General features: G+C 54.3%; 92 protein-coding genes and 6 tRNA genes (1 of these 98 running past the window's edge). 27 read left to right on the forward strand and 71 right to left on the reverse strand.

Translation table 11 applies throughout. From position 1 onward, the window contains the following. Window positions 1–69: 69 nt before the first annotated feature. The 17 genes from A9753_RS06850 to miaB all read right to left on the reverse strand — a co-directional run bounded on the left by A9753_RS06850 (window position 70) and on the right by miaB (window position 18815). Window positions 70–143 (reverse strand) — tRNA-Pro (locus A9753_RS06850). A gap of 135 nt (window positions 144–278) precedes the next feature. Beyond that, window positions 279–2432, reverse strand: coding sequence for a bifunctional cytidylate kinase/GTPase Der (gene der, locus A9753_RS06855; RefSeq protein WP_067782403.1), 2154 nt, complete (start codon window positions 2430–2432; stop codon window positions 279–281). 71 nt (window positions 2433–2503) lie between these two features. Continuing rightward, complete coding sequence (locus A9753_RS06860; protein WP_083090394.1) at window positions 2504–3676, reverse strand: prephenate dehydrogenase; 1173 nt, start codon at window positions 3674–3676, stop codon at window positions 2504–2506. Next, window positions 3673–4599 carry a pseudouridine synthase gene (locus tag A9753_RS06865; RefSeq protein ID WP_067782406.1) on the reverse strand — a complete coding sequence of 309 codons (927 nt, stop codon included), beginning with the start codon at window positions 4597–4599 and terminating at the stop codon, window positions 3673–3675. Before A9753_RS06865 ends, A9753_RS06860 begins: the two co-directional genes overlap by 4 nt. A 24-nt stretch (window positions 4600–4623) precedes the next feature. Further along, on the reverse strand, window positions 4624–5283 hold the full coding sequence (scpB, locus tag A9753_RS06870; protein ID WP_281180968.1) for an SMC-Scp complex subunit ScpB: 660 nt from the start codon (window positions 5281–5283) through the stop codon (window positions 4624–4626). Then, window positions 5276–6199 carry a segregation and condensation protein A gene (locus A9753_RS06875; protein WP_067782409.1) on the reverse strand — a complete coding sequence of 308 codons (924 nt, stop codon included), beginning with the start codon at window positions 6197–6199 and terminating at the stop codon, window positions 5276–5278. The genes scpB and A9753_RS06875 overlap by 8 nt, the downstream gene beginning before the upstream one ends. A 6-nt stretch (window positions 6200–6205) precedes the next feature. Then, complete coding sequence (locus A9753_RS06880; protein WP_067782412.1) at window positions 6206–7078, reverse strand: ParA family protein; 873 nt, start codon at window positions 7076–7078, stop codon at window positions 6206–6208. An 86-nt stretch (window positions 7079–7164) separates the two neighbouring features. Then, window positions 7165–8106 (reverse strand): site-specific tyrosine recombinase XerD, encoded by a 942-nt coding sequence (gene xerD, locus A9753_RS06885; protein ID WP_067782415.1) that lies wholly within the window; start codon window positions 8104–8106, stop codon window positions 7165–7167. A 35-nt stretch (window positions 8107–8141) separates the two neighbouring features. Then, the gene (secG, locus tag A9753_RS06890; protein ID WP_083090395.1) at window positions 8142–8384 is read right to left on the reverse strand and encodes a preprotein translocase subunit SecG; all 243 of its coding nucleotides are present in this window, start codon (window positions 8382–8384) and stop codon (window positions 8142–8144) included. Between the two features lie 160 nt (window positions 8385–8544). Next, window positions 8545–9321 (reverse strand): triose-phosphate isomerase, encoded by a 777-nt coding sequence (gene tpiA / locus A9753_RS06895; RefSeq protein ID WP_067782418.1) that lies wholly within the window; start codon window positions 9319–9321, stop codon window positions 8545–8547. 6 nt (window positions 9322–9327) lie between these two features. Then, entirely contained in the window at window positions 9328–10524 is a 1197-nt protein-coding gene (locus A9753_RS06900; protein ID WP_067782421.1) for a phosphoglycerate kinase, read from the reverse strand. A 144-nt stretch (window positions 10525–10668) separates the two neighbouring features. Then, complete coding sequence (gene gap / locus A9753_RS06905) at window positions 10669–11673, reverse strand: type I glyceraldehyde-3-phosphate dehydrogenase (RefSeq protein ID WP_067782424.1); 1005 nt, start codon at window positions 11671–11673, stop codon at window positions 10669–10671. A 232-nt stretch (window positions 11674–11905) separates the two neighbouring features. Next, the gene (whiA, locus tag A9753_RS06910; protein ID WP_067782427.1) at window positions 11906–12886 is read right to left on the reverse strand and encodes a DNA-binding protein WhiA; all 981 of its coding nucleotides are present in this window, start codon (window positions 12884–12886) and stop codon (window positions 11906–11908) included. A gap of 108 nt (window positions 12887–12994) precedes the next feature. Continuing rightward, a complete protein-coding gene (locus tag A9753_RS06915) occupies window positions 12995–14002 on the reverse strand; it encodes a gluconeogenesis factor YvcK family protein (protein ID WP_067782430.1) in 1008 nt (335 codons plus the stop codon). Beyond that, window positions 14003–14980 (reverse strand): RNase adapter RapZ, encoded by a 978-nt coding sequence (gene rapZ, locus A9753_RS06920; RefSeq protein ID WP_245637400.1) that lies wholly within the window; start codon window positions 14978–14980, stop codon window positions 14003–14005. A gap of 55 nt (window positions 14981–15035) precedes the next feature. Then, complete coding sequence (gene uvrC, locus A9753_RS06925; protein WP_067782433.1) at window positions 15036–17204, reverse strand: excinuclease ABC subunit UvrC; 2169 nt, start codon at window positions 17202–17204, stop codon at window positions 15036–15038. A gap of 24 nt (window positions 17205–17228) precedes the next feature. Further along, a complete protein-coding gene (gene miaB, locus A9753_RS06930) occupies window positions 17229–18815 on the reverse strand; it encodes a tRNA (N6-isopentenyl adenosine(37)-C2)-methylthiotransferase MiaB (protein WP_245637423.1) in 1587 nt (528 codons plus the stop codon). 239 nt (window positions 18816–19054) lie between these two features. Between miaB and gcvP the strand changes: the two genes are divergently transcribed. The 3 genes from gcvP to gcvH all read left to right on the forward strand — a co-directional run bounded on the left by gcvP (window position 19055) and on the right by gcvH (window position 24034). Further along, the gene (gene gcvP, locus A9753_RS06935; RefSeq protein WP_245637401.1) at window positions 19055–22051 is read left to right on the forward strand and encodes an aminomethyl-transferring glycine dehydrogenase; all 2997 of its coding nucleotides are present in this window, start codon (window positions 19055–19057) and stop codon (window positions 22049–22051) included. A gap of 123 nt (window positions 22052–22174) precedes the next feature. Beyond that, complete coding sequence (locus tag A9753_RS06940; protein ID WP_067782445.1) at window positions 22175–23443, forward strand: glycine cleavage system aminomethyltransferase GcvT; 1269 nt, start codon at window positions 22175–22177, stop codon at window positions 23441–23443. Between the two features lie 195 nt (window positions 23444–23638). Beyond that, window positions 23639–24034, forward strand: coding sequence for a glycine cleavage system protein GcvH (gene gcvH, locus A9753_RS06945; protein ID WP_067782448.1), 396 nt, complete (start codon window positions 23639–23641; stop codon window positions 24032–24034). Window positions 24035–24213: 179 nt separating this feature from the next. On the opposite strand, the gene A9753_RS06950 is transcribed toward gcvH, so the two are convergent. From A9753_RS06950 to gltX, 15 genes are all read right to left on the reverse strand, one after another. Next, window positions 24214–25920, reverse strand: a complete 1707-nt coding sequence (locus tag A9753_RS06950; protein WP_067782451.1) for a formate--tetrahydrofolate ligase — start codon at window positions 25918–25920, stop codon at window positions 24214–24216. Between the two features lie 78 nt (window positions 25921–25998). Then, complete coding sequence (locus tag A9753_RS06955; protein ID WP_067782454.1) at window positions 25999–26496, reverse strand: regulatory protein RecX; 498 nt, start codon at window positions 26494–26496, stop codon at window positions 25999–26001. After that, window positions 26496–27647 carry a recombinase RecA gene (gene recA / locus A9753_RS06960; protein WP_067782457.1) on the reverse strand — a complete coding sequence of 384 codons (1152 nt, stop codon included), beginning with the start codon at window positions 27645–27647 and terminating at the stop codon, window positions 26496–26498. Before recA ends, A9753_RS06955 begins: the two co-directional genes overlap by 1 nt. Before the next feature lie 380 nt (window positions 27648–28027). After that, window positions 28028–28258 carry a DUF3046 domain-containing protein gene (locus tag A9753_RS06965; protein ID WP_067782460.1) on the reverse strand — a complete coding sequence of 77 codons (231 nt, stop codon included), beginning with the start codon at window positions 28256–28258 and terminating at the stop codon, window positions 28028–28030. Between the two features lies 1 nt (window position 28259). Then, entirely contained in the window at window positions 28260–28619 is a 360-nt protein-coding gene (locus tag A9753_RS06970) for a helix-turn-helix domain-containing protein (RefSeq protein WP_067783264.1), read from the reverse strand. A 191-nt stretch (window positions 28620–28810) separates the two neighbouring features. Further along, entirely contained in the window at window positions 28811–29365 is a 555-nt protein-coding gene (locus A9753_RS06975) for a CinA family protein (RefSeq protein ID WP_083090397.1), read from the reverse strand. Next, window positions 29362–29958, reverse strand: coding sequence for a CDP-diacylglycerol--glycerol-3-phosphate 3-phosphatidyltransferase (gene pgsA / locus A9753_RS06980; RefSeq protein ID WP_089024755.1), 597 nt, complete (start codon window positions 29956–29958; stop codon window positions 29362–29364). Before pgsA ends, A9753_RS06975 begins: the two co-directional genes overlap by 4 nt. Window positions 29959–29987: 29 nt before the next feature. Continuing rightward, the gene (locus A9753_RS06985; protein WP_245637402.1) at window positions 29988–32759 is read right to left on the reverse strand and encodes a DNA translocase FtsK; all 2772 of its coding nucleotides are present in this window, start codon (window positions 32757–32759) and stop codon (window positions 29988–29990) included. Between the two features lie 251 nt (window positions 32760–33010). After that, window positions 33011–33985: a PfkB family carbohydrate kinase gene (locus A9753_RS06990; protein WP_067782466.1), complete on the reverse strand. Its 975-nt coding sequence runs from the start codon at window positions 33983–33985 to the stop codon at window positions 33011–33013. Between the two features lie 10 nt (window positions 33986–33995). After that, window positions 33996–37388, reverse strand: coding sequence for a bifunctional lysylphosphatidylglycerol synthetase/lysine--tRNA ligase LysX (lysX, locus tag A9753_RS06995; protein ID WP_083090398.1), 3393 nt, complete (start codon window positions 37386–37388; stop codon window positions 33996–33998). A gap of 49 nt (window positions 37389–37437) precedes the next feature. Beyond that, window positions 37438–39072, reverse strand: a complete 1635-nt coding sequence (locus A9753_RS07000) for a ribonuclease J (protein ID WP_067783277.1) — start codon at window positions 39070–39072, stop codon at window positions 37438–37440. A 219-nt stretch (window positions 39073–39291) separates the two neighbouring features. Beyond that, a tRNA-Glu gene (locus tag A9753_RS07005) sits at window positions 39292–39367 on the reverse strand. 37 nt (window positions 39368–39404) lie between these two features. Beyond that, a tRNA-Glu gene (locus A9753_RS07010) sits at window positions 39405–39477 on the reverse strand. 29 nt (window positions 39478–39506) lie between these two features. Continuing rightward, window positions 39507–39578: transfer RNA gene (locus tag A9753_RS07015), tRNA-Gln, on the reverse strand. Window positions 39579–39737: 159 nt separating this feature from the next. Continuing rightward, window positions 39738–41321: a glutamate--tRNA ligase gene (gene gltX, locus A9753_RS07020; protein WP_067782469.1), complete on the reverse strand. Its 1584-nt coding sequence runs from the start codon at window positions 41319–41321 to the stop codon at window positions 39738–39740. A gap of 77 nt (window positions 41322–41398) precedes the next feature. Here gltX and A9753_RS07025 point away from each other — a divergent pair, with 77 nt between their 5' ends. Next, window positions 41399–42595, forward strand: coding sequence for a MalY/PatB family protein (locus tag A9753_RS07025; protein ID WP_067782472.1), 1197 nt, complete (start codon window positions 41399–41401; stop codon window positions 42593–42595). A 245-nt stretch (window positions 42596–42840) separates the two neighbouring features. After that, entirely contained in the window at window positions 42841–43191 is a 351-nt protein-coding gene (locus tag A9753_RS07030) for a YerC/YecD family TrpR-related protein (RefSeq protein ID WP_067782475.1), read from the forward strand. A gap of 126 nt (window positions 43192–43317) precedes the next feature. On the opposite strand, the gene A9753_RS07035 is transcribed toward A9753_RS07030, so the two are convergent. The 4 genes from A9753_RS07035 to A9753_RS07050 form a co-directional block, all read right to left on the reverse strand. After that, window positions 43318–43965 carry an amino acid ABC transporter ATP-binding protein gene (locus A9753_RS07035; RefSeq protein ID WP_067782478.1) on the reverse strand — a complete coding sequence of 216 codons (648 nt, stop codon included), beginning with the start codon at window positions 43963–43965 and terminating at the stop codon, window positions 43318–43320. Window positions 43966–43975: 10 nt separating this feature from the next. Continuing rightward, on the reverse strand, window positions 43976–44605 hold the full coding sequence (locus A9753_RS07040; protein WP_067782481.1) for an amino acid ABC transporter permease: 630 nt from the start codon (window positions 44603–44605) through the stop codon (window positions 43976–43978). Window positions 44606–44619: 14 nt separating this feature from the next. Further along, a complete protein-coding gene (locus A9753_RS07045) occupies window positions 44620–45420 on the reverse strand; it encodes an amino acid ABC transporter substrate-binding protein (protein ID WP_067782484.1) in 801 nt (266 codons plus the stop codon). Window positions 45421–45626: 206 nt separating this feature from the next. Continuing rightward, on the reverse strand, window positions 45627–46445 hold the full coding sequence (locus A9753_RS07050; protein ID WP_067782488.1) for a fumarylacetoacetate hydrolase family protein: 819 nt from the start codon (window positions 46443–46445) through the stop codon (window positions 45627–45629). Window positions 46446–46562: 117 nt separating this feature from the next. Here A9753_RS07050 and A9753_RS07055 point away from each other — a divergent pair, with 117 nt between their 5' ends. The 4 genes from A9753_RS07055 to A9753_RS07070 all read left to right on the forward strand — a co-directional run bounded on the left by A9753_RS07055 (window position 46563) and on the right by A9753_RS07070 (window position 51435). Then, the gene (locus A9753_RS07055; protein ID WP_067782491.1) at window positions 46563–47603 is read left to right on the forward strand and encodes a YIP1 family protein; all 1041 of its coding nucleotides are present in this window, start codon (window positions 46563–46565) and stop codon (window positions 47601–47603) included. Between the two features lie 12 nt (window positions 47604–47615). Continuing rightward, on the forward strand, window positions 47616–49844 hold the full coding sequence (locus A9753_RS07060; RefSeq protein ID WP_067782494.1) for a hypothetical protein: 2229 nt from the start codon (window positions 47616–47618) through the stop codon (window positions 49842–49844). Window positions 49845–50116: 272 nt separating this feature from the next. After that, window positions 50117–50755, forward strand: coding sequence for a DUF6318 family protein (locus A9753_RS07065; protein WP_176702761.1), 639 nt, complete (start codon window positions 50117–50119; stop codon window positions 50753–50755). Between the two features lie 470 nt (window positions 50756–51225). Next, the gene (locus tag A9753_RS07070) at window positions 51226–51435 is read left to right on the forward strand and encodes a hypothetical protein (protein ID WP_067782500.1); all 210 of its coding nucleotides are present in this window, start codon (window positions 51226–51228) and stop codon (window positions 51433–51435) included. A 200-nt stretch (window positions 51436–51635) separates the two neighbouring features. On the opposite strand, the gene A9753_RS07075 is transcribed toward A9753_RS07070, so the two are convergent. The 5 genes from A9753_RS07075 to A9753_RS07095 form a co-directional block, all read right to left on the reverse strand. Beyond that, window positions 51636–53291, reverse strand: a complete 1656-nt coding sequence (locus tag A9753_RS07075) for an alanine/glycine:cation symporter family protein (protein WP_245637424.1) — start codon at window positions 53289–53291, stop codon at window positions 51636–51638. Between the two features lie 297 nt (window positions 53292–53588). Next, on the reverse strand, window positions 53589–54386 hold the full coding sequence (locus A9753_RS07080) for a mechanosensitive ion channel family protein (protein ID WP_067782512.1): 798 nt from the start codon (window positions 54384–54386) through the stop codon (window positions 53589–53591). Between the two features lie 12 nt (window positions 54387–54398). Then, window positions 54399–55892, reverse strand: coding sequence for an alanine/glycine:cation symporter family protein (locus tag A9753_RS07085; protein WP_089024761.1), 1494 nt, complete (start codon window positions 55890–55892; stop codon window positions 54399–54401). A gap of 104 nt (window positions 55893–55996) precedes the next feature. Continuing rightward, complete coding sequence (locus A9753_RS07090; protein ID WP_067782519.1) at window positions 55997–57493, reverse strand: alanine/glycine:cation symporter family protein; 1497 nt, start codon at window positions 57491–57493, stop codon at window positions 55997–55999. 32 nt (window positions 57494–57525) lie between these two features. Next, on the reverse strand, window positions 57526–58974 hold the full coding sequence (locus A9753_RS07095) for an alanine/glycine:cation symporter family protein (RefSeq protein WP_067782522.1): 1449 nt from the start codon (window positions 58972–58974) through the stop codon (window positions 57526–57528). A gap of 127 nt (window positions 58975–59101) precedes the next feature. On the opposite strand from A9753_RS07095, the gene A9753_RS07100 reads away from it, so the two are divergent. Together A9753_RS07100 and A9753_RS07105 are read left to right on the forward strand one after the other, a co-directional pair. Then, the gene (locus tag A9753_RS07100) at window positions 59102–61804 is read left to right on the forward strand and encodes a DEAD/DEAH box helicase (RefSeq protein WP_067782525.1); all 2703 of its coding nucleotides are present in this window, start codon (window positions 59102–59104) and stop codon (window positions 61802–61804) included. Beyond that, entirely contained in the window at window positions 61801–62913 is a 1113-nt protein-coding gene (locus A9753_RS07105) for a YdcF family protein (RefSeq protein WP_067782528.1), read from the forward strand. Before A9753_RS07100 ends, A9753_RS07105 begins: the two co-directional genes overlap by 4 nt. Before the next feature lie 62 nt (window positions 62914–62975). On the opposite strand, the gene A9753_RS07110 is transcribed toward A9753_RS07105, so the two are convergent. After that, on the reverse strand, window positions 62976–63524 hold the full coding sequence (locus tag A9753_RS07110) for an HdeD family acid-resistance protein (protein WP_067782531.1): 549 nt from the start codon (window positions 63522–63524) through the stop codon (window positions 62976–62978). Window positions 63525–63716: 192 nt separating this feature from the next. On the opposite strand from A9753_RS07110, the gene A9753_RS07115 reads away from it, so the two are divergent. Then, entirely contained in the window at window positions 63717–64103 is a 387-nt protein-coding gene (locus tag A9753_RS07115) for an iron chaperone (protein ID WP_218056752.1), read from the forward strand. 11 nt (window positions 64104–64114) lie between these two features. Here A9753_RS07115 and A9753_RS07120 read toward each other — a convergent pair whose 3' ends face one another. Next, window positions 64115–64759 carry a methylated-DNA--[protein]-cysteine S-methyltransferase gene (locus A9753_RS07120; RefSeq protein WP_141673350.1) on the reverse strand — a complete coding sequence of 215 codons (645 nt, stop codon included), beginning with the start codon at window positions 64757–64759 and terminating at the stop codon, window positions 64115–64117. A 230-nt stretch (window positions 64760–64989) separates the two neighbouring features. On the opposite strand from A9753_RS07120, the gene A9753_RS07125 reads away from it, so the two are divergent. Beyond that, on the forward strand, window positions 64990–66228 hold the full coding sequence (locus tag A9753_RS07125; RefSeq protein WP_067782540.1) for a family 20 glycosylhydrolase: 1239 nt from the start codon (window positions 64990–64992) through the stop codon (window positions 66226–66228). Between the two features lie 74 nt (window positions 66229–66302). Here the strand turns inward: A9753_RS07125 and A9753_RS07130 are convergent, their stop codons facing one another. The 10 genes from A9753_RS07130 to A9753_RS07175 all read right to left on the reverse strand — a co-directional run bounded on the left by A9753_RS07130 (window position 66303) and on the right by A9753_RS07175 (window position 76832). Continuing rightward, on the reverse strand, window positions 66303–67349 hold the full coding sequence (locus tag A9753_RS07130; protein WP_067782542.1) for a siderophore-interacting protein: 1047 nt from the start codon (window positions 67347–67349) through the stop codon (window positions 66303–66305). Then, the gene (locus tag A9753_RS07135; protein ID WP_083090399.1) at window positions 67339–68226 is read right to left on the reverse strand and encodes an ABC transporter ATP-binding protein; all 888 of its coding nucleotides are present in this window, start codon (window positions 68224–68226) and stop codon (window positions 67339–67341) included. Before A9753_RS07135 ends, A9753_RS07130 begins: the two co-directional genes overlap by 11 nt. After that, window positions 68223–69260, reverse strand: a complete 1038-nt coding sequence (locus A9753_RS07140; protein ID WP_067782545.1) for a FecCD family ABC transporter permease — start codon at window positions 69258–69260, stop codon at window positions 68223–68225. Before A9753_RS07140 ends, A9753_RS07135 begins: the two co-directional genes overlap by 4 nt. 1 nt (window position 69261) lies before the next feature. Next, a complete protein-coding gene (locus A9753_RS07145; protein ID WP_067782548.1) occupies window positions 69262–70302 on the reverse strand; it encodes a FecCD family ABC transporter permease in 1041 nt (346 codons plus the stop codon). A gap of 14 nt (window positions 70303–70316) precedes the next feature. Next, window positions 70317–71378, reverse strand: a complete 1062-nt coding sequence (locus A9753_RS07150; protein ID WP_067782551.1) for an iron-siderophore ABC transporter substrate-binding protein — start codon at window positions 71376–71378, stop codon at window positions 70317–70319. Between the two features lie 396 nt (window positions 71379–71774). Then, on the reverse strand, window positions 71775–73256 hold the full coding sequence (locus A9753_RS07155) for a dihydrolipoyl dehydrogenase family protein (RefSeq protein ID WP_067782554.1): 1482 nt from the start codon (window positions 73254–73256) through the stop codon (window positions 71775–71777). Window positions 73257–73416: 160 nt separating this feature from the next. Beyond that, window positions 73417–74769 carry a class I SAM-dependent RNA methyltransferase gene (locus A9753_RS07160; protein WP_067782557.1) on the reverse strand — a complete coding sequence of 451 codons (1353 nt, stop codon included), beginning with the start codon at window positions 74767–74769 and terminating at the stop codon, window positions 73417–73419. A 2-nt stretch (window positions 74770–74771) separates the two neighbouring features. Next, window positions 74772–75422: a DUF3159 domain-containing protein gene (locus A9753_RS07165; RefSeq protein WP_067782561.1), complete on the reverse strand. Its 651-nt coding sequence runs from the start codon at window positions 75420–75422 to the stop codon at window positions 74772–74774. After that, the gene (locus A9753_RS07170; protein ID WP_067782564.1) at window positions 75419–76399 is read right to left on the reverse strand and encodes a DUF3710 domain-containing protein; all 981 of its coding nucleotides are present in this window, start codon (window positions 76397–76399) and stop codon (window positions 75419–75421) included. Before A9753_RS07170 ends, A9753_RS07165 begins: the two co-directional genes overlap by 4 nt. A gap of 127 nt (window positions 76400–76526) precedes the next feature. Next, a complete protein-coding gene (locus A9753_RS07175; RefSeq protein WP_067783284.1) occupies window positions 76527–76832 on the reverse strand; it encodes a DUF4193 domain-containing protein in 306 nt (101 codons plus the stop codon). 418 nt (window positions 76833–77250) lie between these two features. Here A9753_RS07175 and sepH point away from each other — a divergent pair, with 418 nt between their 5' ends. Continuing rightward, window positions 77251–78594: a septation protein SepH gene (sepH, locus tag A9753_RS07180; RefSeq protein ID WP_067782567.1), complete on the forward strand. Its 1344-nt coding sequence runs from the start codon at window positions 77251–77253 to the stop codon at window positions 78592–78594. 86 nt (window positions 78595–78680) lie between these two features. On the opposite strand, the gene A9753_RS07185 is transcribed toward sepH, so the two are convergent. Both A9753_RS07185 and A9753_RS07190 read right to left on the reverse strand, forming a co-directional pair. Further along, window positions 78681–79883, reverse strand: coding sequence for an alkaline phosphatase family protein (locus A9753_RS07185; protein ID WP_067782570.1), 1203 nt, complete (start codon window positions 79881–79883; stop codon window positions 78681–78683). 8 nt (window positions 79884–79891) lie between these two features. After that, a complete protein-coding gene (locus tag A9753_RS07190) occupies window positions 79892–80458 on the reverse strand; it encodes a DUF5998 family protein (RefSeq protein ID WP_067782573.1) in 567 nt (188 codons plus the stop codon). A 37-nt stretch (window positions 80459–80495) separates the two neighbouring features. Here A9753_RS07190 and A9753_RS07195 point away from each other — a divergent pair, with 37 nt between their 5' ends. Next, window positions 80496–83027: a DNA gyrase/topoisomerase IV subunit A gene (locus tag A9753_RS07195; protein WP_067783288.1), complete on the forward strand. Its 2532-nt coding sequence runs from the start codon at window positions 80496–80498 to the stop codon at window positions 83025–83027. Between the two features lie 236 nt (window positions 83028–83263). On the opposite strand, the gene A9753_RS07200 is transcribed toward A9753_RS07195, so the two are convergent. The 5 genes from A9753_RS07200 to A9753_RS07220 form a co-directional block, all read right to left on the reverse strand. After that, window positions 83264–85423, reverse strand: a complete 2160-nt coding sequence (locus A9753_RS07200; protein WP_245637403.1) for a DNA gyrase/topoisomerase IV subunit B — start codon at window positions 85421–85423, stop codon at window positions 83264–83266. A 144-nt stretch (window positions 85424–85567) separates the two neighbouring features. Then, window positions 85568–86758 carry a GTPase Era gene (gene era, locus A9753_RS07205; protein WP_089024756.1) on the reverse strand — a complete coding sequence of 397 codons (1191 nt, stop codon included), beginning with the start codon at window positions 86756–86758 and terminating at the stop codon, window positions 85568–85570. A 13-nt stretch (window positions 86759–86771) separates the two neighbouring features. Continuing rightward, window positions 86772–88082, reverse strand: coding sequence for a hemolysin family protein (locus A9753_RS07210; protein WP_067782578.1), 1311 nt, complete (start codon window positions 88080–88082; stop codon window positions 86772–86774). Further along, window positions 88079–88537, reverse strand: coding sequence for an rRNA maturation RNase YbeY (gene ybeY, locus A9753_RS07215; protein ID WP_067782581.1), 459 nt, complete (start codon window positions 88535–88537; stop codon window positions 88079–88081). Before ybeY ends, A9753_RS07210 begins: the two co-directional genes overlap by 4 nt. Next, window positions 88534–89712, reverse strand: a complete 1179-nt coding sequence (locus A9753_RS07220) for a PhoH family protein (RefSeq protein ID WP_067782585.1) — start codon at window positions 89710–89712, stop codon at window positions 88534–88536. The genes ybeY and A9753_RS07220 overlap by 4 nt, the downstream gene beginning before the upstream one ends. A 188-nt stretch (window positions 89713–89900) precedes the next feature. Here A9753_RS07220 and A9753_RS10130 point away from each other — a divergent pair, with 188 nt between their 5' ends. The 9 genes from A9753_RS10130 to A9753_RS07265 all read left to right on the forward strand — a co-directional run bounded on the left by A9753_RS10130 (window position 89901) and on the right by A9753_RS07265 (window position 101006). Further along, window positions 89901–92213, forward strand: coding sequence for an ROK family protein (locus A9753_RS10130; protein ID WP_083090401.1), 2313 nt, complete (start codon window positions 89901–89903; stop codon window positions 92211–92213). Window positions 92214–92247: 34 nt separating this feature from the next. Further along, complete coding sequence (locus tag A9753_RS07230) at window positions 92248–93555, forward strand: ABC transporter substrate-binding protein (protein ID WP_089024757.1); 1308 nt, start codon at window positions 92248–92250, stop codon at window positions 93553–93555. Then, window positions 93555–94517 (forward strand): carbohydrate ABC transporter permease, encoded by a 963-nt coding sequence (locus A9753_RS07235; protein ID WP_067782588.1) that lies wholly within the window; start codon window positions 93555–93557, stop codon window positions 94515–94517. Before A9753_RS07230 ends, A9753_RS07235 begins: the two co-directional genes overlap by 1 nt. Next, window positions 94510–95352, forward strand: coding sequence for a carbohydrate ABC transporter permease (locus A9753_RS07240; protein WP_067782591.1), 843 nt, complete (start codon window positions 94510–94512; stop codon window positions 95350–95352). Before A9753_RS07235 ends, A9753_RS07240 begins: the two co-directional genes overlap by 8 nt. Before the next feature lie 7 nt (window positions 95353–95359). Then, window positions 95360–96514 (forward strand): Gfo/Idh/MocA family protein, encoded by a 1155-nt coding sequence (locus A9753_RS07245; protein ID WP_141673354.1) that lies wholly within the window; start codon window positions 95360–95362, stop codon window positions 96512–96514. After that, window positions 96511–97581: a glycosyltransferase family 4 protein gene (locus A9753_RS07250; protein WP_067782599.1), complete on the forward strand. Its 1071-nt coding sequence runs from the start codon at window positions 96511–96513 to the stop codon at window positions 97579–97581. Before A9753_RS07245 ends, A9753_RS07250 begins: the two co-directional genes overlap by 4 nt. Continuing rightward, window positions 97578–98570: a DMT family transporter gene (locus tag A9753_RS07255; RefSeq protein WP_067782602.1), complete on the forward strand. Its 993-nt coding sequence runs from the start codon at window positions 97578–97580 to the stop codon at window positions 98568–98570. The genes A9753_RS07250 and A9753_RS07255 overlap by 4 nt, the downstream gene beginning before the upstream one ends. A 151-nt stretch (window positions 98571–98721) precedes the next feature. Further along, window positions 98722–99753: an L-threonine 3-dehydrogenase gene (gene tdh / locus A9753_RS07260; protein WP_067782605.1), complete on the forward strand. Its 1032-nt coding sequence runs from the start codon at window positions 98722–98724 to the stop codon at window positions 99751–99753. 50 nt (window positions 99754–99803) lie between these two features. Further along, window positions 99804–101006, forward strand: a complete 1203-nt coding sequence (locus A9753_RS07265; protein WP_067782608.1) for a glycine C-acetyltransferase — start codon at window positions 99804–99806, stop codon at window positions 101004–101006. 57 nt (window positions 101007–101063) lie between these two features. Here the strand turns inward: A9753_RS07265 and A9753_RS07270 are convergent. From A9753_RS07270 to hrcA, 5 genes are all read right to left on the reverse strand, one after another. Then, window positions 101064–101147, reverse strand: a tRNA-Leu gene (locus A9753_RS07270). 8 nt (window positions 101148–101155) lie between these two features. Continuing rightward, window positions 101156–101247: transfer RNA gene (locus A9753_RS07275), tRNA-Ile, on the reverse strand. 144 nt (window positions 101248–101391) lie between these two features. Continuing rightward, the gene (locus tag A9753_RS07280) at window positions 101392–102330 is read right to left on the reverse strand and encodes a 16S rRNA (uracil(1498)-N(3))-methyltransferase (protein ID WP_067782611.1); all 939 of its coding nucleotides are present in this window, start codon (window positions 102328–102330) and stop codon (window positions 101392–101394) included. Between the two features lie 144 nt (window positions 102331–102474). After that, entirely contained in the window at window positions 102475–103587 is a 1113-nt protein-coding gene (gene dnaJ / locus A9753_RS07285) for a molecular chaperone DnaJ (protein WP_067782614.1), read from the reverse strand. 61 nt (window positions 103588–103648) lie between these two features. Then, on the reverse strand, window positions 103649–104695 hold the full coding sequence (gene hrcA / locus A9753_RS07290) for a heat-inducible transcriptional repressor HrcA (RefSeq protein ID WP_067782617.1): 1047 nt from the start codon (window positions 104693–104695) through the stop codon (window positions 103649–103651). Between the two features lie 419 nt (window positions 104696–105114). Between hrcA and A9753_RS07295 the strand changes: the two genes are divergently transcribed. Then, window positions 105115–106026, forward strand: coding sequence for a DUF3097 domain-containing protein (locus tag A9753_RS07295; RefSeq protein ID WP_083090434.1), 912 nt, complete (start codon window positions 105115–105117; stop codon window positions 106024–106026). Between the two features lie 54 nt (window positions 106027–106080). Here the strand turns inward: A9753_RS07295 and A9753_RS07300 are convergent, their stop codons facing one another. From A9753_RS07300 to lepA, 6 genes are all read right to left on the reverse strand, one after another. Continuing rightward, window positions 106081–106539: a septum formation family protein gene (locus A9753_RS07300; protein ID WP_067782620.1), complete on the reverse strand. Its 459-nt coding sequence runs from the start codon at window positions 106537–106539 to the stop codon at window positions 106081–106083. A gap of 70 nt (window positions 106540–106609) precedes the next feature. Then, window positions 106610–108034, reverse strand: a complete 1425-nt coding sequence (locus A9753_RS07305) for a sodium:proton antiporter (protein WP_067782623.1) — start codon at window positions 108032–108034, stop codon at window positions 106610–106612. 147 nt (window positions 108035–108181) lie between these two features. Beyond that, window positions 108182–109426 carry a radical SAM family heme chaperone HemW gene (hemW, locus tag A9753_RS07310; RefSeq protein WP_067782626.1) on the reverse strand — a complete coding sequence of 415 codons (1245 nt, stop codon included), beginning with the start codon at window positions 109424–109426 and terminating at the stop codon, window positions 108182–108184. Beyond that, a complete protein-coding gene (locus A9753_RS07315; RefSeq protein WP_067783305.1) occupies window positions 109423–110946 on the reverse strand; it encodes a sulfatase family protein in 1524 nt (507 codons plus the stop codon). Before A9753_RS07315 ends, hemW begins: the two co-directional genes overlap by 4 nt. Before the next feature lie 92 nt (window positions 110947–111038). Next, window positions 111039–111875: a tRNA (guanosine(46)-N7)-methyltransferase TrmB gene (gene trmB / locus A9753_RS07320; protein WP_083090435.1), complete on the reverse strand. Its 837-nt coding sequence runs from the start codon at window positions 111873–111875 to the stop codon at window positions 111039–111041. A gap of 137 nt (window positions 111876–112012) precedes the next feature. Then, a complete protein-coding gene (gene lepA / locus A9753_RS07325; RefSeq protein ID WP_067782629.1) occupies window positions 112013–113875 on the reverse strand; it encodes a translation elongation factor 4 in 1863 nt (620 codons plus the stop codon). A 299-nt stretch (window positions 113876–114174) separates the two neighbouring features. Here lepA and A9753_RS07330 point away from each other — a divergent pair, with 299 nt between their 5' ends. Both A9753_RS07330 and A9753_RS07335 read left to right on the forward strand, forming a co-directional pair. Then, window positions 114175–114684, forward strand: coding sequence for a DedA family protein (locus A9753_RS07330; protein WP_067782631.1), 510 nt, complete (start codon window positions 114175–114177; stop codon window positions 114682–114684). A gap of 59 nt (window positions 114685–114743) precedes the next feature. Then, window positions 114744–115343, forward strand: the 5' portion of a protein-coding gene (locus A9753_RS07335) for a hypothetical protein (protein WP_067782634.1). Its footprint extends 6 nt past the window's final position; the window shows 600 of its 606 coding nt (coding positions 1–600); it begins with the start codon at window positions 114744–114746; its stop codon lies beyond the right edge, outside the window.

Genomic DNA, 115343 nt, shown 5'->3' on the forward strand with positions numbered 1-115343 from the left:
ACGTCTAGCACGGTTATTGAAATTGCAACGAAAAATGGCTTACATCGTGTGATGTAAGCCATTAAATCGTCGGGCTGGCGGGATTTGAACCCACGACCCCTTGACCCCCAGTCAAGTGCGCTACCAAACTGCGCCACAGCCCGTTGTTCTCAAGTAACTTTCGCTCTTGCGAACGGGTGAAAGCCTAACGCATATCGGTGCCCGAATGAAAATCAAAAACGCGTGACGGTGCACACATGTAGTTTTCAGCCGATAATAAGCGCGTTAGGCCCTCTCCCCTACTTTTTACGAGAACGTTTTTCGCGCACGCGCACACCAATCTGAATAGGCGTACCCACGAAACCAAACTCTTCACGTAGACGGCGCTCAATAAATCGGCGATAACCAGGATCGAGGAACCCGGTAGTAAACACGACGATACGTGGAGGAGCCACCTGGGCCTGTGTAGCGAACAAAATACGAGGCTGCTTGCCACCGCGTACCGGGTGCGGTGTAGCAGACTGCAACTCGCCAAGGAAGGCGTTGAGGCGCCCCGTAGGAATACGGGTGCTCCAGCCTTCAAGGGCTGCGTCAATGGCACGAGCCAGGCGGTTAGTGTGCCAACCGGTCTTGGCAGCCAGGTTGATGTGAGGAGCCCACGAGACGTGGCCAAGGTCGTGCTCGATTTCCCAGAGCAACTGCTTTTGGCGGTCCTCATCTACTAAATCCCACTTGTTGTTGACCAGGACAAGTGCACGGCCTGCATCAACAACCTGCTGGATGACGCGAACGTCCTGTTCACTGATGGTCTCAGATGCATCAAGGAGCACCACAGCGACTTCCGCTTTTTCGATGGCTCCCTGAGTCCGTAAAACAGCATAGAAGTCAGCACCACGGGCCTGGCGAACACGGCGACGGATACCCGCGGTATCGACGAACATCCACTGGCGGCCATCCATTTCAACGACTTCGTCAACAGGATCACGAGTCGTACCGGCCAGTTCGTTGACCACAACGCGTTGTGACCCAGCGATGGAATTGAGCAGAGATGACTTACCCACGTTTGGGCGGCCAACCAGAGCTACACGGTGAAGTACACCATCCGGCGGAGGGGGAGCTACAGCGGATACCTCAGGGAGTACTTCCATGCAAGCGTCAAGTACATCTCCACTACCACGGCCATGGAGAGCAGAGACAGGCCACGGTTGCCCAAGACCGAGGTTCCATAATGCTGCTGCATCACCTTCAAGAGCAGGACTATCAACCTTGTTGGCGGCCAAGACAATCGGCTTGCCACTCTTACGAAGCATACGGACAACGCGCGCATCAGTATCGGTAATACCGACGGTGGCATCGACAACCAGGAGCACGGCGTCTGCCATTTCTACGGCGACTTCCGCCTGGGTGGCTACCGCAGCGTCGATACCTTCAACATCAACTTCCCATCCCCCGGTATCGACAATGGTGAAACGGCGTCCTGCCCATTCTGCGGGGTAGGACACACGGTCACGCGTCACGCCTGGAACGTCCTGGACCACCGCTTCGCGTCGACCAAGAACACGGTTAACGAGAGTGGATTTACCGACATTGGGGCGGCCCACCACGGCGAGGACCGGAAGACCCGCTTCAAGTGTCGGTGCTTCAAGCACGTCATCGCCCATGGCGAGAATCGCACGGTCATCGTCACTGAGATCGTAATCATCAAGTCCAGCCAACAGCGCTTGAGCACGGAGGTCATCTTCACTGATCTGCTGGGCCTGCTCGTCAATGGCTTCTTCCACCAAATCGAGTACGTGTTCAACGCTCTCATCAAGTGTCATGTCCGAGGTATCCACAAGGGTGACACCTTCAGGAGCAGTAAGGAACTGGGAGACCGTAGCATCATCGCGATCACGGCGGAGTACCTGATCGCGCAGTGCTTCAGCGTCCACAAGTTTTCCTGAAGCCTCAAGGTCACCGGCACGGCGGAGCAATCGTGCCTCTTCACTAGCAGTCACTAAGAGACGAACGTCAGCGTCAGGGGCAACAACAGTCGTAATGTCGCGGCCCTCAGCGACAATGCCGGAGCCCTCAGAGAAGCCGCCCTCGGATTCATCGCTGATGATGGCGCGCTGGCGTGCCTTCATGTTGGCGCGTACATCAAGGTTGGTAGCGACCTTAGAAACAATGGTGGAAATGTGAGGATCGCGAATCTCTTCATCAATTGCGCGTCCATTAACAACGACGGAGGGATCTTCTGGATCAAGCCCCATCTCTAGTGGCATGTTTTCAACACACTCAATTACTGCGTCAGCATCGTCAAAGTCGATGCCTTGGTGTTCGCACCACCATGTGGCAGCGCGGTACATGGCGCCGGTGTCGAGGTATGCCAAGGCGAGTTCACTGGCAACTCGCTTAGCGACGGTGGATTTGCCTGAGCCACTGGGCCCGTCGATGGCAATGACGAGGGACATGAAGCCGTCCTTTGTGATGGTGGAAATAAAACGTCTGTTCTTAGCCTGCCATGACTTTCAGGCAGGGGCCACTATGCCATGCGTGCCACGCGCCACCCTTGCTCACTCAAGGAGGCTTCAAGCGGGCTCGCCTGAGCAGGTGAAACGGACACGATGGCCACGCCAACTTTCTGGCCGGCTGAGTGCTCCATAGCGAAGTCTTCAATGTTGACTCCGACCTTAGCAATGTCAGCAAAGAGTCTGCCCAGTTGACCTACGGTATCAGGAACCAAGACATGGACTTTAGCGTATCGCCGTGGGGCACCGCCGTGTTTACCTGGAATTCGGGAATGTCCTTCATTACCGGCGTTAATGAGTCGAGCTACTCCCCCGATGGCCTGCGTATGTGCGTGTTTGGAATCCGTGGAATGTTCCAATGCCTCGATGAGTTCATCCATATCGCTGCGCACCTGGTTAAGCATGGCAACGATGGGTTCGTGGTTGGCGGTAAGAATGGAACTCCACATGCGTTCGTCAGAGGCGGCAATACGTGTGGTATCCCTCAATCCTTGTCCAGCCAATGAGAGTGCAGTGGCTGGTGTGTCGATTAACCTGGAGGCAAGTAGCGAACTCATGATTTGTGGCAAGTGAGAGATTGCAGCCACGGCCTGGTCGTGTTTGTCAGCTTCCATAGTAATGGGGGCCGCTGCTACATCGACGGCCAGTGTACGAATCTGCAAAACACGTTGGCTATCTGCTTGGCCGGGAACAATCACCCAAGGGCGTCCCGCGAAGAGGTCTGCGTGAGCTGCCAGGGGGCCTGATGTTTCACGTCCAGCCATGGGATGTGAACCGACGTAGCGGTTAAGACTTTCCCCTGCCAGGGTTTGTACTCTGCGTGCGATGGATTCTTTCACACTGGCCACGTCGGTAACGGTGGCGTTGGGGTACTGGTTTAACGCCTGGGCGATAACTGATGCGCACACGTCAGGTGGGGTAGCTACCACGACGATGCTTACGGCGTCGTTACTGGGGAGACTATCTACGCTGTGTCCTGCCCCCATATCGATAGCAAGTGCCTGGCAGGTGGGCGAGGCGTCAGCCAAGTACACGTCAACTCCCCCGGCGCACAAGGCCAGTGCCACGCTGGTACCGAGCAGACCGGTGCCAATAATGACAACAGGCCCAGTAGTAGCCAACAGCGGAGTCTCGACCTCACGTAACTGGGGCAGTTGTTCATCGACAGTTTCTGCGCGAATGCTCATAGTCCTACTGCTTGGCTGAGGTCGGTAATTTCTTGGCTGGTTAATTGACGCATGTGACCCTGGTGAAGGGGGCCAAGGGTCAACGGTCCTAGAGCTGTTCGTGACAGGCGAGTGACTGGGTGCCCGACGGCTTCACACATACGGCGCACAATACGGTTACGGCCAGAATGCAAGGTGATGTGAATAATGGATCCTTGTGGCGTGGCCTGGCGAATGCTGACTTTGTCAGCGGCAATGGGACCATCGTCCAGATCGATACCGCGCATGAGTTGTCGTGCAGTGCCGCGTTCCATCTGTCCTTTGACGATAGCCACGTAGGTTTTGCTGATTTCGTAGCGCGGATGCATGAGACGATGGGAGAGTTCACCGTCATTGCTCAAAAGGAGGAGGCCCTCGGTGGCTGTGTCGAGGCGTCCAACGTGGACTAATCGGACCTCTGACCCTAATCCGTTTTCTTCACAATAGTCGCGTGCCATATCCGCCACGGTGGGGCGACCTTGGGGATCATCCATGGTGCATACCACGCCTGCGGGTTTGTTGAGCATCAGAGTAATGATGGAAGGGTCCGCAATGATGCGCTGGCCGTCAACAGTAATGCGTTGGTTGGTAGGGTCCACACGCACACCTAGATCGCGTACCACTATCCCATCGACGCTTACGCGGCCGTCGGTAATGTAGCGTTCGCACATGCGCCGTGAGGCCACGCCAGCATGAGCAAGTATCTTGTTTAGACGCTGGCCATTGGGGACATACACCTGGTCTGCATGTTCACGCTGCCGGTCACGTTCTTCGGCTTGGCGGGCTTCACGGTCGAAGGCAGCGAGGTCTGCGTCGGGCGCATTATCGGGGAAGAATTCGAGGTCATCGTCGTCGTAAAACTCTTCGTCACCAAAGTCGAGCGATGACTGAGGTTTGTGGTCCATGAATGGGTGCCCTTCGTGGTGGCGTTACAGCATGCGGTTTGAGGCCTGTGCATCAATATCGTCGAGAACATGAGTATCTGGCAAATACGGAGCCAGTGGTGGTAGTTCATCAAGGCTACTGAGGCCCAGACGTTCAAGAAATTCTGTGGTAGTCCGATAAAGTACCGCGCCCGATGGTTCATGGCCATCTTCTTCAATGAGACCACGGGCATGGAGCGTACGTACCACACCATCGACACTTACGCCGCGGATTGCACTAATACGACCACGGGTGATCGGCTGGCGGTAGGCAATGACGGCCAGGGTCTCGAGGGCAGCTTGAGTTAAGCGTGCGGTGGCTCCCCCGGTGATAAAGCGTTCCACCACACTGCGCAGAGCAGGATTGGAATAGATACGCCAGCCGCCACCGACGTGTTTCAGAACAAAGCCGCGTGGTGGTGTTCCTGCATCACCGCGGTATTGGGCGGCGAGAGTCTTGAGCATGGTGGCGACGTCGCCCGGTTCCCTATTCACAGCGTCGGCGAGTTCTTCTGTGGTCACGGGCTGGTCGGTGACCATAAGGACTGCCTCGAGTTGGGCCGCGAGAAGTGCGTCATCGGTATGCCACGAGCCAATCTGACCGTCAGTGTTGTGCCAGAGGTCCAGGGGCATCTGTGCGGATTCAGTGGGTGTTGCCTCACTCATGGTGTCCCTCCTCGGCAGGTGCGGTGATGGCAATGTCACGTTCCGATTCATCATCCCACCCGCCAAGGTCATCGCTGGGAAGATCGCTGTGAGGACGCTCCGTGTTCCACTCGACGCGGAACGAATCACCACTCTGGGTGGGGGCAATATTGACTAGGCCCTCACGGAAGAGGATGAGCACAGCGAGGAAACGGGAGATGACAACGGGGAGTCGATCAGTATCTCCGATGAGATAGGCGAAAGTCACGGTGCCACCCATTTTGATGCGCTCACGCATCAACCCAATCTGCGTTTCCACAGGAACCGTAGGCTCATGCATGTGCATCGTGGTCACAAGTTCGCCATCTGGGCGGGTGAAAGCTGCGGCTGCACGCTTAACTAAATCCTCTGGCCCGAGGGTGAAAACCAACGTGGGAAGAAGTTGAGCCAGATCAGGGTCTTCGGGAGGGATTCGTGGCCAGGACGCACTGCCTGCTTCCATGGCTTTGGCTACATATCGTGAGGCTTCTTTGAAGGCACGGTATTGCAGGAGACGGGCGAAAAGCAGGTCTCGTGCTTCGAGCAGTTCAAAGTCCAAGTCCTCATCGTCTTCACCGTCATGAGGCAAAAGGCGGTGGGCTTTCAATGCGAGAAGAGTCGAGGCGACCACCACAAACTCACTGGCAGCACTCAGATTCCAATCTGAACGCATATAGGCCACGAATTCATCAGTCACACTTGCTAAGGCAAGTTCAGTGACATCTAAGCGTTTGCGGGCAATGAGATGAAGGAGAAGGTCGAAAGGACCTTCGAATTGTTCGAGACTGACCGAAAAACCGGGAATGCGACTAGGGGCTGCTGATGGGTCCTCAACAGGGAGTGTTAATTGCCCCGATGACACCGGCAAAAAGGGTGTATCAGAATGTGCCCGTGCCACTGCTCATCACGCGACATTGCCGCGGGCAATCAATTCACGCGCCAACTGACGGTAGGCCTGTGCACCAGAGTGCGTGGGGGCATAGGAAGTGATGGGTTCGGCGGCAACGGATGCATCAGGGAACTTAATCGTGCGGCGAATCTGGGTACGGTACAGCGTGTCACCGAAAGCCTGCTCGAGACGTTCAAGAACTTCACGTGAGTGAAGAGTCTGAGTGTTGACCATAGTGGCCAGAACTCCGTCGATCTGCAGGCGTGGGTTGAGACGATCACGGACACGCTCAACGGTTTCTACGAGCAGGGCCACACCGCGAAGTGCGAAGAATTCAGTTTCCAGAGGAATAATCACGCCATGTGAGGCGGTCAATGCATTGACAGTCAGCAAACCAAGTGAAGGCTGGCAGTCGACAAGGATGATGTCATAATCGTCGAGAACGGGACGCAATACGCGAGTGAGTGCCTGTTCACGAGCAACTTCATTGACCAGTTGGACCTCAGCCGCGGAAAGGTCAATGTTGGCAGGAACAATATCTAGACCGGGTGTTGAGGTGTGCTCGATAACCGGAAGAATGTCCGGACGTGCAGCAACGAGCAGGTCATAAATGGTGGTGTCACGTTCGTTGGCATTGATGCCAAGGCCAGCGCTGGCAGCACCCTGGGGATCGAAGTCAATAATAAGGACCTTGCGACCGTATTCAGCCAGTGCAGCACCAAGGTTAATAGTAGTGGTGGTTTTGCCTACGCCACCCTTCTGATTACACATGGAAATGACCTTCGCCGGACCATGAGAGGTCAGCGGTTCAGGAATAGGAAAGTTCTCCCCTCCATCAAGAGCGGGAGTGTCCAAGTCGATCAATCCGGGCTGTGCTGTGTCCTTCACAGGCCAAGCCTATCGGAACACAAGCCCCAGTGAGTACGCATCATTGTGTTATGAGCCGAATACTCGTGCGAAAGTCTGGATTTTTGTTAGCCACGGGCTCGGGGGTGGCTCATAGCGTAGACCTCGCGGAGTTGGTCCACGGTGACGAGGGTGTAAATCTGGGTGGTGGTCACTGAGGCGTGACCAAGCATTTCCTGGACCACACGCACATCTGCACCACCATGAAGGACGTGGGTAGCGAAGGAGTGGCGCAGGACGTGGGGAGAAATGTGCGTGGTGAGTTCTGCTGCCTCAGCGGCGTGCTGAATAATGCCCCAAGCACTTTGGCGACTCAATGGATTGCCGCGCAAATTAACGAACACTGAGGCATTGCCTTGACCTTTTTCCGCAAGGTGGGGACGTGATTGGACAAGATATCGATCCATGGCGTCCCAGGCGTACTGGCCCATGGGCACAATACGTTCTTTGCGTCCCTTACCGAACAAACGGACGCATCCTGATTCTCGGTCAAGGTCATCGATGGTCAGGCCCACGGCCTCAGAAATACGAGCGCCCGTGGCATAAAGCATTTCGAGCAGAGCACGGTCACGCAGTGCCGCAGCATCATTTCCGTTGACTGCCTGCAGTAGACGAGAGACCTCATCAACACTCAGCGCTTTGGGAAGACGCTTACCCACCGCTGGTGGCGCGATATCACCGGCCACGTTATCGATGACTGTTCCCTCCGCGGCCATGAACTTGTGCCAGCCGCGGATGGTCACTGTGGCACGTGCAGCACTTGATGGTGCAAGTGCTGGAGTATCCTTAGTGCCTTGACGCAGGCGTTGAACCATTGTGGAAACGTGATTGGCAGTAATCGCTTCTGGGTCCGTGATTCCTTGAGAGGTGAGGAACTCAAGGTAGCGATCTAAGTCGTGTCTGTAGGCGGCTAGCGTATTGGGGCTGAGGCCGCGTTCTACCCGCAGATGTGCCAGGTATTCGTCGTGTGCTCGGGTCAGGGCCGTACGTGCAGGGCGTGGGGTGCTCATTGGGTACGGGTACTCCCCCACAGTCGGTGAAAAACTCAGGCGAACTTAATCATTAGGCCAAGACCCACAATGGCCACGGCCCACACCAGTGCCACACCAATAGTGATGCGGTTGAGGTTGCGTTCAGCGACACCGGAGGAACCCACGGCGTTGGATAGGCCACCGCCGAACATGTCAGACAGCCCGCCACCGTTGCCCTTGTGAAGGAGCACGGTCATGATGAGGAAGAAACTAGAAAGAACGAGGAGTACTTTCAATGCAATGGTCAGGGCTGCCACGGTGTCATTCCTTAGACGGCTGGGGTCTCAAACTGTTCACATCCTAGCGTATGACGCATTCTATTCGTCATTATCGTGGGTTTACCAGGTTCGAATGACGACGGTGCCCCGCCTTCATACAGAAGGCGGGGCACCAAATTGCTATCAGGCTGATTGAAAATCAGGCGTAGAAGCGGCACATTTCGGCGAAGGAATCAGCCTTCAGACTGGCGCCACCGATGAGTGCACCATCGATGTCTTCCTGAGCCATGAGTTCCTTGATGTTGCCAGGCTTGGCGGAGCCACCGTAGAGCACACGAGTTGCCTCTGCGGTTTCTGCACCAAAGTCTTCAGCGAGAGCCTTGCGGATTGCACCGCAGACTTCCTGAGCGTCATCAGCGGTGGCGGTTTCGCCGGTGCCGATGGCCCAGATGGGTTCGTAGGCGATGACAATCTTGGCGACATCAGCGGCGTCCCAGCCCTTGAGGGCTGCGCGAATCTGGCCGAGGACGAACTCGACGTGAGTGCCGGCCTTACGGATCTCAAGGGCTTCGCCGCAGCAAAGGATGGGGGTCATCCCTGCGTCGAGAACCTTACGGGCCTTCTCACCAACAAGTTCATCTGACTCGTTATGGTACTCGCGGCGCTCGGAATGACCCATGACAACATAGGTGCAGCCAAGCTTAGTGAGCATAGAGGTGGAAATCTCACCAGTGTATGCGCCATTGTCATGTACGGAGACGTCCTGTGCGCCGTACTTGATGCCGAGGTTGTCAGCATCAACAATGGTTTGTACGGTGCGGATATCGGTGAACGGAGGAATCACCAGAACCTCGCACTGGGAGTAATCATGGTTGTGATCAGCCAGTTCCATTGCAAGGCCCTGGACGAGATGGTTGGCCTCGAGGTGATCGAGGTTCATCTTCCAGTTACCGGCCATCAGGGGGGTGCGTGTCATGGTGTATCAGCCTTCCAATACTGCGATGCCGGGGAGAACCTTGCCTTCGAGAAGTTCGAGGGAGGCGCCGCCACCGGTAGAAATGTGGGAGAAGGTGGACTCGTCGAAGCCCAGAGTGCGGACGGCTGCGGCACTATCGCCACCGCCGATAACGCTGAAAGCATCGCCCTCACTCATGGCACGAGCAACTGCCTTGGTGCCTTCAGCGAATGCGGGAAATTCAAATACGCCCATAGGGCCGTTCCAAACGACGGTCTTGGCCGAATCAATAGCGTGGGCGAAGAGTTCGCGGCTCTTGGGGCCGATGTCCAGGCCCATCTGATCGGCGGGGATTGCGTCAGCATCCACAACGGTTGCCGGGGCATCCTTGTTGAATTCGGGTGCGACTACAACATCAACGGGGAGAATGAGTTCTACGCCATTCTTTTCAGCGGTGGCGATGTATTCCTTCACCGTGGGGATCTGGTCCTCTTCGAGGAGGGAGTTGCCTACGCCGTAACCCTTGGCTGCCAGGAAGGTGTAAGCCATACCGCCACCGATGAGCAGACGGTCTGCTTTACCCAGCAGGTTGGCGATCACGCCGAGTTTGTCAGAAACTTTGGATCCGCCAAGGACCACGGCGTAGGGACGTTCAGGATCATTAACTGCCTTGCTCAGCGAGAGGATTTCCTTCTCAACGAGCAGACCTGCTGCACTGGGCAGAAGTTTGGCAATGTCGTAAACGGAAGCCTGCTTACGGTGAACCACACCGAAGCCATCGGAAACGAAAACGTCTGCGAGTTCTGCCATGGACTTGGCGAGTTCTTCGCGCTCTTCGTCAACCTTGGAAGTTTCGCGGGGATCGAAGCGCACGTTGTTCAGAAGAAGGATTTCGCCTTCTTTCAGGGCTTGTGCTTCAGCCTTGGTAGTCTCATCGATCAGATGGGACTTGGTGAAAGTGACGGGGACACCGGCTAATTCACCGAGACGGGTAGCGACAGGCCCGAGGCAGTATTCGGGGTTAACCTGGCCCTTAGGACGGCCAAGGTGTGCCATGACGATGACCTTTGCTCCTGCATCAGTCAGACGCTTGAGGGTAGGCAGTGCAGCCTTGATACGGCCGTCGTCAGTGATGTTCTTTTCGGAATCGAGCGGAACGTTGAAGTCGGAACGAACCAGGACGCGCTTTCCGCGCAGGTCGCCGAGGGAGTCAATGGTCTTCATGGAACCTCTTTGTGTGTGAAGAGAATTTGTTTGTCAGGTGATCTTGTGGCTGCGCCCGCGCACGCCGTGGCGTGCGCGGGCGCAAACGTCATTGTGAGCTCATCGCTCATGATGGAAGAGGCTTAGTGCCTCATCACATCACGATCAGAGGCGCTCGCCAACGTAAGAGGTGAGCTCAACGAGGCGGTTGGAGTAGCCCCACTCGTTGTCGTACCAGGAGACAACCTTGACCTGGTCGCCGATGGCCTTGGTCAGGCCGGAGTCGACGATGGAGGAGTGAGGATCGCCGACGATATCGGTGGAGACCAGGGGTGCCTCAGAGTATTCGAGAACGCCCTTGAGTTCACCTTCAGCAGCAGCCTTGAGAGCAGCGTTAACTTCTTCAACGGTGCAGGGCTTGGAAGGCTTGAAGGTCAGGTCGGTCACGGAACCGGTGGGGGTGGGAACGCGCATGGCGTAACCATCGAGCTTGCCCTTGAGCTGGGGAAGAACGAGGGCCACTGCACGAGCAGCACCGGTGGAGGTGGGAACAATGTTCAGAGCTGCAGCACGGGCGCGACGCAGATCCTTGTGGGGAGCGTCGTGGAGGCGCTGGTCGCCGGTGTATGCGTGCACAGTCACCATGAGGCCGGACTCGATACCGAAGTTCTCGTCGAGAACCTTGGCGAAAGGAGCAAGGCAGTTGGTGGTGCAGGAAGCGTTAGAGATGATGTTGTGCTTCTCGGGATCGTACTGGTCCAGGTTCACACCAATAACGAAGGTGGCATCTTCGTTCTTTGCGGGAGCGGAGATGATGACCTTCTTGGCGCCAGCCTCAATGTGGGCCTTTGCCTTCTCAGCATCGGTGAAGAAGCCGGTGGACTCAACAACCACGTCAACGCCCAGGTCGCCCCAAGGCAGGTTGGCAGGTTCGCGCTCAGCGAGAGCAACAATGCGGTGGCCGTCTACGGTGATGGACTCGTCATCGTAGGTAACCTCAGCGTCAAGACGACCCATGATGGAGTCGAACTTCAGCAGGTGAGCCAGAGTCTGGTTGTCGGTCAGGTCGTTGACTGCAACGATCTCGATGTCAGCGCCCTGCTCGAGAGCAGCGCGGAAGAAGTTACGGCCGATGCGGCCGAAGCCGTTAATACCAACGCGGGTGGTCACTTTGTGTCCTCCTAGTGCGCCGGTCAGGGCGCACGAGATTCGTATTCTTGTGCACTGGTTTAGTGCCCCGGATGATTCGAAGGGCGAAACGCACATCGCTCATCCAGCGCTCTGAGCATATCGTGACCTAAGCCAAAGAGCGTAGTTTCTACCCACGCCAAGGGCGAACAACTTGATGTGGCGCATGCCATGTTGGCGGAATTTCAGCGCAAGAAAAGGACTTTGGTCCCGATCACATATCGAGCATTTCGGGTGTCAACACGGACTCAGTGTCCGCAATACCCAATTCATGAGCACGCTTATCAGCCATGGCAAGGAGGCGACGGATACGTCCTGCCACAGCATCCTTAGTCAACTGGGGTGTGGATAACTGTCCCAATTCTTCGAGGCTGGCCTGCTTGTGCTCAACACGCAGACGTCCTGCTTGAACAAGGTGCTCAGGAATGTCATCACCCAGAATCTCGAATGCGCGCTCAACACGTGCACCAGAAGCAACAGCCGCGCGAGCACTGCGGCGCAAATTCGCGTCATCAAAGTTAGCCAGGCGGTTCGCAGTTCCGCGAGACTCACGACGAGAACGACGCTCACCCCACACCTGCAAAGCATGAGTAGCACCCATACGAGACAACAGCACACCAATTGCTTCACCATCACGAATCACTACGCGATCAGCACCGCGCACTTCACGTGCTTTGGCAACAACATCAAAACGACGCGCTGCACCCACGAGCGCTAAGGCAGCCTCGGATCCGGGACAAGTCACTTCCATCGCCGATGATCGACCCGGCTCCGTCAGAGAACCACGAGCAAGGAAGGCACCACGCCAGGCAGCAGCAGCCACACGGCGTCCTCCCTGGACAACGGAGACGGGCATACCACGAACTGGGCGGCCACGTCCGTCAACCAAACCACTAAGGCGAGCCAGATCCTTGCCACGATCGATGACGCGCAGTACGTAGCGGTTACCACGATGGAGGGAACCTCCCTGGACCACAACGATTTCAGGATCCACGTTGTATAACTCGCGTAAGTCGCGACGCAGGCGGCGCACAGAAGCACCATGATCCAACTCTGCCTCGACCACGATACGACCGGAAACAATATGAAGTCCCCCGGCAAAGCGCAGCATTGACGCCACCTCCGCACGACGCTCGGTGATGTTTTCAACCACGACGCGTGCCAGTTCGTCTTTCACAGAGACGGTCAATGACATTCGGGAGCCTCCACAATGAACAGTGGTCTACGAGGGAGAAACTGGGAGTTGGGTGTGCACAACATGCACGAGACACAGTTGTACCCCACTGGACATAACCAAGGCTACCTATGACGAGGTCTCATTGGAGTCAGAAACATCTCCTAAAACATGATCGAAGGCATCACGGAAGGCTGCAGCTAAGCGCAGTGCATCGTGTTCAGCAGAGCCATTACCAGTACGAACTTGGCGTAAAAATACCTGCGCACCCATGAGAGCAGCGACGCGTTCCAACTGGTCAACGTCATCGACAGTTGACGGGTCAGCGATGACAATGTCCACATTCAGATTTGGCGCATACCGAGCCATAGCCAAGAGATGGTCAGCAGGATTCATACCGTCTGTCTCTCCGCGTTGAGCAGAGAGATTAAGAACCACGGCAATTTTCGCTTTGGTGGAGACCAAACTCTCACGCAACGATGGAAGCAATAGATGCGGCAGCACAGACGTGAACCAACTACCTGGCCCTAGAACCACCCAGTCTGCTTCATCGATAGCAGCCAGGGCTGCGGGATGTGCCTGAGCATCCTCAGGAACAACACGGACATCTTCAAGGCGACCGAGTGCGGTTGCCACACTGACCTGTCCCACTGCATGGCGACGGAAAGGACCATCAACCACATCGGCTTCAATAACAAGAGGTTGCACGCTCATGGGGATAACGCGGCCTCGGATTCCCAGAAGGCGGCCTACCCAATCCAGGCCGGAGAGCTCGTCACCAAGTAATTGCCATAAGGAAAGAATGAGAAGGTTACCTAAAGCGTGGTTGTCGAGTTCTCCTTTACCGGTGAATCGATGTTGGAGAACGTCACGCCATGTCAGTCCCCATTCACTTTCATCGCACAAGGAAGCTAAGGCCATGCGGAGGTCGCCTGGTGGCAAGCAATCGAACTCATCACGAAGGCGACCTGAAGAACCGCCGTCATCAGCGACGGTAACAACAGCAGTGAGACGGTGAGTAACGTGACGAAGGGCCCTGAGCGTAGCGCTCAGCCCGTGTCCCCCACCGAGTGCGACTACAGCAGGGCCTTCTTCACCGCGTCGGGCAAATCCCATGGCATCGACGGTAGTAGGCATTTACTCACGTCCCAGGTCTCGGTGATAGGTGCGTACAGCGAAGCCTGCTTCACGAAGGCGGGCACTAATACGCTCAGCGCTGGCAACCGAACGATGCTTACCACCAGTACACCCCACAGCAATGGTCACATTGGGTTTGAGCTCGTCTACATAGCGGGGCAACACAGGGATGAGGAGATCCGTATAACCGTCAACGAATTGCACTGCTCCATCCTGAGCGAAAACATACGAACTCACAGGTTCATCACGGCCCGTAAGGTGACGTAGTTCCGTGACCCAGTAAGGATTGGGAATAAAACGCACGTCAAGCACGTCATCTGCATCGAGAGGAATGCCATATTTGAATCCGAAACTCATTACGTTGATCTTCAAAGCGAGTTCGGACTCTTTCGCAACTAGGTCACGTACCTTACGAGCCAGGTCGTGGACCGAGTACGCGGAAGTATCGATGACCATATCTGCTCGTTGACGCAAAGCATCAAGCAGTTCGCGTTCCTTAGCGATGCCTTCGGTGATGGAACCATCGCTCTGGAGCGGATGGGGACGGCGTGAACTTTCAAAACGCCGAATAAGGGCAGCGTCGCTGGCATCAAGGAAAAGGATGCGGTAGTCGACCCCTGTATCTCGCAGGCAGTTGATGTAGTCAATGAATTGGCCAAAGAAATCACGGCTACGCACGTCGACCACTACAGCCAGACGATGCACACCAGTACCATCGGTGGTCATCATGCCCGCTAACGCAGGCAACATCTGCGGAGGCAAGTTGTCCACCACGTACCAATCAAGATCCTCGAGCACCATGGCAGCACGGGAACGTCCAGCACCGCTCATACCCGTAATAATCATCATTTCTGGGCGTTCCGCAGGTGCGGGGGGCGGGGTTACTTCATCAAGGATCGGAATGCCGTGGGGCACCGTCTCATCACTCGACGCCGCGACGTCAGTTCCGTTCAAAGGGTTCTGATTGTGGTCAGTCACCGTGTGCTCCCCTGGTTGCCCTGCATGATGTTTCCATCATATCGGTACGCCAGTGTTACTGGGCTTGAGGCACCAGATGATCGAGAATTTTCTGGGCGAGAGCCGGACCGATTCCCGGAACCTCACAAAGTTCATCGACGGTGCATTTGCGGATATTCGCCACAGATCCCTTGGCCTTGAGCAGTGCGGTCTGTTTGGCTGGTCCTAACCCAGGAACATCATCAAGGATCGAGCGCGTCATGGCTTTGGAACGCTTTGAACGGTGATGAGTAATCGCAAAGCGGTGGGACTCATCGCGCAGGTGCTGAAGTAAATAAAGGGCGGGGCTAGTGCGCGGCAGAATGAGCGGGTACTCGTCCCCAGGAATCCATACTTCTTCTAATCGCTTGGCTAGGCCAATCAATGGGGTATCAATGCCCAAGTCATCGAGTGCCTTGCGGGCTGCATTGACCTGCGGCAGGCCACCATCGACCACGACGAGGCTGGGTGCGTAGGAGAAGCGCTTCGGGCGGCCCGTAGTGGGGTCAATCGGTCCCGATACAATCGGAACACCGTCATCATCCACGTCTGGTCCTTGACCAGTTTCTTCAGCGATAAGGCGGTTGAAACGACGTGTAAGCACTTCATTCATAGCCGCCGTATCATCCGACGCGCCATCGCCGTGTTCTCCACGAATAGTGAAGCGCCGATAATCAGACTTGCGGGGCGCTCCGTCATCAAAGACCACCATCGAGGCCACCTGATGGGTTCCCTGAGTATGGGAAACGTCGTAACACTCAATACGCAAAGGAGCTTGAGGGAGGTCAAGTGCTTCAGCAAGTTCTTCAAGTGCTAAAGAGCGTTGGGTGAGATCACCAGCACGACGAGTCTTATGGAGACGCAGTGCTTCCTCAGCATTGTCCTTGACAGTTTGAGCCAACGCCGCTTTATCTCCACGCTGAGGAACGCGGATACTCACTTTTGCTCCACGTGCTTGGCTTAACCATTCAGTAAGAACTTCCACGCCGGTGGGCAGCACGGGAACAAGGATTTCTCGGGGAATAGCAGTGGTGGGCGTGTGTGCCACATCGTCCACGCTGGTTGGTGCTGATTGGCCGTCGGGAACAGTCTGAGTACGCGGAGCCGGAGCAGAGGGGGCGCGTTCCCCCACACCCACACTCGACGTGGGGCCGGAACGCAGCGGCGTAGAGGACTGTGTGGGCATATCGTCAGGTGACTGTGTGGGCATATCGTCAGGTGACTGTGTGGGCATATCGTCAGGTGAGGAAATGGCCAAACTTGAAGCCACGGCGTCGCCATAAATCTGTTCAAGAAGGCGAGCCACCAAATCAGCGTCACTGGCCTGATCGATCACGTCAGTGACCCAGCCACGTTGACCGCGCACGCGTCCACCACGGACGTGGAAGACCTGAACGCCTGCTTCGATTTCATCGCGTACTAGGGCAAATACATCAGCGTCCGTCGCGTCAGGCAGCACAATGGCATTACGTTCGATGATTTTTTCCAAAGCAGCCACGTCGTCACGCAAGCGTGCTGCATGCTCGTAGTCCATTTCAGCGGCAGCCTCTTTCATCTGTGCTTTGAGGCTACGCACATAAGGGCCGGTCTTCCCTGCCATGAAGTCGCAGAAGTCCTCAGCTAAGGCGCGGTGGTCTTCGACCGAGATGCGACCTACGCAAGGCGCTGAGCATTTGTCGATATATCCAAGAAGGCACGGGCGATCTTGCGCATGAGCACGGCGGAATACACCGGTTGAGCACGTACGCACGGGAAAAACGCGGATAAGCTGGTCCACAGTGTCACGGATAGACCAGGCTTGAACGTACGGCCCAAAATAGCGGGACTTTTTGTTGCGAGCACCACGGACAATGCTCACGCGGGGGTAAGTGTCCCCCATAGAAACAGACACGTACGGATAAGACTTGTCATCCTTGTACATGACATTGAATCGCGGGTTAAATTCCTTAATCCAGGAATACTCCAGCGCGAGGGACTCCACCTCATTGGCCACCACAGTCCACTCCACCGCACAAGCAGTGGTGACCATTTTCTGGGTGCGCGGGTGAAGGGCAGCCACGTCCTGGAAGTAGTTCGACAGACGCGCACGCAGGTTCTTGGCTTTGCCTACGTAAATGACGCGTCCAGATTCATCGAGAAAACGATAGACGCCAGGTTTAGTAGGAATTTCTCCCGGTGCTGGGCGGTAGGTTGATGGATCAGCCATGGGCTACTCCCCTCCCCTTCCGCATCAGTTCTGTGGGCGCATACGCAGTGTGGGCAGACCCAAACTTACCGGAGCAGTATCAGGTTCGGGCGTGGAACAAGCCTGCTGCTGTTCACGTTCCCACGCGTCACCGGCGCGAGTACGGCGAACCTCGAACAGTGTGGGGCCATCATCAAGCCAAAGGCGCTCACCGGGACGCTGGCCTTCAGCATGCGGATCCATACCGGCAGCACGCAAAACTTCCTCATCGATTCCACACAGTGCCGAATCAGCAATGAGGTTATGGGGGGCGCCGTGGGTAACACGGACAGTCACCATGTCACCGGGACGCGGGGCACCACCGGCGTAATCCTCTGCATCCAGGCCTGCAGGAAGAGCGACGTGAACCAAACGGTTGTCGCGGGCACGGCCGGAGATTCGGCGAGTAGCGCCATCCTTACGGCCTTCGCCGTTAGCAACGAGAACCTCAACAGTTTTGCCTTCCTGGGCCTCATTCTCTTCGCGAGTAATGCGGCGAACAAGTTCATCAAGGCGCTTGTATCGTTCCTTGACCACCTCAACGGGAACCTGGTCCGTGCGGTCTGCTGCGGGAGTGCCGGGGCGAGGCGAGTATTCGAAGGTAAAAGCAGAGGAGAAGCGGCAGCGTTCCACCATGTCCAAAGTAGCCTGGAAATCTTCTTCGGTTTCTCCAGGGAAGCCCACGATAATATCCGTGGTAATCGCGGCATCAGGGATGAGTTCACGCACCTTATCCAAAATGCCCACAAACTTAGCGCTGCGATATGAACGGCGCATAGCTCGAAGCACGCGGTCAGAACCGGACTGTAACGGCATATGCAAACTTGGCATCACCGTAGGAGTCTCAGCCATTGCCTCAATCACGTCATCGGTGAATGCGGCAGGGTGCGGGCTGGTAAAGCGTACGCGCTCAATGCCCTCAATCGAGCCGACTTGGCGGAGTAACTGGGCGAACGCACCGCGTTCGCCAAAGCCCACACCGTAGGAGTTCACGTTTTGGCCCAGCAAAGTTACTTCGATAGCACCCTGACTGGCCACTGCTTCTACCTCAGCGAGAATCTCACCGGGGCGACGATCACGTTCCTTACCGCGTAAAGACGGCACGATACAGAAGGTGCAGGTGTTGTTGCATCCTACAGCGATGGACACCCATGCGGCGTAGGTCGAATCACGGCGAGTAGGAAGCGTAGAGGGGAAGACCTTCAAGGATTCTTCCAACTCGACTGCTGCTTCATTATTGTGCCGAGCGCGCTCAAGAAGTGCAGGAAGAACGTCCACGTTATGGGTTCCAAATACCACGTCTACCCACGGCGCTTTATCGACAATCTTGGAACCCATTTGCTGTGCCAGACAACCAGCCACAGCGATCTGCATCCCAGGACGTTCACGTTTGACCGCAGCAAGTTGGCCAAGGTTGCCAAAGAGACGATTAGCGGCGTTTTCACGCACGGAACACGTATTCACGATAACGACGTCTGCTCCCCCGTCACCGGCTTCGGTCGCGCGTGCTGCTGCTTCAGGAACATCGGACACATTGCGGTAACCGGCTGCTTCCAGCAGGCCAGCCATGTGCTCAGAATCGTGTACGTTCATCTGACAGCCCAGGGTACGTACATGATAGGTACGCGGCAGATGAATACTGGACTGGGCGTCGTCGTGACGAGTGGGGTCAGTGAGTGGCAACTCAATGTTTGCGGCCATGGTGGTGTTCTGGGAAGCAAAGAAATCAGTCATCGTGTCATAAGCCTAGGGCTAACTCGTACAACAACCCCACATACAACGGCCAAAAGGCCATAGACTGTGACCGGCTTAACCCACCAATGGAGGTGCACATGGTAACTAACGCCCACTCACAGATGACCGGCGCAGGCCACTGGCTGCCGAACCCCACCGCATCATTCGCATCACGGCATTACGGACTCGACGATGAGGCCCTCAACGCCATGGTGAACGCACTGGGTGTCAAGGACATTGATGACCTACTCAGCAAGGTTCTCCCCTCTGAACTCATTACCGCGCCTGACGACGTTAACTATCCTGAGCCATTAAGTGAAGCTGCTGCGCTTGCTCGATATACCGAGTTAGCGGCAAAGAATGATCCACATGTCGAAATGATTGGCCAGGGCTATTACCCCAGCCACACGCCGTCTGTGATTGCGCGTGATGTACTGACTAATCCTGCATGGCTCACTGCCTACACCCCATATCAGTCGGAAATAAGTCAGGGTCGTCTTGAAGCACAGATGGTTTTTCAAACCGCCATGTCTTCACTGACAGGTCTTGAGGTTGCGACTGCTTCCTTGCTTGATGAGGCAACCGCGGTTGCTGAAGCCATGTTGCTTATTCGCCGTGCAACCCGTGGTGAGGGCGTAGTGCTTCTTCACCCAGGCCTGCATCCACAGTGCCTCGATGTGGCACTCGCACGCGCCAAGGCGGTAGATCTGGACATAATCATCTCCGAAAAGATTCCTGCTCCCCAGGCCGGTCCTGCGCTTCTTGGTGCCGTGGTTCCTCACATTCTTTCAACTGGACAGATCAACACTCAATTGCCCGCCATGATTGAGGCTATTCACGCTCATAAGGGCGCGCTGGCTGCTGTGGGTGTGGATCCACTGGCTCTGACGCTGCTGGAGTCTCCCGGCGCTCTGGGGGCAGACATTGCTGTAGGCACCTCCCAGCGTCTCGGTGTACCGCTGTTCTTCGGCGGCCCGCACGCCGCATTCATCACCACCACCAAAGCATTGGCTCGTAAGATTCCCGGCCGCTTGGTGGGCGTAGCACCTGACCGCAATGGCAATGCTGCACTACGCCTGAGTTTGCAGACACGTGAACAGCACATCCGCCGCGAGAAAGCCACATCAAATATCTGTACCGCTCAGGCTCTTTTAGCTGTGGTTGCTGCAATGTATTGCGTGTACCACGGTCCTGATGGCCTGAAATCTATCGCCCGTCATGCCCATACCTGCGCGGTCACGTTGCGCGACCACATCAACGCTCACCGCGATATGACTGAGGGCATTACCGGAGCAGGCAAAGAACCGATTTTCGATACCCTTACCGTGCAGTGCGCTGATGCTCACGCATTGGCCCAAGCCTGTGCTGATGAAGGAATCAATATTCGTGTTGTAGATGAGGATCTGGCCTCTATCTCTTGCAATGAGACCACCACTGCCGCTCATCTCGATGCACTGTGCCGTGCTATGGGGCTTCCTGAAGTGAGCGAAAAGCCTGCGCCCCCGTGCCCCGTTACCGAAGATGTTCATGATTGTTTGACACGCGAGTATCTCTCATCTACTGATTTAGGTGTAGACGACGTACTGGTGCGCCATAGCGATTATCTTACCCATCACGTTTTCTGTGATCATCACAGTGAAACCGGCTTGATGCGCTACCTGCGTACACTTGCTGACCGTGACCTAGCCCTTGATCGCACGATGATTCCTCTGGGTTCATGCACGCTCAAGTTGAATGCTGCCTCACAAGGCGCCACCCTGCTCAATCCCGCGATGGCAGGTATTCATCCCTACGCTCCTTCCTCACAGACTGCAGGTTGGCGTGAGTTACTTGGTGATATCAGCCAGCGTCTGGCTACCATCACTGGCTACGATCAGGTGAGTCTCCAGCCGAACTCTGGTGCACAAGGCGAATTAGCCGGTTTGTTAGCTATTCGCGGTTACGTGGATTCCATTGGCGAAAGCCATCGGCGCCTTTGCCTGGTTCCAGCCTCAGCTCACGGGACTAATGCTGCGTCGGCAGCAAGTGCTGGGTTGACGGTGGTCACGGTAGCGACTGCTGAGGACGGCTCTATTGACGTTGATGACCTGGCTCGGTTACTTCAGGAACGTGGTAATGACGTTGCCGCCATCATGCTCACTTACCCTTCCACCCACGGTGTTTTCGAACCCCAGGTGGTTGAGGTTTGCCGTATGGTTCATGAAGCCGGAGCACAGGTTTACATTGATGGGGCCAACCTTAATGCCCTGTGTGGTTTAGTTCGCCCAGGTGATTTGGGTGGAGACGTATCCCATCTTAACTTGCATAAGACTTTCGCCATCCCACATGGTGGTGGTGGACCAGGAGTTGGCCCGATTGCCGCTAAGTCGCATCTGGCCCCCTTTATGCCGGGACTTCCCACAGGGAGCGCCCCCGCTCTTCCTGAAGATAGTGATGCCAAATTCGCTGGTGCTCCTGTTTCCGGTGCACGATTTGGTTCTGCAGGTGTGATTCCTCTGTCGTGGATGTACGTAGTAATGATGAGTTGGCGAGACCTTGGGCGTGCAACTATGGGCGCCATTGTTTCTGCTAATACCATTTCACGGGCATTGGCAGATTCTTTCCCTACGCTGTACACCGGTCATAGTGGATACGTTGCTCACGAATGCATCGTAGATCTCCGTCAGATCACCCATGACACGGGCGTAACCGCTGAGGACGTAGCAAAACGCCTCATTGACTACGGTTTCCACGCCCCCACGCTAGCGTTCCCCGTGGCAGGGACACTCATGATTGAGCCTACAGAAAGTGAGCCAGTCACCGAGATTAATCGCTTTATTCAAGCGATGAATTTAATACGCGAAGAAATCGCAGAGATTGAACGTGGTGACGTATCAGTTGAGAGTTCCGTCCTTCGACTTTCACCGCATACTGCTCGTGAAGTTACGGCCGACGATTGGAACCGTGTCTACTCGCGTTCTCAGGCCGCATTCCCATGGGGAGATACACCATGGCGGGATAAGTATTTTCCGCCAGTGACTCGTATCGATAACGCCGCAGGTGACCGTGCCATGGATTTCTTACTTCCTGAACGCATGGGCAGCGCGTTGTCCTGATTTGTTAATCCGATGACGGAGGATGAGGCATTCACGCAAAGACGCGTGTCTTCATGAACATCTAGAGGAAGCAAGCTCATTACCTCATCCTCCGCCTTGAATCGTTGTGAAAGGTATTCACTAATGACCTCCGAACTTCGCCGTACTTGTCTATACAACACCCACCATGAAGCAGGCGCGAGTTTCACCAATTTCGGTGGCTGGGATATGCCTCTACGTTATTCCTCTGACGTCGGGGAGCATCACGCAGTTCGCCGCCGTGCGGGGATCTTCGATCTTTCTCATATGGGTGAGTTGTCCATTAATGGCCCCGAAGCAGCACAAGCCCTGGACTATGCCCTGGTTGGCTCCGTCAGCACTGTGCCACTCGGGCGCGCTAAATACATGATGATTTGCCACCCCAATGGTGGCATTATGGACGATCTCATCGTCTACCACCTTGGCGATGATCATTACATGGTGGTCCCTAACGCAGGTAACCGTGAACGTGTTGCTGCAGCGATTATTGAACGTTGCGCAGATTTCGATTGCACCGTTGAGGATGTCTCTCTAAGCACAGCGCTTATCGCAGTGCAGGGGCCACTAGCCGTCCACATTATGGCCCCGGCCATTACTAAAGCCGAGATATATCCGGCGGCCATGCGTCCTGTGGCCAAGACTGACGGAGTCATTGACGACAATTCCCATGAACCTATCCATCTTGATGGAAACGGGCTTACCGCATACCTGCGCTACTACGCCGCATGCAATGCCGTGATTGATGGATGTCCTGTTGTAGTGGCACGTACCGGATACACCGGTGAAGATGGATTCGAAGTCTTCTGCTCGACTGATGACGCTGCTAAATTGTGGAGCGTATTTATGGCAATCGGATCGCAGATTGATCCTATAGACCATGGTATACCGGAGTCGGGACCTGCGCTCGTGCCCTGTGGTCTTGCTAGCCGTGACTCTTTACGTCTAGAAGCTGGTATGCCTTTGTATGGCCACGAACTGAGCGATGAACTCACTCCTTTTGATGCAGGCCTAGCCACAGTGATTAAGGAGGAAGGTGACTTTGTCGGCAAGGAGGCATTAGAACAACGTGCTTGTCATGAAGGTAGAGCAGAAACGTATGTGCTTGTGGCACTTGTCGGTGAGGGGCGCCGTGCGGCACGAGCCGGATACGAGGTTTACAGCGCTGACCACGGTGATGAACCCGTGGGTGTAGTAACTTCTGGTCTACTCTCCCCAACGCTCGGTTACCCCATCGCATTAGTCCGTATGATGCCCTACACGTCACACGAACCGACATGGCCTGCCGGTGCTGTTGTCGAGGTTGATGTTCGGGGCAAACGAATGCCAATGCACGTGGTCACTCCCCCGTTCTATAAGCGTCCGAAGAAGGCCTGAGATCCCTTGATAAATTAATTAGTGACGCGTAACGGTTTCCTTCCCATTTGTCAGCGTGTCACTGTTGTTCTCCCGGTAATGTCACTAATGACGAAAACAGCATTCGTGACATCTTCTTCCATTAATCCGTTGACGTCACGATGTACGTCAGATCAACCAATGAGGGTTGATGATGTTGTGAAAGGAACTCTGTTCATGAGCAAGCAGCCTGTCTTAGTAAGTCTGTTCTACTCTGAAGAGCATGAATGGCTCACCACTGATGAACGTGCTCGCGTCGGTGTGAGCGCTGTTGCTGCTGACGCACTAGGTGAAGTGGTGTTTGTTGAATTACCCGAACCTGGTAGTGAGGTGAGCGCAGGCGAGCCCTGCGGCGAGTTGGAATCAACTAAGTCTGTTTCTGATCTTTACTCCCCCGTTAGCGGCAAGGTTGTTGACATCAACGATGACGTAGTTGACGATCCCTCGCTGGTTAACAGTGATCCTTACGGTGCTGGGTGGCTCTTCACTGTTGACGTTTCTGAGCGAGGCGAACTGATGGATGCCAATACTTACGCTCAGAAGTTTGATGCTGAGGTTGTTGAATCTCTCTGAGATGTGAAAGTTCACTGTGATTGCTTGTTCGAGGTGGTGAGCAAAGCATGAGATACTCACCGCCCCGTTCACGTCTCAAAGAATTCGTTTAAGGCCGGTGGGTCGTATGGGAGTATCCCGTACGACCCACCGGCCTTGTCATCGCCATTAATGTCTATGGACGTTGATCGTGAATCATTTTAGCGTAGGCCCTGAATCTCACCAGTTTCGATGTCCAGGTCAATACGCTCTGCTGCCGGATGGCTGGGCAAACCAGGCATTGTGGAGAGGTTTCCACAAATGGCATAGACGTAACCTGCGCCTGCTGCCAGGCGCACTTCGCGAACCGGGAGACGGAAACCAGTTGGAGCACCCTTAATAGACGGGTCAGCCGACAAGGAAAGAGGAGTCTTAGCAACAACAACCTTGAGGTTCCCGAATCCGGCTTTTTCGTAAGCATCGAGACGCTTTGCGGCAGCAGGGGTGTAATCTGCGCCTTCAGCGCCGTACATCGTGGCCACTGCTTCGATCTTTTCGCGGAGGCTTTGGCCAGCTTCGTAGAGGGGGCGAGCAGGACTGGAACCTTGCGCTGCTTCGCATGCTTCGATGACGGCATCAGCCAGTTCGAGACATCCTGCGCCCCCTTCGGTGACCGGGCGAGCCTGGGCAACACGAGCGCCGGCTTCACGGGCAATCTTTTCAACCTCAGCGATTTCACTGGTGTGGTCTGTGGGGAACACATTGATTGCCACGACGGGTTCCATACCGAACCCACGGACGATATCGAGATGTTTAAGGAGATTGACAGCACCTGCGCGCACGTCATCAACATTTTCCTGAAGCATTTCTTCGGGAAGATCTTTACCTGCTCGCAACTCATAGTTACCTGAGTGTGCTTTGAGAGCGCGGACAGTAACAACAAGAACTGCTGCGTGAGGACGCATCCCGGACTCGACACACTTGAGGTTGAAAAAGCGCTCAGCTCCCATGTCAGCACCAAAGCCTGCTTCCGTAAGCACGTAACCGCCTGAGCGGGCGGCCATAAGGTCACCGATAATGGAAGAACATCCGGTGGCGATGTTGCCGAAAGGACCGGTATGTACAAGGACAGGAGTACCTTCTGTGGTGCGTAAGAGGTTGGGGGCCAGAGCGTCACGTAAGATAACGGTCATGGCGCCGGCGGCACCGAGTTGTTCAGCGGTGATGAAGTCGCCGTCATAGTTACGGCCAATGACAATATTGCCGATTCGTTTGCGCAAGTCTTTCAGGCTGGTGGCCAGGGACATGATGACCATGATTTCGCTGGCTGCCGTAATATCAAAAGATGCCTGTCGAGTAACGCCGTCAACCTTACCTCCAAGGCCTGTCACAATGTGTCGCAGTGCACGATCGTTCACGTCTAAGACACGAGGCCAGGTAATGGTGGATTCATCAATATTGAGCGTATTCCCATGGTGGAGATGATTATCAATGACGGCGGAAAGTAAGTTATGCGCTGCGGCGATGGCGTGAAAATCCCCGGTAAGATGGAGATTCATCCTTTCGGCAGGAAGAACTTGGCTAGCTCCATTGCCTGCGGCGCCACCTTTGATTCCGAAAGTAGGACCCATCGAAGATTGCCGCAGTGTGAGGATACTAGTCTTGTTACGCTGCGTCAGTGCCTGCGTCAGGCCGATAGCTGTTGTTGTTTTACCTTCACCAAATGGTGTGGGTGTAATGGCTGTCACCACCACGTAGCGGGCTTTGTCAGCTTTCGATCCGGGTGCGTTAAGAGCAGCCAGATCGATCTTTGCGACGTCCGTTCCGTAGGGAAGAACGTGAGCGTCATCGATCCCCATAGCGCGTGCACGCGCGTACAGGTCAACAAGGTCGGCGGGTAGGGCGGGTGCGGTATGGTTTTCGCTCATACCTATAGCCTAATTGGCCGTGTTAACATTCTGGCCTTATTTGTTGATGTAGGTCATAAATATCGACGCCGTACCATGTCATTGTTGTAGTTGTTCTTCTGCCCAACGAATTGCCGCAGCAATCTGACTGGGTGAGTACCCTTTTCGCCCAAGGTATCCGTATAGACGCCGTTGACGCACCTGAGCGTCGAGATGGCATAGTTTCGTGGCGCGAGCCAGAACGAGTTCCTGAATGGCTTCCCATTCATCATCACTAGAAAGTTGTTCTAGTGCCTGGTTAATGACGTGTGCGTTTAGACCTTTGCGTTGTAATTCATCAGTGAGAGCACGACGGGCTACTTTTTTCGCCCGAAAACGCTCACGCACAAGCATCTGGGCATAGGCGAGATCGTTAATAAGCCCGACGTTTTCGAGTCGTTCTAAAACCTCATCAATGATGTTTTCATCAATATCGCGCTTGCGCAGTGATTCAGCAACCATGTGTCGTGATGCAGGCGAATGGTCGAGGCGGCGCAACGCAATCTCGCGCGCCGCCTCGACTTGTTCGATGTGCTCATCAGGAATGAGCCATGCCATTAGAAGCCGCCTGCATCCTCACCGAAAACATCCTGAGCGCCAGATTTTTTACGTGCAGGTTTCTTAGTGGTTCGGGGGGCTCCAGCAGGTTGTTGAGATACTCCCTGCTGGGCGGCAACATTCGCCTCTTCTTGAGCTTTACGACCAGCTTCACCAATTCCGAGGGTGGCAAAAATTTTATCTTCGATTTCCTGGGCGAGTGCAGGATTATCCTTGAGGAAAGAACGCACGTTTTCTTTGCCCTGGCCTAATTGATCAGAGCCGTAGGTATACCAAGCTCCAGACTTACGAACGACGCCAGTTTCCACACCGAGATCGATAAGTCCACCTTCACGGGAAATTCCCTGACCATAGAGAATGTCGAATTCTGCTTGCTTGAAGGGAGGAGCCACCTTGTTCTTGACAACCTTGGCACGAGTACGGTTACCGACCGGCTCGCCACCATCCTTAAGAGTTTCGATACGACGGACGTCAATACGAACCGATGCGTAGAACTTCAACGCCTTACCGCCGGTAGTGGTTTCGGGAGAACCGAAGAACACGCCGATTTTTTCACGCAACTGGTTAATAAAAATAGCGGTGGTACCGGTAGCGGATAATGCGCCAGTAATTTTACGCAGGGCTTGGCTCATCAAACGTGCTTGAAGACCAACATGGGAGTCACCCATTTCGCCTTCAATTTCTGCTTTAGGGACAAGAGCAGCCACAGAGTCGATCACGATAATATCTAAGCCGCCAGAACGGATGAGCATATCGGCGATTTCAAGAGCCTGTTCACCAGTATCAGGCTGGGAGACAAGAAGATTATCAGTGTCAACGCCGAGTTTCCGCGCATATTCTGGATCAAGAGCATGCTCAGCATCAATGAATGCTGCGTTTCCGCCGGCCTTCTGAGCACTAGCTACTGCATGAAGTGCGACGGTCGTCTTACCTGAAGACTCAGGACCATAGATTTCTACAACGCGTCCCCGAGGCAGACCACCCACACCGAGAGCTACGTCCAAAGCAACAGAACCGGTGGAGATGGTGGAAATGGGCGGACGATTATCGTCACCCAAACGCATGACGGAGCCTTTACCGAACTGCTTATCGATTTGGCTGAGCGCAAGCGCAAGTGCTTTGGAACGATCCTGTGAGGGCTGTGCTGCCATGATCTACCTTCGTGTAATGCGGCGTGGATGCCTACGGACGGGGGCTGGTCTATGCGCCGACCTTCGGATGAAACTCAGCGTGGATTCCCCTCTCCGGGGCCCACGAATAACGCTATGCCCGACCACTGACATTTACTGACGGTTACATTCCACATTGTGGAATGAGTCCCCCAGGCGTCATCTGTGAATAAGACTAACCGAACACCTGTTCGAAAGGAAAACGCCACTCCAGAGTGGCGTTGATATGGTTCACAACACATTAGCAATCTAAAAACTCAGTTATCACTGATAAACATGGGTAGTCACCATCTGCCTACACAAGAAAACTGCCCACCGTAAGAGAGGAAAGACTGTCAGTGAACAATCCTTCACTGCGCTCATCAAACAGAGCGGCGCTCCTTACGATCTTCCCGAAATACCCAACGCTGCGCATCGGAAAGTTCCATATCATCAGCCAAGGCATGCCACACATCTCGTGGCGATTGACCTTTATCAAGAGCCTCGCTAGCAGTTGTACCCAATGCACTAAGGACGAGGTCTTGGGCTAATGACCGCCCGTAGGCGGAGCCAAAGACCTCGTCCAGTGCGTTCCAGAATTCAGAGTGCTTCACGTTAGGCGCGTGTACGTTCGCTCTGTTGACGAAGGAGATCGTCCGGAATCGTATCCGGGACCATAACACCTTCTGTCAGCGCGATGCGATCGGAGACCTCACGTAAGACGACTGCCAAAGGGATATCCAAGGCTTGGCAAATGGAGGCAAGCAACTCAGAGGAAGCTTCCTTCTGACCCCGCTCAACCTCAGAAAGATAGCCCAAGGACACTCGCGCTCCAGAGGAGACCTCACGAAGCGTGCGTCCCTGGCGCTGACGCGCGTTTCTTAGTACCTCGCCAATTTCACGGCGGAGGAGGACCGGCTCTTGCTTAGGAATGTCCACAGGGCCACGGTACCTCGTCCATGCCGGTTGGCGCATCAAACTGGGCCCACCGGGGCGGTTCATGTTAGCCACGCTGTAGGCGCTACGAGGGTGTGTTGTGTTGTTCATCGTTAGGTACAACCACGGTTTCTTATTCTTCATTCCCCAGCTAACTCAAGGGACAAGTGATTCGTGCCACGCAATATCGCTGTAGCACTGTTGTACGTTGAGTAAAAGCGTTACTGAAATTACTCAATGAATAGGGCACGCTGTGATAAGAGTTCGAGTGCGAGGTTCAGCACCTCAATTACGCTCTGCCACCGAATATCTGAACGCTCACCAGATAGACGAAGCTCACGATGAGCAGTAATCGGCTCGGAATTCGGACTAGATAAATGCGCAGCAATCCACACGGTTCCTTGCGGCTTTCCGTAGGAGGGACCCGGGCCTGCCACACCTGTAGTCGCTAACCCGAGGCAAGCGGAAAAAAGTGTGCGCACTCCGCTAGCCATCTGTTGGGCAACTACCGGATCAACTGGTGAGTAGGTATCTAACCGTCCAAGATCAACGCCAAGAATAGAATTCTTCGTATCAGTTGCGTAGGTAACCACTCCCCCACGTAACACATCAGACGCACCCGGAATATCAGCAAGAGTGGACGTCACTAACCCTGCTGTTAAGGATTCGGCACAACTCAAAGTCAGACCGCGGCGTCGGCACGTAGTAAGCAACTGACGGGCACAGTCCTGCGCTTGCTGAGTAAGGACGTTATCTGCCGCCATGTCAGCAGATGGAGTACTCATGCAGCACGGCTCATTTGCCACGCGCTCTTGATGTAATCGATACCGGTGACCACAGTGACAACTAATGCTGCACCGATAATTCCATCACTAATGACCACGAGCCAGTGGGCTACAGAATCGGGCAGGAACATCGACCAAGGGGTGAGCAGTCCAACCAACCCAGTCATCTGCAAAGTTGTCTTGATCTTTCCTCCACGTGAAGCAGCCATCACAGCCTTGCGAATCAGCACCATACGCATCAGTGTGATGCCCAGTTCTCGAACCAGAATAATGATGGTCACCCACCACCACAGGCGCCCATTGACACTGAGTAGAATGAATGCAGAAAGCGTCAACGCCTTATCGGCGATTGGATCGGCAATTTTGCCGAAGTTTGTGATGAGGTTTCGACTTCGTGCGAGGTAACCATCAAGGTTATCGGTCCAGCTTGCTACCAAGAAAATGACGGTAGCGATAAGCATGCCACGGTCTGTGTCTTGGAGCGCGTAGGCGATGAAGAACGGCACCATGATGATGCGCGCCACCGTCAGAACATTAGCAATGTTCAGTACAGGGGCTTGGGGCTGGGACCTAGGGACGGAATTATTCATCATCAACACTCTATACCGTGCAGGAAGACTCGTTAATAGGATGGTCCGCGTCCAGTCAGGCTCCAGGCATCTTCGGAGTCTTCATCGGAGGAGTCGTCATACCAGGACTCACTCTCGGGAACGTGAGAGGTGGCGTTGCCATCGCTAAGCGGGTCAGTAGCATAACGATCAGTGGGAAGGCTGACGCCACGTGGCTGGCCAGCAGAAGGCTCTATCAGCGATTCATCGTCGAGTAACTCAGCACTATCCGTACTGCCTGGCGCGCCGCCGTCACCACGAATGTAGGCAAGAGTTTCGTCAAGTTGTTCAGGCTGGACAAGCACATCACGGGCTTTAGAACCTTCAGAGGGGCCCACAATTTCGCGTGACTCAAGCAAATCCATAAGGCGACCTGCTTTAGCGAAACCTATACGCAGTTTACGCTGCAGCATCGAGGTGGAGCCGAATTGACTGGTGATAATCAGTTCAGCTGCCTGAAGCAGAAGATCCATATCGTCACCGATTTCTTCGTCAATTTGTTTCTTGACTTCGGGAACGATGACATCTTCACGGTAAACCGGCTGAAGCTGTCCCTTCACGTGGTCCACCACCGAACGTATCTCTTTCTCAGTGACCCATGATCCCTGAACACGAATAGGTGTGGAAGCACCTGGTCCAAGATAGAGAGCATCACCTTGCCCGGTCAGGGATTCTGCGCCGTTCTGGTCAAGGATCACTCGAGAGTCGAGTTGAGAAGCGGTAGCAAAGGCCAAGCGTGACGGCACGTTGGACTTAATCAAACCAGTAACCACTTGAGCGACAGGACGCTGAGTAGCCAAAACGAGGTGAATACCAGCAGCACGCGCTAACTGAGTAATACGCTGGATGGAGGCTTCGACATCTTTCGGCGCAGTCATCATGAGGTCGGCAAGCTCATCGACCACCACAAGCAGATAGGGATACGTGGTAATTTCACGCTGAGAGCCAGGGGGCGGAACGACTTCACCAGCGAGAACAGCCTTGTTGAAATCATCGATGTGTTTGTATCCGAAGGATGCAAGATCGTCATAACGCATATCCATTTCACGCACGACCCATTCAAGGGCTTCAGCAGCCTTCTTGGGACTAGTGATAATCGGCGTGATGAGATGCGGAATACCTTCGTAAATCGTCAGTTCCACGCGTTTAGGATCAACGAGGACCATGCGAACTTCTGCAGGCGTTGCTCGCATCATAATCGAAGTAATCATGGAGTTGACGAAAGAGGACTTACCAGAACCCGTCTGACCGGCAACAAGCAGGTGAGGGGTCTTGGCAAGATTGGTAACGATGTAGTTGCCTTCAACATCTTTACCCAAACCAACAGTCAACGGATGGGCCTGTTTGGTAGCTGCAGGTGAACGCAACACGTCACCCAACTTCACCATTTCGCGGTCCGTGTTCGGGATTTCAATACCGATAGCGCTCTTGCCGGGAATAGGCGTGAGGATACGAATCTCATCACTGGCCACCGCATAAGCAATGTTCTTTTCTAAACCGGTGATACGTGAGACATTCACTCCGTGCCCGCGGTGGATTTCATAACGGGTAACTTGAGGTCCTCGAGTGTAACCGGTGACAGATGCGTCAACGTTGAACTCAGTAAAAACATTTTGCAGGGCTTGCACCACAGCATCGTTGGCCGCGCTGCGGGTAGCGTGCTCAGGGCCCGCTGTCAGCAATGATTCGTGCGGAAGTGAGTATGGAGTGCCATCAGGCAAGTCCATAGTGATGTCGAGTGCGTCAACCACGGGTACTTCATCTGCATTGGCATCGGGACTGACAGATTTCTTATCCAACACCAAATTGCTGGCAGTATCGTTTACCGTCTCAACTCGGGTGCGCTGAGTAGGAGCAACCTCAACAGACTCGTTATTCGTACTGCTAAGAACTGTGGTTTGTTGATCATCAAGTGACTGCCCCTGCATTTCATCAGCGTCGAAGAGATGAGGATTATCGTGAGCGGCACTGCGACGAGAAGCCTCGGCAGTGCGTTTGGCGCGACGCTGTGCGGGGCTAAGACCGGCTTCACTCAATGGATCAGCCTCGGGCTCATCAAAAGACGTTGCTACATCAAGGACATCTGTGTGCTCAGAATCTGCGGAACGTGCAGGCGAGGCTGCGCTGGAAGCATTCTTACGGCGTCGACCATTACCGACGGGGCGCACCGGAGCATCAGTAGCGATAGCACTACGGAAAGGCTCATCAGCATCGTATTCATCGATACCGTCAGCAAGAGCTTGACCGCGAACACGAGCAAGTGCACGCTGTGCAAGGGAGTCAGAACGTTCTTCACGTGCCGGGCGACGTTCATTCACAGCAGCACGAATATCAGCCACGCTCCGTCCGGAGATGACCAATAGGGAGAACAGCAAAAGAAGTAGCAGAAGAAAAAATGCGCCAACAGAACTAAATAGTTGAGCAAGAGGGTAGCCGATAAACCATCCGAGTACACCCCCAGCACTCTCCAGGCGGGCGATACCGTCGCTGAATGAGGGATTGGATGAGAATATTTGGATCATGCCCGTCAAGGCTGCCATGACACCCAAACTTCCTACGGCGACGCGTGCATGCACCTTAGAAAGTTCATGGTTTTTCAGCATGGCAATACCTAAGGCCGCAAGCAAGAGCGGAACTAGCACACCAAGGATGCCAACGGGGCCAGCAGCGATGTGGTGAAGGATAGTACCGGCTGCGCCCGAGGTGTTAAACCATTCGCGCAACGCAAGAACTGCAGCCAGAGCAAGGAAAAAGAATGCCCAGGCAGTGCGTGCCAAGGGATGCATACCCTTTCTCTGTGCGACAGGTACCCCAGTTTGGGGTTTCGCACCATGCGTAGAGGAACGGGAGGGGCGTGAAGAAGGTCGTGACTGAGCCATGATGAGGCTAAAGTAACTGCCGTTGTACCCTGACTTGGTACGGCGCGCCGCAGAATCGCTCCGGTGGTGTTTCTTTCACACCACGTTGACACCGAAACGTCCTCGTAATCACCAGTCACAAGCAGCAGTCACGCCGCAATGATGCCAGGTGAAGTGCCTCAGGACTCGCTTGAATACCTTGAAATGTTTAATGATGCTGATTCCACAGGTTCAGCGGATTCTAAAATGGCATCGATTTCAGAGCGGTGCGGGGACTGTGCAGGCCCGCGGTATCTCACACTCACAGAGGCAGCAGCATTTGCGCGTCGTGCTGCTTCATAAATGTCCATGCCTTCCATAAGGGAAGCAACAAGAACACCGGTATGGGTGTCGCCTGCGCCCGTGGTGTCAACAACCCGTTGAGAAAAACCAGGAATCAGTTCAATAGGACCATCGACCGGCCAGAGTTTGCAGCCTTTGTCGCCAATGCGCCGAACTAAGAGAGCATCAGGGGCTGCTTCGCGCAGTGCTTCACGAGAACCAAGGCGCTCTTCAAGCACTGCGATTTCCTTGTCATTACCGGTGACAATAGTGGCGCGATTAAGGACGCAACTGAGAATGGAGTCGGGAATTTCGGATTCGGCAGGGCCAAAATCGATAACAAGTCCTACGCCTTCGGGTAGGTTACACAACCATGAAGCGATACATTCACGGCTGGATTCGTGGGCAAGATCGTAACCGTTGGCATAGACGTAATCACCGGGTAGAAGATCAACGCGGTTTAAGTCATCAATCTGAGGTTCGGCTTCCACCCCCTGGGTGGTGATGAAAGTCCGGCGACCGTCAGGCTCGATAAGGGTGGTGCAGGTTCCAATATCTCCTACGAGTTCTTCAACCACGAGTTCCACACCATCACGCATCATGGCACTACGCGCCAGTGCCGAGTTCGGCCCGGTTCCCAATGTCGCTGCTAGTGCCGAAGGTACTCCTTGGCGGGCTACAGCGCAGACCACCGTGTATCCGCCACCAACGGCGGGGCCATTCGATGTTGCGGTCACCGCTCCACCAGGTTGAGGAACCTTAGAGACATGAAGCGGGAGGTCCATGAGTACCGATGCTGTTGAGACAAAACAAGCGGGGCGACGCACATTCACAATCTCCACGCTAGCGCACCGGACGTGAATATGGGAAAGCAATGACATCACGAATTGTAGGTGCACCGGTTACGAGCATGGCGATGCGGTCTACTCCAATTCCTAGTCCACCGGTAGGGATAAGGCCTAATTCGAGCGAACGAAGGAAGTCCTCATCTAAACTCATCGCTTCCGGGTCACCTGCTGCTGCACGCAACGATTGAGCGGTAAAGCGATCACGCTGTTCACCGGGGTCCGTCAGTTCCGTGTATGCGGTACCAAGTTCGGTCCCCCAAGCAACCAGATCCCAGCGTTCTGCCAGGCGTGAGTCATGACGATGATGACGCGTCAGTGGGCTGGTTTCTACAGGGAAGTCTTTGTAGAAAGTCGGAAGTGTAGTACGTGATTCAACGAATTCGTCGTAGAACGCATCAATGCATTCGCCAACCCCAGCGGCCGGAGGGAGATTGATATCGAGTGCAGCGGCCAGATCCCGAAGTTCGTCCAATGGGGTATCGACACTGATATCACGACCTACTGCGCGACTAATTGCATCATGAACGCTAACCACTGGCCACTCACCAGCGATATCGACACCAACATAGTCCACTCCCCCGCGGTGTAGGACAAACGGAGCGCCTTCGGTACCTGGTGTACCCGCCGGACGTAAAGCAATAGCTTCTCCATGAATAGCCACTGCTGCGTCTTTAATGAGTACTTCGGTCAGCGCACGCATAGTCATGTAATCGCCATGAGCAACATAAGCTTCCAAGGAAGTGAACTCAGGGTTGTGGGTAGCGTCAACACCTTCGTTACGGAAGTTGCGGCCGATTTCGAATACATGACTCATTCCTGCTACCGCAAGGCGCTTGAGGAAGAGTTCAGGGGCGATACGAAGAAAAACATCCGCATCGTAAGCATTGAGGTGAGTGATGAATGGACGCGCATTCGCCCCGCCATGGACAGACTGAAGAATAGGAGTTTCTACTTCGGTGTAGCCAAGACGCGAGAGGGTATGACGCATCGTGGTGACGATATGGGAGCGCTGGCGAATAAGGTCCAATGCGTCAGGGTCAGCAAGAAGTTGAACAGTACGCGATGCGGATGCAGGAACCTCAACAGTAAGTTGACCTTCATCGTTGCGGCGTGCACGCGGTGGTGCACTAAGTGCCTTTGAAAGAATTCGCCAACTAGTGACGTTGACAGAAAGTTCGCCGGTATTCGTCACCATGGCAAGGCCATCAACTACCACAATATCTCCACGACCTACAGACGAACGCCACTCACTCATACGTGAGCCGGGCATGTCTTCAGCGAGAACCAACTGGAGACGGTCATGGGAACCAGAGATGTCCACAAACATCAAGCCACCGTGGTCACGGATGACACGGACACGTCCTTCGACACGCAGCATCATCGGTTCATCGTGGTCGGTTTGTGCCCATAGGGCGATACGATCACGTGCCACCTGTGGAGTTACGCCTGGTTCCACGCCAACTGGATATGCATCAATGCCCTGATCAAGCAGAGTCTCAAGGGCGGTGCGACGACGTTTATCTTCATCGCTCAAACGGCGTGAGGGCATCAGAGCGCGAACGTGGTCAGCGACCTGTTGAGCCACGATGGTGACGTACTCTTCGGAACGAATACCGGGTTCTGCTGAGGTTCCGCGTTGACGAATCCACTTAGGGATAGGAATAAAGCCTTCAAGAATTCCTGCTGCAAGCACTACTTGAGCAAACTGGGCGGCATCAAGGAAGCATAAGTAACGAGGCTTCCACGAAGGGCCATACTTCGCATTGGATTCATACAATTGTTCCAACTGCCAGAAATGGGATGCTTTGCGCATAATCCAAGCCAGTGCGCGGGCCTGGAGGGAAGCATCAACGGCGAGCCCATCAACGAAGATGGTGCGGAACATGGCGAAGTTCAGTGAGATTCGATCGATACCCATGGAAGGACCTTCGGTCAGCAAGGCTGCCACCATGGCTTCATTCACGCCATTAGTTGCGTTGGGGCTTCGGCGCATCACGTCGAGGCTGGCACCACGCATTCCCCATGGTGAAAAACCGAGAAGTGCTTCGAGTTCTCCCTCGGCGTTATGGACAGTGGTGATGACTTCACGGGCATCAACGTCATCGAAGATACGGTCAAGAGCCATAGAAAAGCCGCGTTCTTCACCATCACGCCAAAGATCTGCACATTCGCGAAGTTGTTCACGTTCACCGTGAATGATGTCTCCCAGTCGGCGAACCTGAACGGTGGCTCCGCTGGCGCGGACGCGACGCACCGCTTTGGATACCTGTGGATGGGCGCGGAGTTCAAAATCGGCGGCCGTGATAATAGCTTCGTCACCCATACGACGAACGCTAAGACCGGCCTCTTTAAATGCGCGTGCGCCTTCTTCACCGGTGCTAATGACAGCTGGTACCCAACCGTAGGAGCGACATTCATCGAGCCAGGCAGCAATGGCTTGATCCCAAGAGTCTCGATGCCCGAGAGGATCACCTGCGGCTAATGCCACACCGGCTTTTACACCAAAGGAAATAGCACTGCGGCCATCGGGGGAAAAGACAGTAAGCCGGTCACGGCGGGTTGCGAAGTATCCCAGGGAGTCATCTCCTGCTTCCAGGAGAAGTCCACGAACCTTGAGATCATCACCAGGATGAGGGGCGCGTGTTGCTCCACGCAGGAACACAACCAGGGCAAGGATGACAACTCCTGCAGCCAAAAGCGACAACAGGAATCCTGCCCAAGCTGGTCCCGTACCGGTAGGGTCGCCGAGGAAGATTTTAGTTTCTGGGCCGAGGGTACGAACGATAACCCAGTGGAAACGATCCTTAATGGTCAGTAGCGAGTGGTGGAAAGGTGTCACCAAAAGCAGGCCAAAGGCAGTCACCATGCTCAGGCCGATGACCAACACGGTCAGTGCTTCAATCCATGCGCCAGGAATGATTCGTCCGGGGAAGGCATCTCGGACACGCCACATCAAGATAAGGATGCCCAGTGAGACTAATGTAGCCACGGGTGCGGTGATGAGTGCCCACGCCGTAGGGTTGTCCATGGTACTGGGGGTGGTAGCGGCCGTGAAGAGGCTGACAATAAGGCCGATTCCGGCGATGACGTTGAGGATCTCCAGAATGATGGCCAAAGTCCAGGCGATACGTTTACGCCGCAAAGCTGCTGTTGCCCAAACAAGAAGGAGCACAGCTCCGAAGACGGACGCACCCGTAGGAATACCGAGCCAGGTGAAAGGTTCACTCACCACGGTATAGAAGCGTGAGTGGTGAAGCCCTAAGCCACCGAGGAAAGAAAGCAAGGCAGCTGCTTGGAGCAGTTTGGCCATGATGCCAGGCACCCGGTCTAACCAGGTCCGGGTGAAGGGGCCTAGTCGCCGGCGTGTGGTACGTGTGGGTGTGGCCATGGTAGGGCTTCTTCCTCGGTGTGGTAACGAACGTGAATGAGGGGAGGTTTTATGCCTCAATCACGACGGGCACGATCATGGGACGACGACGAAGGCGGCGTGCCACCCAGCGACCCAGTGTGCGGCGCATGGCTTGTTGCATGGAGTGTGTATCAGCGTTGCCGCTTCGCAGAGCTTGATTAAGAGCATCAGTAACATCTGGAAGGATTTCGTCGAAGACGGAATCATCTTCAGCCATGCCGCGAGCTTGAATATGAGGCCCGGCAAGAATGGTTCCAGTCGATCTTTCCACCACCGCGTAGACGGACACAAAGCCTTCTTCTGCGAGAATTCGACGATCTTTAAGTTCGGTTTCGTCAATTTCGCCAACGCTTGCTCCGTCAACATAAACGTAACCACACGGTACTTGGCCGGCAATGCGTGCTTGGCCTTCGTCAAGGTCAACTACCACGCCATCTTCACAAAGCATGACGTTGGATGGATCAATACCTGTTTTGACAGCCAGTGCTCCATTGGCCACAAGGTGGCGAATTTCGCCGTGAATAGGCATGACATTTTCAGGCTGGACAATGTTGTACACATGGAGGAGTTCTTCACTCGTGGCGTGACCCGAAACGTGAACACGTGCATTGGCCTGATGAACAACACGTGCGCCGAGTCGCATCAGTTGGTTAATAACGCGAAAAACGGAGTTTTCGTTACCCGGAATCAATGAGGAAGCGAAGATCACCGTGTCACCGGGCTCAATGGTGATGGAGCGGTGTTCTCCATGTGCCATGCGGCTAAGAGCTGCCATGGGTTCACCCTGACTGCCAGTTGCCATCAGGACACGACGGTCCATGGGCAGATCACCGATGTCTCGTGCGTCGATGAGCACGTTGTCAGGGATCGTAAGAAAGCCGAGTTCAGAAGCGATGGTCATGTTACGAACCATGGAGCGACCGATCAAGGCGACCTTGCGGCCGTGAAGAGCCGCGGCGTCGAGAACTTGTTGGACGCGGTGTACGTGAGAGGAGAAGGAGGCCACCACGATTTGTCCTTCAGATTCTCCAAAGACGCGGTCAAGAACTGGGCCAATTTCGCGTTCGTGAGCGACCATACCGGGAACCTCGGCGTTGGTAGAGTCCACGCAGAACAGGTCCACGCCCTCTTCACCGAATCGGGCAAAAGACCGCAGATCGGTGATGCGCCCGTCAATGGGCAAAGAATCCATCTTAAAGTCGCCGGTGATGAGAACATTGCCTGCAATAGTGCGAATCATGCAGGCCATTGCATCCGGAATGGAATGGTTGACGGCTACGAATTCAAGGTCAAAGGGGCCGTAAGAGACTTCTTCATGCTCCTTAACTTCACGCAGAACAGGGGTGATGCGGTGTTCTTTAAGTTTGGCTTCGACAAAAGCAAGGGTAAGTTCACTACCGACAAGAGGAATGTCTTCACGCAAGCGAAGCAGATAAGGTACGCCACCGATGTGATCCTCGTGGCCATGAGTGAGCACACAGGCCACCACGTCATCGATGCGGTCAATGATGTAATCAAAGTCCGGAAGAATTAAGTCCACACCGGGCTGCGTTTCCTCAGGGAAAAGCACACCGCAGTCGACAATGAGGAGTTTGCCGTTAACTTCGAACACCGTCATGTTACGACCCACCTCCCCAAGTCCTCCGAGAGGAACTACGCGCATGGCGCCCTGTCGCAATGGTGCAGGAGTCTGTAATTGAGGAAATTGAGTCACACTCATAGCCTACCTGAGTGTGCTAGGCAACGCTGGTTCTCCCACGCATTGCCATGTGGCAACTATCCTTTGCAATTGCACTCTTGGCCTGGGTGTCGCGAAGAGGGAATCGGCAGCGCTAATATAAAAAATAAGCACGCAATCAATAATGATTACGTGCTTACTAATTGGTACCCCCAACCGGATTTGAACCGGTGCTGCCGCCGTGAGAGGGCGGTGTCCTAGGCCGCTAGACGATGGGGGCCTAACTTTCACAACCCAGCGAACTGAGTCAGAAAGAGTACCCCCAACCGGATTTGAACCGGTGCTGCCGCCGTGAGAGGGCGGTGTCCTAGGCCGCTAGACGATGGGGGCCTTGAACTGAAAGATAAACTTTCATTTCGCTGGGGTACCAGGACTCGAACCTAGAACAACTGAACCAGAATCAGCCGTGTTGCCAATTACACCATACCCCAAAGGTGGTGACTTCCAGCGGTTTCACCCGCTTGAAGCAGCGGGTAGTAATTTACCGACTTCGCGGCGTCGGTAGCAAATCAGCGGAGCGTGAAGCGAGCCACATTTACTTTCCGACGCCGCGAACACAGTGTCAGCGCACCATTTCCTTAACCTTGCCGTCAGGAAACAACACTGGCAAGCAGTGCCTTAAGACGGTTCAAAGAGGACTCCTTACCGAGAATCTCCATGGACTCAAACAGCGGAGGCGATACCTGACGACCCGTAATGGCCACACGTAGCGCACCAAAAGCAACACGAGGCTTGAGTTCAAGCCCATCGATTAGAGCCTCATGAAGGACATGATGAAGATTATCTGTAGTCCACTCCTCTTCAGACACAGACTCACACGCAGCGATTCCTGCGGTCAGTGCGGAACGGGTGGATGCTTGAGCTTGCTCAGACTTCACCAACTTGGCTACAGCCTTCTCATCCATCTGAAGGTCCCTATCACTGGCGAAAAGGAATCCGAGCATGCCACGAGCTTCGCCGAGCATTTGAATGCGTGTCTGAATGAGCGGTGCTGCAGCGGTAAGAATGTCCTGTTCGCGAGGAGTAAGTTGCTCAAATGACTGAGCAGACACAAGCGCGGTACGTTCGGACTCATCGCTGTATATGTCTGCCAGGTAAGGGACGAGACGATTGCGGAAGTCTGCCTCATCCAAGCGGCGAACATGCTCGGCGTTAATAGCGATGCATTTCTTGGGGTCAAAGCGTGCCGGATTCGGGTTCACATCATGAACGTCAAAGGCATTAATCATTTGCTCGGCAGTGAACACATCCTCATCCTTACTCAAGGACCATCCCAGGAGGGCGAGGTAGTTGAGCAAGCCTTCGGGCAGCATGCCGTTGGCGCGGTGAATGAGCAGGTTCGATTCAGGATCGCGCTTAGAGAGTTTCTTGTTGCCCTCCCCCATCACGTAAGGCAGGTGACCGAAGTAGGGCATGTACTGAGCCCGACCGATAGCAATCAATGCACGGTAGAGCACAACCTGGCGGGGCGTGGAGGACAGGAGATCCTCGCCGCGCAAGACGTGAGTAATTCCCATGGCTGCGTCGTCAACTGGGTTAACGAGGGTGTAAAGAGGGTCACCGTTAGCTCGGACCACTACGTAGTCGGGTACAGAACCTGACTTGAAGGTGATCGGACCGCGAACTAAGTCATCGAAGGTAATGTCTTCATCGGGCATACGCATGCGTAGCACGGGCTGGCGGCCTTCCGCACGGTAGGCAGCCTTTTGTTCTTCCGTCAGGTCACGGTCATAACCGTCATAACCGAGTTTGGGGTCACGGCCTGCAGCACGGTGACGTTCTTCAATTTCCTGAGGGGTGGAGAAGGATTCGTACAGATAACCAGCATCGAGAAGTTCTTGAGCGACCTCTTTGTAAAGGTCCATACGTTGAGACTGTCGGTAGGGTTCGTGAGGTCCTCCCTTGCCCACGCCTTCATCCCAGTCCAGGCCAAGCCAGCGTAAAGAATCAAGGATGGCTTCGAAGGATTCTTCCGAGTCACGGGCAGCATCAGTGTCTTCGATACGGAAGACGAAAGTGCCACCTGTGTGGCGGGCGTACGCCCAGTTGAACAAACAGGTGCGCACCATTCCAACGTGAGGGGTCCCTGTCGGTGAGGGACAGAAACGTACGCGAATGGGGGTATCAGTATTTGGTGTGAGATCGGCGGTTGCGCCAGGTGTCAGTGTGCTCATGATGGGTTAAGAGTAGTCCTCTTGTGGGTCTAAGTTCCTGCTACGCACGCAGCAGTTTCAACCTAGACTATTGGACTATGACCATCCTCACGGACACCTTCGACGCTTTGACTCCTGACGTGTTGCGTAGCCGCGGCTCATTGAAATGGACAACTTACAACGATGCCGCCATTGGGGCATGGGTTGCGGAAATGGATTTAGGTCTTGCGCCAGCAGTGGCTGATGAGATTCGCAAGGCAGTTAGTGATGGCACTTTGGGCTACATGCCCCCTACAGCTCCACTGCAGTTAACTGAGGCTTTGGTCGACTTCATGGATTCATCCTATGGCTGGGCTCCTGATATTCAGGACGTTGCCCTTCTCCCCGACGTACTGGCAGGGTTGCGGGTAACCATTGAACATTTCAGTCGCCCTGGTAGTGCGGTAATTGTTCCTACTCCTGCCTACATGCCTTTCTTGACTATCCCCAGTCAGTTGGGTCGGGCTTGTATTGAGGTGCCCGCATTGCGTACCTGCCCTCGCACCGAGCCTGGCCACCCTGCATGGTCATTGGATTTAGAGAGTATTGAACAGGCTATGAAAGCAGGTGCAGGCACACTCATTTTATGTAACCCGTGGAACCCCACCGGACGCGTCCTTACCTCTTCGGAATTAGACGCCGTAGCGGCTCTGTCCTCCCGTTATGGTGTGGTGGTCTTTGCTGACGAGATTCACGCTCCACTCGTTCTTGATCCTTCGATCCGCCACATTCCCTATGCCTCTCGCCCCTCAGCGGATCCAGCATTAACAATTAGCGCTACGAGTGCATCAAAAGGCTGGAACATTCCTGGTTTAAAATGTGCGCAGGCGATTGTGTCCGGTGACGCTAAAGAAAAATGGCAATCGTGTGGCATTCATCTTGCTCAGGATGCGTGCCCTCTTGGCGTACGCGCCACTACTGCAGCATACACACAAGGCCGTGAATGGCTCCATGAAGTCATTGATTATATTCGCGATAATGCTCGCTTCGTCACGCGCACACTGAACAAAGTTCCAGGTTTACGTATGTGTGAGCCTGAGGGAACGTATCTCGGCTGGATTGACTGTACTAATTTGCCGATTAGTGGCTCCCCTGCCGATTTCTTCCTGACCCACGCCGGTGTAGCCATGAACGATGGCATCACATGTGGAAGTGATTATTCTCGATACGTGCGTTTAAACATGGCTACGGGACGAACTATTGAGAAGGAAACCGTGGAGCGTCTTGTAACGTCTGTTGAGTCACTCATGCGTTGAGTTGCAAGTATCGGTTACTGCTCAACGTCAAAACACCCGATGAGAGAAATGGGGTGTTTCGCATAGTGGAATCTCTACACTTTTTGTAAAGGTCATGAGATAATACGCTAGTGCATGCCCACGCGATCGATGCGCAGGTGGACCCCTGACTTTTACTGCTCGTCATGTTCTCTCATGCCATGCCGTCTTGAAGTTCCTCATTTTTGGTGCTTCCTCATTATTCGTTTGTTTTTAGGAGATCACTTATGAAACGTCGCAGCACACCGCAGAATGTCGATGTCACCACTTTGTCACGTTTAATGGCCGCGATTACTGATCCCGAGGACATGGCCTCCTTTATTGTGGACCTTTGCTCCCCTGCAGAACTCGAAGCATGGACTGACCGCTGGCGTGTTGTTCCTCTTCTCTCTGAAGGTATGAGCTACCGAGCCATCCATGAACAGACTGGCGTATCTATCACCACTATTGGCCGTGTAGCACGCCATATGGCTACCGGAGCCGGTGGCTACGAACTAGGAATGCGTATCCAGAATTCTTTTAATGACAATGACGAGCAGAACGCAGACGACGAACCAACCAATGAAAATGCCGAGTAGGCATCTTTCCCTAGCCCTCCCTCATCACTAGGGCTTTTGATCTCCCCTTTGTCAATGTTTTGGGCGGTATCACCGAGAAGGTGATACCGCCCAAAACATTGATCCAAAAATATTGTCAAAAGTGATTTATTGGGAAATCACACCATGCTCAACACGATAGACCACATCACCTGCTTGCTTAGCAAATTCCTTATCGTGCGTAATCGCGACGATGGCCATGCCAGTGTCAGCAAGAGTACGAATTAGACCAACCACGCGTGCGGTTGAGGCATCGTCAAGAGCGGACGTAGGTTCATCGAAACAAAGAACCTTCGGCTCTAACGCACAAGATCGAGCAATTGCTACGCGCTGACGCTGACCTCCGGAGAGCTCATCTGGATAGGAATCGGCCTTATCGCTCAATCCGACTAGTTCCAACAAGTCACGGCCACGAGCCTCGGCGGTAGTTCGATCTTCACCGTAGACGTAAATCGGCGCTTCGGTAATGTTTTCAAGAGCGGTGCGGTGGGGAAAAAGATTGAAGTCTTGGAAAACCATGCCCACTTTTCGGTGCCATTCACGAACATTACTCACGCTCGAAAGATTGACGCCGTCGATAACGATCTCACCGCTATCGGGTGTGGTCAACTGATTGATGCAGCGAAGGAGTGTAGTTTTGCCGCCACCTGACGGGCCAACAAGAACACATACTTCGCCGGCATCAACAGACAGGCTGACGCCTTTGAGCACTTGGTTCTCTCCGTAGGACTTATACAGATTAGTGATCGTGAGCATGTCAGTCTTTCTAGCGGTAGTAGGACAGACGCTTCTCGGCGCGCTGCAGGAAGAAGGTCAAGATCACCACGATGAGCAGGTAAGCACCACCGGAGTAAATCAACGGAACAAGCGATGCTGTCTTGTTCATTTCTTGCTGGGTTACGCGCATCATGTCCACCACGCCGATGGCGTACACCAAGGAAGTGTCCTTGACCAAGGTGATGATTTCATTAGAAATCGGAGGAAGGACGCGCTTGACCAACTGCGGGAGGATAATGCGGCGGTAGGTGGTGATGCGATCAAACCCAAGTGTCCGTGCAGCCTCGTATTGCCCTCGCGGAATGGCCTCCAAACCGCCACGATAGATCTCAGCGAAGTACGCGGCGTAGTTCAAAATGAAGGCGAAGATCGCAGCAGGAAGGCGATCGAAAACAATGCCCACATTAGGAAGGCCGTAGTAAACGAAGATCAACTGAAGTAGTAGCGGCGTGCCACGCATTAGGGCGATGTATGCCTGACTGATCCACCGAAGCGGAGCAAAAGACGACATACGTCCAGCCGCCACCACCAGACCTAAGGGCAGTGATGCCAACAGGGTGATGGCGAAAGTTTCGAGAACGATTAAGAGGCCAGAATAAAACGCTGGGTTTGTCAGCATCGGGGTAATAATCCTCAGTTGAACCACTTAGAGCGGATGGTTTCGAGGGTGCCATCCTCCTGAGCCTGCGCAAGCGCGTCATTGAGGGCTTCACGGAACTTGTCATCGCCCTTGCGGACAGCAATCACGAATTCTTCGGAGCCGAAGTTTTCATCCAGGACGCGGAACTGATCCCCGCCCTTTTGCTTAGCGTAGTACTCAAGGAGCACAGAGTCACCGGCAACTGCATCGGCGCGGCCGATTTCGAGGTCACGCAGAGCCTTGTCGTACGTGTCGTAGAAAAGGGGGCCACCACCCTGGAGGGAATCGTTGAGTTCGGTGTTTTCTGCGATGAGGTCAGCGGCACTGGAGGCACCCTGAGTGGCAAGTTGCTTACCTGCCAGGTCAGAGAGGGCCTGAATCGGCGAATCAGCGAGCACCATGACGATCTGCTTGTTGTCTAAGTAGGGATCGGATGCATCAACCTTTTTGCGGCGTTCGTCGGTGATCGTATAGCCATTCCAAATGGCATCAATCTTGCCGCTAGACAGTTCAGCTTCCTTCATCTCCCAATCAATGTTCTGGAATTCGAAGGTCTTGCCGATTTTTTGTGCGACGTAATCAGACAGGTCCTTGTCGAAGCCCTTGGTTTCACCGTTGTCATCGAAGCCCATGGGAACGAAGGTGTTGTCATAACCGACGATGATCGTGTCTTTGTCCATGGCAGATGATGCCGAGGCGTCCTTCGACCCACAAGCGGTCAAGGAGAGCGCGACAGCAGAAAAAAGCGAGCCAACAAGCAATGCACGACGAGATGGTGCCAACGAAGAAGCCATAATGTGTCCTTTTCCCGCCTGCAAGGTGCTGGCTACATAGTAAGTGGTGATAAAAGAGGGCGATGTAAACCCAAACAAGAAGAACGTTAATGCATTAACGTACTAACACACAACCGATAAACGTGTGCCTCTCATCACATTAGTGATGGAAGGTCTCCCACTACAAAAACCCAGAAGAGTAATCGATGGGGACGTTAACTTATCAATTATTCACTCACAACAGGGTTTGAGAATTCGCCTAAGCCGTCGATTCTCACACTCACTCGGTCTCCCGCGTGGAGCGCACCTACACCAGCCGGTGTCCCTGTTAACACCAGGTCACCAGGCAGCAACGTGAAAATTGACGACACATAGGAAACCAGTTCATACACGTCACGAATCATGTCACGAGTATTGGCACACTGAGCCACTTGCCCATTCACTGAAGTAGTGATCTGAGCATTCATGGGATCAAAACCGCTAGGTTCTGGTATTTCAATCCAGGGCCCAATGGGGCATGACGTATCGAAGGCCTTAGCACGAATCCACTGAGGCTCACTACGCTGAACATCACGAGCACTCACATCATTGGCACAGGTATAACCAAGGATGACGCGTTCAGCCTGCTCAGGTGTCACGTCTTTACATAGAGTTTTAATAACAACCGCAAGTTCGCCCTCATAATGGACTTCATTGCTCCACCAGGGAAGAACAATCGGCATATCCGGACCGATCACTGCAGTATTGGGTTTAAGGAAAACCGTTGGAGGCTCAGCCTTCACCTGCTCCCCGCTATCCCCCATCTCCATCACATGATTGGCGTAGTTGTTTCCAATACCAATCACTTTAGAACGGGGAATTACTGGAGACAAAAGGCGAACTTCATCGAGACGAACGACTTCGCCAGTTGCTTCAGAACCACCAACTAGCGGGTCTGCCTTGAGTACCACAAGGTGGGCAGACTCAGTTGGGGTTCCATGCTCATCTAGTCCTTGGACGATTCCATACTTTGGTGAGGAATCCATAGCAAAGCGCGCGATTTTCATAGCACTAGTCTACGGTCCGCGATATCCTCGGCACGAACGGCAAGCCTGTGTTACCTGCTTCACGCACTAATACGTGCTCGCTCCCCCTCATATAAGACAACTGTCAAAGGTATTTCCATGGCCCCCTCGGACGCCTCAATGAACGAGTCAACTCCCACAAATTCCCAGCCAACCCCGATGGCTCCCCCGCCGCCACCGCCGGCGCCAATGCCTTCAGCAGCGAGCGCCTCTCAGCCTCAGCAAACACAGGCGATGCCTGCCGCTGCACAATCCGCGCTGCAGCATCCTGCACAGACCAGCGGATTCCCTCAAGCCGCTCCCAGCGCACCTGAGGGAGCAGTCAGTGCACAGAGCACCAACACTTACTCCTTCTCTACGCTGCCGCAGGCTGCCCCTGCGCCTCTAGCTCCGTCAACTGCTTCCACGGCTCCCGATGGAACGGTTATTGACCCCAACCAGCAGCCTCAGTACGTAGTAATTCCTGCACAGCCCAACCCATTTGTTCTCGGTATGAAGTCCGTATGGGAATCCGTGAAGGCTATGTGGAAGGGCGGCCCTGTTGCTGCCGCTCAGGTCGCTGAAACTAACAAGTTCCACACCTGGCTGAGCAGCGCAATTCTCGCGCTGGCCGTGGCATTTGTTTCCGTCATTACCTTCTCCATGATGGTCAACGGAGCAACGAACGCTTCGCTGTCTCTCGTTTCTCAGGCTGTAGGTGGCGACAAGGTCAATGAAAACTGGGTGGATGGTGGAGCAGCCATCGCCTCATGGTTCATCATCATCATTGCCGTGTTCGTCATGATTACTGGCCGTGCGCTGATCACATGGGCGGTCATGAAGATCCGTGGCTCCCAGTTCGGTTACCGCCACGCACTGAGTGCCGTTGCGGTTGCTCTTATTCCCTCTATGGTGCTTGCCGTCATCTTCATCATTCCCTCCTTCTTCGCAGGCACTCTCGTTGGCGTGATGCTCTTCCTGCCGTTGCTGCAGTTCTCCATCCCCTGCCTGTTCATCGCCACAGAAATTGGCATCTACGTATTGACCGCACGCGCTTGCCCCAACCGCAGCGTGTACGTGCCTTACACCCTGATGCTCCCGGTGTGGCTGATCATGGCGATGTTGATCATGTTCACCACCATGCTCATGCTTGCTTCCTAAGGCCGACTGACTATGTCTACCTACACTTCCCCTCACGCAGGCAAGACGCGCAATATCCTCGTCGCCACCCTTGCTGTGATTACTGCTTTTGTGCTGGCTGCTTGTGGCGCAAAGGTTGACACGCTCGTTACTGTCAACGATGGTGACGATCCTGGTGGTTCGCGTGTGATGACGCTTCATATCGCTGATACGACAAATACGAAAGACCGCGTCCACGGCGGTTTGGATGCAGTGGACAAGTCCATCCGTGATCATCTTCCGCCAGAATTGGAATACTCAGGTATCTCCCAGGTGGGTAAGGAAGCAACGGCAACCTTTACGCTGAACTTCGACAACATCGAGGATTACCAGACCAAAGCACAGGCGCTTCTCGACGCAGGAAACCTCACCTCAGTTAAGGCTCGAGTCGTTTACTCGAACACGCAGGACAAACTGGCTAACGGCCTTATCTATTCTGAGAACTTCAGTTCCACTGACCTGCTCCATTGGATCCCGGATGCACTCTTTGATGACGGTGTCATCGAGAAGAGCGACATGTCTAGTGTTCTCAGTGATGGGGGCAGTAAGTTCATTATTGCTGGTCATACATTCGAGGACTCCTACGGGTATCCCTCATTCGCCGATGTGGTGAATAACGGTGTGAAACATGTGACCGTCGAAGTAGTCATCAAGGATGACGGTACCTACGGACTTAATGTTGTCTTTGATGACCGTGAACGCATCAATAAGCCTCGCCAACAGTTGCTTAAGGACTGGTTTACTAACCACTCTCCTGAGGGGACTGCTGTTGAGGACTTGACCAACGATGGCAATATCACTGGTGTGACTGCTTCGTACAGCACCGATAATCCAGAGGATTTGTCTGCTGCCCTTCAGCAGATCTTGGCTCAGCCTGAAGCATCTGTGACATTCGAGGCCCCTTCTCCGGAACCGGGTGCTCTCGAAGCAATGAAGCAGGTGAAGATTCTTGCTCCGTGTGAAGGTATCTGTTCAACAGAGGGCAGTTATGAGCCTCGTATTGATGTTGCTGTGGTTGTACCCTCTGCCTGGAATGCCATTGAGCCCTACGGCTTCGCAGGCAATGACACGGTGACGATCAATGGTTCCGAAGGGGTTTTCGTGTTCAGCAAGCCTGTCACGATTGTTAACCCGACCCTGACCACCTCCATTGGTTTGGACCGCTCTGTCACTCAGACTCTTGAGGTTGTCATTACTGACGATCTCGATGACCAAATGATTGAGTCCGTGAAGGCTGCTCTCAGCCCAAACAATGTCTTCGGTGACGTCTCTGTGTCTGACTATGACAAAGATGGTGTGAAAGGCAAGAAGTTCACGCTCAAGGCTCACGCAAAGAATGCGACCGCCTACAACACGCTTTTACGTAAAGCCTACGGCGAATCCACCTTCGGTATTTCTATGGACGATGGTTGGCCGAAGGACAAGTACATCCTCACCACTGATTCCACTATGCTGAACCGTCTGCTTGGCAGTTCGGTCCAGGGAACTGTTGGCGATTACTTGGACCTCCCCTTCAACAACAAGGTGGATAAGGAAGATCTCAAGTACGGCGTGGTAGCCAAGACTGACGGAAAAATTGATCTAGTTGCTAACTCCAGCGATGCCATGTACTACCACCAGAGTGTGCAGGTCCGCGTCACTGGCCCTTCTCAGTCAGATTTGATTGTCGACGCTGTGGTGCTGGGTCTGCTTCTTATCGCACTTGCCGTGGGTGGTTTCTTCCTCCGGAAGTACGCTCAGCGCCGCAAGGAAGCCGGCCTGCCGTTGTTCGGTCAACCCGCTCAGACTGTGCTCGTTCCTGCAGGCGCTCCTGCACCTGCCATGGCAACGGATCCGCAGACAGGTACGTTTGTTACAGGTGCTACACCGAGCACTGGTTCCGCCGTGAGTGCAAATACGGGAGCGTTCCCTACTGCCCCCTCGGCTGATGCTTCGGGAGTCACTGCGGCCAGTGCTCCGGCTCCTGGAATGCTAGTGAGTGATGAGGCTGCAGCGCTGGGCGTGAGTGGAGTTTCTGCTCCATCTACTCCTGAGGTATCTGCTCAGTCGGCTCCGGCTGTGTCTGCCCCGTCAGCAGCCCCTGGCGTTAGCGCCGGCGTGGCAAGTTCCGGTGCTGCTCCTACCAACTCTGAGGCTGGCATCAATACCTCACAGGCTCCAGCACAGAATGTCGCGACTGGTCCTGTCACCACAGAAACATTTACCGAGGGCAACCTGCTCTAGGCTGATGCACTTGGCTCGATGAATTGATGAGCCTTGGGGCCCGCCGAGTTTCACTCGGCGGGCCCCTTGTCTGTATCTGCGTCTCAACCTACCTCGTGATTTTTTCAGAATTTAAGGAGTTTTTATGGTGTGGAAAACGAAAGCAGCATCTGTAAGGAGAGTGCTTAAATAATCATGAAATACCTCAAACATCAGTAACGACTATCTGAGATTCCGGAAGGATTTCAAAGACGCTCCGCCACCGTCATTCCCTCCCGATTGTGGCTACGACAATGATGCCGGTTGCTCTGTTCTTGTCTGCCTGCGGTAGCAGTACGACTCACGATGCTGCGCCGGCAACGAATGCCCCATCGGCAGCGTCAACTGTCGAGGTATCTCAAGCACCGACTACATCGCCTCAGCCAGAACCTTTCCCGATGCCGAGCGCAGACTGGCCCATTTCCTCCGATGAGCTGACTGTGGCCCTCCTTGCCGCATGGTCAATGCCTCAGCCTGAAGGACTCGACGGCATGGACGAAAACACCCCCGAAGGAGCCACCAAAAGCGCTGTATTTCTGCCAGTTAGGCCCTATATTATGGCCACTGGCGACACCACCACCTGGGATGAACTGTTTCTCCCTGCAGATGATTGCAATTTCGCTGAAAGTTTTTCGACACAGGCAACAACGTTCCATTCGGACGAATCATGGATCGATAACTGGACTCCAAAGTGTTCAATCGAGACTTCTGAGTCAGTATCCAAAACAATCACACGCGTTGTCATCGATAGCTCATTGGAAAGCATTGTCATTCATCAAAATCAAGGAGTCGCCCTAGTCCATCGCGGTGCCTCGAACAAGAAACTCACTTTTACTATCGAGTGGCAAAATGACGCATGGAGGATCACCGAATGCGCAAATACTCCTTCTTAGTCGTCATTACCTGCTCTTTTCTCACGGGGAGCCTATTTTTTAATCAATACACTTTTGCGCAAGATGACACTGACTTCGATTTGGACGACAACACAAACGCCACCTATTGAACCTTGGTCAATACAGAAAGTTCAAACCAAAACAATGTTTCGGTAACCACGGAAACACGAGACTTCAGCCCTATCCAGAAAGATCAGATCAGGGCAAGCATGAAACATGATTGTCCGCAGGGGGATCTTTGTCCGCAGTTTTGGAGGCGACCTTTAAAACTGATGATTCCGGGACAGCATCACCCGCGAGTGTGCCGGTAAGTACCGTCCTAATGGACCAGACGGGGACGGTCGCTTTCGGTAGTGCATTGTTTCGTTCGCCTGAAGGGGACGTTGTCTACAACGACGAGACGCTATCCGTATGGACGGGCTGTACGCGCCACGCTACACAATTTCGTAGGGACGCACAGTTACTCCGTTGTGGCAACACCGACAACTATCACCATCAACTGGGGCGATGACACTGCAGATACCGCTCGCTGTACCTCAGCCGTCGATACCGCGTTGACGATTCATCGCTACGATCGCTCATTCACCTCTGAGAACAACACACTCGAACTCACCACCAGTTGGGCCTTTAGCCACCATGCCCGGGAAGTGGTACCTGGACAGCCATCAGTGGCGAATTAACGACGCATGACACCAACGCGGCCCATTCGCTGTTCCGCAATGGAATCACCACCTCACCGATGATGCTGAAACAGATCGCGATTTCTATTTCCCGCACAACAGTGGGGACTAATCGTTAATCAGCATTGAACCATCGGTGAGATGGTGACTCACATGGTGGGAATACAGATTCAGTATTTTCCTGTCATAGCCGCGATGGCTTAAGAGCGAAGAGCCTCAGCTTCATCAGCGGCTTCCTTGCTCCACACGTGTCCAGGCAACTGACCAGGCATGAGGTCGTTACCTTCAGCAACGAATCGGATGTGAGCCTGACGTCCTTCCTGAACAGCCTTGTGCTGGCGCTCCCAGTCTTTCAAGGCGGCGAATGCCCACTTACCAAGCAAGGAGATGGCAATAATGTTGATGATTGCCATCAGCCCCATTGCCACATCGGAGAAGTTCCATACGAAATCCAGCGAAGCAATGGAACCGATGAAAGCAGCTACGAGAATCATAGAACGCAGCAGGTAATGGTTGTTGACCTTGCCCTTTGGAGTTAGCAACTGACCGTGCTCATCAAGTCTCTGACCATGCTTATTCATGAGATTGCCGTGCTCATCGCGCAAAAGGGCGAATTCATCGTCAGTATCAAGAGCGCTAGAAATCACCTGTCCCTCAGGTGCTCCCTGAGCGACGGCATGAATACCATGACGGCCCAGGAGGAAATCGGCGTTAATTTCAGCGTAGGTGTAGTTACCCAGGAGGCTGGAGTATGCGAAGACGAAAATCATCAATGCCAGAAGGTAATCAGCCCAACCTCCAAGAACATTGGAGACAGAAGCGGATGTGAGCGAACCTGGATCGGAGAAACCCACACCATCGGGTCCGTAAACGCCGGACACTAAAATAATGAGAGCAGTTGCGGTACATACGACGATGGTGTCCACAAAAACGCCCATTGACTGAACGAATCCCTGCTGAACAGGATGATTGGTGGAGGCGGTTGCTGCAGCGTTGGGAACAGAGCCCTCACCGGCCTCGTTAGAGAACAAACCACGCTTGATACCGTTGAGAGCCACGGTAGCAAAGCCACCACTGATACCCCAGAACGCCTGCTGACCACCGAAGGCACTTTCGAAGATGGCCTTAAAGGTACCGGGAATGTAGGAGGCATGCATGATGAGGATGACGATGGCTAGGAGAACGTATGCCAGCGCCATAATGGGGGCAAGCCATTCAGTGACCACAGCAACACGACGGATACCACGGAATACGATCGGTGCAGTGATGAGGACGAGGATCACAGCGGTCACGATAGGTTCCAGACCAAGAGCGTGCTTGGCAATACCTGCGATGGCGTTAGCCTGGGTCGCTTCGTAAGCGAAACCAAAAACGAAGATGATCACAACAGCGAAGCAGGATGCCCAGAACTTATTACCTAAGCCACGGGTGATGTAGTAGGCAGGTCCACCGCGGAAAGTGCCGTCAGGGTTAGGAACTTTGTACATCTGGGCAAGAGTGGCCTCAACGAAAGCGGTAGCCATGCCAAGGAGGGCTACCACCCACATCCAGAACACTGCACCAGGGCCACCCTTGGTTAAAGCGATGGCCACACCGATAATGTTGCCGGTGCCCACACGGCTAGCAAGACTAATGGCAAAAGCCTGGAAGGAAGAAATACCGCCTGCTGCATCTTCACTGTCACGTGAGGAGGTAATGGCTGCGACCATACGGCCGAAAAGGCGAAACTGCACCCCCCGCATGCGAAGCGTGAAATAGATGCCTACAGCCACAAGTAGCCAGGCGAGGAACTGACCATAAAGGTGACCGGAAATGTTATCGAGAACGTCAGTTGCTTGTTGGAGAGTCCCAGACATAGGGCGCTGACCAAGCGAGCCCACCGACATGCCCCGCAGGGGGATGAGGGATGAGGGTAAAAGTGCGTGCATAAGAAGAACCCCAACCTTTCATGTGGCGGCAGAGAACCACCCACTTCATCATTGTGTGAGGCTCACAGTAAGGGTGATGTGTTTCTGTTGCGTTGCACGCGGGTTATCGACGCATTGCATTAACAAATCACTACATCTGAATCGTTGTAATGCCAGGAAACCTTCTTAGTTGTTATGCACATCACAATAGCGGGATTGTTCGGATCAAATGTGCCCGGAGGCCTCTTACGTATAAACGTTAATTGTCGGTGATGAAGTAGCAAGTTGAATATCAGACTCCTTGAGAGCGGCGATCACTTGACGGATGATCACATCCGTAGCTTCGCGGCTTTCGAGTTTACGTGAACCACTCCAGAACATTAAGTCCATGGTGACTGTTCCGGTGCCAATGGCGCTTAACATAGCTCGCGGTGAAGGTTCATTCATCACCAGATCTAAGTCTTTCATGGCCTGTTCAGCCACACTCACTGCCCGTTCAAGATCTGTATTGGCATCAAGTTCCACACCAATACGTGTACGAATCCGCTCATATCCGGTCTGCACCACTACTTGGGTCGAATGCATGATCGTGTTAGGAATGATCACTTTCTGACCATCAAAGGTACGAATCACCGTTGATGACAGGCGAATAGCAATAATCTCTCCAGAATTATCTCCTACCTTGACTTGGTCGTTGACACGATACTGGTCACGGGACAGGATGACGATTCCCGCGAACATATTGCCCAGTACGGTCTGAAACGCGATACCGGCGGCAATCGAAATTACGCCAACCCCACCAAGGATGTCGACGGGGTTAATCGACGGAAACACCAGCGTGATCGCACCAGCAAACGCAAAGGCGGTAATAACCCAAAAAATCAGTTGAGATAGGAGCTTTCGCGAAGTCTCTCCTCTGCCCCGCCAGCGCATGATGGCACGCCATCCAAACGCCAGGAGGAAAGCAACAGCAATTCCACCAGCCAAGATGCTCAGACCGCGAAGAACTGTGGCCCATGTGATGAGGTGAAGAGAGTCGTTCACAAAGTTCTCCGGTTACTCCCACGCATTTCCGGGCACCCGCGCTGGGAGGGAAGGTGAGTTAGGTGAGAAGCGGACGGCGTCAGGTCGGATAGTTAAACAAGCACCAGGCAGGCTTCCACACTCGGCCACGGTAAGAACCTCATCGCGATCCTGTCGTCGTTGCGCCTTCTCCCAGTCGCGCAGAGCACCCAGTGCCCAAGGAGTCAACATGATAAGAGCAGCAATGTTAATAATGGCACCAACGCCTAAGAGGATATCGGCGATGGTCCATACAGTAATAAGTTGGGTGAGCGACCCAATGGCTGTGCATACCACTGCGCCCATAGCCAGTGCCTTGGTAGCAACGGGGTGACGTGTCAGGTAATCCATGTTGACTTCGGCGTATGAGTAAGCGCCGAGGATCGTGGAGTAGGCGAAAATGACGATCATGAGCATCATGGGTAAGCGAGTCCATGAACCAAGGAGATCAGCCACAGCATCTTGAGTCAGCGTGCCTGCAGCGTCCGGGATAGTGACGCCAGGGGTGTACACCTCGGGGCTAGCAATGAGAATCGCCAAGGCGGTGGCTGTGCAGATAAAGATCGTGTCAACAATCACCCCAAACGCCTGAATGAAACCCTGCTGAACAGGATGATCAACTGTCGCCGAACCTGCCGCATTTGCAGCACCACCTAAGCCTGCTTCATTAGAGAACAAGCCGCGACGAACGCCGTTAAGGACAGCAGCAGTTAGACCACCGGCAACGCCAGACAGTCCAGCTCGAAGTCCAAATGCGCCGGCAAAAATAGAGACCAGCGCGTTCCAGGCGCCCGCCGGATGCGTGAGCACAATGAACAGGACGATGAGCAGGTAGGCGATTGCCATAATAGGAGCCAGATACTCGGTCACACGGGCAATCGCCCGAAGTCCTCCAAGAAGAACGGGAGCAGTCAGCGCCACGACGATCACAGCACTTAGCCATGGTGCAGCACCAGTCGCTCCACCGATGGTAGCGCTAATGGCATTAGCTTGAACCATAGGCATCGACAGTGCGTTGGCGATAAGGAAAACTACCGCGAAGATTGCTGCCGGAACCTTTAGATTCAGACCACGGGAAATGTAGTAAGCCGGGCCACCACGAAAGGTGTGATCAGCTTGGCGAACCTTAAATATTTGGGCAAGCGTCGCTTCCATAAAGGCCGTTGAGGTTCCCAACAAAGCCACGATCCACATCCAGAAAATGGCACCTGGGCCACCGAGGATGAGAGCCAGTGCCACACCGATGATGTTGCCGGTTCCCACGCGGCAGGCTAAACCGATAGCAAACGCTTGGAATGAAGAAATCCCACCGCGTGCATCGGAACGAGAACCGATGATGGCCCTGATGATGTCTTTGACATGGCGAAGAGGAAGCACGCGGGTGCGAATCGTGAAGTAGATACCTGCACCGAGGAGAAACCAGACGAGAATGGTGCCGAACAAGAAATCGGATGTAGCGGTAAGTGTAGTAGACAGACCGGTGGGCATATGCATGGGTGATCCTTGAGAAGGAGGAACTATCGATGGCATGGAGACGAGAAGAGAACGTTGTGTTCTCTTCTCGAGGGGCCGCGCTGATGTACAGATGTACCTCAGCGCTTGGGATAGTGACCTTCTACGTCGATAACAGATTCCCAGACACCGCCAGGAGTGTTTCCAGGCAGGAAGTCATTGTTATGCCCAACGAATACGGGTTCTCGTCCTGCAGCTTTTTGATAGGAAAAATCACGGAGCGCTCCGGTCACCCAAGGGCTGAGGATGATCATCACGACCATGTTCAAAACAGCGCCGACACCCAGGGCAATATCAGCTAATGCCCACACAGTCGATAATGCAGTAACCGCACCAACAAAAACGGCGGCGGTGAGGACAAGACCGAAAATTCGCTGACCGTTACGGTTTCCCCCCAGGTAGTCCACATTCACTTGTCCGTAGGAATAGCAACCAAGAATGGTCGAGAAGACTAGAACAAGCAAAAGTACTTCCATAGGCCAAATCACCCAGTTGCCCAGATGCTCAGCCAGTGCCTGGTGAGTGAGCACGGCTCCTTGTGCGGACAAATCCACGCCAGGCTGGTAAGTGTTCGTGGTCAGCAAGATGAGAAAACCAGTAGCAGAGCAAACGACGATGGTGTCCACGAAAACACCGAATGACTGAATGAAACCTTGGCGGACCGGATGGGAGACAGTAGCAGTTCCTGCAGCGTTAGGAACAGTGCCTAGACCTGCTTCATTTGAGAACAAGCCACGCCGGGCACCGTTAAGGATGGCAGCAACAGCACCACCGGCGATGCCAGCCAAGGCTTCATTCGTGCCAAAGGCACTGGCGATAATGGCCGAGAAGACCCCCGGAATCCTGTCAATGTTATAGAGCATGATGCCGATAGTGACCACAACGTATACCAGGGCCATAGCAGGGGCAACCATTTCTGTCACGCGAGCAACGCTGCGTAGACCACCAAGAACTACCGGCAAAGTCATACCAGCAAGAATCAAACCGGTTACCCACGTGGGGACAGAATGAGAAGCAGCCATAATGCCTGCAGCAGCGTTGGACTGCACCATCACTACACAAATGCCCACGCTAAACAGAAGCAAAAGAGCAAAGAGGCTGCCGAGTTTTTTTGCCCCCAGACCATACCTCATATAGTAGGCAGGACCACCACGATAAGTCCCATCAGCGGCGCGTTCTTTAAAAATCTGGGCAAGAGTGGATTCCACGAAACTTGTGGCCATACCAAGGATGGCAACAACCCACATCCAGAACATGGCACCCGGACCACCAGCAACCAAGGCGAGAGCTACACCGGCAACATTGCCAATACCAACACGACTAGCTAGTCCAACGGCGAATGCTTGGAAGGAAGAGATTGCCGCAGGTGCATGGTCGGCTTCAGCAGTACCAGGAAGAGGTTCCTCATCGACTGTGCGTGAGGAGACGATGGATTGCCACATGTCACGCAGATGGGTGATTTGTACTCCCCCTGTGACCAGAGTGCAGAAAAACCCCACACCAATGAGCATGGCTACCAAGCCGTAGAGGTAGAGCCATTCATCGATGGCACCAAGAATCTGATTGAACTGTTCCATAAGTTTTTCCTAATATCCCCGTCCCTATGTCCTTAGTGGTTTTTGGCAACCCATACGTCGGTAGGCAACTGTGCGGGGAGGAATTCGTTGTCAGTAGACGTAAAGACTGGCTGTTTGACCCCGTTACGACGCTGAGACTCAAAGTCACGTAACGCTCCAATACCCCACGGAGCTAAAACAAGCAAAGCAACGAGGTTGGTCACAGTCATGATCGCCATCATGATGTCCACAGTGCTCCACACCAATTCAAGAGTGGCCAATGCACCCAGTGCCGTGGAGACAACCGACAGAACGCGGGGCAGCCACTTGGCAGAGGGATGGGACGTAATGAAGTCCATGTTGACTTCGGAGTAGGTTGCTGCAGCAATCACGGAACTGAATGCCAATACAAAGACCACCAGAGCCATTGGGACTGCGGTCCACTGGCCAAGTGTTGCTGCGACAGCTTCCTGAGTGAGACTTGCAGCTGATGCAGGGGTGAGTTGGCCGGGCGTGTAAACCTCAGGGCCAGCGGAGAGAATAATAAAGGCGGTCATAGAACATACAACGATAGTGTCTACGAAGACACCCAAAGACTGAATGTAGCCCTGCTGGACGGGGTGCGCAACGGTTGCGGTCGCGGCAGCATTGGGGGCTGTACCCTGACCAGCTTCGTTGGAAAACAAACCGCGACGCGTACCGTTAATCAAAGCAGCGATGATAGAGCCGGTTACACCGCCGGCAAACTGCTGAGGACCAAATGCTGCAGTGACGATGGTCGCCACCACAGTAGGAATGTGATGGATGTTAATCATCACGACAGCTAACCCCAATAGCAAGTAGATGACTGCCATCACAGGGGCCATAATTTCAGTGACGCGCGCAACTTGCTTAACACCACCAAGAATGACGGGGGCCGATAGCGCGACAAGCAGCGTGGCGGTAATAGCGGGGGAGGCACCAACGGAGGAATCGGGGCCAATCACACCGGCAATAGCGTTGGACTGAACCATAATGATAGAAAACCCGCACGTAAAAATGGTCAGCCCCGCGAAGATTAAGCCAAGAGGACGGTTCTTCAACCCCAGTGACATGTAGAAAGCAGGACCACCACGGAAGGTGTTGTCAGAGCCGTGACGTTCTTTAAAAAGCTGAGCGAGGGTGGCTTCGAAAAATGCCGTGGCCATGCCCACCAGTGCCACAACCCACATCCAGAAGATCGCGCCGGGGCCACCGAGGATGAGAGCCGCTGCCACACCAAAGACGTTACCGATACCGACACGAGCAGCCAGCGAAATAGTGAAGGCCTGGAATGAGGAGATCCCTCCGTGTGCACCGGAGCGTGAGCCCCAAACGCTACGCACCATGGCCGGAAAATGGCGAATTTGCACGGCGCGCGTCCGAATGGTCAGGTAAAGGCCTGTGCCGACGAGCATGCCCATGGTGATGTATAAGGTGACCCAGTCGCCGATGTTCTGGAGCGTTGCGGCGAGTGCATTCATTGGATGCGCCTTTCGGGGTGCAAATTCCTGCGGGATGTCAAACGACGTTATTCAACCATAATCACGTGTTGCTGTGTTAATCCAACATAACACTCGGAGGTTCCATTGATATGGGACGATAGGAGTTATGCCTGCGCTCAACGACCTTCTTGACTCTCTCATCCCTGCATCGGATCCTGATTTCATCCCACCCGCAGAACACATTGTTGATGCCTTCGCCTCATGGGCTGAAAAGTCTGGGCGCCCACTCTACCCTCATCAAGAACAAGCCCTCCTCGCCATCGCCGCCGATGAGCACGTCATTGCCGCTACTCCCACAGGTAGCGGCAAATCGATGATTGCACTAGCGGCCCACGTGAACTCTTTAGCACGTGGCGGACGCAGTTATTACACCGCTCCACTCAAAGCTTTGGTCAGTGAGAAATTCTTCGATCTGGTCAATCTCTTTGGTTATGCCAATGTCGGCATGGTCACGGGTGATAGTTCCATTAATCCCGAGGCCCCCATCATCTGCTGCACCGCAGAAATTCTTGCCAACCAGGCCTTGCGTGAAGGTGACAGACTGGATGTCGATAGCGTGGTGATGGACGAGTTCCATTACTTCGCCGACCCTCAGCGTGGCTGGGCCTGGCAGGTACCACTACTCGAACTCCCCCACGCCCAGATGGTTCTTCTGTCAGCTACCCTCGGTGACGTGACCTGGCTGGTCAAGGACCTTGATAACCGTACTACACGCTCCACTGCAGTCATAGATGACGCCGTTCGGCCGGTTCCGCTTGAATTTGAATACAGTCTCGAACCCATCGGTGAGTTACTCGAACGACTCGTCGACCAGGACAAAGCACCTGTCTACGTTGTCCATTTCTCTCAGAAAGAAGCGATCGAGCGCGCCACTGCATTGCTCAGTGCTCGTCTGGCGGATAAGAAGCGCAAAGAAGCTATCGCCGCGGCCTTGGGTGATTTCCGATTCGGCAAAGGCTTTGGTATTACACTATCCAAACTACTGCGCAGCGGTATCGGTATTCACCATGCGGGCATGCTTCCGCGTTACCGCCGCCTCGTCGAACGCTTAGCCCAGGATGGCTTACTGAGCGTTATTTGCGGCACGGATACCCTCGGCGTCGGAATCAATGTGCCGATTCGCAGTGTGGTCATGACCAGTCTGGTGAAATTCGATGGATCTAAGGAACGTCATCTTTCTGCCCGTGAGTTCCACCAGATTGCCGGACGTGCGGGACGTGCCGGTTTTGATACACACGGATACGTGACGGTTCAAGCACCTGAGCATGTCATCGAAAATGCCAAAGCGCTGGCGAAGGCAGGAGACGATGAGAAGAAGCGCCGCAAGATTGTCCGAAAGAAGGCCCCTGAAGGCCGAGTGAACTGGACCGATAAGACCTTCGAGCGTCTGTGTGAGGCTCCCCCTGAGACACTTACGAGCCAGTTCTCGATTACCACCACGATGATCCTCAATCTTATGGAACGCCCTGGTGATCCTGTTTCCCACATGGCCTCTCTCATCTGTCGAGTCCATGAGACAGACGCAGCAAAGCATCAGTTAAGGATTCGTGCCATTGAACTCTACCGATCGTTGCGTACAGCCGGAGTCCTTGAGCATGTCTCCAGTGCTCAAGCCACTGCAGATGGCCAGCCACGATTGCGCTTGGCAGTGGACACCCCTGATGAGTTCGCGCTTAATGCTCCTCTCTCTCCTTTTGCTTTAGCCGCCATGGACCTGCTGAACGTGGATAGCCCTGATCATACGGTGGATGTCATCAGTATCGTTGAATCAACGTTGGATGATCCACGGCCGCTTCTTTATGCCCAGCAGCGTGAAGCTCGCGGTGAAGCCATCGCTGCAATGAAGGCTGAGGGGATGGACTACGAGGAACGGATGGAAGTACTCGAATCTGTGACCTGGCCAATGCCTTTAAAAGACCTTCTCGACCCTGCCTTCGCCATGTACCGCCAATCCAACCCTTGGGTACGTGAGTGGGAACTAGCCCATAAGAGTGTGGTTCGTCAGATGGTCGAGAACGCCATGACTTTTTCTGACTTAGTGAGCCGCTATGATGTGGGTCGAAGTGAAGGCGTGATACTTCGCTACCTCACTGACGCTTACCGTGCATTGCGGCAGGTGGTTCCCGATGCTCACCGCACCGAAGATGTGGATGCAGTTATTACCTGGTTGGGCACACTCGTGAGACAGGTAGATTCCTCACTCATCGACGAGTGGGAGGCACTTGGTGCCATCGAAGCCGCACGGGCAGCTGGTCATCTCGAGGACGTAGGCTCCCAGCCATCTGTTTTTGCTCGGGGACGTAATGATGATTCAGGAGATGATGGTGGCCAAGAACGTGCTTTTGGTGCTCGTGCTGATGGCACCGTGCCAGTGACTGCCAACCTTTATTCATTACGAAAAGAGATCCGTAAGGAACTATTTAAACGTGCTGAAATGATGGCGCGTGATGACGTTGAAGGCCTTGCACGAGCTGATCATGGAACGGGCCTGAGTGAAGACCAATGGGATAACGCCCTAGAAGATTTCTACAACGACTACGACTGGATTGCTACCGACCAGTCCTCCAGAGCCACATCGATGTGTCCGATTAATGACAACCCTGACGATACTGATCTTGCGCTCGCGGGAGTAAGCGAGAAGTTACGCGATGCTCTGGCTGCAGCTGGGCATACGGTTTGGCTTGCCGAACAGATTCTTGATGATTCTGAGTCCAACCACGACTGGCGTATTAATGCGCTGATCAATCTCAATGAGTGTGACAAGGCTGATCGTGTCATCGTCCATACGCTGAAAGTAGGAAGCCAATGAGTGAAGACAAGGTTGTACTAATCGCCTTCGTCATATTCCAGCTGATGATTCTCGGCGGGATAATATCAATCCTCATTGAGCGTCGAACGATTTTCGCCGGCATCAGTTTCGGATTTATCCTTCTGGGAATTGGCAATTCGGCATTCCTGGCATCGGTGTATTATCAACAGGAGTTATTTAATTCGCCTTCCATGATGGTCATCATCATTGTCTTGGCGATTATCGCAGTTGTTTTATTTGGCCTTTTCCCCATTGTCGCTTACTTTTTTGTACTCATTAATGGCATCAGAGTAATCCGGCGTGAAGGGTTATCGCTCAGCCATGCTCTTGCCGCCGGAGCATGCGTCGGATTACTTGTGCTGTGGCTGATCTCATCAATCATGTCAGCATTTTTCAGTCACGCTCCTGCCTGGAATTACCTTTCAGGCTATGTAAATATCGTCTTGTCTTACTTCGCTGTTATTGCAGGCGCTTACCTCATTACTCACCTCATCAACACTATTCATATCCGCCAGCCACATGCTGATTACGTCGTCGTCCTGGGTGCTGGATTAATTAACGACGCCGTTACTCCCCTTCTCGCCTCACGAATTAGAAAAGGGGTGGAAATTGCCGAAAAAAGTGGCGGAGCCACGATTGTGATGAGTGGCGGTCAAGGCCCTGATGAGGGAATACCTGAGGGCAAAGCGATGGCGAATTACGCCATGAAGAAGCTAAATGTTCCTCGTTCATCGCTCATTATTGAAGACCGAAGTGAAACCACCGAGCAAAATCTGCTTTACTCCAAGGAACTAATCACTAAAGACTGGGCAACATATGAGGGGGCAGTCAGCCGCACCCCGCACGTCGCCTTAGTGACGAGTTCGTACCATATTTTGCGTGCTCTGATGCTTGCTCGTCAGCAACACATCAAGTGCGTAGGCTACGGTTCTCCCACCAAGATGTACTTCGCAGTAAACGCGTTTATCCGCGAATACATTGCATATTTAGTGATGACCAAAAAAGTTCATATCGCTGTGCTGAGCATAATCACGTTCCTCGCGGTGGTATTTATTACTTTAGCGACGTATTCAGGTCGAGCCATTCCTGATACAAGGCTTTTTGTTTAACAAGTATGAGAATGGCGGCCTAGCAGAATCACTCCACTAGACCGCCAAAAACCACAGTTCTACTACAGGTAGTAGCGTTCGTGGTGTTTTTCCCCCATGAAGAAGTCCACCACACGTCCAATACCCAGAACGAAGAAAGCCAAGGCCACCATATAACTGATAACGGTGCCGGTGATGAAGGGGAAGCACATCGCGATGGCGCCGAAGATGGTGGTGATGATACCGGTGACCATCATAGCTGTTGCCATGTTGGCGCCGACTTTATGCAAGTTCCAGCCAACCATCATGCGCCCAACACCCATAAAGATGAGCCAGAAGGCAACAAAAAATGGGACGAGAGTTGCTTGTTCAGCAAAAGAGCCACTGAGCAGGATCAAACCGCAAATAATCGTGATCACAGCCCAAGCAATACCTCCCGGATGAAGTCCACGGCGCTTGGCTTGGATACGACGGATAAGGTCAAACACACCGCCAACAAGGATTGCTGCAGAGATATAAATGCCGAGAACGACCATGTTCCACATCGGTACGATGGCAATAAAAATGGCAAGAAGGATAAATAGAAAGCCGCTAGCCAAGGTCAGGGCGTGACGGGATTTTTTTGAACTCATGGGGTTCTCCTAGATGATTCGAGGCGAAGCAACGGCACGCGAATGTCACATCACTAGTGCTCACATTCGTCTGTGATCGCACCATAGGGCGAGCACGTCGTCATGTGAACACCGCATCCTGCGCCACTACGCACGTCACCATCACTATAGGCCCACATCTCTTTAAGCGACAGTGCATGACACAATGAACCTATGAGCATGTCCACTCTCGATGAATACCTCAACACCCTAACCGACGACAGCCACCGTCAACGGGTAGTGACAGTTCTTCACTGGGTAAAGGAATCATTCCCCACACTCGAGTTACGCATTGCTTGGAATCAGCCAATGTTTACCGACCACGGGACGTTCATCATCGGCTTCTCCTGTGCAAAGAAGCACATGGCATGTGCTCCTGAGCGAGCAGGAATGATGAAATTCAACAAACGTTTTGACGAAATGGGGTTGGACTACGGCAAGATGTTTATTCGTATGCCGTGGACTGATGAGGTGCCCTGGGACCTTCTCCATGATCTCATCGAATTCAATATCGAAGATAAGAAAAACTGCACTACGTTTTGGCGTAAGAACAGTGATTAATTCCTATGCCGTTACACCGCAGGGCGATAACCTTTCATGACCTGCCCTAAGGTTCCTTCAGTACGTAAAAGCACAAGTTTGCGCTCAATACCGGCAGAAAATCCACCAAGTTGACTATTTGCCGCCACCACTCGATGACAAGGAATCACCACAAGTAAAGGATTGCGCCCTACAGCTTGGCCTACTTGCCGTGCAGCACCAGGATGTCCGATTCGACGGGCTAGTTCCCCATAAGTAACCAATTCACCCCAAGGGACAGTGAGGAGTTCATTCCAAACGCGAATGGAGAAGTCGCTGCCTTGCGGCTTAATAGGAAAACTAAAGGCGCGACGTCGGGAAGAAAAATACTCAGTAAGTTCATGACGAGTTTGTTGGAGGACTTCAGCGTTGAGATCCTCTCCCCCGCAGGCCTGATCAGCCATGCACGTTTGCATGTTGCCACTACGTTGAAATAGTGGCGTGCCTGTTTCGTCTGCAAAAACGAGATGGCACCCAGTAGTACGTGGAAAAGACGCCTGGCCGGCACAGGCGATATGGGTAATTGCCCCGTCACTTGCAACGATGGTGAGAAGGCCGAGAGGAGTCATCAAGGTGGTATACATCAACTTACCTCCCATCAATGAATACGAAGAGCACTCGAGGCTATCGCGCTTCACACCTTTCGTCTACAGAAGCGGTAGTTTTTCCCCATCATCTCAAACCGTAATCCCCATGCAGACATGCTCGAACTGTCATATCATCAGTAAACGCCTCGGTGCAGAGATGCTCGTGGCTTCGAGTTCGTCATTACCGTGAATTCCAGCCCTCCTCGCGATGTCACGGCGGCATTGTTTACGGATGTCTATGGCGATCGTGTCCTCACTCGTGTTGGAGAAGTTGAGCAATAATGTCTGCCTTGGCTACCCCGGTTGATTTTTCCCCGCTCTCATCAGAGCATGATTCCCAACCTGCTCATCATTGGCGTGGTTTACTTATCGATTCTTCGCGTACGTTTTGGCCTGTCCCCACCATGAAATTGGTGCTGGATTTGATGGCTCGCTACCGTCTCAATCGTCTCCATTGGCATCTGACGGATAACTCGGGCTGGCGCATCGAAGTTCCTGAGTATCCTCGCCTGACTAGTGTAGGTGCACAGTTGCCCCGCAAAGACTTTGAGGGCTATGACGTTCCCGCCCCGATGCTCGCCCGTTACCAAGAGCGTGCACCCTTCCTCAATAACAGTGGCTTCTACAGTAATGAGGACATCCGCGAGATTGTCGACTATGCTACCAACCTCGGCATCGAGATCATGCCAGAGGTAGATCTGCCCTGCCATATGGAGGCGGCGATTATCGCTTACCCAGAACTGGGATGCCCCGAGATTGCTGATGTTCCGTTAGAGCAGCGTCCCGTCTACCGTGGGCGCCACCAGGAAAATAATCTTCTGTGGCCCGTTGATGATGCCTTTGATTTGATCGACGCCGCACTGGCTAGTGTCGCTTCACTCTTCCCCTTCCCCGTGGTGCATGTGGGGGGCGACGAGTGTGATTTTGAGTATTGGGAAAATTCACCATCCGCTCAGGCATGGATGCGCGAACACGGTGTATCTAGTGGTCCTGAACTCCAGGGGGTGTTCATGGATCATGCACGCAAGACTCTTGCTCGATACGGAAAATCCGTAGCTTTGTGGGATGAAGCGGTGGCCACTACCGATCATGACCGTGATCTCATCATCGGCTGGCGTCCTGAGGGCAAAGGAACTTCTGCCGCACGCAACAGTGGAAATCCTTGGATTTATGCAGACAGTGATTACCTGTACTTCAACAAGTTAGCCTCCCTGGATACCGATGAACAAGTGGCCATGAACGGAGTGATCACTCCGTACGATGTGCTTACTGTTCCCATCCCTCACTCATCGACCTTGCAGGGTGTGCAGTGCAGTGTCTGGTGCGAATTCGCCACCAGTCATGAAGAGTTGATGTACCAACTGCTCCCCCGCCTGATCGCTGCCGCTATTCGTGGCTGGTGTGGAGATGACCTGAGTGTGCCTCAGTGCCAAGAGTTCATTGCCTCTGAGCAAGAGGCTTTGACCGCCGCAGGTTTGGGCTATGCCTTCCTCAAGCCGGTTGATCGTAACCAGGCCTGAGATTCTCGCGGTTGTGTTCGTGAGACTGTGCCTGTGACAGCGCATGTCTCAACATTGCATGTCAGTGAGCGGGACTAACGCCAGTAGCCCATAAAGGCCACGTCACGGCGTTTCATCCCAATCTGGCTGACCAAGGCGCGGCGAATAGCCACGACCTTTGATGATTCGCCTGCAACCCACACAAACAGGTTGCGCTGACAGTCACAGTCTTCACCAGGATGGAGCGTGCACGGAATGGACTGTGTCTGCTGAGCATTTGTGATGCTCTGAGCAAGGAGACGGCGTTGTGCCGGGGTATCCCAGAGCACTCCGTCGCTCAATGAGGTGACAGGAGCATCGTCATCGAGTTCGCATGCGGCATTACAGGTGTCTGCGCACAGGGAACCAGATTCACGGAGGACTTCTTCATACACACGCCAGACGTGTGCGACTGAGGAGGCGACCAGTTCGGAGGGGGTCACCCAGGTAACCGAGGCGATTCCCTCAAGTTGTCCTTCGCTTTCTGCTGTTCCCATGGGTGCGGCAATGATGGCAGACACAGTCCGTGGGTGGGCTGAGGTTGCTTCTGCCCATCCAATCGCGCGAATAGCAGGCAGCGCGGTGGTATCACCGACAAGCACTACGCGGTGGGCTTGTTCCGGGGCATATTCAATGCCGGGAATGGTGTAGTCCTCAGATAATTCCTCATCGGACAGTTCTGCATCAGAGTCTGCTCGGGTGGAGAGAAAGACGAGTACGTCATCGCCAGGTTCGGCCGTGCGTGCCCAGGTGCTTCCCGGTCCGTGATGGTCACCGGTCACCACATCGATGTCGATTGTCGAGAGGTCGTTTCCGGTGGTTTCACCAGTGAGGCGGCTGGCCACGGTGTAGGTGCGTAGGGCTCCGCGCTCGGATTCATCATGTGCAAGCCATGCTCGGTACGCGCAGGGATCCATCAGGTCGGCAGGAATGAGTTCATCGCGTCGGGTTCCGCCGATCAGCACTTTGATGCGCATGTCACGCAGCCCTAGAGGTCCTCCGGTATCCAGACGGCTAAAATCCCCACGGAGAGTCAGGCGGGTCGTGTCAGGAAGAATTTTTTGTCGTGAGGAAACTGTCACGCGGTAGAGTTCATGCGCCATGGTGATTTCCTCCTTCAACGCTGCTCGTATTGTGATGACGCAAGGGCCGGATGGGAATGACTAATGGTGTGGTGGACACAGGATCGGTGATGATTTGGGCTTCCAGATCAAAAACATTTCGAACGCTGTCATGGGTTAGTGCCTCATGCGCTGGTCCTTGGCAATAGATGTGACCATCACGCATCAATACGAGGTGCTGGGCATAGCGCGCTGCCAAGCTGAGTTCATGAAGGACTACCACGATGGTTGTTCCGCGACGTTCAACCAGGCGTTTCAACAGGTCGAGAACCTCAATTTGGTAGGTGATATCGAGGTAGGTCGTCGGCTCATCGAGGAGCAGCACACCGGTGCGTTGCGCGAGCACCATAGCAATCCATGCCCGCTGACGCTGTCCGCCAGATAAGGAGTCGATTCTGCGGTCAGCCAGGTCGGTGAGATCTGTATCCACAATAGCTTCAGTCACGGCAGCGTCATCTTCGCTACTCCATGGACGTAGTACACCGCGGTAGGGGTAGCGTCCGCGCGAGACGAGTTCTCCTACAGTAAGCCCCGCGGGAACGATGGGAGACTGAGGGAGAACAGCGAGTTCTCGGGCAATGCTCTTGGAGTTTCGCCCGTCAATGGGCGTGTCGTTGAGGATGACCTGGCCTGATTGATGAGGAATCAGTCGCGCAAGACCACGAAGAAGGGTGGATTTTCCGCATCCATTGGGGCCTGCAAGAACGGTGAGTTGTCCTTGGGGAGGCAAGAAGGAGAGATCATCAACGATGGTCTTTTTACCGTACGCCAGGGTAAGGTCAGTGGCTTCAATACGCCCGGTGCCAGAAGGCTGTAACACTGAGACAACGTCAGTTCGAGCGTGAGTATTTGTGGTCATGATGCCTCCTGATGTCCACGGAGGAGTAAGAGAAGAAGAATGGGCGCTCCCAGGGCGCCGGTGATCACACCAACGGGATACGGGCCTGAGGGAAGGATTTGCGCGATGAGGTCACACCACACCACCAAAACACTGCCCACAAGGGCTGAGCACAGCATCGAATGGCGGCCATGAATGAGCCAGCGTGCAATAGGGCCACTGACAAATGCCACGAAGGTGATGGGACCGGCTGCTGCGCTGGCAGCAGCAACAAGGACTGCCACGCTCATGAGAATGGCAAAGGGGCCAAGGCGTGCGGGAATGCCTAGGCCTTGAGCGATTTCGTGGCCAGCATCGAGCACCTCGATCGTGGGGCGCAGCATAATCAAGGCCAGTGTCATGACGATGAGGATGGGGATGATGATGCCAACGCGTTGCCAGGAAAAACTGTTCAGTGAACCGGAAATCCACAGCAGAATGTCACGGACTTGGTGAGCCGGTGACAAGGTGGTGACGAAGAAAATCAATGCTTGGCCAAGAGCTGAAAGTGCCACACCGATTAGAACGAGACGTGTGGAGGCATGAAGAGACGTTTGAGGTCCTGCGATTGCCAGGGTCACGATGACCACCGTCATCGCTCCAAGGAAGGCGGCAACGGAGACCATCAGTCCTGACCATCCAAGGAAAAGGATGGATGACATGGCTGCCAGTGATGCTCCCGCATTCAGACCCATGACGTCCGGGCTGGCCAGGGGATTATGGAGGAGGCGTTGAAGGAGTGAACCTGCACAACCAAATGCTGCTCCTACCGAGGCTGCCAGGAGAATACGTGGCAGTCGGAATGACACGATGAGCAAGTAGCCAAGAGAGTCGCTATCACTGATGGCATCCCAGAGATCTGCGGGGGTTAAGCGCGGTGACGGGATGAGTAATCCGGCGATCACTCCGGCAACGAGTAGCACAAGAAGCAGGCGCAGCGTGCGGCCTACCACTGCAGGGCGATGATGATGCCTCAAGCTTTTAGCGGGCTGAATGATGAGGGATAGTGTTGTCACTTCAGATCCCCACCTGCGCTCGGCGTTTGACGGCAAGGATGACCAGTGGAGCACCGATGACGGCTACGAGAACGCCTGCAGGGATTTCCCCCGGTGGTGCAACAAGTCGCCCAACAATATCTGCCACGGTGACCGTCATGGCCCCCAGCAACATGCCAGCAGGCAGTTGACGGTGAACCGATCGCAAACCCCAAGCACGCAGAATGTAGGGGACGATGATGCCAACGAATGCGAGTGGACCAACGAGGGCAGTTGCCGCACCCGCAGTCAAGACCACGGTAATGGACCCGAGGAAACGAGCCAAGGGAACGTGAATGCCTAAACCAAGCGCCACGTCGTCGCCCAATAGTAGTCCGTTGAGCATGGGACTAATGGCAAAAACCAGAACGATACCGCTCACAATAGCCAGGGCAGAGGGAATGATGACCTCAAGGTCACGGCCAGAAACTGAGCCCATCATCCAGCGGAGGAAAGAATCAAGAGACTGACCTTTGGTCATCATCAGAGCATTAATAATGGCGCCACATCCCGCTGAAACTGCAGCACCGGCAAGGACGAGTGTGAGTGGATCGCTTCCTGCGCGCGATGCCCATTGGATGAACCAAATCAGCGCGCAAGCCACGCTGGCACCGATAAATGCACTGCCCAGGAGCGTTGATGGCTGAGTCAATCCGGCAGAAATGGCAAACACGACGGTTAGACCTGCGCCAGCGTTGATACCGAGCACGCCGGGATCAGCCAGGGGATTCCTGGTCATGGATTGCATGACGATTCCGGAGCATGCCAGTGCTCCCCCACTAAGAACTGCGCTGACGGTTCGCCATATTCGGCTCGCTACCACGGAGTGAAGCATGGGGTCGTCACTGGCTTGGAGGTTGTCGAGATTCCACCATGCGTGTAAGCGAAGCGAAGCCAAGACATCCGTGGCCGTGAGGTTTCGTGCCCCCCACAGGAGGGAGAAGAAACAGACAAGCACGAATCCGGCTACCAACGCGATGGTCAGTAACCAGATTCGTGCTTGAGAGTGTTGGCGCAATGCCATAGACGAGTGGGCCCTTACTTCTTAGCGTCAATCGCGTGGGCGAGCATTGGGGTGTACTGCTCCAGCGCCCAGGGCAGGGAGAGCGGTGACGAGGCAGAGATGCTCAGGACGCGAGTGGCATCAGCATCCATAATGGCGGTGCCATTGGCCACGGCGGGGATCTTAGAGAAGAGAGGGTCAGAGGTGATCACTGCCTTATCTTCTTCCGAGTTCACCCAGGTCATGAACACGTCGGACTCGAGCTTGTCTGCGTTCTCCGGTGAGTAGGAAACAAAGAAAGTTGCGTCCGCACCCGCGTCCTTCACGGCTTGTTCGACAACAGGAGCCATTGTCATTCCCAAGGAACTAAGGAACTTGGGTCGATTATCGATGTCGGTGTACAGGCTGATGGAGTGGTCAGCAGGATCGATGTTGGCGGCGATAAAGGTGGCGCCTTCGAACTGGGGGTTGTTGGCCTTGGCCTGGTCAAATGCTGCCGTGACATTGCTAATGACCTGTTCACCTTCGGCCACCTTATTCAGGGCCTTGGCAGTCATGGTGGTGGCATCCTGCCAGGAGGTGGCCCAGGGCTGTTCGGGGTATGCGAGGGTCGGAGCGATGGCTGCGAGTTTGTCGTAGTCTTCCTGGGTCAGTCCAGAGTATGCACCCACGATCAAATCGGGCTTGAGTGCTGCAATGTCCTGGATAGGTAGGCCATCTGCTTCAGAGAACTGAGTGGGGTATGCGGCGGTGCCGGGGCCAGCGTTGAGTTTGGTCAATGCTTCATCACGCCAGGGGGTGGATTTATTCTCGTTAGCACCAAACATTTCTTCGGGAACGCCGACAGGAATCACGCCAAGGCTGACTACCACGTCAGCATTCATCCAACTGATGGTGACAACACGGGTGGGTTCTTTATCGATAGTGGTGGTTCCCAGAGCATGTGCGATGGTGACGGGGTAGTAATCGTCACCGGATGCTGATGAGGTTTTCTCTGAAGAAGATGACGAGCATGCGGCGAGGGTGGCTGCGACTGCGGTGGCGCTCAAAGCCATGAGGCTACGACGTGACAGTGAGTGGCGCTTGAGGGAAGACACGTATGGTCCCTTTCGGTAGATCGTGATGTCTTGGTGAGTTTTCGCGTTTGAGTTGTTTCGTTATTCACGCTATCTGTCGGGTGTATGTTCCACCCTACTGAGAGAACAAGAGCGAATAATGTCGCGAAATCATCACGAAAGACCGAATAAGGTAACCAGAGTGTTGCTTATTAAGTCAACCTGCCTTTAGGCTGACCATACCCAAGCACTTGGGAGCCAAAGACCACAAGACCCGGCACTGCTTTCGTTGCAGTACCGGGTCTTGTGTTGTGTCACGAGAGGGGCGGAGGCAAGGTGACATACCTTGCCACCGCCCCTCACTAGTGAGCAGAATCACTTAGGTTCTCAATAGTTTATGACGCCTAAACGTCACATATTCAGAACCCCTCGTGTGACTCACTTAGCAGGCATGGCATCGAGGACAATGTTGAGGCCTTCAGACATGGTGGGGTGAGCAATCACGGCGTCACGAACCTGCTGCCAGGTCAGGCCACCGAGCATGGCCATCTGGACGCTGGTGATGACTTCACCAGCTTCGGAGCCGATGATGGTGGCACCAAGGATCTTGTCCGTATCAGCGTCAACAACGATCTTGAAGAAACCGTCAGTCTCGCCCAGGGTCTTGGCGCGAGGAACGTTAGCGGTGGGAACCTTAGCGACACGGATGTTCTTGCCTGCCTCGCGCGCTTCGGTTTCACTCATGCCCACGCGGCCAAGTTCGGGGGTCACGAAAACGGTCCAGGGGATGAGGCGATCCTTGGTGGAGGCATCCTTACCATCGAAGAGGTCACGCAGTACGCGGAAGTCGTTCCAGGACACGTGGGTGAACTGGGGGGATCCTGCCACGTCACCGGCGCTGTAAACGCCTTCAGCAGTGGTCTGGAGACGGTCATCGACCTTAACGAAGCCACGATCGGTCAGTTCTACACCAGCAGCCTCAAGGTTAAGGTTCTTGGTCACGGGGGTACGGCCCAGCGCAACGAGGAGACGCTCCCCAGCAACTTCACGGCCATCGTCTGCCTTAACAGTGATGGTGCCGTTGTCAGAGGAGACAGAAGCAGCGCGGAAGTCATTGAGAACGGTCACACCCTGTGCTTCGAGAGATTCGCGGATGACGTCTGCAGCATCAGCGTCTTCGCGAGCGAGGATGTGCTCGCCACCGTCAACAAGGGTAATAGAGACGCCGAAAGAGGACATCATAGAGGCCATTTCCACGCCAATCACGCCGCCGCCGAGGATGACCATATCCTTAGGCAGTTCGGTGAGACGAAGAAGGTCTTCGCTGGTCCAGAAGTCAACATCCTTGAGGCCATCAATCGGAGGAACGGCAGGAGTGGTGCCGGTGTTGATGAGGACCTTGGCGCCACGAATTACGCGGGTGCCACCGTCGTTGAGCGCGATGCTAACAGTCTTAGGAGCAACGAAGGTTGCGGTGCCCTTGACGAAGTCCATACCGGAGGCGGGGAACATTTTCTCGTGAGCACCAACCATAGCGCCAACAATCTTTTCCTTGCGTGCGCGCAGTGCTTCGAGGCTCACGACTGCCTTACTCAGTTCGTCAGAGCCTCCGGGCAGGGAAGCACCGTAGGAGGCAGACTTGCGAACGGTTTCAAGCACGCGAGCGGAGGTGACGAGGGTCTTAGTAGGAATGCAAGCGACGTTGATGCAAGTGCCACCAACCTTGTCACGCTCAACCATGACTACACGATCGCCCTTCTTGGCGCGGAGCATGGCCAGTGACTTACCTGCCTTACCACCGCCAACGACGAGAAGATCGACGTCTTCAACTGTTGACAGGTCAGCCTGCAGACCGGCGGTTGCGTCGGTATCCTCGGTGGACTTACATCCGCATGCGCAGGTGTGGTTTTCAGCGGCCATGAATGGAACTCCTTTGAGTGATGTTTTCACGTTATGAAGCACAACAGTCTTCAGAGTTGTCCTATTCCATTCGTATGCCGTTATTCTTCGTGATCTATTCAGCATGAATTATGGGAATAGATCCACCACTCACCCGTCAACAACAGAAAAGAAATACTCCTTAACGCCTAGAAGCCACGACAATAGTCTCGAAGTGATGGGTATGAGGGAACATGTCCAAAGCACACGCATCATCAACGCTGTAGCCCTGAGCCACCAGTGCCTTGAGATCGCGAGCGAGTGAGGCGGGATCACAGGCCACCATAACCACACGCTTGGGGTTGCACTGAGCGATCGCATCCATCACACCCTTGACCACACCGGTACGAGGCGGGTCGAGAATGATGACGTCCACTCCAGCACCAAGTTTGGTCACTGCTGACGCATCGACGCGACCCACATGGAGGCCGACGTTCGGGAAATCGTGAAGGTTACGGCGAGCATCGCGGACTGCTTGTTCACTGCCTTCCATGGTGGTCATCTTGCAGCCAAGCATGGCCAGAGGAAGAGTAAAGAGGCCTGCGCCGGAGAAGAGTTCAAGAACCTTCAGATCCTTACCCGCATGGGTGACACCTGCAGGCTGGGAGGAGGACGCGATGTCATCCATGGAGGAATCAGTGGCGGAGGGGACAGTGACGGGCTCGGTGGAGGACAGCGGCAGTCCGAGTGCTCCACGGACCACGCGATTGACCAGTTCCTGTGGGGCTTGGCGATGAACTTGCCAAAAGCCATCAGCGTGGACCGAATAGCGCAGTTCGCCCAAGCCCAGTGCGCTGGCATCAACAATCTCATCGATGCGCTTGCGTCCCGTGGGCTTGGTAGCCGGCGTGTACCCCTGGCCATCAATCATGACCAGCGGTTCACTACCGGCGGGGGCTACGACGCTGACCCGCATGCCCGGCTTGTAGACCTTTTTCCAGCGCGATCCTTCGAGTACGTTGAGGTCCTGAATCGCTTCAACTGCCAGGGGAAGTGAGCGGACTGCCTGAACACGGCGGCTACGCGGCTCATGCATGCCAGCTACACCGTCATCAGTAATGGTGAGTTCCACACGGGTTCGGGTAGCCAGGCCAGTGGCATTCTTACCTGTTTCGGAAGGCATGGGTTCAACGGGGATGGGACCAACTTGTTCAGCGATGTCTTCCCCGCCAATACGACGAAGACAATCAGCCAACACCCAGCGTTTCCAGGTGCGCTGTGCGGGAAGGGAGACGTGAGAAAGTTCCGCGCCGCCTACTCCCCCAGCACCGGCCTGCGCCCAGGCGGGTTTGACTCGGTCCGGTGACGATTTCAAAATTTCGACGGCGTCCGCTCGCCAAATCTTGGATGTCTTCTGCGTAATACGTGCCTTCACTGTTTCGCCGGGCAGTGCGTGGCGGACGAATACTACCTGGCCCTCGTCAGTGCGGGCGATGCAGTGACCGCCGTGGGCAGGAGCACCAATAGTTAATGTCAGTTCTTCAGGTTTCGACATGGTTACTCCTGTGTGGTGGTAGCGGATGCGGCGGGAAGGGTACGGACCATCATCCACATTAGCCATAGAGTGAGGGCGAACAGTGGCAGGCCCATGATGAGTCGGGTGATGCCCAGGACGGTGGAGGCCTGGGCGATGTACATGGGGGTTTCCACGATGAGGCGCAGTGCAAACATGGCGGCAAAAACCCAGGTGGCTTGGCGGTAGACCTTGCGGTGAGTGGCGCGGTCAGGGTCAGTGCGCCATGACATGTCATGGCCGCGCATGAGGGCATCAACCACTCCAACAAGTGGACATCGCGCAAGAATTGAGGTTACAAGGCCAATGAGGCACACGGCGTTAATGCCTAGGCCGAGGATGTAGAAGTTTTCGGCTTTTCCTGTTTTCCACGTAGCCAAGACACTGAGTGCGGTCACGACAACGCCGCCAAGTGCTGGAGTGATGCTCTGGCGTTGAATGAGGCGTGTGGCGATGGCGAGTCCAGCGATGATGAGAGCACTTGCTCCTGCCCATAGCAGGTTGGAGGTGATGACGTAGATCGTGAGGAAGAGGGTGACAGGCCCAGCAGATTCAATGACTCCGCGGTATCCGCCTACAGCGCGGTAGAGGTCGAATTCTTGGGATTGGAGGACTTTCAGTCCTGATTCACTCATGATTCGGTGTTTTCTCCAGCACCGGCTTGGGGTGCTTTGTGGGGTGTGGGCGGGTGAAGGAGCAGCAGTTCACGTGGGGGCTTGGGCTCATTGCCGCGTACCACGATGACGTGGTTGAACACGTCGCGCAGTGCTTGACTGGCGTCAATATCGACGGCTGCGGGTCCGTTGAGAACACCGCGAAGGAACCATCGAGGGCCGTCCACACCGATGAAACGCATATAGGCAGTTCCTCGCTCACCGTGAGTTAACTGGACGGGCATCGTGGCAAGGACTTCGGGGCCATGTTCACCGGGTTCGATGGCGTGGGTACCACCAACTCGATCCAACTCCGCGCAAATCTCCTCGATAAGTCCATCCCAGATTCCTGAGGACTTCGGTGCAGCGAATGCTCGCAACTCGAGCGACGATCCACCAAGCATAAGAATCACCGCATCATTAGCGGGGGTTTTAGTGGTGTTTTCAAGACGAAGTTGAAGTCCGTCAACAGCAGGAATTCGAAGGGAACCAAGATCAACTACCGGTCCAACCTCGGGGTGATCGGAAAAATCGTAGGGTCCAGGTTCAATGGAATAATCGCGTTCAACTACTGCGGGACCGGCTCCGGCAGGGGCTTGAGTAAATAAAATCTGGGAATCCGTGCCCTGCATACCGTCTCTAACTTGCTGGGAGGATGGTGCAGAACGTCCACCAGGTATGGCCGGCGGTGTGGGGCGCGAAGGACCCTGATCTACGGCCATCACCTGGGAGTCCTCACGTGTAACGCCAGACGATGATTCGGATGTTGAGCTGGTCACTGTGGCCTGCGCAACCTGTGCTCCTTGTACATCGACAGACGTTTTAATCGCCGTAGTTCTTTGACAGTCGGGATCGTTTTCAGGCGCAGCAGTAAGTGTAGTGTCAAGGTCGTCGAGACCCGTTACAGACTCTGGAACGGCCCCTGCGGGCAGATCACGGCGGCGAGAGAACAATCCCATGTCACGTCCTTCTTCATGCCTGGCGCGCTACGTAATTTCGTAGCTCCATGTGGGCATACTTTACCCACCTGCCCCTCTCTATATCCGGCGAGAGTGACAATTCCAGCAATAAAGCTGGTTTTATTGTTCAGCCAGCGCAATCCACACAGACGCTGAGGCCTGTCTTGTCATCGGTATATGACAACTGGCTGCGGTGGTGGACCAGGAAGCACTCGGAGCAAGTAAATTCATCATCCAATTGAGGAACAACGTGCACGCTGAGTTCTTCACGGCTGAGATCTGCGCCGGGAAGTTCGAAACCTTCAGCTACCTCATTCTCATCTTCGTCGATAGCGGCAGTTGAGGGATCCTTTTGGCGAGCCTTAAGTTCTTCAAGGGAGTCTGACTCCGGCTCGTCATCGTTCTTGCGGGGAGCATCGTAATCGGTAGCCATGACCTGCATCTTCTTTCTGCTAGCGGTACTTCATCGGGAGGTATGAAACCCGGGTCACAACCCAACGAAGTAGGGCACGCGCATGTTAGCACGCCGCATACACGATTGGAAAGAGAGAGCAAACACAGGGAGTGTCAAGGAGTTCAACTACGTCATTCGAGTAACGAAAACCTCACTACACTTCCACGAGAAATATCCCGCGCGTATACGCCTAGCAGCCCCAATCCATGAGCAAATTACGACTATCAAGTCGTCGCACCAGCGATGAGGATATTGTCCTCACAGGTCACTACCAGGAACTGTTTCACTCCATGACAACTATTTCCGCCGCCACACAAACAACACGGCACACCGTTAATCTTTCCGCCTCTGTGGCCTCAAGCGTGGCAGGCTTACACCTATAAAGGAGGCGCAGTACATGATTGAGTTGGATCTGCTTGGGGTTAACGGCGACACAATCGTCATGACCAATGCGGATGGTGAACGTTTCACCCTAGTCATCGATGACGCACTGCGTGCTGCGGTGCGCCGTGACCGCCCTAATGTTGAAGCTGTTGCTTCCTCATCCCAGATTAAGCCTCGCGATTTGCAGTCTTTGATGCGCGCCGGTGCCACCGCAGAAGAGGTTGCTTCCTCCACTGGAATGAGCGTGGACAAGATTCGTGCCTACGAAGGTCCCGTACTTGCTGAGCGCGCCTGGGCAGTCACCCAGGCCAAGTCCTGCCGTATTGGCTGGGATGCTGATGCTCCGGTTCTTGAAGAACTAGTCATTGACCGCCTAGCAACCCGTGGCGTGGACCCACAGTCTTTACAATGGGATGCGGTTCGCCAAGGTCGTGAGCCGTGGGAAGTAATGTTGACCTTCGTCCAGGGCGCTGAGGAAAAGGAAGCCCGCTGGATGATTGACGTGTCATCACATGCGCTTTCCGCTTTGGATGACGAGTCCAGATGGCTCACCGAATCGGCCAGTGCCGCCGCACGTCGCCCTAGTGTTTTCGATCAGGATTCTCCCGCCCAGGGTGCTGTAGCCATGCCTGTTCCACTGCGCCACAACCAGCCCTCAGCAATGAGTGCTTTGTCGTCATGTGCTGCACCATCGGCACTGAGCGCCCCTGCCCCTACTCGTCCCACTACTACTCCCCCGCTTCCCAATGCTCCTTCTGCTGCTACAGCGACCTCTTCTGACAAGGGCATTCCATCAGTGGATTCCTTTAACCAGTTAGAGAGCACTGAGGCGATTCTGGCGGACCTTAACGCCGCACGAGGACAACGCGTTGAACTTGAGCCTTCTGATGATGAGTTGCTCACTGAACTCATAGCCCAGGAAGAGTCCTTTTCTTCCGACGCCGTCCCCGTATCCCCTGTATCGGCTTCATCAACCAGCAATTCTGCTTCCGCTACTGATGCGATGAGTGCGCTTTCCGCATCGTCGAGCGGTCCCCTTCTTGATGCGCAAGTGCTCGATATGTCCGCCCATCGCCGTGGGATGAGAGGAAAATCTGTTTCCTCACTAAGCCACGGAAGAATGGATGCCGTTGATGCCACTGTGGAGCGCCACCCCGCTGGTAGCCAACGTGGAAGTAATGATGACAGTGCAACGTCGGCGCCTAGTACAGACAACGAACAGAACACTGAATCTCAGATGGTGTTCCCTCAGATGCCTCAACCTGAACAGAATACGAAGCCAAAATCCAAAAAGCGCGGTTCACGCCGTTCTGTACCCTCGTGGGATGAAATTGTTTTCGGATCGAAGCCGGAGTGAGTGGATCGTTTTCTCAGCGAGAGAGAAAAACGGCCCCGGTACCCTTTAGTTCACGTATGACATTAATCGTCGTGTAATTCCTCAGGTTATGCGCGGATAGTCAGTAACGGGATCGCTGTTTCTGCGTGAGTTAGTGAACCGTGTACGCCTGGCAATTCCATGGCCTGTGTCGAGTGAACCCGAGGATCAACGAGCACCCACGAGTCATTCATCGCGACAATCACATCCCCCATGACCTCACGTGCCCTTGTTGACAGTGGTCCCACAAGGCTTTGAGCCTCACCAGCCGTACCAATCCAGGCAATCCGTTCACCAAGTACTTCGCGCCATCGGTCAATGAATTCTTGAGAGCATTGCCGTCCGTGCCCTGACAGGTAGAGGTGAGTCATGCGCGGTTCACCTGCGAGGAACTCCACGTCGGTCATGAGGACAGGAGAATCTGTCAGAGTGATGCGATGGGCGGCATCCGTATCGACCATGCCATGGTCAGCTGTGAGGTAAACGGCTGTGTTGGAAGGAAGTTTTCTTATCAGTGTGGCCACAGCAATGTCGAGTCGCTCAAGCCAAAACAACCACTCTTCGGACTGCCATCCATGAGCGTGTCCAGCATGATCGAGTTCACCCACATACATGTAAACCATGCGTGCGCCTTGCTGAAGGAGACGGTGAACGGCCGCTGGCCTATCATCAAGGCGATCCACACCAACGTGCGTCATTGCCCTGAAAGCTGCGCCGGTCAGTCCAGAGCCAGTAAATCGTGCAGGGCCCACAGAGTAGAGAGGTTCGCCGTGATCGGCGATGGAGCGTTCAACAAGAGTGGGATGGTCTTGCCAGTTTTCGGCGCGAAGTGGAGTGTCTTCCCAGGTGATGAGGTTCAGCGTTGAAGCATGGCCTCCATGCATAGCGTGACCTGGGTGACGCACGGAATAACCGAGCATGCCGGTCTGACCAGGCAGTGCGCCGGTTCCCAACGTGGTTAACGCTGCTGCGGTAGTGGAGGGAAAACAAGTGGTGAGTTCTTGGACTCCTGCGTTTTGTTCCATGCCGTTAGGACCCCAGGTATAACTGGGATTCATAAAGGACCGGAGTGTGGGAACATGACCTTTTCGTGCGTCAAGCAATTCCAAGCCGAGCCCATCCACGAGGATGACCACTACCTGTTCGGCCGGTTCCATTCGTAACGCATTGGCGGTTGAGGCTGCCGATTCAGCCATGTCGTTAGGGGCCAGACCAACCGTTGACAGGGCTGAGGAGAAGACATGACGCAGGTGGAAAGCAGAGTTACTCATGAGTGTCCTCAGATCGCTGCACCCATAGCACGAGCAGTAGCCGCAGAAAGCGCCTGAGCGAAGAGTGCTGCTTTTGCCACGGCGGCAGGGCCTTCTACTGCAGCGCTCACCCGCAGAGCAATATCATCGGGCATAATCGTAGCGGTATATCCGTGGTCAGCGGTGCATTCAGGATCCGGGCATTGAGCGTGTTCCATTTCCATTCTCTGAACCGCTCCCCAGGCAATAGCGATGGTGATTTCACCTAGTGCTCCGCCGTGCTTTTCTGGGTTGGCCACACCATGACTAATCGCCACAGATCGAATCGAGGGTAGAGCCACTGCTTCGCTGGTGGCCATGGCTCCAGTGGTGCCGTCATCCAATGGCAGGTCATCCACATGGACACGAATAAGCCGGGTGGGAGTGAGAACCAGCACGGTCAGGTGACGGTGAACAGATTCATCGAAAGTAGTTTCCGGGGCGACGAGGACCGCTTCGACAATTTCACCGGCAGTCGCCATATCGATCGTCCTTAAGACAAGTTCGGGATAATACCCTGCGTCGAATACCTCATCACGAACAATCGAGTGTGCCATGAACGGTATTCTGCCATGTTCCTGCGATAATGCCCCTATGCCTAGGAAGTCTACTGTTGCCGCAACTCCCCCGCCTACGGACGGTCACATCATTGACATTGACCTGTCCGAGGAAATGCGAGCCAGTTACTTGGAGTACTCCTACTCCGTGATTTACTCGCGTGCCCTACCTGACGCACGTGATGGCCTCAAGCCTGTTCAGCGACGCATCTTGTTCCAAATGGACCGAATGAATCTGCGTCCGGATCGTCCGCATGTGAAGTGTTCACGCGTGGTGGGAGACGTCATGGGTCGTTTGCATCCCCACGGCGATAGCGCTATCTACGATGCCTTGGTTCGCTTGGCTCAACCTTTTACTATGCGCCTTCCCCTCGTTGATGGCCACGGAAACTTCGGTTCCCTTGATGACGGCCCAGCAGCAGCGCGTTACACTGAGGCACGCCTGGCAGCTCCTGCGTTGGCACTGACGGCAGATATTGACGAAGGCACTGTTGATTTCTCCCCCAACTACGACTTCTCCGACGAAGAACCTGATGTTCTTCCCGCTGCTTTCCCCAACCTTTTGGTCAACGGCACCTCGGGTATCGCCGTGGGTATGGCCACCAACATGCCCCCACATAACCTTGGTGAAGTGGTGGCCGCTGCACGCCATCTCATTGATCATCCTGACGCAACGCTCGATGATCTCATGGCCTTCGTTCCCGGCCCTGATCTACCCTGTGGCGGGATGATCGTGGGCCTGGACGGCGTACGTGACGCCTACGCGACAGGCCGTGGCACGTTCAAGACCCGCGCCACCGCCCGCATCGAAAATGTCACTGCCCGTAAGAAGGGCATTGTGGTGACCGAACTGCCCTACATGGTGGGACCCGAGCGCGTCATCGAGAAGATTAAGGATGCGGTCAGTTCCAAGAAACTCCAGGGCATTACTGACGTCTCAGACTTCACCGACCGCAACAACGGCACCCGCCTGGTCATCGGTGTCAAGAACGGTTACAACCCTGAAGCAGTTCTTGCTCAACTCTATAAGCACACTCCGCTGGAGGATTCCTTCGGTATTAACAATGTGTGCCTGGTGGATGGTAAGCCCTCCACACTGGGTCTACGCGAACTGCTGAATGTGTTCGTCAATCACCGTCTTGAAGTTGTTGAGCGCCGTACGCGTTTCCGCTTAGGCAAGCGTGAAGAGCGCATGCACCTGGTGGAAGGCTTGCTTATCGCGATCCTCGACATTGACGAGGTTATTGCGGTGGTGCGTTCCAGCGATGACACGGCCACTGCCCGCACCCGACTCATGCAGGTCTTTGACCTGTCTGAGCCTCAGGCCTCCTACATTCTTGAACTGCAACTTCGCCGCCTGACCAAGTTCTCCGTGATCGAACTAGAGAAGGAACGTGATGAGTTAGCCCGTGACATTGAGGCACTGCGTGCCATCCTGGCTGATGATGTGTTGCTGCGCCGTGTAGTGAGCCGTGAATTAGCTGATGTATCCAAGCAGTTTTCTACTCCTCGCCGCACTGTCCTTGTGGGCGCTGCTGGCCAAGGCGCAGGCGTACTCAGTGGTGGTACTCAGGTTCCCGGTGGTGCTGGTGCTAAGGCAAGTGCTGCGGCTCAGGCTGCTCTCATGGCAGTCAATACTAAGGACGTACCACTGACAGTTCCTGATGACCCATGTACCGTAGTGCTCTCGTCTACTGGACTGGTGGCGCGTTTGAATGGAACAGAGGAGCCTGCTCGTGGTGGATCACGTCAGTCTCATGACGCCGTACGCTCCGTTGTGAGTACCACCGCACGTTCTCAGGTAGGTGCCCTGACCAACAGGGGACGCTTGGTGCGCGTTGATGTGGTGGCTATGCCTGAGGTTCCGCGAACTGAGGGGGCACCGAGTTTTGCTGGTGGTACTCCCCTGGATTTACTTGCGGATGTGGAGGCTGATGAGAAGGTCGTGGGTTTGGCCTCCTTCGCTGATGATGCTCCCCCGATTGTTCTTGCTACCGCCAAGGGCGTGGTTAAGCGTGTGAAGCCTGGTGATGTTCCAGAGCGTCTTGATGCGTGGGATGTGATTAGTCTGGCTGATAGCGACGAGGTGGTTTTTGGTGGCAATGCTGCTGATGATAGTCAACTGATCTTCATCACCACTGATGCTCAATTGCTGCGTTTTGATGCCACTAAGGTTCGTCCGCAGGGCCGTAGCGCTTCGGGCATGGCTGGTATTGCTGTTCACGACGGCGCACATGTGCTGTCGGTCAGTGTGGTCAGTAATGATCTGCTCGCCGAAGCCGAAGTAGTTACGGTGGCCGATAGCGATGAAGACACTCTTCTTGGTTCTGGTGGCCAGAGCGCGAAGGTTACGCCTCTTGATCGTTTCCCTGCTAAGGGCCGTGGCACTGGTGGCGTGAGGGCTCAGCGCTTCTTGCGCGGTGAATCAGAATTAAGCCTTGCGTGGGTGGGCGTTGGCCCGGCCCGCGCCGTAGGCGCGGGCGGCCAGCCGGTAGATCTTCCCGAGGTCAACGAGAAGCGTGATGCTTCCGGTAGCCCAGTGCCCGCACCGATTGCTGCCATCGGCTGATATCGCCACAGTGCTTTTCCCGGTGACTTCATCACCATGGAAAGCGCCAACGTCACTTTGGTGACTCGATAAGCATCGGAGGGGGCCGCAAGCCATTGGCTTGCGGCCCCCTCCGTGTGTTTTCACGATTCGTCATCAACGACTAGTGCGCGCGACATGATGAGTTATCCGCAGACGCTCCTGAACAACGCGTGATCGACCGTCTCTCACCAAAGAAACGCAGCAAAGACAAGTGTTTAGGCGTCGATGCGCTCGCGATCGACCTCGTTGGCGCCGGCCACGATGAAGTCCTTACGAGGGGCAACGAGTGAGCCCATGAGGAGCTCGAATGTTTCTTCGGCATAAGTCAATGAGGCTTCATCAGCCAAAGTGATACGGCGTAGAGTGCGGTGCTCGGGTTCCATGGTGGTTTCTGCCAATTGGTGGGCATCCATTTCACCAAGACCTTTGTAACGTTGGGGTTCACGGAAGTGACGCCCTGCCTTTTCCAGTTTGCGCAGCGTACGCACTAATTCGTCGTCAGAGTAGGTGTAAATGATTTCTTTCTTTTTCCGTCCCTGCGCACTGACGTCAATACGGTGGAGCGGGGGTACAGCGGCATAAACGCGTCCTGCCTCAATCATGGGGCGCATGTAGCGGAAGAACAGGGTGAGTAGGAGAGTGCGGATGTGTGCGCCGTCCACGTCAGCATCGGTCATGAGAATGACCTTGCCGTAGCGGGCTTGCTCAATGTCGAAAGTGCGGCCGCTACCTGCGCCAACTACCTGGATGATGGCGGAGCATTCGGCGTTGTGGAGCATGTCTGCCTGTGAGGCTTTTTGGACGTTGAGGATTTTGCCGCGGATAGGCAGCAGAGCCTGATAGTCGCTGTTGCGTGCGCTCTTGGCAGTACCCAGAGCTGAGTCACCCTCCACGATGAACAATTCACTGGAGGCCACATCATCCGTGCGGCAGTCGGCGAGTTTCGCGGGGAGGGTGGAGGTTTCCAGGGCGGTCTTACGGCGGGAGATTTCCTTGTGCATGCGTGCGCTGACGCGAGCACGCATCTCCCCCACAATCTTTTCTTGCAGCGCGCGGGACTGAGTTTTCAGGTCTCGCTTGGAGGAGGTGAGGATGGAGGTGAGTTCCTTTTCCACCACGCTGGCAACGATTTGCTTGACCGGCGCGGTTCCCAGGACTTCCTTGGTTTGACCTTCGAACTGTGGTTCGGGTACGCGCACAGTGACCACTGCGGTCAGGCCTGCGAGGATGTCATCTTTTTCGATTTTTCCATCGCGTGCGGTGACCTTCAGTGCGCGAGCGTTGGAATCGATTTGCTTGCGCAGCACCTTAGTCAGTGCCTGTTCAAAGCCTGCCAGGTGTGTTCCGCCCATGGGGGTGGCAATGATGTTGACGAAACTGCGTTCGGTGGTGTCATAACCAATCCCCCAGCGCAGGGAAACATCCACGCCACATGTACGTTCCACCTCAACGGGGCGCAGGTGCCCGGTGTTATCCAGTTGCTGAACGGTTTCGGTGTAGGTGCCTTCTCCGGTCAGGCGGAAGGTGTCCGTCACTGATGCATCCGAGGCGAGGAAGTCAACGAAATCTGAGGTTCCTCCCAGGGCGGTGAAGGTTTCTACACCATCATCGCTGCCGGTATCGAAAAGATCATCGCCGCTGTTATCAGCGTCGGTCACTGAGCCGGGGCGCTCATCACGCAATGTGAGGGTCAGGCCCGGGACAAGGAATGAAGTCTGGCGAAGGCGTGCGCGGAGTGCCTCAGCATCATAGTCCGTGGGCTTAGGAAACATTTGGGGGTCCGCCCAGTAGCGCACGCGTGTCCCTGTCACGCCGCGCTTGACCTTGCCAATAACACGCAGTTCGGAGGCATCCGTAAATTCAGTGAATGGCGATTGGGGACTACGGCCTTGAGAATCATCAAAGGTACCAGGGACACCACGATGGAAACTCATGGCGTAGGTTTTCCCGCCGCGGTCCACTTCCACGTCCATGCGTGCAGACAGTGCATTAACCACGGAGGCACCTACACCGTGCAGACCGCCGGCAGAGCCGTAGGAGCCGTTACCGAACTTTCCGCCAGCGTGCAGTTTGGTGTACACCAATTCCACGCCGCTCAGACCTGTGGACGGCTCGATATCAACGGGCACGCCACGACCGTTGTCCGCTACCTCAACGGAACCATCGTCATGAACGATCACGTCAATTTTGCTGGCGTGACCTTCGAGTGCCTCATCCACGCCGTTGTCCACGATTTCCCAGACGCAGTGCATCAGACCGCGCTGGTCCGTGGAGCCGATGTACATGCCGGGGCGTTTGCGCACAGCTTCGAGCCCCTCAAGTACGGAGAGGTGACGAGCTGAGTAATCGGTGGATTGCGTTGCGTGTGTAGGCACGCGGTCAAAATACCGTGATTCACTGACAAACATGCAATCCCGCGCCGATTACCGGGGAAAACAAGCCACGGCTCACATCCTTGACGGATGCCAGACGAAGCAGATGCTCTGGCTAGTTCGCCTCGGAATCACCGAGGCCACACGTTAGAAGCCGAGTTTGGCCAGTGCCTTAGGATCCTGCTGCCAATCTTTGGCTGTGCGCACATGGAGATCCAAGAACACTGGGCGGCCCAGCAACTTTTCGATCTCACCACGAGCCTGAGTCCCCACGTCTTTCAGGCGCGAACCCCCGCGGCCAATAATGATGGCTTTCTGAGAATCACGCTCCACAAACAGACTCACGCGCACCTGCAGACGCTTACCCGTGCCCTTGGCTGCTACATCAGGGTCCTTGGAGGGGTCAACGATTTCATCAACCACCACCGCCAAAGAGTGTGGGAGTTCTTCACGAACGCCTTCAAGAGCAGCTTCACGAACCAGTTCGGCAATCATCACGGCCTGGGGCTCGTCAGTGATTTCACCGGTGGGATACAACGGAGGTGACGGAGGCAAGTATCCCATGAGGATGTCCGTGAGCACGTCCACCTGTTCACCGCGCTTAGCGGAAACCGGAACAATATCTGCCCAGTCCCCTAACTGATCCACGGCGATCAGTTGCTTGGCCAGTTGCTCACGGCTGACCTTATCCGCCTTCGTCACCACAGCCACCACGGGGCGACGCAAATCAGCCAAGTCACGAGCAATAAAACTATCCCCCGGCCCCACCTTTTCGTCGGCAGGAATACAGAAAGCAATGACATCCACTTCCGTGAGCGTTTCGCGCACGAGGTTATTCAGACGCTTGCCGAGAAGAGTCTTGGGGCGGTGGAGTCCGGGGGTATCGACAAGAACCAACTGGCGGTCCTCGCGATGAACCACGCCGCGCACATTGTGGCGAGTGGTCTGAGGGCGGCCCGAGGTGATGGCAACCTTCGTCCCTACCAGCGCGTTCGTCAGCGTGGACTTACCAGCGTTGGGACGGCCCACGAGGCAGGCGAAGCCTGCACGGAAGTCTTCAGGGTATGTAGGAACAATGATGTCCACGCGAGCCGATTCAGGAACAAGGTCCTCATCATCCTCAGGCCAGGCCATGGCGTTCTCGTCAGAGGCATCATCATCGTCGTAGTCGTCAGCATCATCGGCCCTGCTCGCGCTGGAAGCGGAGGATGCGGACGAAGCGGAATGTGCGGCGTCGTCAAAGAAATGATCGTTTTCATCGAAGGCGTTAGGGCCATCCATAAGTTCTGCATCAGAGGGAAACACGATGCGGGGTGCAGTCTCGTCGGGTGTAGTCATGGATGTTCCTGCCTTAGTCATGGTCCACGGTGGTGGAGGTCTCTGAGCTCATCATGTCATGTTCTTCACTTAAGGACGCCAGAAGTGTACGCACCTCTCCGCGGCGAGCCTTGTGCGCGCGGGCTTGGAGGTGGACTCCGGCGATGTCTCCAGTATCCCCTGGGCCCACGATACGGCCGGTAGCCTTCGAGAGGAGACCTGCTGCAGTATCCACATCGTCATCATCAATTTCCAGGTCAAAGAGGTCACCCAGTTCATCAATGGGTAGCCGTGCCGGAATTTCCCAAAGTCCTGGCGAGATAAAAATGGGTTCAGGTTCGGCGTGATCATGTTCGTCAGTCAGATCGCCCACCACCTCTTCTAAGAGATCTTCCATGGTGACCAAGCCTGCAATACCGCCGTATTCATCTACGGCCAATGCCATGTGGAAGCGCCCCACCTGCATGTCACGCAAAAGATCATCGGCCAGTTTCATTTCTGGCACAAACATGGCGCGGCGTACGAAAGCGCTGACCTCACGGTCGGATTGTTCGGGATGGGCGGCCAGGCGGCGCAGCACGTCTTTGAGATAAAGAACGCCACGCACGTCGTCCGTGGATTCACCCACCACAGGGATGCGCGAATATCCGGAGTAGATGAAGGTGTCCATAGCCTGCTGGGCTGGACAGTCGTGATCCAGCGTGACCATGTCCGTGCGGGGAACCATGATTTCTCGGACGAGTGTTTGGCCAAGTTCCACCACGGAGCGCATCATTTCGCGGTCTTCGTCTTCGATGGAATCGGCTTCACCGATCTCGTCAATCATTTCACGCAGGTCTTGTTTGACCTCCTCACGGGCCTCAGCATCAGTCATTGAGGCGCGGCGGCCGTAACGTTCTTGGATCCAGCGTGAGGGCGCACTAATGGTGTACACCTTCATGGCCAGCGGGGCGAGCCAGAGCATAGTGGTATCCGGTGCGCGGCGGCCCGCACTACGCGGAGAGAGACCCACCACTACGCCGAGCAACAGAGCGTTAATGGCCAGGGAGATGAGGAGGACAAGCCACCATTCATCGATCACACCAGCGACGGCCAGCGTCACGGCGACCGCTGCGGCCATATCGACAAATACACGTACACTCGCCACAGAAGCCATGACGGGACCGCGATGTTCGGCGAGGAAGAGTACCTGATCAGCATTACGACGTTGTTCTTCAACAAGGTCTTCCGCGGCAGCGCGAGTCATATGAGAAAGGGCTGCCTCAACGGCGCTGAGCAGTGCACCCTGGGTCAAGGTAATGAGGGCAAGAACGATTAAGAGACCAGTAGGGGCGTTTGGGGTCATCCGTCACGCTCCGCGAGGAAAGTCAGGAGGAGTTTGCGCTGAAGGTCAAACATTTCCTTCTTTTCTTCCTCTTCTGCGTGGTCATAGCCCAGCAGGTGCAAGATGCCGTGAGTGGTCAGCAGCAGCATTTCTTCAATAGCACTATGCCCAGCAGCAAGCGCTTGTTCCGCGGCCACTTGCGGACAGATGACAATATCCCCCAAGGTGCCTGCTTCGCTTTCTTCACCAGGGGAACCGGGACGCAGTTCGTCCATGGGAAAACTCATCACGTCCGTGGGACCGGGCAGATCAAGCCAGCGGAGGTGAAGTTCTTCCATCGGCTCGGGATCAATGAACAAAATGGCGAGTTCCGCAGCAGGATTGACATACATCGCTTTGAAAACATGGTCAGCCAGGGCCACGAATTCGGTGGGGTCGATATCAATGGCGGTTTCGTTCGAGACCTCGGTGCTCATCGATTGTTCTCCTGCCCTGGGTAGGTACGGCGCTGCGTGTAGGTACGGTTGTTAGGGCGGCGCGATGGGCCGCGGCGCATGGACCCCGTGGAGTTCACTGATGATGCGGCGTTTTCCGCATCGAAACGCTCGTAGGCATCAATGATGCGGCCCACGAGTTTATGACGCACCACGTCCGCACTGGACAGGTCACAGAAAGCAATGTCATCAATACGTTCGATAATGCGGCGTACCACCAGCAAGCCAGACTCTTGGCGGCCCGGCAAATCCACCTGACTCACGTCACCGGTCACTACCATGGTGGAACCGAACCCTAAACGAGTGAGGAACATTTTCATCTGCTCCGGCGTAGTGTTCTGTGCTTCGTCGAGAATAACGAAAGCATCGTTGAGGGTGCGTCCACGCATGTAGGCCAGAGGCGCTACTTCAATAGTGCCTGCTGCCATAAGTTTGGGGACTGCCTCAGGCTCAATCATGTCGTGAAGCGCATCGTAAAGAGGACGCAAGTACGGATCGATTTTATCTGTCAGGGAGCCAGGAAGAAATCCGAGGTTCTCTCCAGCTTCTACGGCGGGACGGGTCAAAATGATGCGGGAAATCTGTTTTTTTGACAGACGATCGACTGCCTTAGCCATAGCAAGGTAGGTCTTACCGGTACCTGCCGGGCCAATACCGAAAGTGATGGTGTGGTTGTCGATGGCATCGACGTACTGTTTTTGACCCAGAGATTTAGCACGAATAGTGCGACCACGGGCAGTGAGTACATCAGCAGCCAGAACTTGAGCAGGACGAGCGGCAGCCGCCAGGAGGCTAATAGCCCGTTCTACAGCGTCAGCGGTGAGCGCAGTGCCCTCGCGGGCCACATCAATAAGTTCACTGGTCAGAGTAATGGCCATGTCTACGTCCCCTGCTGGGCCAGAAACAGTCATCTCGTTACCGCGAACAAGGATGTCAAGTGAGGAAAATCCATGTTCCATGGCACGCAAAACTTCGTCACGGCTACCGAAGAGAACAACGGGAGAAATGTCATCGGGGATAAGCAGATGCCGAGTGCTGTGAGGCTGAGTGGAAGTTGTCGTGGTACCAGTGGTGCTTTCAGATGTATGTGCTGTTTGCGCGATTGGCGCCTGAGTTACGTGGCGCGAGAGTACGTGCTGCGCTGAGGTTTCGGTCATCGCTTATGAGTCTATCGAGTTCAGAGCGCTCAGTGATAGCGGGCCCTTGCGACACTCAACATAAATTACCTCTTGCGAAATGCACTCATTTTCATTAGTGTGAACTGCATTATATGAAACACTGTTTCAAAAGTAGTGGTTGATGATGACCACCGCAGGAGCCCACCAGCGATAGCAAAGGAGGGAGCATGGCGACCAAACAACGGTTAACCAAGGACCGCGCCGACTCCACCGACGCAGTATGGGCTGCTCTGCGTGCAAGCGACAGTGCAGTGGTCTCCGATTTAGCCCAAGCTACTGGCTTTTCACGCCCTACCGTCAAAGCGATTCTCAACGATCTTCAGTCACGCGGATATGTCATTAGCACCGAGGCAGAAGAATCCACATTAGGACGCCCAGCCACAACATGGTCTGTTTCCCCACGCGCAGGAATAGTGATCGTTGCTGACCTTCTCATTGACACCATGGCCATTGCGGCGGCCACAGTTGCCGGACAAGTTCTCGAAGCCTGCGTCGTCACCATTCCGCGTGACAACGCCTCTCGCTTCCCCCAGGTAATTGATTCCCTCAAGCGCACAATATCTGCTCACGCAGACCATGGCCCCGTCCACCATGTCACTCTTTCCTCAACAGGAACTATTGATGGTGAGGGAAACATTATCGCTGCCGATCTCGTTCCTGCATGGACAGGATTCCCCTTAGGCACTGCAGCCAGTGATGCTCTTGGCGTTCCCGTCACCGTTCACAATGACATCAATATGGCAGCCCTAGGCGAATTCTCCTCCAGAATGGACAAGGCAGCACTTGGCCCTCATGCGGATCTGCTTTTTATCCATATGGTTCGCGGTATGCACACAGGACTCATTCTTGACGGCACTATTCATACCGGGCGCCGTTGGAATGCCGGTGAAATCTCAGACATTTTAGGACTGCGCCTTGATGACCACGACAGTCCAGATGAGCAATGGATCCGTCGAGCTGCTATGACCATTGCTGCCGTTGGCGCAGTTGTCGATCCTGACGTTATCGCTATTTCATGCCCGACCCCTGAAACACGCCCCACCATTGATGCGCTCATCCAGCACATTCGGGCCCGCCGCAATGATCACGCTCCTGCTATGCGAATGGAACTTGCCCATCTGGGGTGGGCAGCCAGCCTCACAGGTGCGCTCTTTTCAGCCTTAAATTCCGCCAGTTCAACCATTAGTGGAATACGCCATCCCCGCCCCACCAGCATTCATACTCCACAACTGCTCATTGATGCTGTTACGAAAGGACGTCACTCAACGATGAAACCATCTAGTGCAGAAGAAACCAGCGCAACAACACTCAAAGTTGGTGTGGTGGGATGCGGCGCACGCGCACACTTCACCTTGGCTGCTGAGTTACCAGAAAACAATGGCAAGATCATCGCCGTCTGCGATCCTCATCATCTGGTACGCAAACGCGTTGAAGAACGTCTTGAGCGCGATCCTGACTCCGTGACCATCACGGACAACATCACTAACCTCATCGCTACCGGCATTGACGTAGCCTTCGTGACCAGCCCCGATGACACTCACGCAGCCGCCACCTGTGAACTACTCGAAGCGGGTATTCCGGTCTACCTTGAAAAGCCTCTGGCCATTACTCTCGATGACGCCACGAAGATTCTTGAAACCGCTTACCGCACGCGCACGCGTCTGTACGTGGGTCACAACATGCGCCACATGAACGTGGTGCGCAGCATGCGTCAGCTTATTAAAGAAGGACGCATCGGTGAGGTCAAGGCTATCTGGTGCCGCCACTTCGTGGGTTCCGGAGGTGATTTCTACTTCAAGGATTGGCACGCATCTCAGGAACACGGAACCGGCTTACTCCTACAGAAAGCCGCACATGACATTGACGTGATGCATTGGCTTAGCGATTCACACACTGTAGACGTCGTGGGCATGGGCGGTCTGACTCTCTACAACCAGATTAATGACCGTGAGGATCGCTCCGATCACCTCATGCCCGAGTGGCATTCCCTCGATAACTGGCCGCCTCTTAGTCAAAAGGGCATGGCACCAGTCATGGACGTCGAAGATATTTCCATGATGCTCATGCGCATGGATTCAGGTGTTTATGCCTCCTACGAGCAGTGCCATTACACGCCGGACTACTGGCGTAATTACACCGTCATCGGTACCGAAGGGCGTATTGAAAACTTTGGTGACGGCGAAGGTGGACACATCAAGTTGTGGAATAAGCGCACCTATTACAACCCCGATGGTGACGAAGTCTTCCCCATCATCGGCGATGCAGAGGGGCACGGTGATGCGGATGTTCTCACCATTACCGAATTCATGCGTTTCGTCCGCGAAGGAATCCCGACGGATACCTCTCCCCTAGGTGCCTGGTATGCCGTTGCTGCTGGTATTCAAGCAACCACGTCACTACGTAACGGTTCCATTCCTCAGCAAGTTCCTGAACTTCCTGAGCACATCATCCACTATTTCATCAATAACCAAACCGTTTGAGATTCCTGCTCAAACACAACACGAGGAGAAAAACATGACAACGTTGTCACGGAGGAGTTTCTTGGCAGGAACCGCAACTGCGGTTGCTCTCACCTTGGCTGCATGCTCTGGAGACAAGAAATCGGACGGTGGAACAGCGCAAGGTGCTGATAAGGAACTGAATGCGGATACCACCGCAGAAATCACCCTAGCGTACTGGGATAAAAACCAAACTCCCACGGTTGAGGCCAATATCAAGTCCTTCAACGAAAAGTACCCGAATATCAAGATCACTACGAACCTGTCAGGCTACAAGGATTATTGGCAAAAGATTCGCACCCAAGCTGAAGGAGGCCAGTTACCTGACGTTTTGTGGATGAACGGCCCCAACATCCAGTTGTACGCCTCTAATGGCATGCTTGTGCCCTATGACGATGGCATGGATATTGCTTGGGATGATTACCCCAAGGCCCTCGTCGATCTCTACACCTGGGACGGCAAGCACTACGGTATTCCCAAGGATTTCGACACCATCGGCGTGTTCTACAACAAGAAGTTATTCGCCGATGCTGGCGTTGATGAGCCTCAGGAAGGATGGACCTGGGAAGACTTCCACGAGAAGGCCAAAGCCATCTCTGACTGGGGTAAAGATCAGGGAATTTGGGGCTGCGCCACCACTATTAATGGTGACGGCCAAGGTACCTACTACAACACCATTTTCCAGGCTGGCGGTTACGTCATCAAAGACAACAAGTCCGGATTCGACGATCCCAAGAGCATCGAAGGCCTGCAGTGCTGGGCTGATTGGGTCGCCGACGGTTCTGTTGCTCCCCCGGCAATCGTGACAGACACGAAGCCCACCGACATGTTCAACGCTGGAAAGAGCGCCATGTTCTGGTCCGGCGACTGGGTCGCTCCCGAAATCAAGGAGGCTTTCGCTGACCACGTCACTGATGTTGGAGTCATTGGCTTACCCAAGAAGGAAAAGGAAGCCACCGTCATTCACGGTCTTGGCTGGGCAGTGTCTGCACATACCAAAGAACAGGCTGTTGCTCAGGCTCTAGCAGCTCACATGGGCAATAAGGAGTCCCAGGAGGTCGAAGCAAAGAACGGCACCGCTATTCCGGCTTATAAGGGCACCCAGTCCCCGTGGGTCGACGCGTATCCCGAATGGAATTGTCAAGTCTTTGTTGACGCAGCCAACGATTACGCAGTTCCCTACCCTGTGTCGAAGAACACCAATGTGTGGGCCAATGTCGAAGGAGACTACCTCACCCCCGCATTCGCTGGTGAAAAACCCGTTCCTGAGGCGGCAAAGGAACTGGCCGATTTCATGAACGACGCATTGTCTAAGGAGAAGTAATGACTAACGCCAGGTTGCGGGGCAGCACCAAGGCTGCCCCGCACCCCGGCACTCCGTCCGCTCAGCGGCGGCGCCGGGGTCATCCCACATCAGTAGGTGCATGGCCGGTTTTGTTCATCGGACCGTTGATGGCTGGCGTTGCCGTGTTCTACTACTGGCCCATCATCAAGAACATCATCGTCTCGTTCCAGCAGACCGGCGCCTTTGGTGGAGATCCCCATTTTGTGGGTTTTGATAACTACAAAGAAGTCTTCACCAGCCCCGACCTCATGAGCGCAATCGGTAACACATTACTCTATACGGCAATCGTGTTGCTTGGTATCCCGCTGTCTGTGTTCATCGCTTCGATGATCGAGTTGCCGGGATTAAAAGGCAAAGGCTTGTACCGCACGATGTATTTCATGCCCTATTTAGCTATGCCCATGGCTGTGGCCCAGGTATGGAAACTCGTTTACAACGGTAACTTCGGTCTGCTCAACCAAATTCTTCGCGGCCTAGGCGTAAGTAACCCGCCATACTGGCTAGTGACTCCCGGATGGGCATTATTTGCTGTCTCCTTATTCGGCGTATGGGCGTCGATTGGTTTTAACGTCATCATCTTGTCCGCCGGCCTCAAAGCGATCCCGCGCGAACTCTATGAAGCAGCATCAATTGACGGTGCTAGTACCTGGAGACAGTTCCGTACTATTACGGTTCCTCTACTCAGCCCCTCGATTTTCTTCCTTACCATCATGACCACTATTGGCGGCTTCCAACTTTTCGATGCCCTCTACGCAATGATCGGTACAGGAAACCCCGCAGAACCCAAGTCACGATCTCTAGTGTTCTTGTTCTACCGCGAAGCTTTCGTGAACTCGAACCAAGGTGAAGGCGCTGCAGTTGCCATTGTCATTTTCGCCTTCGTAGCCGTGGTGACATTCTTGCAGTTCCTTGGTCAAAAGAAGTGGGTGAACTATGTCTAACAAGCGTTCCGTATGGGCCCAGCAACGCCGCTTTATTCCCGTACATATCATTTTGTTCATCGGCGGCCTATTCATGGTGTTCCCCTTCGTCTACCAGATTCTCATGAGTCTGTCGACGAATACGGAAATCCAGTCAATCCCACCGACGTTAATTCCCAAGACTTTTCAATGGGAAAACTATGTTGAGGTGTTTCACCGACTCCCATTCCTTCACCAGTTCTGGGTGAGTGTAGAAATTACTGTCCTGCGCACTGGCGTGCAGTTAATCCTTTGCTCACTGGGTGGTTATGCATTCGCTCGGATGCGTTTTCCCGGGCGCGGCATTATTTTCGGGTTCTTGCTTGCGATTCTCATGGTGCCGGGCCAGTCCTACCTTATCGGTCAGTACCAGCTCATCCGTGATTTTGGATTACTTGAAACCCCGTGGGGCATCGTGCTTCCCGGCTTTTTCTCCGCATTTGGTGTGTTCCTCATGCGTCAAAGTTTTATGGGACTTCCTGTGGAATTGGAAGAAGCAGCACGTCTAGATGGCTGTAATCCATGGCAAACATTCTGGAAAATTATGTTCCCCCTGGCTAAGCCGGGCTTGTTTGCGGTGACCATTGTGACTGTGCTCTGGTCTTGGAATGACTTGCTCTGGCCACTAATCGTAACCACACGTGAAGAATCCATGCCTCTGAGCGTGGGCATCGCTACGTTAGCTGGTCAGCATTCCAGTGAATATGCCCTCATGATGGCTGCGTCCGTCATGGCTATGGCTCCGATCTTCTTGCTTTTCTTCTCCATGCAAAAGCGTGTCATTGAAGGTCTAGCTACTTCTGGTCTGAAAGGCTGATGTGACGATGCCTGTGAATATCGCTTGCATTGGCGGTGGGCTTCGTTTTGAAGCATTAAGCGATGTGATCAGGCTGATGCCCGATCGATTCCGCGTGGTAGCAGTGTGTGAACCTGATGCACACCGCAGTGCTCTTGCCGCCCAGCGTTGGCCCGAGGCTCGGATAGTGTCTGATGTTGAAGCATTGCTACCCGCGGATGAGATCGACGCCGCGTTGGTTCTTACTCCTGATTTTTCCCATTCCAGCGTAGCCACCACTCTTTTACGCCATAGAATCTCGGTTTTCATCGACAAGCCCCTAGCAACGTCCATCAAGGAAGCCGATGAGATTCTTCGGGCTTCTTTATCCTCGGGGGCTTTGGTCTATGTGGGGCACAATATGCGTTTTATGCCGGTGATTGAAGAGATGAAAAAACTCATTGACTCCGGCGCTATTGGGCGACCACTGACTTTTTGGATTCGTCATTTCATAGGACGTGGTGGAGACTACTTCTTCAAGGATTGGCACGCGTGCAATACGTTGACTGGTGGATTACTCATCCATAAAGCTAGTCATGATCTTGATGCTTTGGCATACATGACCGGTGCTCAGTTCACTGCGGTCAGCGCAATAGCTTCACGGCAGGTCTATCACCAGTGCGAACGCCGGGATCCCTCACTCCCCCAACCACCAATTGTTCAAAGTGTTGATCATTGGCCTCCACGCAGCCAACGCGATATTCATCCGTATGCTGACGCATACGATTCCGCCATCATGTCTTTGCAATGCGTAGGCGGCATGATCGGTACCTACATGCAATGTCACTTCACACCGGACTATTGGCGAAACTTCTGCATCATCGGCGACGCAGGACGCATTGAAAACTTTGGAGATTCCTCCGGTAATGGCGACATTCGTGTATGGAATCAGAGGCGAGCGGGATACGACGCTCAGCCAGACGTCGTCGTCCCATTAGGAACTGACCCACTGGACGGACGTACACATGACGGTGCGGACCAACGCATGCTGGAGGATTTCTACCTCTCACTCACCACTCACCAGCAGCCACGCACTAACGTGATGGACGCACGGATGTGTATCGCAGCCGGCGAGTTAGCCTTGAAGTCCATCGATACTGGCGGCCACTATGATCTTGCCTATCCACCAGAGCTAAAACAATGAGAGTCCTCTTACTAGCTCAAGCCGGCCCCACTACCGGAGGCGTAGTGAGCCATGTGGGTGATCTAGCCGTAGAACTTATCGCTCGCGGCCACGACGTTGCCGTGGTCTGCTCATGCCACGGCGTGCTGGAAGAAAAAGCTCGGTCAGGTGGCGCCACCATCGTCATCCACCAAGCAGTGGCCGGTGGTTACTCACCCCAAGAGATGCAATCTCTCATTAGGTGGTGCAACCACTGGAAACCAGATGTTCTCCACGCCCATCTCCCCTCTGCCGGAATCGCCGCATGGTACGTGGCCCGCTCACTGGCGGTCCCACTGATCTACACGCAACACATGTTCATCAGTGATGACATCGTCACCCGCCTACTAGCCGTCGATGATCTCGACAGCACTGTCATTACTGTTGCCCCCTACTCCGAAAAACAGTTACGGCAGGCCCATCCGCAGCTCACCATCACCACAATTCCCAATGGTGTCCATCCTGTGCTCCTCAACAACGCACCCAGTACACCGGACCGTTCTCATCAGCCCCATCTCATATATGTGGGCAGACTGTCGCCAGAAAAAGGTCCAGACGTCCTCCTCACTGCCTTGGCATCGATCCACTCACAGATTCCCGCATTCCATCTTGATATCGTCGGGACAGGTCCCTACGAGCAACATATTCGCTTAATAGCCGAAGAACTGTTTGATGATTCCAGCATCACGTTTCATGGAAGCGTGAAAAATCCCTACGAACTGATCCAGCAAGCAGACCTAGGAATTGTGCCTTCCCTCCAGGATGCAGCATCACTGACTGTCCTTGAGATGATGTCCGCTGGATTACCCATCATCGCCACACGTGTGGGCGGCACCCCTGCCCTTCTGGGAGAAGGAGGAAATCCCTACCTCGTTGAACCAGGGAATGTTCATGATCTTGCACAAGCAATTCTTCGCTGCCTTCATCAGTGCTCGCATAGTGAACTAGAGGCTTATGGCCACTACCTCAAAACACGCCACCGTCAAGCATTCACCGTCGATGACATGATCCAGCGCACCATCGAGTTATACGAGGACGTGCGACGATGAGTGCGTATGCAACTCGCGATTCCTCCCACTCTGGCGCCACTTATGCTGCTCTTATTGCCCTGCCAATCCTCACCAGCGCTACTTGGATTCTGCTTAATGTGGCAGTCAAAGACGCTTCCGTGGGACTCACTGTATTTGGACGCCTCATATTCACTGCCCTAGGCCTCTACCTCCTGACGGTGGTCGAGAAACGACGTCATCACCACCGCAAGCAACAGAGTCCTATCGGTCACGAGTCTCAATTCCGCTTGTCTCAGCGCAACGTGCTGCTGTTATCCCTCACTGGTGTGGTGGGCTACACGATCTTTGTCACCATTGCAGTGTCACTGACCGGAGCGGTAATCCCCTCCCTCATTGGCTCAACAGGCCCTCTCATTGTTCTGCTCGTCGAATCCCACCTCCACCGCCGGAGAGTTCCGCCGCGTGTTCTGATAGGAACAATCATCACGGTGGTGTGCACCATCGGTTTCATCGCCTCACGCCATGAAAATGTGGGGCATGCGCTCAACCTTTGGGGAATCCTGTTTTCAATCCTTAGTTTGCTCTCCATGACGGCGTACGTAGTGCACTTCTCCATGGCTACGTCAGGATGGAAAGTCCCCATGGCATCCGTGATTCTGCCGATCTACGCGTGGAGTTTACTTCCCACAGGAGTCTGGGCACTATGTGACGTGATCCGAGGTGAACGGTTAACGTTCTCCACACTCGCAGTGTTATTCGCACTGGGTTTCGCCATCTACGTACCGGTCTATCTCCTTCAACACGGACTCCTTGCAAAGATTGGGGCTTTCCCCGTCAGCGTGGTGGGACTAAGCATCACACCACTGGTAGGTCTCTCAGGAATCATTCTTTTCAATAACGCCCCATGGTCACTATGTCAACAGTTCTTTGTGATCGCCAGCCTATTCGGGATGATTCCCGCACTATGGGCACGAACTCACCCATACACGAGAGCACAGGAAACCAGAGCAGGTGCGGATAACAAATGACCCGAGAAAACTCACACTCGTCAAGCATTCCCGCACAGCCGTGGTTCACGGCTGAATCACAGTCAAAGACACATAAGATAAAGCAGTACGGAAAGACCCCTCTTGGGACTCTATCCATCACGCGGCTACGACCACACGAAAGGTGCTTGCCATGAAAGCGCTCGTCAAAACCCAGCCGGGCCCAGGGCTCGACCTCATCGACATCCCCATGCCCACTGTGGGTCCTAACGATGTGCTCATTAAAGTCATGCGGACGGGAATCTGTGGCACTGACCTGCATATTGATTCCTGGGATGGTTGGGCTGCTAAAACCCTCTCCACCCCGCGCGTCGTAGGCCACGAATTCTGCGGCACCATCGTGGAACTCGGTGCTGAAGTCACTGACCTTGAAGTTGGCCAGTTCGTCTCCGGCGAAGGTCACTATGTGTGTGGGCGCTGCCGAGCCTGCCTAGCTGGTCTACGCCACCTATGTCACAATACACAAGGTATTGGCTACGCGGTGGACGGCGCATTCTGTGAATACTTCGCCATGCCAGCCACCAACGTATGGGTCCATCAGATACCCGATCTTGACCCTGATGTAGCTGCCATCTTTGACCCCTTCGGCAACGCCGTCCATACTGCTTTACAGTTCCCTACACTCATTGAAGATGTACTCGTCAGCGGTGCTGGCCCCATCGGTATCATGGCCGCCCTCGTCGCACAGTTCCAAGGGGCACGTAACGTCTTACTCACTGACCTTGCTGATGAACGCCTCGAACTGGCTCACAAGGTTGGCGTCAAACACACTCTGAACGTGGGCCATCATGACCTACACGACATGTATGAACCTCTGGGTATGAAGGAGGGCTTCGACATTGGCCTAGAAATGTCAGGCTCCGGCGCAGCGCTGTCTGCAATGATCGACAACATGGCTCATGGTGGTCGCATCGCTTTACTCGGTACCCCTACTCAAAACCTCTCCGTGGATTTTTCCACGATCATCTTCCACATGTTGACGATCCAAGGCGTCACTGGCCGCCGAATTTTCGAAACCTGGTATGCCATGACCGCTCTCATCCGCTCCGGGCTGGATATTTCCGGTGTGATCACCGACCGCTTCCATTACACCGACTACCGTCAAGCCTTTGAAGTGGCTGGGAACGGCCGTTCCGGCAAGGTAGTCATGAGTTGGGATGATTGATTCCGCCGGTCATACTCCCTTTCACTGTTTTATTAAGACTAAGGACAATAATGGATTCCCAACTCCGCCAACGCTTCGCCGCTGAACTAACCGAACTTCGTGAACAAGGCTTATACAAGGAAGAAGCTGCACTCACCTCCCCACAGTCTGCGCACATTGGGGTAGCCGATGGCCGTAAGGTCATTAACTTGTGTGCCAACAACTATCTTGGCTTAGCTGACTCTCCCATTCTTATCGACGCCGCAAAGAAAGCTCTCGATGATTGGGGCTTTGGCATGGCGTCTGTTCGGTTCATCTGTGGTACCCAAACCCTTCATCAGCGTCTTGAGCGTGCCTTGACTGAATTCTTCCATCCTGAAGACCCAGATGAATGGGACACAATCCTCTACTCTTCCTGCTTCGACGCCAACGGTGGTCTGTTTGAAGTACTCTGCCAGGCTGAGGACGCCATTATCTCCGATGAACTCAATCACGCCTCCATCATTGACGGCGTGCGCCTAAGCAAGGCTGCCCGCTACCGCTACCGCAATCGCGACATGGCACACCTAGAAGAGCAGTTACAGGCTGCGTCTGGTGCGCGTACCAAGGTAATTGCTACTGACGGCGTGTTCTCCATGGATGGCTACGTGGCACCTCTCGAAGAGATTTGCACACTGGCTAAGAAGTACAACGCCATGGTGATGGTCGATGATTCTCACGCCGTGGGCTTCGTTGGAGACTCCGGTGCTGGGACTCCCGAAAAGTGCGGTGTACGCAGTGAGGTGGATGTTCTCACCGGTACGCTCGGCAAAGCTCTAGGCGGCGCCTCAGGTGGTTATACCTGTGCACGCAAAGAAATCGTAGAAATGCTACGTCAGCGCTCCCGCCCGTATCTCTTCTCCAATTCTTTGGCACCCTCGATTGCTGGTGCCGCTATCGCAACGGTTGACCTACTGCGTTCATCCGGTGATCTGCGCGATAAACTCAACGAGAATACCGCCTACTTCCGTCGTGAAATGGTTGCTCGTGGCTTCGAAATTCCTGAGTCTGACCATGCCATTGTGCCGGTGATGATTGGTGACGCGGTTAAGGCTGCAGCCATGGCTGACCACATGCTTGCTCAAGGCATTTACGTCCGTGCTTTCTCTTACCCTGTGGTTCCTCAGGGTAAGGCTCGTATCCGCACGCAGATGTCCGCTTCGCTGACCCGTGAGGACCTCGATATGGCTATCGCAGCATTCGAAAGGGCTCGCGACGCCGTGGAAAACAACTAACCACTGGCTAAGAAAACGTGTGGGGTCCGCGGCTATGCCGCGGACCCCACACGTTTTTGGTGCCCCTGACTGGACTCGAACCAGCACGCGCGTTGGCGGCGAATTTTAAGTTCGCTGTGTCTACCATTCCACCACAGGGGCTTGTACCGTCCCCCCTCTGGGATTCGAACCCAGGACCTTGTGCTTATCAGGCACGACACGAGGTATAAGCTCGCTGCTCTAACCGCTGAGCTAAGGGGGGTTCGAGCACGGGGCTCAAACGGAACGCCCCTACTCTACCAAGTTTTTCGCACCCTGTTGAACACCCGACCCACAGAGTGTTCATCCAGCATCAAAAAGTGACAAGTAAAGACTTCCAGGCCCCGATAAGCCTCGTGATGTTCCATCAGTACTCTGAGTTTTCTATTTCCCAAAGACCTGCTCGTTGAGCGAGGACTGCCAAAGCTATGGAACCGGCAGACGACGTTCGCATCACGTGGGGACCGAGGCGAACCATAATGGCTCCCGCCTCAATCAACGCTCGAGTTTCTTCCTCACCAATACCACCTTCAGGCCCTACGATGACGGCTACTGACAATGCCTTGCTACTCGTGGCATTGCCAAGGCTACGGTGTTGAACTTCCACAGCAGTGGGTTCTTCGCCAGCATTGCTAGCACTGACAGATCCACCGTCAGGAGAAGCAACGTAAGAGAGATCATCCGTACTATGGGGTTGTTCCTTCTGAGAACTAAGGAACTGAGAAATTGATGTGGTTGCTTCTTCATGGAGTAGGGCCACGTAAGCCCCCTGCTGAATCTGCTCACGAATCCAAATGCACAGTTGCCTAGTGTTCTTAGGCTCTAGTACTTCAGGAATCACACTACGACGTGCCTGTTTTGCTGCTTCACGAGCAATCGCCTGCCAACGAGCCTGTCCCTTAGCAACCTTATTACCGTTCCACTGACTGATTGATCGTGCAGCCTGCCACGGAATAACCTGGTGAACACCAACTTCTGTAGAAGTCTCAACAGCCTGTTCATCGCGGCCGCCCTTTGCCAGAGCTTGAATGAGCGTCAATATGGCAACGGAGTCTTCTTCGGTCTGGACTCTCTCGACGATTACGGGAAGTTCGTCTTTCACCCCGCGCTGCATGGCACCAACTACGCCCACGATACGCGTACCCGCACCATCAGCAAGATCAACACGTTCACTTTCGCGAAGTCGGCGGACAGTCACTGCATGACGAGCCTCTGGCCCCGAAAGCACGACGGTCATTCCTGGTTTAACGCTTGCCAGCGCGCAGGACAGTGTGGAGTCATCGACCATGAATACTGGTGCAGTCATAACATCATCCTTTCACGCTCACATCACCTTGGAAACGCAGAGCGTTAAATTGTCCGCGGACTCACCGCGTTCTGCGAACAACTGGTGCACAGGTAACACTCTCGAAAAACACCGAATACCGTTCCGCAAATGAAACGACGTAACTCAGTGGCCAGAAAGTTTATCCTTGAGTTTTCCGAGAACGGATTCATCCTTTGCCGGAGCCACACCATCTTCACCGCGCAACGCAGCTAACTGCTGGAGTAATTCACGCTGCTGCGAATCAATATGCCTGGGCGTTTCCACCACGATGGAGACGTGGAGGTCACCGCGTCCGTGACGACGCAGGTGTCCCACACCAAGCCCATCAAGAATGACCTCATCACCGCTCTGAGTACCAGGCTTAATGCTGACATCCTGGGTGCCGTCGAGCGTATCGAGAGGATAGGTGGCACCGAGGGCAGCGGCAGTCATGGGGATGCGCAACTCAGTGAGCAAGTCATCACCGTGACGCTCGAGGAAGGGGTGGCGTTCTTCATGAATCTCTATGTAGAGGTCAGCATGAGGACCACCAGCGGGACCTGCTTCACCGCGTCCAGACATGCGGATGCGAGTTCCATCAGCCACGCCTGCGGGAATATCCACTTCAATGGTGTCACGTACGTGGGTGCGGCCCTGAGCGGAGCATTCTTTACAGGGAGAGGCAATCACTGTGCCAAAGCCTTGGCAAGTGGAACAGGCAGTTGAGGTCATGACGTTGCCTAGGAAGGAGCGTGCCATGCGCTGAACGGAGCCAGAACCATTACAAGAAGAGCAGGTAACTGGTTCGGTTCCTGGCGAGCAGCAGGAGCCATTGCAAGAGGCGCAGGTAACGTAGGTATCAACCTCGATGGAGCGATGAGCACCAAAAGCCACATCTTCCAGGCTAACGTCCACGGCAACAAGGGAGTCCTGGCCACGGCGTGCACGTGATGCGGGGCCACGTGAGGCTCCACCACCAAACATCGACTGGAAGAAAGTGCCCAGGTCAGGAGCGCCGAAACCGCCTCCAAATCCACTTGCACCGTTAAGTGCGTCCTCACCGCCCAGGTCGTACATCTGACGCTTATCAGGATCGGAAAGAGTTTCGTAGGCGCGGGAGACCTTCTTGAACTCTTCTTCGTGTCCTTCACCAGCGATATCGGGATGAAGTTTACGAGCCTTCTTTCGGTAGGCTTTTTTGATTTCCTCCAGGGTTGCGTTTTGGGAAACACCAAGGAGTTCGTAGTAATCGCTCAAGGTTGTGTTCTTCCTTTGTTTTCACACATCTAGTGGCTCTGGTCAGTGAAACGTCGCGGCCTCACTGTTGGCCTTCGTCGCTTAAGAATCGAGAAAGGTACATGGCAACCGCTCTCACGGCAGCCATAGTGGCTGGGTAATCCATACGCGTGGGACCAACTACGCCCACGTGCGCGAGTCCAGTACTGACGGCGGCAGAAGAATCGCACGGGCGGGAACCATAACTGGAGGCGACAACTGAGGCTTCAGCCAATGCGTCGTCATTATTCTCCTGACCAATAGTGACATTGAGGGCCCCATCTCCGACCTGAGTAAACAAGCGCATGAGAACAACTTGCTCTTCAATGGCATCCAACAGTGGACCAAGAGAGGAAAAGTCCGGGGTAGACCGCGCAAGGTTAGCGGTCCCAGCCATGACGAGGCGCTCTTCAGCATCTGGTCGAAGTGCATCAGCGAGAGCTTCGGCAACCGCAGCAAGAATAAGACGTTCGCTCATCGGTGCATGGGTAGCCAGCAAACTCAAAGTGCTCTCTACATCGGCACTGGGACGCCCGCCGAGAGCAGCATTGAGACGGCCTTTAACGCTTTCAAGTGCTACCGCGTCAATCGGCGCTGCCACGGTCATCGTGCGTTGTTCGACACGGCCTGTGTCAGTAATGATGACCATAAGCAAGCGTGTGGGGCCCATAGGCACCAATTCGAGGTGACGTAGCGCGGTGGAGCGTAATGAGGGTAACTCAATGACCGCGAGTTGACCGGTAAGTTGCGCCAAAGCTCGAACAGTACGCTCCACTACGTCTTCCAGGTCTACAGCGCCGTCAAGAAAGGCTGTGATAGCAGTGCGCTCGGCAGGCGACAGTGGCTTGATGGAGTCAATATCATCAACGAACATGCGGTAACCCTTGTGTGTGGGCACGCGTCCGGCGGAAGTATGCGGCTGATGAATGAGGCCTTCATCTTCGAGGGCGGCCATGTCATTGCGGATTGTCGCGGGGGAAACACCCAAGCGGTAACGTTCAACAATTGCTCGTGAGCCGACGGGTTCACGAGTGCGCACGTAATCGGAGACGATTGCTTGGAGAACTTTCTTCCGGCGCTCATTACTCATGGGGTTTCCTCCTTTCCATAATCGAATGTCCCTCGGTGATATTCACGGCCACCGAATTAGCACTCTAGACCTTCGAGTGCCATCCTACCCGCCTCTTCGGCGCGCCTGATGCATGGACAACGTGAGATTGGCCTACCGTGCGCTTCGTGACTTCCCGTTCTTCTATTCCTGGCGGCCAGCCGAAACCAACTTCTCGTTCTGCTCTTTCTCCTACTGTTGCCCGTCGTTTAGCCCGACGCCAAGCCGCACAGTCCCAGCGACAAGTCGCCTCAGTAGACGGACAATTTCATCAGCAACCAAACCTGAACAATCAACGCTCAGCCTCAACTCAGCCCTCAGCGAATGAGGCGCCTCAACGTACGTCTTTGCTTGGAAGCAGGGGACGTATAGGGCAGCAAACTCCAAAACAAGTCCCCCAGATTCAGGCACTATCTCATGGCGGTGATCGCTATGGATTAGACATTCTTGCTGTTGATCCTCATCGAGTTGGGTCACATGCTCGCCGGCCGATGAGTTCCACGATTCCAGTGGAATTGAACATGGTTATTGAGGATGTTCATACCGGTTTCGTGGGCGCCGTTCTCAGCGTAGAGAAGTCTGGCGGCCGATGGGTCATGGTTCTTGAGGACCGCCATGGAACTCGCCGTGGTTTCCCTTTAGGGCCTGGATATTGGGTGGAGGGTAAACCTGTCATTCTCGATCCACCCGTTGGCAAACCCCGCGTCGATACAGGACCGAAAAGTGCGGGTGGCCGTACGTTGACGGCCTCCGGTTCTTATCGAGTGGAGGGTCAGAAGGCTAGGACTGCTCGTGCGTCACGCATTTGGGTTGAAGGACGACACGATGCAGAGTTAGTGGAAAAAGTGTGGGGTGATGATCTTCGCGTCGAAGGCGTAGTAGTCCTGATGCTTGATGGCGCTGACAATCTTGAAGCAGTCATGCGCGACTTTGAGCCCTGTCCTACAAGGCGCGCCGGTGTACTTCTAGATCATCTGGTGCCCGGTTCAAAAGAATCACGAATTGCTGAACGTGTCATGGGGATGAAAGGGGGCGAGAACGTCAAGATTCTTGGGCACCCTTACATTGATGTATGGCAAGCCATTAAACCTGAGCGTCTAGGGTTAAATGCCTGGCCGACGATTCCACGGGGCACGGATATTAAGCACGGCACTTTGGAGTATCTAGGCTGGCCCCATGAAGATCAAACTGATATCGCTCGTGGATGGCAGCGTATCTTGTCGACGGTCGCATCGTATAAGGACCTGGAGCCGGCGTTGCTAGGACGAATGGAAGAACTCATTGACTTCGTCACCGAGCCCGGAACCGAATAATGACGGAAATCGCAACGACTCGTACTCCCCAGCGCTCATTGTCTCCGTCACCGCTTATTGAGTAAAAATCTCTGACAGCGGCTGGGTCTGATTGTTGTTCCATTCAGCGAAGCACAAGTACTCATGCTGGCCAGCATTCCAGGCTTCCTTAGTGGGGTTTGCGACCTGAATAGTCAAGCCGTCATTCTCTGCCGCATCTGGATACTGAGCAACAAGGGCTTTCTTGCACATGGCAAAACTGGTGGTCTCTAATTCAACATCGCCGGGGTACACATCAGTAGTGTCATGTGCTTCACGAGCGAAGAGTTCTGAATCATGAGTCTGTGTGCACTCGACAGGTTTAACCTCTTTGCCTTGAGAAACGAAGCAATCGCCTACCTGCGCAGTGTCCATCACGCTATCGAGCGATTCATTTTTATCATTCGCTTCGGAATTACACGCGCCTAACAGCATGATTGAAGCCGCCATGGTCAAAGCGAGGAGACGACGTGGACGAAACCGCGATGTTGTCATACCTCCATCATAGTGAAGGTCTCGATCCCTTTGGTTAGGCACAGAAAACTGTGTGGGATCGCACCGATGGTCACATCTTACGAATTTCAGGGGACGGCTCTGCCCCGGCGCTTCGACGTGCCAAGATCAGGAGTACCACGCACCTGGCCAGCACCACTGCAGTAACGATGGCACCAAGAAGGTTACTCACCCACCCTGACGCAATGAAAAACAGGACCATAGCAACGATGGCGGGCAACAGGAGGAACGCGGCGTCAACAATGTAGCGTCCAAAAGCAGGCATCTCGACACCTGCGGATTCAGCGACGGATTTGACCATGAAATTGGGGCCGTTACCGATATAGGTCAATGCACCGCAAAGCACTGCGCCCAGGGAAATTGCCGTGAGGTAATGCTCAGGAACTCCAGCGACGGTGGCCATGCCATCGGCCGGCAGTTGAGTGGCCATCTCGAAGAAGGTGGCATAGGTGGGAGCGTTGTCCAGAACGCTAGAAAGGCCGCCGGTGAAGATGAAGAAAGTACTCTCGGTCAAAGGCAACTTGGGGGCGATTTCTGCCAGGTATTCCAGGGCAGGAATCATAGTGAGGAAGATACCAATGAAGAGGGTGGCGACTTCCTTAATAGGGCCCCAAGTGAACTGGTTGTCTTCAAAACGAGTCTTTTTATCACCCAGCATATAAGAGGCTGTGGCGGCAGCAATCATGACCACCTCACGCCAAGGAATCCACTGCATGATGTTGGCATGACCTTCTTCAATCGCGGCCACGTTGATAGAAGGAAGGAAGGCAACAGAGGCAATGATGCAGGCGAAGAAAAAAATCTGAATCTTACCGTGGAACCCAAGCGGGGTGACGTGTTCGTAATCATCTTTCACCGCAGCGTCGGGTTCCTTTGCCCAGTAGTAACTGTCTAGGGCGTAGTAAGACAGGAGCATAAGACCGTTAACAAACAACCACTGGGGAAATAAGGAGAAGGTCCAGGTAAAGGGCACACCGCGGAGCATGCCAAGAAACAATGGCGGATCGCCCAATGGCGTGAGCAGACCTCCACAGTTCGCCACGATAAAAATGGTGAACAGCATGGTGTGAACACGGTATCGACGCTCAGAGTTAGTGTTCAGCAGTGGACGGACTAAAAGCATAGCTGCGCCGGTGGTTCCAACGAAGGATGCTAAGGCGCCACCAATGGCGAGGAAGATGGTGTTGTTGCGCGGATTACCGATAAGGTCACCGGCAACGAAGAAGCCACCGGAGACAATAAATAAACTGGCTAGCAAACAAATGAATTGAAAATATTCAACTGCGGTGTCTGCCACTGGCCACCATGATGCAGTCAGACCGATCCATACAGCAACGGGAACGCCGAGAATCAAAGCGACGAGCAATTGGCTACGTTCTTTTTCCCACCAGTGTGCAGTTGCTGGGATAAGTGGAAATACAGCGATAGAACCGAGCATAAGCACGAACGGAATGACTGACCACCATGACAAATGCACTCTTCTACGCCTCCTCATGACATACGAACCACCTCCACTGTAGTCCTGCCTTTTTGTACTCAGGCAGTGGAATGGTCCCAAAAAGCGCCTTTTGTGTGGATAGTCACCCACTTAGAGTTCAGCTGTTAATGGTGAAAAACTTAAGAATTACGCAGAAAACTCAAGGAGTTGCCCAGTAACATAATCAGCCAGCAATCGGCCCCGTAAGGTCAACACGATACGTCCGGCAAAGGCCTGAAAAGGGTCAATAAGCTCGTCGGCGATGAGCGTAGGAACAACCTTGTGGCGAACAGCCTCATCGATTAACGACGCATCAAGACCTTCGCGGGTACGAATGGCAAGCATGACGTATTCGAGATGACGCGAGTCTGGGGTGATTATTTCGTGTCCGGCTACAGGCAGGTGTCCTTGACCTACTTGGCCAGCCCAGGCGATGGGATGCTTAGTGTTCCACCCACGCACGTCACCCAGATGCCAATGCGCTCCAGGTCCTAATGCCCACCAGTCCCAGTCTCGCCAATAAGCCAGGTTGTGTTGGCTTTCATGACCAGAACGGGCAAAGTTAGAGATTTCGTACCAGTGGTAGCCTGCTTCACTGAGCAGAGCGTCAGCAATTTCGTATTTAGTTGCTTGATCATCCTCATCTGGCTTAGGGAGTTCCCCACGGGCCACCTGGGCAGCCATTTTGGTGCCCTGTTCAATAATGAGGGAATAAGCACTAATATGATCGGGATTTAAGTCAATCGCTGTACGCACAGTTGTCCGCCAGTCATCGATGCTTTCACCTGAGGCACCGTAGATAAGGTCCAGCGAGGTGGACAGTCCTACAGCCTTCGCATGATCCACAATGAGCGGAACATGTTCGGGCGTGTGAGTGCGATCCAACGTACGCAGCACGTGAGGTACCGCGGATTGCATGCCAATGGACAGACGAGTAACTCCCCCATTCGCTAACTGCTGGCAGTCTGTTGGATTCAGGGTGTCGGGATTAGCTTCCACCGTGATCTCAGCACCCTGCGCAATCCCGTACTCATTTTCGACGACGCCGAGAATGTCCGTCAGCATCGAAGCAGTCAGCATCGTGGGGGTGCCGCCACCAAAAAAGATGGTTTCTACAGGCCGTGAAGGCAGACCTGCCTCACGTATTGCTTGAGCGCCGAGTTGTGCCTCGTGGCGAATGGTGTGGACATAGTCGCCGATGGAAGCTCCAGGCCCCATATCGAGATTTGTGTACGTGTTGAAGTCGCAATAGCCACAGCGAATCCGGCAATAAGGCACATGAATGTAAAGGCTTAAAGGGCGTGCGCCGCCGCTGCGCGGCGGCGCACTCACCTGTATGGGTAATTCTCCCCAACCCGGTAACGGGTCTCCAATAGGCTGATGCGGAGTCAGTCTTCCTCCACCTCATCCCAGTCAGAACGAGCAGTGTTGCTCAACGGGATATCGCAATCGGTGCAAGCAGCCATCCACTTCGCAAATGAATGGTCCCCACGCTCACGCAACTGCTCATAGAGACGGTGGACTAAGTATTTACGGATCTCGTCATAAACGGGTGCCTCGTAGACATTAGTCATCTCGTAGGGGTCGTTACGCAGGTCATAGAGTTCATTGATGGACTCATGATTCATGACGAGTTTGAAATCACGAGTACGTAACATGCGCTGTTGCAGTGGGAAATGATGTCCGTGAAATTCGCACACCATGTCTTCACGCCAACCTGGTACCTCATCGCCTCGGGTCAGGTCAACAATGGAGCGTCCGTCTTCCACCAATGCCGGATCAAGACCAGCAATTTCCATAATGGTAGCAGGAAGGTCAATCAACGAGACAAAGGCGTCAGACTCGCCCACAGTGGATACACCAGGAATTTGGGCGATGAAGGGAATGCGGTAAATATCGTCATACATGGCCGGCCCCTTATCGTTCATACGGTGGGCACCGGTGAATTCACCATGGTCGGCGGTAAAAAATACGGCAGTATCATCGAGAATGCCAAGGTCACGGGCGGCGTCAAGAATACGACCAATTTCATAATCGATCATGGCCACATAGCCACGATAGACGGCGATGAGTTTCTTCCATTCCTCCGTCGTGAAAGACGAAGTAGACCAGTAAGTGGCGTAATTAAGTTGGACTGGAGGCTTACCAAGGAGTGTGTCCCCAAATGAAGGAGGCAATTCAACGGTTTCTGGGTCGATGAGATCGAACCATTCATCGGGCAAGAAGTAGGGCAGGTGCGGACCAAAGAAGTGCACGTCCAAACTAAAAGGCTTACCGGAGTCCTTCCAATCCTTGGCATAGTTCTTTAACTGTTCTATGGCGCGATCAGCAATAAAACGCTCGAAGGTGGCTTCTTCAGGCTGTTTAAGGCGCGCAGCAATGATGTGACCAGGGCGAGCACCAGGCAAGGTTCCTCGCCAAAAATCGTGAGCGGCCACAGGAGGAAGATCATTTTCTTTGAGCCAGGCGACGTACTTTTCATTGGCTACGGGGTTTTCTGCACCCCAGTAGGAATCATCATCCATGCCGAAGCAGTCAGGCAGGTTGGCACCACAGTGGTACTTACCCACAAGGCCCACGTTATAACCGTTGTTGCGCAATTCCTGGGTGTAGGTCCAAGCATCGAGGGGAATCTCAGTCTGATAAGCAATGTTCCACTCGGGGTTGGCCAACACCTGGTGTTTGAGAGGGGTCTTCCCTGTCAGCAGGCTGGCGCGAGCAGGAGTACAAATTGCTGTAGGCGTAAAAGCGTGGTTAAAGGCGAAACCGTTGTACCCCATCTGGTCAAGATTCGGCGTGTGAGCGTGTTCCTGCCCGAGGCATCCGATGGTGTCAATGCGGTGCTGGTCTGTCATAAGGACCAAGACATTGCGAACATTGTCAGGAATAGTGCGGTTACTAGTGGGGCTCATCGTTGAGGGGACATCGCTCATGTGCTCATCTTAGCGCGGGGATGAACAACTAATGAGAGACGGCAGTAGCCCCGGGTCAGCAAGGCTCTCATTCAAGGACGAATAGCGTTCAAGTCACGGATGACGCGACCTGCATCAATTCCACGTTGCTCAAATCGAGTCATGACGCGGCCTTCAAATCGCTCAGACCATCCCCCCATTACGCCACGAGGTGATCCTGGGTCGATTCCATTACCACGGTCTCCCTCAACCCAGGTGTCACTGCCTTGTAAAGGTGCGCGTCCGGCGTCGGGATAATCAACAATGCCGAGTGCGGCAGCTTCTTCGAGAACATCACGCATCTGCCAGGCATAGTCCGCCCAGTCAGTAGCCAAGCGCCACACTCCCCCGCGCTTCAGTGTCCGTGCCACGATGCGTGCAAAGTCCACAGTCACCAGACGGCGCTTGCGGTGACGTGCTTTACGCCAAGGATCAGGGAAGAATGTCCAAACTTCATCGAGTGATTGTGGAGCAAGAGCAGTCTGGAGAAACTGGCTAGCATCCACCGGAGCAACACGGACATTACTGAGGTTTTCCCTCACGATTCCAGCTACGAGACGAGCAATCGCAGTTTCCCACACTTCCACGGCGATGTAATCAACATCCGGGTGTGCAGCGGCGTGGGCAATGAGTGCTTCACCACTGCCGGGGCCAATTTCGACGATGCGAGGGGCACTGCGACCAAAAATTGCTTCTGCATCGCAGCGGTAATCGGTACTGACGGTACGGATGGCGTCACGTCGCGGAATATCCAATACATACTTGGGGCCGTGCGCAGCCAACGTCTCAGCGTGGTGACCGTGAAGGCGACCACCAGCACGGGAAAATGAACGAACACGGGCGTGAACCCGGTGCTCCTCACCTTGCTCAAAGCGGCCCTGGTCGAGGATAAATCCAGTGGAGCGGTCAGACTCTGCTGACACCCCACCAGCATCGGTTCGGCCAGACGTCTTAGCATCACATTGGCGTTGGAACTGGAGATCCTCACACTTTCGGTCCGTGGCGCCAATCTCACCGTCGATCTGACTCACTTGTCTTTTCCAGTAGGTGAGTCAGCACCGAGTGCAGCAATGAAGGCTTCCTGAGGAACATCCACGCGACCAATGGCCTTCATGCGTTTCTTGCCTTCCTTCTGCTTCTCCAACAACTTGCGTTTACGAGTGATGTCACCGCCATAGCACTTAGCAAGCATGTCCTTTCGCAATGCACGGATGGTCTCACGCGCAATGACTCGTGAGCCCACGGCTGCCTGGACAGGAACTTCAAACTGCTGCCTAGGAATAAGTTCCTTCAGACGCTTGGTCATCATGAGGCCATAGGAGTAAGCAGCATCTTTATGGACGATGGCACTGAAAGCGTCCACTTGGTCTCCGTTGAGGAGAATATCTACCTTAACCAGGTCGGCCGCTTGATCGCCGTCCATCTCGTAGTCGAGTGAGGCGTAGCCACGAGTGCGAGATTTCAAGGAGTCAAAGAAGTCGAAAACAATTTCTGCTAGAGGCAGGGTGTAATGCATTTCAACGCGGGTTTCGCTGAGATAATCCATGCCAAGCATGGTGCCGCGGCGAGACTGGCACAGTTCCATCACGGTACCCACGAATTCGCTGGGGGTCAGGATCGTGGCACGGACAACGGGTTCGCGTACTTCACGGATTTTGCCTTCGGGGAACTCAGAGGGGTTAGTGACCGTGTGGGTAGTCTTATCCTCCATGGTCACTTCGTAGACCACGGAGGGAGCAGTAGAAATAATGTCGAGGTTAAACTCGCGTTCAAGACGCTCACGAATGATTTCTAAGTGAAGCAATCCCAAATAACCGCAACGGAAACCGAATCCCAAAGCCACAGAGGTTTCAGGCTCATAGGTCAAAGCAGCATCGTTAAGTTTGAGTTTATCCAGAGCATCACGCAGGTTGGGGAAGTCCGAGCCATCCACGGGGAACAAGCCGGAGAACACCATGGGCTTAGGATCCTGGTAGCCGCCTAAAGCTTCAGTTGCTGGGTTGGCGGCAGAGGTAACAGTGTCACCCACTTTGGACTGACGCACGTCCTTCACACCCGTAATCAGATAACCCACTTCACCGGCGCTTAGGCCCTTGGTGGGTTTGGGTTCGGGGCTAATTACTCCGATTTCCAACAGGTCGTGAACGGCCTGCGTAGAGAGCATTTCAATACGTTCGCGAGGTTTGAGTGCGCCGTCAACAACACGGACATAGGTGACCACACCGCGATAAGTGTCGTAAACGGAGTCAAAAATCATGGCACGAGCAGGTGCTGCGGGATCACCTTCAGGAGCCGGAACGGTCTGCACAATACGGTCGAGCAGTTCGGGCACGCCTGCGCCAGTCTTGCCCGAAACCTGGAGGATGTCTTCAGGCTCGCAACCAATCAGTGAGGATATTTCTGCAGCATGACGCTCAGGTTCTGCAGCAGGAAGGTCGATTTTGTTGAGGACGGGAATGATGTGCAAGTCGCCTTCCATGGCCATATACAGGTTGGCCAATGTCTGCGCCTGGATGCCTTGGGCGGCGTCGACAAGAAGAACAGCACCTTCGCAAGCAGCCAAAGAACGGTTAACTTCGTAAGAAAAGTCAACGTGCCCGGGGGTATCAATCATGTTGAGAGCGTAGGTAGTGCCGTCAACGACCCACGGCATCCTCACTGCCTGAGATTTGATGGTGATACCGCGCTCACGTTCAATGTCCATGCGGTCAAGGTACTGGGCACGCATGTCCCGCGGCTGGACCACACCAGTGGCTTGAAGCATACGGTCAGCCAGAGTGGATTTGCCGTGGTCAATGTGCGCAATGATGGAGAAGTTGCGCAGAAGGTGTTGCGGTGTGGCAGCGGGGGCTACGGTAGCCAGCTGTTCTGGAGTGGGGCTCGGTGACACAGAGACACTTTCTTGACGTTGGTTGCGCAGGCGATAGTCGGTCTATTTCTCCGACGCCGCATACTCACCCATTATGGGCACAATCTGCCTGTCAGTATCTCATCTTTCATTATCTAACTCCCAGTTGGTGGAGATGTTGAGTCTGACTCACTTGAGACAACAACGCTAAGAGACAACAACGCTAATGAGAACGCCTCTCCACTAGAAAAAGGATATGAGTTCTGATTCTTTGTTGAGGTATCAGCAAATACGAAACTTTCTGACGCTTCGCCAGATAAGCGTCAGTTAGGATGCGCTCTATGATGCAGCGATTTCTTGACCTCCCCCTAGGCTGGGCTTTTCTTGCCCTATGGTGTGGAGTAATGATCCGTGCCAACTTCACCTATTGGATTGGCCGCGCCATCGCTGCCGGGACAGCCCACTCTCGCATGGCCTCATGGATTGAATCGCCCACCTACGCTCGCGCACACGCAGCAACCGAGCGCTGGGGGATCATTGTCGTGCCTATCAGCTTTGTCACCGTAGGTTTTCAGACCATGGTGCAGTTAGCTGCAGGCGTAACGCGGATGAGCCTAAAACGTTACCTTCCTGCCGTGGCTCTAGGATGCGCCATTTGGGCCGCAATCTATGCCACTGTGGGAATGGCCGTGTTCTTTGCATGGTTAGAGACTGGTGGACACTGGATTGCTCCGCTCGCCGTCATCCTTATCGTGATGACGGTTTTGACATGGCGTTACCGCCAGCAAAAGAAACTTAGTGACCAAGCACTCCTAGCCCAGAGATCTGAAATTGTTGACCCTCTAGGCTAGTGATGTAGTGAACCCCACCTTGGACTTGCCTCAAGTACTACCGAAAGGACTCCCGCCGCATGGCATCAATTCCCTCATGGTTCGCGACCACTGACCCTGACACAATTGTCCCTTCAGTGGTGCGTCTTGCCACAAAACCAGGCACGGTATTGATCTGGATTGCTGCCTTTTTCACTGGCATTCTAACTGTCTGCACGATTATCGCAGGAGTATCTCACGCTCAGGGGGCAATGATTTTCGGCTGCCTCATGATTGCTCTATGCGGATTTTTCATCACACTGTTGTGGATTCGGCGCCATCAGTTACTCAAGGCTGCAGACTCTCTGGGAGGAGTCGAAGTCATCAATGTGCCTAAGACGGATGTGGCCACGATTGATTCATCGTCTACGGTGAACTCGGGAGAGTCATCATTCCTCGACATGGCAAAGTCTCGTGCTAATGATGTGCGCGTTGAGATAAGCAGGCGCCCATCAGCATTTATGCCCCAGGTCGTGGTTGCTCAGCGCGCTGCACTAGCGGCTCTTGGAGGTCCCGTGAAGGCACCATATTTGGTTCCTGACTTGCGCGTGACTGTTGTTGCTGTGATGGGCACTCTTTTCACCATTCCCGTCGCTATTCTTAGTAGTGCGATCGTTCTGATTACTGCTCTTCTCAGCCAC

It is taken from the genome of Actinomyces vulturis (assembly GCF_001687305.1).
GTDB lineage: Bacteria > Actinomycetota > Actinomycetes > Actinomycetales > Actinomycetaceae > Actinomyces > Actinomyces vulturis.

Coding starts and splice junctions, on each gene's coding strand:
- A9753_RS10130 (WP_083090401.1), top strand. CDS start 89,901: ATGGCGACCAAACAACGGTTAACCAAGGACCGCGCCGACTCCACCGAC.
- A9753_RS07330 (WP_067782631.1), top strand. CDS start 114,175: ATGATGCAGCGATTTCTTGACCTCCCCCTAGGCTGGGCTTTTCTTGCC.
- A9753_RS07235 (WP_067782588.1), top strand. CDS start 93,555: ATGACTAACGCCAGGTTGCGGGGCAGCACCAAGGCTGCCCCGCACCCC.
- A9753_RS07255 (WP_067782602.1), top strand. CDS start 97,578: ATGAGTGCGTATGCAACTCGCGATTCCTCCCACTCTGGCGCCACTTAT.
- A9753_RS07110 (WP_067782531.1), bottom strand. CDS start 63,524: ATGAGTTCAAAAAAATCCCGTCACGCCCTGACCTTGGCTAGCGGCTTT.
- A9753_RS06975 (WP_083090397.1), bottom strand. CDS start 29,365: ATGAGTACTCCATCTGCTGACATGGCGGCAGATAACGTCCTTACTCAG.
- era (WP_089024756.1), bottom strand. CDS start 86,758: ATGACTACACCCGACGAGACTGCACCCCGCATCGTGTTTCCCTCTGAT.
- A9753_RS07050 (WP_067782488.1), bottom strand. CDS start 46,445: ATGAAAATCGCGCGCTTTGCTATGGATTCCTCACCAAAGTATGGAATC.
- A9753_RS06915 (WP_067782430.1), bottom strand. CDS start 14,002: ATGCCTACTACCGTCGATGCCATGGGATTTGCCCGACGCGGTGAAGAA.
- A9753_RS07265 (WP_067782608.1), top strand. CDS start 99,804: ATGGATTCCCAACTCCGCCAACGCTTCGCCGCTGAACTAACCGAACTT.
- A9753_RS07085 (WP_089024761.1), bottom strand. CDS start 55,892: ATGCCCACCGGTCTGTCTACTACACTTACCGCTACATCCGATTTCTTG.
- A9753_RS07115 (WP_218056752.1), top strand. CDS start 63,717: ATGAGCATGTCCACTCTCGATGAATACCTCAACACCCTAACCGACGAC.
- A9753_RS07030 (WP_067782475.1), top strand. CDS start 42,841: ATGAAACGTCGCAGCACACCGCAGAATGTCGATGTCACCACTTTGTCA.
- A9753_RS07145 (WP_067782548.1), bottom strand. CDS start 70,302: ATGGCATTGCGCCAACACTCTCAAGCACGAATCTGGTTACTGACCATC.
- A9753_RS07280 (WP_067782611.1), bottom strand. CDS start 102,330: ATGACTGCACCAGTATTCATGGTCGATGACTCCACACTGTCCTGCGCG.
- A9753_RS07185 (WP_067782570.1), bottom strand. CDS start 79,883: ATGAGTAACTCTGCTTTCCACCTGCGTCATGTCTTCTCCTCAGCCCTG.
- A9753_RS06900 (WP_067782421.1), bottom strand. CDS start 10,524: ATGAAGACCATTGACTCCCTCGGCGACCTGCGCGGAAAGCGCGTCCTG.
- A9753_RS06950 (WP_067782451.1), bottom strand. CDS start 25,920: ATGAGCGAAAACCATACCGCACCCGCCCTACCCGCCGACCTTGTTGAC.
- A9753_RS06955 (WP_067782454.1), bottom strand. CDS start 26,496: ATGGCATGGCTCATTCCTGATGAGCACATCGAACAAGTCGAGGCGGCG.
- A9753_RS07165 (WP_067782561.1), bottom strand. CDS start 75,422: ATGAGTGAATCAGGACTGAAAGTCCTCCAATCCCAAGAATTCGACCTC.
- A9753_RS07065 (WP_176702761.1), top strand. CDS start 50,117: ATGATGCCGGTTGCTCTGTTCTTGTCTGCCTGCGGTAGCAGTACGACT.
- A9753_RS07045 (WP_067782484.1), bottom strand. CDS start 45,420: ATGGCTTCTTCGTTGGCACCATCTCGTCGTGCATTGCTTGTTGGCTCG.
- hrcA (WP_067782617.1), bottom strand. CDS start 104,695: ATGAGTAATGAGCGCCGGAAGAAAGTTCTCCAAGCAATCGTCTCCGAT.
- sepH (WP_067782567.1), top strand. CDS start 77,251: ATGATTGAGTTGGATCTGCTTGGGGTTAACGGCGACACAATCGTCATG.
- lysX (WP_083090398.1), bottom strand. CDS start 37,388: ATGGCCACACCCACACGTACCACACGCCGGCGACTAGGCCCCTTCACC.
- scpB (WP_281180968.1), bottom strand. CDS start 5,283: ATGAGTGAGGCAACACCCACTGAATCCGCACAGATGCCCCTGGACCTC.
- gltX (WP_067782469.1), bottom strand. CDS start 41,321: ATGAGCACACTGACACCTGGCGCAACCGCCGATCTCACACCAAATACT.
- A9753_RS07190 (WP_067782573.1), bottom strand. CDS start 80,458: ATGGCACACTCGATTGTTCGTGATGAGGTATTCGACGCAGGGTATTAT.
- gcvP (WP_245637401.1), top strand. CDS start 19,055: ATGGTAACTAACGCCCACTCACAGATGACCGGCGCAGGCCACTGGCTG.
- gcvH (WP_067782448.1), top strand. CDS start 23,639: ATGAGCAAGCAGCCTGTCTTAGTAAGTCTGTTCTACTCTGAAGAGCAT.
- miaB (WP_245637423.1), bottom strand. CDS start 18,815: ATGAACGTACACGATTCTGAGCACATGGCTGGCCTGCTGGAAGCAGCC.
- A9753_RS07075 (WP_245637424.1), bottom strand. CDS start 53,291: ATGTCTGGGACTCTCCAACAAGCAACTGACGTTCTCGATAACATTTCC.
- A9753_RS07095 (WP_067782522.1), bottom strand. CDS start 58,974: ATGAATGCACTCGCCGCAACGCTCCAGAACATCGGCGACTGGGTCACC.
- xerD (WP_067782415.1), bottom strand. CDS start 8,106: ATGAGCACCCCACGCCCTGCACGTACGGCCCTGACCCGAGCACACGAC.
- A9753_RS07040 (WP_067782481.1), bottom strand. CDS start 44,605: ATGCTGACAAACCCAGCGTTTTATTCTGGCCTCTTAATCGTTCTCGAA.
- A9753_RS07105 (WP_067782528.1), top strand. CDS start 61,801: ATGAGTGAAGACAAGGTTGTACTAATCGCCTTCGTCATATTCCAGCTG.
- A9753_RS07090 (WP_067782519.1), bottom strand. CDS start 57,493: ATGGAACAGTTCAATCAGATTCTTGGTGCCATCGATGAATGGCTCTAC.
- A9753_RS07300 (WP_067782620.1), bottom strand. CDS start 106,539: ATGACAACATCGCGGTTTCGTCCACGTCGTCTCCTCGCTTTGACCATG.
- A9753_RS06940 (WP_067782445.1), top strand. CDS start 22,175: ATGACCTCCGAACTTCGCCGTACTTGTCTATACAACACCCACCATGAA.
- A9753_RS07000 (WP_067783277.1), bottom strand. CDS start 39,072: ATGCGCGTAGTTCCTCTCGGAGGACTTGGGGAGGTGGGTCGTAACATG.
- A9753_RS07035 (WP_067782478.1), bottom strand. CDS start 43,965: ATGCTCACGATCACTAATCTGTATAAGTCCTACGGAGAGAACCAAGTG.
- uvrC (WP_067782433.1), bottom strand. CDS start 17,204: ATGGCTGATCCATCAACCTACCGCCCAGCACCGGGAGAAATTCCTACT.
- A9753_RS07195 (WP_067783288.1), top strand. CDS start 80,496: ATGCCTAGGAAGTCTACTGTTGCCGCAACTCCCCCGCCTACGGACGGT.
- A9753_RS07240 (WP_067782591.1), top strand. CDS start 94,510: ATGTCTAACAAGCGTTCCGTATGGGCCCAGCAACGCCGCTTTATTCCC.
- recA (WP_067782457.1), bottom strand. CDS start 27,647: ATGGCAGCACAGCCCTCACAGGATCGTTCCAAAGCACTTGCGCTTGCG.
- A9753_RS06865 (WP_067782406.1), bottom strand. CDS start 4,599: ATGGACCACAAACCTCAGTCATCGCTCGACTTTGGTGACGAAGAGTTT.
- A9753_RS07245 (WP_141673354.1), top strand. CDS start 95,360: ATGCCTGTGAATATCGCTTGCATTGGCGGTGGGCTTCGTTTTGAAGCA.
- A9753_RS07250 (WP_067782599.1), top strand. CDS start 96,511: ATGAGAGTCCTCTTACTAGCTCAAGCCGGCCCCACTACCGGAGGCGTA.
- A9753_RS06970 (WP_067783264.1), bottom strand. CDS start 28,619: ATGCGCCAACCGGCATGGACGAGGTACCGTGGCCCTGTGGACATTCCT.
- A9753_RS07060 (WP_067782494.1), top strand. CDS start 47,616: ATGTCTACCTACACTTCCCCTCACGCAGGCAAGACGCGCAATATCCTC.
- A9753_RS07160 (WP_067782557.1), bottom strand. CDS start 74,769: ATGTCGAAACCTGAAGAACTGACATTAACTATTGGTGCTCCTGCCCAC.
- tdh (WP_067782605.1), top strand. CDS start 98,722: ATGAAAGCGCTCGTCAAAACCCAGCCGGGCCCAGGGCTCGACCTCATC.
- A9753_RS07130 (WP_067782542.1), bottom strand. CDS start 67,349: ATGGCGCATGAACTCTACCGCGTGACAGTTTCCTCACGACAAAAAATT.
- A9753_RS07175 (WP_067783284.1), bottom strand. CDS start 76,832: ATGGCTACCGATTACGATGCTCCCCGCAAGAACGATGACGAGCCGGAG.
- A9753_RS07210 (WP_067782578.1), bottom strand. CDS start 88,082: ATGACCCCAAACGCCCCTACTGGTCTCTTAATCGTTCTTGCCCTCATT.
- A9753_RS07170 (WP_067782564.1), bottom strand. CDS start 76,399: ATGGGATTGTTCTCTCGCCGCCGTGATCTGCCCGCAGGGGCCGTTCCA.
- A9753_RS07055 (WP_067782491.1), top strand. CDS start 46,563: ATGGCCCCCTCGGACGCCTCAATGAACGAGTCAACTCCCACAAATTCC.
- A9753_RS07025 (WP_067782472.1), top strand. CDS start 41,399: ATGACCATCCTCACGGACACCTTCGACGCTTTGACTCCTGACGTGTTG.
- A9753_RS07230 (WP_089024757.1), top strand. CDS start 92,248: ATGACAACGTTGTCACGGAGGAGTTTCTTGGCAGGAACCGCAACTGCG.
- A9753_RS07135 (WP_083090399.1), bottom strand. CDS start 68,226: ATGACCACAAATACTCACGCTCGAACTGACGTTGTCTCAGTGTTACAG.
- A9753_RS07220 (WP_067782585.1), bottom strand. CDS start 89,712: ATGACCGAAACCTCAGCGCAGCACGTACTCTCGCGCCACGTAACTCAG.
- pgsA (WP_089024755.1), bottom strand. CDS start 29,958: ATGATGAATAATTCCGTCCCTAGGTCCCAGCCCCAAGCCCCTGTACTG.
- A9753_RS07315 (WP_067783305.1), bottom strand. CDS start 110,946: ATGAGCCCCACTAGTAACCGCACTATTCCTGACAATGTTCGCAATGTC.
- tpiA (WP_067782418.1), bottom strand. CDS start 9,321: ATGACACGCACCCCCCTGATGGCCGGTAACTGGAAGATGAACCTCGAT.
- der (WP_067782403.1), bottom strand. CDS start 2,432: ATGTCCCTCGTCATTGCCATCGACGGGCCCAGTGGCTCAGGCAAATCC.
- A9753_RS07100 (WP_067782525.1), top strand. CDS start 59,102: ATGCCTGCGCTCAACGACCTTCTTGACTCTCTCATCCCTGCATCGGAT.
- A9753_RS07125 (WP_067782540.1), top strand. CDS start 64,990: ATGTCTGCCTTGGCTACCCCGGTTGATTTTTCCCCGCTCTCATCAGAG.
- A9753_RS06985 (WP_245637402.1), bottom strand. CDS start 32,759: ATGCATCCCTTGGCACGCACTGCCTGGGCATTCTTTTTCCTTGCTCTG.
- A9753_RS06860 (WP_083090394.1), bottom strand. CDS start 3,676: ATGAGCATTCGCGCAGAAACTGTCGATGAACAACTGCCCCAGTTACGT.
- ybeY (WP_067782581.1), bottom strand. CDS start 88,537: ATGAGCACCGAGGTCTCGAACGAAACCGCCATTGATATCGACCCCACC.
- A9753_RS07155 (WP_067782554.1), bottom strand. CDS start 73,256: ATGGCCGCTGAAAACCACACCTGCGCATGCGGATGTAAGTCCACCGAG.
- whiA (WP_067782427.1), bottom strand. CDS start 12,886: ATGTCATTGACCGTCTCTGTGAAAGACGAACTGGCACGCGTCGTGGTT.